This is a genomic window from Arthrobacter sp. BG5 (assembly GCF_056680155.1).
On sequence record NZ_CM155268.1, the window covers coordinates 2,038,478 to 2,153,238 of the forward strand.

Genomic DNA, 114,761 nt, shown 5'->3' on the forward strand with positions numbered 1-114,761 from the left:
GCCACCAGGCCGGGCATGGACCAGCGCAGGTAGTCCACGGCGAAGTCGCGCACCTCGCCGCGGGCGCCCATCAGGTCCAGCAGCGGCTCGGCGGCCAGGAATCCGGCCGCGGCCAGGACAACGCCCAGCAGCAGCGCGAGCCAGACACCGTCGCGGCCGGCCGCCAGCGCCCTGGGCAGCTGGCCGTTGCCGACCGCGCGCGCCACGGCGGGGGTTGTGGAGTAGGCCAGGAACACCATCAGGCCCACCGCGGTGTGCAGCACCGCCGAGGCCAGTCCGACGCCGGCGAGCTGGGCAACCCCCAGGTGCCCCACAATCGCGGAGTCCGCCAGCAGGAAGAGCGGCTCCGCGATCAGCGCGCCGAACGCGGGCACCGCGAGGCGGAGGATTTCCCGACGCCGGTGTGCCGGGGACGGGGGTGCTGCGGGGGTCGGGGCGGAGGCTGGCACGGCACCACCCTAGCGGCAGTTCCGACGCGCGGCTTCGCATTGGTTGACTTTTCAACCATTTCGTCGGCTCCCAGCAGCGCGCGACGGCGGGCGGTCACCTTCGGGTGGCCGCCCGCCGTCGTTCGGGGGCCGCCCGCCGTGGTCTCTGTGGCGGCGGCTGCCGCGAATGTGTCGGCCGCCCGCGACGCTTCGGCGGTCCCTCAGTACACTCACATCCATGACTGAGACTCCCGCCAATGCCGTCACCCTGCGCTTCCTGGCCGCCCCCATGGACGTCGGCCACAGCGGATCGGTGGACGCCGGGACCGTGCTGGAATGGGTGGACAAGGCGGCCTATGCCGCCGCTGTCGGCTGGGCGAAGTCCTATTGCGTGACCGCCTATGTGGGGAACATCCACTTCGCGGATCCGGTCAACAGCGGCGACATGGTGGAAGTCACCGCCACCATCGTTTACACCGGCCGGTCCTCAATGCACATCCGCACCGTGGTATCGTCCGGCGATCCGAAGGGCGGCCCGGCCACCATGCGCAGTCAGTGCCTGGTGATTTTCGTGGCCGTGGGCGAGGACGGAAAACCGATTCCGGTGCCGGAGTGGGTCCCGGCAACGCCGGAGGAAATCGAGCAACGCGAACACGCGCTGGCGCGGATCAAGGTCCGCGAAGACATCGTCCAGGCCATGAGCGGCCAGGAATACACCGGCGCCGGGACCGCCGAACGCGTCACGCTGCGGTTCATGGCCGCCCCCACGGACGTGAACTGGGGCGGCAAGGTGCACGGCGGAATCGTCATGAAGTGGATCGATGAGGCCGCCTACGTCTGCGCCTCACGCTACTGCGGCATGGACACGGTGGCCGTCTTCTCCGGCGGCGTGCGGTTCTACCGGCCGTTGCTGATCGGCCACCTGGTGGAGGTGGAGGCCAGGCTGGTCTATACGGGGACGAAAGGCATGCACATTGCCGTCCATGTCCGCTCCGGCGACCCCAGGGGCCACGAACTGAACCTCACCACGTATTGCCTGACCGTGATGGTGGCCCGTGACGAGAGCGGCACCTCGGTTCCGGTCCCGGAGTGGGTCCCGGTGTCCGAGGAGGACAAGCGGCTGCACGCCCATGCCCGTGAGCTGCTCGAAATCCGGGGCCGGGCACCCGGAAACCGGCTGCCCAACCACCTGCTCTAGGAGCCGCGGGCGCCCTAGAAGCCGCCGCCCCCCGCGTCGCCGGCCATGTTGGCGAAGCGCGAGTAGTGGCCCTGGAACGCGACGACAATGTCCTTGGTGGGGCCGTTACGGTGCTTCGCGATGAGGATGTCCGCCTCGCCGGCACGCGGGGACTCCTTGTCATAGACGTCCTCGCGGTGCAGCAGGATGACCATGTCGGCGTCCTGCTCGATGGAGCCGGACTCGCGGAGGTCCGAGACCATGGGGCGCTTGTCCTGGCGCTGCTCGGAGCCACGGTTCAGCTGCGAGAGCGCAATCACCGGGACCTGGAGTTCCTTGGCCAGCAGCTTCAGCGCGCGGGAGAATTCGGAGACTTCCTGCTGGCGGGATTCGACCTTCTTGCCCGAGCTCATGAGCTGCAGGTAGTCGAGGATGACCAGTTTCAGGTCGTGCTGTTGCTTCAGCCGCCGGCACTTGGCGCGGATTTCCATCAGGGACATATTGGGGCTGTCGTCGATGAACAGCGGGGCATCGTTCATCCGGCCCATGGTGGTGGCGATCTTGGACCACTGCTCGTCCTTGATGGTGCCCTTGCGAAGATCCTGCAGTCCGATGGTGGCCTCCGCGGACAGCAGGCGCATCGCGATCTCGTTGCGGCCCATTTCGAGCGAGAACATAACCGTGGCGAGGTTGTTCTTGATCGCTGCGGACCGGGCGAAGTCCAGCGCAAAGGTGGACTTGCCGACGGCGGGGCGGGCCGCGATCACGATCATCTGGCCGGGGTGCAGGCCGTGGGTCAGTTCGTCGAGTTCGTAGAAGCCGGTGGGGACGCCCACCATGCCCTCGCCGCGGTGCCCGGACGCCTCGATCTCGTCCACGGTGGATTCCATCACGTCCTTGAGGACGACGTAGTCCTCGGCGGTGCGGCGCTCGGCCACGGCATAAACCTCGGCCTGGGCCTGGTTGACCAGGTCCTCCACCTCACCGTCCTGCCCGTAGCCGAGCTGGACGATCTTGGTTCCGGCGTTGACCAGCCGGCGCAGGACGGCCCGTTCGGCCACGATTTCGGCGTAGTAGCCGGCGTTGGCGGCGGTGGGGACGGTCTGGATCAGCTCGTGCAGGTAGGCCGGGCCGCCGATCCGGTTGATTTCGCCGCGCTTGGTCAGCTCGTCCGAGACGGTGACGGCGTCGGCGGGCTCGCCCCGGCCGTAGAGATCAATGATGGCTTCATAGATGGTCTCGTGCGCCGGGCGGTAGAAGTCCTGGCCGCGGAGAATTTCCACGACGTCGGCAATGGCATCCTTGGACAGCATCATGCCGCCCAGCACTGACTGCTCGGCGGGAATGTCCTGTGGCGGTTTGCGGCTGCCTTCGGTTCCCCGGGTGCCCTCGATCGAGTCCAGATGCGTAACTGACAAAACTGCCGTCCTTCATAGTGTGCCGGCGCAACAGTCGGCCGCCGGCGGTTAGGCCCTGTGTTTGGTGGCCGGTTGTGCGGTGTGCCTTGCCTCGTCCCGTACCGTCCCGTGGGGCGGGCAGGTACCACCGGTTACTTCCTATCAGCCGGCTGCGACAGTTTGTCCGGCTGCCGGAATGCGCCGCACCCCAAGCAGCAGTTTCCGTCCACCCGCCGGGTTGTTTTCCCGGCTTGTGCTCCGCAGCACCGGGCCGGTTCCCCGGTGCCAGACCATCCTGGAACCCGCCGCGGAGTCCGGTGGGTCGATGGCGTGCTTTGGTCGCCGTCAACCTGGTCCCCCGCTACGTTATCCCCCGATTCGGCAGGCACCAACCCGACCTTCCGGCGGTCCTGTGGATAACTTGTGGACTAGTTCCCCCTGCTTGTGCACAGCCTGTGGGAACTCCTGTGGATAGCAAAATTCTTCTGTCGGGAATACCGCTCTGACGTGCGGAAATACGGCTTTTTCCCTGTGGACGGAAAACAATTTTCAGCAAGCTTCATCCACAGCTTGCATGCGGCGGCTGGGGATAGCGCCCAAGCTGCCGGGGCACAGCACCTGCCAAATATGCGAATTTTGTGATGCTCCTCACCGAACCGGCGGGGATTTGGCCGTCCCGGCCGTGGCTTGTATGCAGGGCCCAGAATATGGTGTGGATAACTGCCTATCTGGCATAAGCTTTGGCCATGGGCGATGTACTGATAGTCATACTGCCTGCCCTCATCCTCGCGGGAGTGCTGTGGGCAGTCTCTGCGGCCCTGAAACCCCGCAATTTTGGCATCTCCGACGCGGAGCGCTACCAGATGGATCTGGCCCTGCGCTCCCGGGCGCACTACGAGGCCCAGGTGAAGGCCGCGACGGCCGCCCGTGCCCGGGTGGACGCCGCGACCCGCCCGAGCCAGAACGAGCAGCAGCAGTCGCAGCAGGCGGAGCACGCCCGGCAGGCCGGGCGCCGCGGGGAGGGCGCGTTTAGCGGCCAGCCGGGCTATCCGGCCGCGGTGCTTCCCGGCGGCCAGTTGAGCCCGGGGTTCACGCTGCAGCTCCAGGCCCTGGCCCGTTCCGGCCATAAGATCCAGGCCGTCAGGCTGTTGCGCCAGGCCACCCGAACAGACCTTTTGACCGCCAAGAATTACGTAGATCGGCTGTAGTCCATGGAAGCCCTGCTAGTCCCCGTCCTGATCCTCGTGCTCGTTGGTGTCGTCGTCGTCCTGGCCGCGCGCGCCCTGGGGCGGCGCCGGCCGCGGAGCCCGCAGGAGGAGCCCGCGCAGCCCGCCCGCAGTTCCGCGGAGCTGGCGCGTGCCGCGGCTGCGAAGCTGGACCAGGAGCAGCACCGCCGCCTCTACGCCCTGATCGCGCAGGGCCAGGCGATGGCCGCCATCAAGCTGTACCTGGAAGCCACCGGGGAGGGCCTCCGCGCCTCCCGGGACGCGGTGGGTGCCCTGGCGGCCCACCCGCAGCCTTACCGGCCCAAACAGGCGCCCGAGCAGCCCGCCGACGACGACGATGACGACACCCCGCAGCGCTTTCCGTACCGCTACCGGGCGATCGCCAGCAAGGGCGACGTCACGCGCGAGGTCAGCAGCAATATGCTCAACGACGAAATTTACGGCCGGATCCGCACCCTGGCCAGAAGTGGCGACACCGAGGCGGCCGCGGCCGCGCTGACCCGGCACTCGGACATCTCCTTGAACCAGGCCCAGGAGTTCATCGCCCTGCTCGAGGACTGACGCCCGGAGTCCGGGACCGGCGGGCCTAGAAGTCGAACAGCTCCCCCAGCCAGCCTTCCTTCTTCTTGGGCCGCCGGCGGTCGTCGTAGCGGGGCTGTTCGTAGCGCGGCCGGTCGCGGCGCTCGTCGTGGCGGCGGTCATCGAAGCGCCGGTCGTCCGGACGGCGGTCATCACGCCGCGGGTCTAAATTGTAGAGCGGCGGCGGGATGTGTCCCGGCGCGGTCGGCGCGGCGGCGGCGCCGGACGCCGCGGGGGCCGCCGGGGCGGCACCGCCGAAGCCGTCCGCGGCGCGGTCGATGATCTTGTCGAGCTCACCGCGGTCCAGCCACACGCCGCGGCACTGCGGGCAGTAGTCGATCTCCACGCCGCTTCGTTCGGTCATTACCAGGTCTACGGAATCCACAGGACATTTCATGTCCCGAACAACGAACCAGGCGCCGAATAAGTTCAGTCCCCGCGAAGCCGGCCCGGATACCCGGCCGGCCCGGGCTAGTTGCCGCCGGAGATCCCCGCCAGCAGCTGCTCGAACGGCAGCGACTCCAGCGCGGCCTGCTGCGGGCGCGGCTGTGCGCCGTCGAGCAGCCGGGCGAACTCCCCCGCCGCCCGCTCAATCCGGGACGAGAGCGGCGAGCCGCCGCCGGTGGTTCCCCAGTCCTGCGGGCCGGCAAAGACGCCGGTTGCCGCGGTCCGGGTCCGGAGGTAGCTAAAAAGCGGCCGCATCGCATAGTCCAGCATCATCTGGTGCCGGTCGGTCCCGCCCGTGGCGCCGAGCAGGACGGCCTTGCCGTCCAGCGACTTGGGGTCCAGCACGTCGATGAATGACTTGAACAGCCCGCTGTAGGATGCGCTGAAGACCGGGCTGACGGCGATGATGCCGTCCGAGGCCTCGACCCCGGCGATCACCTCGGCCAGCCGCGGGGCGGCGTACCCGGTGACGAAGTTGTTGGCGATCTCAACGGCCAGATCGCGCAGCTCGACGACGTCGACGCTCACGGCGTAGCCGGCCGCGGCGAGCTGGCGTTCGGCGGAGGCCGCCAGCTGGTCCGCGAGCAGGCGGCTCGACGACGGGACGCCGAGTCCGGCGGAGAGAACGGTAATGCGGCGGCTTTCCACGGTGTGCTCCTGTAGCTGTTCCACGGTTGGGGTAACTGTATGCATTTGCATCTACCTGTAGAAGCTGCGGCAGGCCGTCTTTATTCCCCGCCGCGGCGGGTTCCGCGGCGGCCGGGCGACTCAGAGCAGGACAAATCCCTCGATGCAGCTCACCGAGTGCCCGCCGACCCAGATGTCCCCGTCCGATGCCTCGATGTGGACCCTCCCGGCCCGCCCCAGGGCCGTGCCCTGGGCCGCGAGGTAGGACCCGGGGGCCCGGCCGGTCCCGATCAGCCACTGGGCAGCCCCGGCGTTGAAGCTTCCGGTGACGGGGTCCTCCGCGGCGGCGTCCCCGGGGATGAACGTGCGCACCTCGAAGCCGACGGCGGAACCGGCCGGGTGGGGGCCGATCACGCCCACCTTGAGTCCGGCCATGGCCGCATAGTCGGGCCGGACGGCGAGCACCTGGGCCGCGGACTCCAGCAGCACTCCGATCCATTCCGGGCCGTTGACCAGCCAGGACGCGTCCAGGATCGCCTCCTGCGGCAGGCCCAGGCCGGCGGCGATGCGGGCCAGGTCCGGCGCAGCAACCGGTCCGGAGCGGGTGAGCGGCGGGGCGGCAAAGGCCAGGCGGCCGCCGTCGCGCTTCACCCGGACCAGGCCGGCGGCGCATTCCTGGACCACGATGCCGTCCTGCCGGGGACTTCCGCCGGCCTCGAGCCAGGCGTGGGCCGAGCCGAGGGTGGGGTGACCGGCGAAGGGGAACTCCTCGCTGCCGGTGAAGATCCTGACCCGGTAGTCGGCGCCGGGGTCGGTGGGCGGCAGCAGGAAGGTCGTTTCCGCGAGGTTGGTCCAGTTGGCGAACTGCTGCATAACGGCGGTGTCGAGCCCCTCGGCCTCGAGGACAACGGCCAGCGGATTCCCGTGGTAGGCCTCGGCGGAAAAGACGTCCACCTGGGTGAAGGGGCGAAGACGGGGTGCGGTCGTTGGGGTCACTGCCGCAGGCTATCACCGGCACCGGCCGGCGCCGGGTTCGCGGCGCGGCTCACGGCGTGGCCGGAAGCTGTCAGACTGCCCTATGGCTGAAAACAAAACACAGGCAACGGGCGCGTCCGTGGACGAGTTTCTCGGTTCCGTCGAGCACCCCGTACGGCGCGGGGACGGGTTTCGCCTCTTGGCGCTGATGTCCCGGATCACCGGCCGGCCCGCCGAAATGTGGGGGCCGACCATTGTGGGCTTTGGCCGATACCACTACCGGTACGCGAGCGGCCGCGAGGGCGACTCCCCCGCCGTCGGGTTTTCGCCCCGGAAGTCCAGCCTCTCCCTCTACGGCCTTACCTACGGGCCGGACGCCGCCGAACTGCTCGGCCGGCTCGGAAAACACAAGACGGGCGCCGGGTGCCTGTACATCAACAAGCTCGCGGACGTCGACGAGCCCGTGCTGTCGGAGCTGATCCGGCGGGGCTACGCCTACGTCGCCACTGTGCTGCACCAGGACTGAGCACAGCCGGAGAGGGCAACGCAGGGTATTGGAGTTAACGCAGAAGGCCCCCGCGTCCGGGCTCCCGAGGGAATCCGGAGGCAGGGGCCTCCGTGCAGTTCAGTCAGTCGAAAAGACTACTTCCCTGCAACTACGTCGAGCTCGATCACAGCGGAAACGTCGTCGTGCAGACGGACGTTGGCCTGGTAGGAACCGGTCGACTTGATGTGAGCCGGCAGTTCAACCTTGCGCTTGTCGATGCGGCCGAGGCCGGCGGCTTCAACAGCGTCGGCCACGTCGGCCTGCTTGACGGTGCCGAACAGGCGTCCGGTCTCGCCAGCCTTGACGACGAGCTTGACCGGCTTGGCCTGCAGTGCAGCGGCCTGCTTCTGAGCGTCTTCCAGGGAAGCGTGCTCGCGGGCGGCGCGGGCGGCCTTGATGGACTCAACCTGCTTCTCGCCACCCTTGGACCAGGTCAGGGCGAAGTTGCGGGGCAGCAGGTAGTTACGTGCGTAACCGTCCTTGACCTCGACAACGTCGCCAGCAGCACCGAGACCGGTTACTTCGTGGGTCAGAATGAGCTTTGCCATGTTAGTTAATCCCTTCCTTAGCCGCGGCCAGCGCCGGAGTAAGGCAGCAGAGCAACTTCGCGGGCGTTCTTGATTGCCTGTGCGATCTTGCGCTGTTCCTGCACCGTGACGCCGGTGACGCGACGGGCGCGGATCTTTCCGCGGTCGGAGATGAACTTGCGCAGCAATGCTACGTCCTTGTAGTCGATGACAGTGATGTCAGCGGCCTTCAAGGGGTTGGACTTTGGTTTGGGCTTACGGAGTTCAGCCTTAGCCATCGTGGAGCTCCTATTCGATGGAGCCCGTGGATATTGATCCACGGGATGGTGGTGATCCGCCGGCGGTCGCCGCGCGCCAGCCGGAGGGCTGCCCTGCGGGTCCCGATGTCGGACCTTAGATGTTGTTTAGAAGGGAGGTTCGGAATCCGGGCCGTTGCCCCAGCCGCCTGCATTGCTGACCCCGGGCGTTGCCCAGGGGTCGTCCTGCGCTGCGGGCTGGTTGCCGCCCCAGTTTCCGCCGGAGTTGCCGCCGCCCTGGTTTCCACCAGAGTTGCCACCGAAACCGCCGCTGTTGCCGCCGCCGAAGCCACCCTGGCCACCCTGTCCGCCGGAGCGCTGGGTGCGGTTGACCTTGGCGTTGGCGTAGCGCAGGCTGGGGCCGATCTCGTCGACCTCAAGCTCGATAACGGTGCGCTTCTCGCCTTCCTTGGTTTCGTAGGAACGGCTCTTCAGGCGGCCGGAAACGATCACGCGCATGCCCTTGGTGAGGGACTCGGCGACGTTCTCGGCTGCTTCGCGCCATACCGAAGCACGGAGGAACAGGGTTTCCCCGTCCTTCCACTCATTGGACTGGCGGTCGAAAGTGCGGGGCGTAGAAGCGATGGTGAAGTTCGCTACTGCCGAACCTGACGGTGTGAACCTCAGTTCGGGGTCATTGGTGAGATTACCGATGACCGTAATAGTGGTTTCGCCTGCCATCTACTGCCTCCTGGTTCGTTCCTGCGGGGTTAAAGATTGAAGGGTGGAGCTGAATTACTCAGCAACGACCTTCTGCTCTTCGGGGCGGGTGATCTTGGTGCGCATGATGGTCTCATTGAGACTCAGCTGGCGGTCAAGTTCCTTGGCGGTAGCCGGCTCAGCGGTGAAGTTCACCACGGCGTAGATACCTTCGGACTTCTTCTGGATTTCGTAAGCCAGGCGACGACGGCCCCAGATGTCAACCTTTTCGATGGTTCCACCATCGGTCGTGATGACGTTCAGGAACTTCTGAAGCGTTGGCTCAACGGTACGCTCTTCGACCTCGGGGTCGATGATTACCATCAATTCGTAAGGACGCATATGTGAACCCACCTCCTTTGGGCTAAGCGGTTACGGCATTTCCGTAACAGGAGGTTCATTTGCGGTGCCTGCGCGGTGCGTCGCCCCCGGAACGGAGGCAGGGCGCAGCACAGACTTCAATAGCTTAGTGCATCCGGGCCGGTTTCAGCGATTTCTTCCACCGCCACCCTAGGCCCCGGGCGCCGTCTGCGGAAGCGTTCCGGCCGGACTGTGGATAACCGTACGGCCGCCTGTGCCATGATCGGGGAATGAGCACCGGTTCCCCGTCCCATTTCCTGGCGACCCCCGTCCACCGCAGCCGGCTGCGGTTCGCGGTGATGCTGCTGGCGGGACTGCTTGCCGCCGGGGCCTCGGGGTTCACCGGACACTGGGTGGAAGCCCCGGCGATCGGCTGGAGCAGCGCCGCCCTGACGTATGTGCTTTGGGTGTGGATCGTGATCGGACCGCTGGACGCGGCCCAGACGCGGGCGCACGCCACGTCCGAGGACCCGTCCCGCAGCGTCACGGATCTGATGATCCTCGCCGCCAACATCGCCAGCCTGGCGGCCGTGGCCGCCGTCGTGCTGGACTCGCACAGCAACAACGGCGGCTCCCGCCTCGGCGGCGGGCTGCTGGCGCTGACGTCCGTCGCGCTGTCCTGGATGCTGGTGCAGACGCTCTTTACCGTGCGCTACGCCGGGCTGTACTACAGCACCGCGCCCAGGGCCGGGGCGGCGGTGGGCGGCATCGACTTCAACCAGCACGAGCCGCCGCAGTACACCGACTTCGCCTACCTCAGCACCAGCCTGGGGATGACCTACCAGGTGTCGGACACGGCACTGAAGAACCACGCGATCCGCGCCGAGGCGCTCAAGCACAGCCTGCTGTCCTACCTGTTCGGCACCGTGATCCTGGCCGCCACGATCAACCTCGTGATCGGCTTGGCCGGGTCCTAGGAACGTTCCGGGGGAGTGCCGGCCGGGTTACCGGGCGGCGGTGCGGAAGAACAGTTCGGTGACTACCGCCAGTCGGTGCGGGTCATCGACGCCGCAGAGCTCGCGGGCCGAGTGCATCGACAGCAACGGGACGCCGACGTCGACCGTTCTGATCCCGAGCCGGGTGGCGGTCAGCGGGCCGATCGTCGAGCCGCAGGGCATCACATTGTTGGAGACAAATTCCTGGTACGGAATCCCGGCGTCGGTGCAGAGCCTGGCCCACAGGGCCGCCCCGGCGGCGTCCGTGGCGTAGCGCTGGTTGGCGTTGATTTTCAGCAGCGGCCCGCCGTTCAGGGCCGGGCGGTTGGCCGGGTCGTGGCGCTCGGCGTAGTTGGGGTGCACGGCGTGGCCGGCGTCGGCGGATACACAGAACGACGCCGCAAACGCCTGCCGCCGCTGGCTCGCCGTGGCGCCGAGCCCGTCGGAAACGCGGACCAGGATGTCCTCGAGGACCGGGCCGCAGGCACCGGAGCGCGAGGCAGAGCCGATTTCCTCGTGGTCGAAGGCGGCCAGCACGGCGATCGGCCCCTCCGCCGGCACCTCGCCGGCGGCGTGCGCGATCAGCGCGGCGAGGCCGGCGTGGGTGGCGGAGAGGTTGTCCAGGCGTCCGGAGGCGAAGAATTCACCCTCGGCACCGAAGACGGCCGGCGCCTGCGTATCCGCGATCACAACGTCGTAGCCGCCGATCTGCGCCGGATCCACCGCGGCGCCGGGTACCCGCTCCGCGAGCAGGCCCAAGAGGTCCGCGCCGGCCGGGTCGCCGAGGCCATAGACCGGGTTCATGTGCTGCTGCTTGTCCAGGGCCAGGCCGTCGTTCACGGCGCGGTCCAGGTGGATGGCCAGCTGCGGGAAGCGCAGCAGCGGACCGGTGGCCGTCAGGTGCTCGGTACCGTCCAGCATCACGAGCCGGCCGGCGAGCTGCAGTTCGCGGTCCAGCCAGGAGTTGAGCAGTGGCCCGCCGTAAACCTCGACGCCGGCCTGCAGCCAACCGAACTTGCCGGTGGTGGGCTTGGGCTTGAGCTTGAACGACGGCGAATCGGTGTGTGCGCCGAGGATGTTGAAGCCGGTGGTGGGGCCGGCCCCGCGCGGCGTCACCCAGGCGATGAGGGCGCCGTCGCGGACCACGTAGAACTTGCCGGCGGAACCCTCGGCAGCGCTGCCGGTTGCGGCACCGGGCCAGGGCTGCAGCTCGTCGAGCCCGGTGAACCCCGCTTCGTCCAGCCGCCGGGCGGCCTCGTGGACGGCGTGGAAGCTCGACGGCGACGCGCTGACATACGCGCCGAGGTCCCGGATGTGGTCTGCGGCAGTGGCGGAGGAAGGCATGGCTCCGAGTCTAGCGCCGCGGTTGCACCCCGCCCCCCACCGGACATGCCCTCCGCTGGCGGCGGCGGTTGGGCATAGGGGCGCTATGTCCATTGCTGGTCGCGCGCGTGGGGCATGTCCGGTGGCACGGGCCCGTGCGGGGCAGCCCGGGCGTCGGGGGCGGAGCTGCTTCGGGCTTACTTGGCCGGGCCGACGCCGGCGTCGGCATCCTCGCGACGGAGCTCGGCGTCGTCGGGCTGCTGCCCGGCAGGCTGCTGCACGGCGGGCGCCTTGGCGCCGTGCTTGCGGTAGCGCCAGAGTCCGATCCCCACCACGACGGCGGCCAGGGCCAGGGAGAGCAGCAGCGATTCCCTGGTGGTGTCCAGCACCACCATGCCCACCAGCAGCGCGACGATGCTGATGATCGCCAGCCAGGTCAGGTACGGGAACAGCCACATTTTCAGCTGCAGGTCCCGCGCTGCGGTGCCCATCCGGCGGCGCAGGATCAGCTGCGAGACGGAAATGACCAGCCAGACGAACAGCGCGATGGCGCCCGAGGTATTGACCAGGAACAGGAACACGGTGTCCGGGGCGATGTAGTTCAGTCCCACGGTGATGAAGCCGACCACGGTCGATGCCAGCACGGCGGCGGCCGGGACGCCGCGCTTGGAGATCCGCATCCAGGAGCGGGGTGCGTCGCCGCGGCGGGAGAGCGAGAACAGCATGCGGCTGGCGGTGTACAGGCCCGAGTTGAGGCAGGACAGCACGGAGGTCAGCACCACGACGTCCATGATGGCGCCGGCGCCCGGGATGCCGAAGAGTTCGATGACGGCGACGTACGGGCTCTTGGCCACGGAGGCGGAGTTCCAGGGCAGCAGGGTCACGACGATTGCGATCGAGCCGATGTAGAAGACCAGGATGCGCCAGACCGTGGACTTGACGGCCTTCTTCACGGCGTCGACCGGGTTCTCGGATTCGCCGGCGGCAATGGTTGCGATTTCGGCGCCGAAGAAGGAGAAGACGACCACCAGGATGCCGGCCAGCACGGCTCCCGGGCCGTTGGGCATAAAGCCGCCCTTGCCGGTCAGGTTGTCCAGTCCGGGGGCCGGGACGCCGGGGACGAGGCCAAGGATGGCGGCAGCGCCGAAGAGCAGGAACAGCACGATCGCGGCGACCTTGATGGAGGCGAACCAGAACTCGAACTCGCCGTAGGACTTCACCGAGCCGAGGTTCGTCAGGGTCAGGAGCACCATCAGCACCAGCGCCCAGACCCACTGGTCAATGCCCGGAACCCAGCGGTGCATGATGGCGGCGCCGGCCGTGGCTTCGATGCCGAGAACAATGATCCAGAACCAGGCATAGAGCCAGCCGATGCTGAAGCCGGCCCAGCGGCCAAGTGCCTTGTCCGCGTAGGTGGAGAACGATCCGGTCTCCGGGTTGGCGGCTGCCATTTCGCCGAGCATGCGCATGACCAGGATGACCACGAGCCCCGCCGCCAGGTAGGCCACCAGAATGCCGGGGCCGGCCTGCTGGATGGCGGCGCCGGAGCCGACGAACAGCCCGGCACCGATGACGCCGGCGATGGCGATCATGGACAGATGCCGGGGTTTCAGGGATTTGGAGAGTTGCTGGTCAGCCTGCATTAAGCGCCGTCCTTCGTGGGGTGGTGTCGGCCCGGGCGACCCGTGCCCGGCGATGCCTGGCAAGGATGTGCGGCGGACCACAGTGTCGTTTCACCCTAGACCGGCCGGGGGAGGCCCCGGTCTGTGCAGTCCCACAAATTACGCTGACGCCGTTGGGGCGGAACTCCAGCGAGGAGGCCCGACAGGCAAAGGCTGTTGCCTCACGGTCAATTCCGCAATGTGCCTGAAACCACTGTTTCAGGCCGACGGCGGCGCCGAGTGCCCGCCGTCGGCCCCGTCGTCGTTCTCTGCGGCCCACCCAACTGGCTTGCAGTAGTTGCCGTTATGCCGGCCCATAACGACAACTACCGCGGCTAGATGTCCCGCTTCTTGAGCAGGACACCGGCCAGCACCACAGGGATGAGAACCCACGCGCCCAGCACGAGGGCTGCCTGCCAGGCCTGCAGGGTGTTGGGGAGGTGCTCCGCGGCGGTCATCGCCTGCACGGTGTTGCCCGGCAGGTACTTCCGCGCCTCCTCGAAGAAATCGCCGGGGATCAGCTGGAACACGATCGGAAGCACGAAGAACAGCCCCACCAGGCTCATGATGCCGCCGGCGGAGTTGCGCATCAGCGCCCCGAGGGCCATGCCGATCGCAGCGACCGCCGCCACATAGATGCTGTTGACCAGCAGGAGCTTGACCGACTGGGAGCTGGCCAGGTCCAGCGGCAGGTCGTAATTGCCCAGGATCGGCAGGGACACCAGCCCGGCGAGGTAGACGGACACGGCGGTGAGGACAAACGCTGTCACCACCACCACGAGCAGCTTGGCCACGAAGGCCGGCGTCCGCTTCGGCACCGCCGCGAAGGTGGAGCGCGCCATGCCGGTGGTGAACTCGGAGCTCATCAGCAGCACGCCCAGCGAGCCGAGGATCAGCTGCGCGAACGGGATGCCGGAGGTGGGCGCGCCGAGCGCGAGTTCACTGCCCTGTGCTGCGAAGGCTGCGGCGGCGCCCGGATCCGTCGCGGCAGCCCGCGAGAACTGGCCCGTTCCCCATGCGGAGAGCGCGCCGAAGCCCACCAGCACCACCGCGGTCGAGGCGAGCAGGATCAGGGTGGACAGCAAGGTGCGGAACTTGATGAATTCGGCATTGAGGACACGCGCAAAGCTCGGGCCCGGGCCCTTGCTGAGGCCGTCGCCGGGCCGGCCGGCTACGGTGCCGGTGTGCGCCCCGCGGCCTGAGGGGTTGGGTTCGAGAGTGGTCGAGCTCATGGCTCAGTTGCCTCCGGACTGGGCGGGGGCGGGGACGCCCGTGGTGATCAGCGAGTGGTATTCGACCTCATCCTTGGTCAGCTCCATGTAGGCCTCCTCGAGGCTGGCCTGGAGCGGGGTGAGTTCGTAGATCATGACGTGGTTGTCGAGGGCGGTGCGGGCGATGTCCCGCGGCTGAAGCCCCGTGACTTCCAGGAGTTCGCTGTCCTGGACGTCCACGGCACCGCCGGCTCCGGCCAGCAGGCGCATCAGTGTCTCCGGCTGGTCGGTGCGGACCCGGGTGCGGCCCTGGCCCTTGCCGGTGATGATCTCCTGGATCGGGGCGTCCGCGATGATCCGGCCGCGTCCGATCACAATCAGGTGGTCCGCGGTGACGGCCATTTCGCTCATCAGGTGGCTGGACAGGAATACGGTGCGGCCCTCGGAGGCCAGGTACTTGACCAAGTTGCGGACCCAGACCACGCCTTCCGGGTCGAGGCCGTTGACCGGTTCGTCCAGGATGACGGTCTGCGGGTCGCCGAGCAGCGCCGCCGCGATGCCGAGGCGCTGGCCCATGCCGAGCGAGAAGCCGCCCACCTTTTTCCTGGCCACCTCGGCCAGTCCGGTCATTTCAATGACCTCGTGCACCCGCTTCTTCGGGAGGCTGTGCGTCGCGGCCATGGCGAGCAGGTGGTTGTAGGCCGAGCGGCTGGTGTGCACGGCTTTCGCGTCCAGCAGGGCGCCGACGTCGCGCAGCGGCGCGTGGTGCCGGTCGAACGGCACGCCGTTGACGGTGACTGAGCCCGACGTCGGCCGGTCCAGTCCCATGATCATGCGCATGGTGGTGGACTTGCCGGCGCCGTTGGGGCCGAGGAAGCCGGTGACCCGGCCGGCTTCGACAGTGAAATTGACTCCCGCGACGGCGGTTTTTTCGCCGTACACCTTGGTCAGGCCTCGTGCTTCGATCATGGAAGCGTTCCTTTGCGTTGCGTGTGGTTGTGTATCCACCACGCTACCGATGCGGCCGCTCGAATTCGCCGCTCTCAGGGTTGATTCAGGGGTCAATCAGGGTCGTCCCGCGGCGGGCTCTCCGGTCAGTCCTGCGGTCTCGGGGAGTAGTAGACCAGCCCGCCGGGCTTGACCGAGAACTCCACGGCGCGGACTCCGGGCATGACTTCGCCGTCCACCGCCAGCACCATCGTGGTGCCCCCCGGCTCCACCCTGATCCGGCTGGTTTCACGCAGGTGGGTGATCCGCGATGTGGCCACGGTGCCGGTCAAGACGGCCCACAGCAAGCGCAGCCGGGCAAAGGATTCGTCCGCGGTGATCATCCGCAGGTCCAGCACGCCGTCGTCCAGCACCGGCCGGACCAGCGGCGCGTGGTCGCGGGGGTAGTAGCGGCCGCGGCCGACGTAGAGGATCCAGACCCTGTGCCGGACGCCGTCCACCACCAGGGTACCGGGGGTGCCCGCGGCGAAGGTGCGGAACATGGCGACGACCCCGGCCAGCGGCTTCCCCAGGGCCGGCTGAAGCTGCTCCCGGCGGCGCACCAGATTGGGGTAAAGGCCGATGCTGGCGGTGTTCAGCATGGTCAGTTCCAACTTTTCGGGGCTGTCCGGCAGCCCCCGCTCCACCGCGACGTGGCCAAGGTCGGCCCGCGCCGCCTCCCCTTTGGCGGCGGCCTCGACGGCGGCCTGCAGGGTGGGGGTGCCGGCGTCGCGGGCGAAGTGGTTGAGGGTTCCGCCCGGCAGGACCAGGAGCGGGATGGAATGCTCAACGGCGAACGCGGCGGCGGTGCCCACAGTCCCGTCGCCGCCCCAGACGCCGAGCGCGACGACGCCGGGGCGGGTCGCCACCGCCTCGATCGCGGCCGCCACCTCCTCGTCCGGACCGATCTCCTGTATATACGCCTTGGGGAATACTTTCCGGAGGGCGGCGGCCGTCTCTTCGGCATAGGAGCCGCCGAGCGTATTGACGGCAATGCCTAGTCCCTCACCGTCGGGCAGCGCGGCCGCCGGCACGGGGGTGCGCCGGACCGCGGGGAACGGGGGACGGACCGGCCACCACTTCCTGGTAACGAGGGCCGCCCCGGCGCCGATCGCGGAGCCGAAGAAGACGTCCGAGGGCCAGTGCGCCCCCGTGTGGACCCTGGAATAGGCGACTCCGGCGGCGACGGGAGCCAGGGCGGCGCCGAGCGCCGGACGGACCAGCCCTACACCCAGGGCGAAGGCGGCGGCCGAGGCGGAGTGCCCCGAGGGCATGGAGGAACTGCTGGGCTGCGGGTGCACAAAGCGGAAGACCGGGAGGTGCTCGGGCAGCGGCCGGGCCCGCGGCAGCAGGGTCTTGAAGACCACATTGGTCACGGCGGAGGCCACGCCCTGTGCCAGGACACCGTGCAGCGCCGCACGCCGCGTCCTGCCGGGAAAGAACGCCATTACGCCGGCAATACCGAACCAGAGCTTGCCCTTGTTGGCGGCTGCGGAGAGCCGCCGGAAAAAGTCGTCGTGGCCCCCGCCTGGCAGCCCGGACACGGATTGAACGAGTCTGCGGTCCAGCTTCTCCAGCCGGTGCGGCGTTTTTCCCAGCATGCTTCGCATTTCCCCACCCTACTGCTCAGCTGGCGCGCAGGGGCCTCGCGGCGCCGGCGAGCAGCAGGGCCCCCAGAATCGGCACCCCGATGGCCAGCAGCGCCAGCCGGATCCCGGTCAGGTCGCCAAGGTAGCCGAGCAGCGGCGGCCCGGCCAGGAAGGCGAGGTAGCCGAGGGTGGACACGACCGAGACGCGGGCCGCGGCGTGCTTGGGGTCATCGGCCGCGGCGGACATGCCCATCGGAAAGGCCAGGGCCGCCCCCACACCCCACAGGGCGGCGCCGGCCGTCGCGAGCCAGATGTTGCCGGCGAAGACGAAGAATCCCAGCCCGGCCGCGGCGGCTGCCATGCTGCCGCGCAGCACCGCCACCCGGCCGTACACGTCGATCGCCCGCCCGCCGAAGAAGCGAACGGCGGTCATTGCCAGCACAAAGACCGCGAACAGCAGGGCTCCGGTGGACTGTTCGGCACCGAGGCCGTCCACGGCGGCCTTGGCGATCCAGTCATTGCCCGCGCCTTCGGTCAGGGTGGCGCCCAGGACGACCACACCGATCAGCAGGGTGCGGCCGTCCCGCCAGGCGGAGGCGGCCCGGGGCGGCCTGGCTTCGCCGTCGGCCGGAACCGGCGCCGGGATGTGCGGCAGGAAGTAGCGTGGCGCCACCAAAGCGGCCACGACCACCACCGCGGCGATGACCAGCAGGTGCGCCGGGAGCCCGACGCCGAGTGTGGATAGCCCCGCACCGAGAAGCGCACCCACAAAGGCGCCGCCGCTGAACGCGGCGTGGAACTGCGGCATGATGGTCCGGCCCAGCCGGTGTTCGACGTCGGCGCCCTCAATGTTCTGGGACACGTCCCAGAGGCCGATGCCGATGCCGAAGAAGAAGAGCGCCACCGCGGTGCCGACGATCGAACCCACGTTGAGGGACAGCGCGATCCCGACACCGGCGGCCGCCGCCAGCAGGCCGGCTGCCCGGACCGTGTTGCCTGTCCCCAGCCGGCCCACCACCCAGCCGGCGGTCGGCAGCGCGATCAGCGAGCCGACTGCGACGCACAGCAACAGGCTTCCCATCTGCCCGGAGGTGATGTGCAGGGTCTCGGTCACGGCGGGGATGCGCGCGGCCCAGCTGGCGAACACGAGGCCGTTGATCCCGAAAATCAGGAAGGTCGCCGCAGCGGCGGCCTTCAGGGGCGGGGCGGTTGCGGTTCTGGTCATAAGGTCACTGCCTCCACGGAGTGTTGTGCGGGCCGGTCAGGGTCTTGCCAGGGCAGCGCGGGGTCACTTCACGCCCAAAAAACCTCCGGGTATGGGCGCCAAGTAACCCCGCGCTGCTGTTAATCAGCGGGCCCGCTCGACGCGTTTTTCGTCCCAGACCGGCTCGGCGGATTCGTAGACCTTGCCGTCGGAACCGAAGACCAGGAAACGGTCGAAGGTGCGGGCGAACCAGCGGTCATGCGTGACGGCCAGGACGGTGCCCTCAAAGTGGTCGATGGCCCGTTCCAGGGCCTCGGCCGAGTGCAGGTCCAGGTTGTCCGTGGGCTCGTCGAGCAGCAGCAGTGTGGCGCCGGAAAGCTGCAGCAGCAGGATCTGGAACCGGGCCTGCTGGCCGCCGGAGAGGGATTCGTACTTCTGCTCGGACTGTGACGCCAGGCCGTAGCCGTCCAGCGCCCCGGCCGCCGCCTCGCGGCCCAGCCCGGAGCGGTGTTCGTCGCCGCGGTGCAGGATGTCCAGCAGGGTCTTGCCGAGCAGGTCCGGCCGGACGTGGGTCTGGGCGAAGAACCCGGGCCGGATCCGGGCGCCGAGCTTCACGGTGCCGTCGTGCGGGACTTCGGCGATGTCCACATCGGAAACGGGCAGGTGCTCGCGTTCCGGGTCGGTGCCGCCAGTGGCGAGCAGGCGCAGGAAGTGGCTCTTGCCGGAGCCGTTGGAGCCGAGTACGCCCACCCGGTCGCCGAACCAGACCTCGGTGGAGAACGGCTTCATCAGCCCCGTCAGCTCCAGCTTCTCGGCCACGATGGCGCGTTTGGCCGTGCGTCCGCCCTTGAGCCGCATCTGCACGTTCTGCTCGATCGGCAGCGCCTCGGGCGGGCCGGCCTCGAGGAATTTCGCCAGCCGGGTCTGCGCGGCATGGTAGCGGTTGGCCATGTCGGAGCGGAACGCGGCCTTGTTCTTGTACATGTTGACGAGTTCCTTGAGCTTCACGTGCTCCTCGTCCCAGCGCTTGCGCAGCTCCTCGAAGCGGGCGTTCCGGTCCGCACGGGCTTCCACGTAGGAACCGAAGCCGCCGCCGTGGATCCAGGCGCCGGCGCCGTTGATGCCCGGCTCAAGGGTCACGATGCGGCCCGCGGCATTGTTGAGCAGTTCGCGGTCGTGGCTGATGAAGAACACGGTCTTCTTAGACTCGTTGAGCTTGGCTTCGAGCCAGCGCTTGCCCGGGACGTCGAGGTAGTTGTCCGGTTCGTCGAGCAGCAGCAGTTCGTCCGGGCCGGCGAACAAGGCCTCAAGTACCAGCCGCTTCTGCTCGCCGCCGGAGAGGCTCGACGCCGGCCGGTGCTGCGCGCGGTCGAAGGGCAGGCCAAGGGCGGCCATGCAGACCTCATCCCAGACGGTTTCGACGTCGTAGCCGCCAGCGTCGCCCCAGTCCACGATCGCCTGCGCATACTTCATCTGGGTGGGTTCGTCGTCGTGCTCCACCATCGCCAGCTCCGCCTCGTCCACGGCGCGCGCAGCGGCGGCCAGCGCGGGCGGCGCGGCGGAAACCAGCAGGTCGCGGACGGTAGAGTCGTCGCGCACCTGGCCGACGAACTGGCGCATGATGCCCATGTTCCCGGAGCGGCCGATGACGCCTTCGTCCGGAACGAGGTCGCCGGAAATGATCCGGAACAGCGTTGTCTTGCCTGTCCCGTTGGGTCCGATCAGGGCCGTCTTGGTGCCGTCCGGGACCTTGAACGTCACCCCGTTGAGCAGCTGGGTGCCGTCGGAGAGGAAGTAGTCGATGCCGGAAACGTCAATATGAGCCACCCGGCAATCTTCCCACGGCCCCTAGCCGGCGGCGGTGAGGAACTCCTTGAGCAGGGGCCCGGAGGTGGTGGCGCCGAGGCCGCCGTCCTCCACGAACACGGCAACGGCGAGGTCGCCGTGCACGGCCACGATCCAGGCGTGGGTCTTCGGCGGGTTCTCCTTGCCGAATTCGGCGGTGCCGGTCTTGGCGCCCACCGGTGCGCCGGGCACCGAGGCGAGGAAACCGGCGTGCCCGGAGGTCACGACGGCGCGCATCATGTCCGCCAGGGACGCCGCCTCCGCGGCGGTCACCGGTTTGCCGGCGGACTTCGCCGGCTCGGGCGCGGACTGCGTCGGCGACGCCGTCGGACCCGCCGACGGCGTCGGACTGCCCGTCGTCGCGGCGTTCGGGTTGAGCACGAGCTGCGGTGACACCGGCGCACCCTTGGCCACCGACCCGGCCATGACGGCGGCAGCCAAGGGGGACATCAGCACCTTGCCCTGGCCGATCATTGAGGCGGCGTGTTCCGTCCCCTCCGCCTCGCCCGGGACAGAGCCCAGGAAGGCCGCCGTCCCCAGGGACGGGGCCTCCACGGCGACGCCGAGGGAGGTGGCCGCCGACTCCAGCTGGGCCTGGCTGACCTTTTCCCGGGCGTTGATGAATGCGGTGTTGCAGGAATGCGCGAAGGCGTCGCGCAGGGTCACGGAGCCCAGTGAAGCGGCGGGGTAGCCTTCCGCGTTCTTGAAGGTCCGGCCGTCCACGGTGAGGGTGGCGGGGCAGTCAACCTTGGCATCGGGGGTCATTCCGTTGCGGAACATGGCCAGCGAGTCGACGATTTTGAAGATGGAACCAGGGGCGTACTGCCCGAGCATGGCCGTGTCATACCCGTTGCTTCCCGGCCCGGAGGCGGCGGCCAGGACCGCGCCGCTGGAGGGGCGGAGCGCGACGATGGCCGACGCCGGTCCCACGTCGCCCAGCACGTCCTCGGCCACCTGCTGAAGCCGCGGGTCCAGGGTGGTTTTCAGCGCGGTTCCGGGCTTCATCGGCTCCTGGAACAGGATGCGGCGGCCTTCGTTGGGCTGGGCCCTGCGTTGTTCCGCGGTCAGGCCCTCGGTCTGGGCGAAAACCTGGATGCCGCTGGTGCCGCGCAGCTGGGCGTCGTACTGCTGCTGGAGGCCGCCGGTGCCGGTGGTGTCTCCGGCCCGGAGGGCGCCGCCGGATTTTTCGATTTGTTCGGCGCTGGCCTCGGCGACGGTTCCGAGCAGGGCACGGGCGAAGCTGCGGGTGGGGGCCAGTGGAAGCGAGTCGGCGATGGCCCGGGCACCAGGGATCGCGGCAATCTGGTCGTCGGTGATGGTCCGCCCGGCCTGGCGCAAGGTAATGGCGGCGACGAAGGCTTCGGGTCCGGACGCCGTGACCTGCTTGGTGTAGGCGGCCGGGTCGACGCCCACCAGCCGGGCCAGCTTGTCCGCCGACGCGGACGGATCCGCCGACCCCAGTTGCTGCTTGTCGATGCCGACGTGGACCACCGGCCGGTCGGTGACGAGCTTGGCGCCGCCGGCGCCCAGGATCTCGGCCCGCTGCGGGGACTCGGTTGAGGTGCCGAGGACTTCAGTGTCGGCCAGGCCGGGCACCAGCAGGTCCGGGCTCCAGAGAGTCTGCCACTTCCCGTCCGCCTTCTTCAGCTGCGCGGACACGGTGTATTTCCACTCGCCGGCGCCGATTTTCCAGCTGTAGTCCAGCGGGACCGTGGCGGTGTCCTTTTCCAGGGTCAGCTCCCCGGCGGTCACCGCGGGTTTTGTTGGGTCGAGCGCTTTGAAGACGGCCTTGAGCCGTTCATTTGCCGCACCGGAATCCGTGCCTTCGAAGGCTACGGCGCCGACGTCGAGCGCGGCGACCGCCGAGGCCAGCTGCTTCGCAGCATCCTGCGCCCCGGACCGGCCGTCATCGCAGGCTACGAGCGAGGTGCCCAGGACCAGGCCGACAAGTGCCAAGGACAGTTTGTGAATTTTCCCCATTGCGCCATTATGCCCCGGGGCCCGGACAGCGGCGGTGTCACGTAGCCGCCCCCTGCCTAGCCGCGCCGGATGATCCGCCGCTGTGCGGCCATGGCGATCGCCGCCGTGCGGTTGTCCACGCCCAGCTTCGCGTAAATGTGCACCAGGTGCGTCTTGACCGTTGCCTCGGAAATGAACAGCTGCCTGGCGATGGCGCGGTTTCCCAGGCCGGTGGCCAGCAGTTCGAGCAGCTGGATCTCCCGGGCGGACAGGGCCGGCCCGGGGTTGCGGATCCGGCCCAGCAGCCGCGCGGCGACCTCCGGGGCCAGCGCCGTCTGGCCGGCGGCGGCAGCGATGACCGCCTGGCGGATCTGCTCCGGCGGCGCGTCCTTGAGCATGTAGCCGCTCGCGCCCGCCTCGACCGCGGCGAGGATGTCCGCGTCGGAATCGAACGTGGTGAGCACCAGCACGGGCGGCGCCGGCGTCCCGGCCTCGCCGGCCTTGATCCTGCCGGTTGCGGTGACCCCGTCCATGCCGGCGCCCATCTGCAGGTCCATGAGCACGACGTCGGCCGGTTCGCCGAGGGTGTGCAGCCGCTTCAGTGCGGCCAGGGCCGCGGCGCCGTCGCCTGCTTCCGCTGCGACGGTGATGCCGTCGAAATCGGCCAGCATGGCCCGCAGGCCGGCCCGGACAACCGGGTGGTCATCGACCAGGAGCACTCGGATTCCGTTCACAGTTCTTCCTTTCCAAGCGGCAGCCGGATGGCCACCACCGTCCCGTCACCCGGCGCGGACTCCACTTCGAGGGTCCCGGCCAGCGCGGCCACCCGCTCCCGCAGCGACTTCAGTCCGTAGCCGGAGCCGTCGGCCCGGACCCGCACCGCCGCCGGGTCAAACCCGGCTCCGTCGTCGAAGACGTCCATGGCCACCTCGGTGCCCAGGAAGGACAGCGTCACGACGGCGGTGCCGGCGTTCGCATGGGTCCATACGTTGGCGAGGCTGGCCTGCGCCGCGCGCAGCAGGGTGGTCCGGTACGGGGCGGGGAGCTCCGCCGGGGTTCCGTCGACTTCGAGGCGGCAGCGCAGCACAGTGCCGCGCGCGGCCGCCTCCCTTTCTGTGGTGTCGCAGAGCCGGCGCAGGCTGTTCACCAGCGGGCTTTGTTCAAGTTCGGGCGGCTGCAGGCCGCGAACAAAGTTGCGTGCCTCAGCCAGGTTTGCCGCCGCCGTGTCCTGGACTGTCCGGAGCCGTGTCCGGGCCAGTGCCGTGTCCCCCGCGTCCAGCGCCCGTTCGGCCGATCGCCCCATCAGCACGATGCTGGAGAATCCCTGGGCCAGGGTGTCGTGGATTTCCCGGGCCAGCCGGGTCCGTTCCGCCAGGGTTCCGGCCTCGTGCTGGCTGCGGGCCAGCTCGGCGCGGGTGCGGCGGAGCTCCTCGGCCGCCCGCCGCTGCTTTTCCGCCTCAAGGTAGAGCGCGCGGTAGGCCAGGCCGGTGACGACGGCGAACGCCGCCCCGAAGGCGGGGCCGAGCACCATCGGCAGCTGCGGCGCACTCCCGGCCGGGCCACCGTTGTGGAACCACAATCCCGTGATCACCAGCAGCGTGCTGGCCGCGATCGCCACCAGCGCCGGGGCCCGGGGCAGCAGGTGCAACTGCAGGAAAAACAGCGGGAAGGCCAGCCAGACGAAGTCCGCGCTGCCCCAGACCAGCAGCAGCCAGAGCAGACAGACCGCGCCCAGCCACCACACCGAAAAGCGGCGCGGATCGAAGCGTCCGGGCCGGGCGGAGTGACGCTTCTCGAGCACCGTGCCGGCCAGGTAGACGACGGCGAGGCACAGGGCCAGAGCCAGCTTCAGCCAGCCCGTGCCGTGGACCCCGGCGGCCAGCAGCCGCACCAGCGCCACGAGCAGCAGCACGGCGAATCCCACGTGCAGGCTGACCCGCAGGACCCGCAGGACCACGGCGGCACCGGTGGAGTCCTCCGCCGGTGCGCTGCTTCTGCCGTCCATGGTTTCAGCCTAGCGCCGGGGGCCGGCCGAAAACCGGGAAACGTCCCGGGAGGGCGGCCCCGGCGTTGAGGATCAACCGTTTGGTTGACCGGCGGGTCATCCAAACGGGCGCGGCGGACCATCCGGAGCCCCGATGGCACGGCCGGCCCGCGGCGCGAGAGTGGAGGGGAGCCCAACCACCAACGACAAAGGACACCCATGTTTCTCGCCATCCGCGACATCCGCTTCGCCAAGGGCCGGTTTGCCCTGATGGGCGGCGTCGTCGCCCTTATCACCCTGCTGCTGGTGATGCTCTCCGGACTCACCGCAGGCCTTGGCAACCAGTCGACCTCCGCCATCGCGGCGCTGCCCGTCGACCAACTGGTCTTCGGCGCCCCCGCCGGCGGCAGTCCCGAGGCCTCCTTCACCGAATCGGAGGTCACCGGTGCGCAGGTGGCCGCGTGGTCGGCCCGTGAGGGCGTCGGCACGGCGGAGGCGCTGGGCGTCAGCCAGGGCCGGCTGCAGGTCCTGGGCGGCGGGGGAGTGCCCGCCGGCACCGCCAACGTGGCCGTCTTCGGCGTCGGGTCTGGGAGCCGTCTGGCTCCGGCCCCGGTGGCTGATGGCACCGTGGTGGTCGGGGCCGGGACCGCCCAGGACCTCGACCTCGCCGTCGGCAGCCGGGTGGCGGTGGGCGGCACCGAACTGGCCGTCTCCGCCGTGGTTCCGGAGCAGTGGTACTCGCACACCGGCGTCGTGTGGACCACCCTGGGCGACTGGCGGACGCTGGCCCATCTTGCCGGAAGCGGCGCGGTCGCCACGGTGGCGGCGGTCAGCTTCGAGGACGGCGCCGCAGTCGACGTCGCGGCGGCCAACCGGGCGGCCGGAACCGTCAGCGCCAGCCGGGAGGGCTCCTTCCAGGCCCTCGGCTCCTACCGCAGCGAGAACGGTTCGCTCCTGCTGATGCAGGCCTTCCTCTACGGCATCTCCGCGCTGGTGATCGTGGCGTTCCTGACCGTCTGGACCGTGCAGCGCACGCGGGACATCGCCGTGCTGAAGGCGATGGGCGGTTCCTCGGGCTACGTAGTCAAGGACGCCATGGTGCAGGCCGCGGTCGTCCTCGTCGCCGGGGCGGCCGCCGGCGGCACGGCGGGTGTTGTCGGCGGCCTGCTTGCCGCCCGGGCCGCGCCGTTCCTCACCACCCCGCAGACCACCCTGTTGCCGGTGGCCGGGATTGTCGTCGTGGGCCTGGCCGGTGCTGCCCTGGCCGTGCGGGGTATCACGCGCGTCGACCCGCTGCTGGCGCTCGGCGGCAACTGACCTGGCCGCCCCGACCACTGAACACTGAACACTGAACCTTGAACACTGAACATTCTCTGAAAGGCATATACGTGGAATCCGCCCTGCAACTCAGTAACGTGACGCTCGAATATCCCGACGGTGACGGAACGCTCCGTGCACTGGACGACGTGAGCCTGGAGCTCGGCCACGGCGAATTCGTCTCCCTGGTGGGTCCGTCCGGGTCCGGAAAGTCCTCCCTGCTGGCCGTTGCCGCCACCCTTGTCCGGCCCACGGCCGGCTCGGTCCTAGTCGCAGGCAAGGAGGCCGGTTCCCTCCCCGAGGCCGGGCGGACCGCATTGCGCCGGGACAGCATTGGCATTATCTTCCAGCAACCGAACCTGCTGCCGTCCCTCACCGCGGTCGAGCAGCTCGTCATCGCCGCCCATCTGCGGTCCGAGCCGCTCCGCGAGGCACGAAGCAAGGCCGCAGCGCTGCTGGGACGCGTCGGCCTCGGGTCCGCGCTGGACAAGCGCCCGCACCAGCTCTCCGGCGGGCAGCGCCAGCGGGTCAACATTGCACGCGCGCTGATGGCCAGCCCCGCAGTCCTGCTGGTCGACGAGCCGACGGCGGCGCTGGACCACCAGCGGAGCGAGGAGATTGTCGGGCTGCTCCGCCAGGTCACGGACGAGTTCGGCGTGGCCACCCTGATGGTCACGCACGACACCGGGCTGCTGTCCTTCACCGATGCGGTGGCAACGATGCGCGACGGCCGTCTTTCGCCGGCGGAAACTCTCGTGCCGGCGCCTTAGGCACCCAGGCTGGGGAACTAGGCGCCCAGACTGGGGAACGGGAGCCCGAACATGTCTTTCAAGGCATACCTTGCGGCGTGGAAGCCTGGCATCCCGGTGACGCCCGGCCCGGGCGGCGTCGACGAGGAGCACAGGTACACGCCCGGAAGCGGGGTCCGCCACGGCACGGGACTGAGCACCGGCCGCCGGAGCAGGCCGCGCAGGTCCATCGCTCCGGCGCTGAAGTCCCCGCCGACGTAGTTCGAGTTGTACTCCCCGAGTTCCGCCGCCGTCGTCACCCGGTAGCCGACCACCAGGTCCCGGAACCCCGGTGCGAAGCGTTCCAGCTGGGCCATAATGGCCGCGCCCATGTCCACCGTGGACCCGGCCGGAACGTGGCAGTAGGTCCAGAGGATCTGCCGGCCCGCCGGTGCCCGGGAGGGATCGAACCGGGACGGCTGGGAGACCAGGACGTAGGGCCGCTCCGGGTGTCGGCCGGCGGCGACGAGGCGCTCCGCTTCGGCGGTCTCGGCACGCGTTCCGCTCACGTGCACGGTTCCGGCCTCGGCGAGTTCCGGAGCCGTCCACGGCACCGGGCCGGACAGGATGAAATCGACCTTGCAGGCGCCGTTGCCGAAGCGGAACGACTCGAGGGCGCGGGTGTAGCCGGCCGGGAGGCGGCCTCCGGCGATCCGCAGCAGTCCGGGCGGCGCCACGTCCAGCAGGGTGGCCCGGACGGGCGGAAGGTCGGTCAACGAGTCAATCCGCGCCCCGGTCTGCACCACGCCGCCGTGGGCTTCGATGTCCGCCACCATCGCTCGGGCGATCGCGGCGGAGCCGCCCACCGGGATGGGCCAGCCGCCGGCGTGCCCGAGGGCACCCAGCAGCAGGCCGGCCCCTGCGGCTGGCAGCGTCGGCAGGGGGGCGACGGCGTGCGCGGCCACCCCGGTCAGCAGGGCCGGAGCCAGTTCCTCCCGGAACCTCGCGCTCCACAACCGGGTGCCCTGCTCCAGGGTCCGCAACCCGAAGATGGCGGCTGTCAGCGGGTGCCGCGGGACCCGGAGTAGCTGGTTCAAGGTCAGGTCGGCCACGCCCTCCAGCCGGTCCACCAGGGGTGACATGAGCCGGCGGTAGGCGTCGCCGTCGCGCCCCAGGGCCGCGGCTGTCCGCTCCAGCGAGCGGTAGCCCAGCGCCGCCCGCCCGCCGTCCAGCGGGGCACCGTGGGAGAGTCCGGGGACCTCCAGCCGGATCCGCCGGGACAGCCCGAACTCCCGGAAAAAGGGTGACGCCAGGACCATCGGGTGCACCGCTGAGCACACGTCGTGGAGGTGTCCCGGCTCAATCAGCTCCGTGGTCCTTAGACCCCCGCCCAGGGACCCGGCCGCCTCGTAAACGTGCACCGCCAGTCCGGCCCGGGCCATGGTCACCGCGGCCGCCAGCCCGTTCGGACCTGACCCGACGACGGCTACATCAGGCACGGGAATCCAGCTCCGTGGGGACGCGCCGCCATGGCAGCACGGAAGCTGCCGGCCGCCGCAGGTTCAGCCGCAGCCGGTCCGCGGCGCCGTCGAACGGTCCGCCGTGCGGGTCGTCCACACCGCCCCGGCGTACGACGTCGTAGCTCGGGTCGCAGATGTCCCACACCACACGCGCCATCAGATAGCCGGTGGCGAGCATGTGGGCCACGACGGCGAGGACGTAGTAGGGCATGTCGATGTTGTGCTGGGTGGGACCTCCGCTGGTCACCTGGCCGAGGTACATCCAGATGGCCGCCCAGTGCAGGCCTTCGATGGCCTGCCAGAGAAGGAAGTCCCGCCACCTGGGCCGGGCCAAGGCCAGCAGCGGGATCAGCCAGATCACGAACTGCGGCGAATACACCTTGTTGGTGAGGATAAAGGCGGCCACGATCAGGAACACCAGCTGGGCGAGCCTCGGCCTCCGCGGGGCCGCGAGGGCCAGGGCGGCGACCAGCACGCAGGCGAGCAGGAAGAGGTTCAGGGCCAGGCCGTTGATCACCTCGGCTTCCAGCGGCTTCCAGCCCAGGCGGCCGGCAACGAGGTTGTACGCGAACCAGGGCGAGCTGTAGCCGGCCGGGCGTGACTCGGTGAACTGGTAGAAGTACTTCCAGCCGGCCGGGTCGCCGGTGGCTGCCGGGAGGTTCACGGCCAGCCAGGTCGCGGCGGCGGCGCCGGCGGTGACCAGGAAGGCGCGGATCTTGCCGGTGCGGAGGGCCAGCACCAGGACCGCGCCCAGGATCAGCAGCGGGTAGAGCTTGGTCGCGGTGCCGAGGCCGATGAACAGGCCGGCGAGGAGCAGCTTGTTCCTCGAGAAGAAGTACATCCCCAGGGCAAGCAACGCGACGGCCCACATGTCCCAGTTGATGAAGCCGGCGAGGACGATGCCCGGGGCGAGGGCCACCATGGCGGCGTCCCACGACCGGCGGCGCGCGGTCCGCGCGGTGGCCAGCACGGTGACGATCCAGACCGCGGCGACCAGGGTGGCGTTGACGTCAAAATAGGCCAGGACGCGGGCGTTGCTCACGCCGTGGCCGGGGACCAGCAGCGCCGTGGCGCCGGCGATAAGCCCCATCAGGACGGGGTACTCGAAGAAGCTGCCCGCGGTGAGGAACGGGAAGGCACCGTCGCCCAGGCCGCGGTTCCTGAACAGTTCCGGGAAGTCCGAGTAGCAGGTGGCATAGAACTGGCCGGGGGACTCCCAGCCCTTGCTGCGGCAGTAGCTCTTCAGCAGGATCCCGGTCAGGGCAGCCAGCACGGTGAGCAGGACGAGGACCCGTTCCACCGTGAAGAATCCGGGGGAGACGATGCCGGGGGCGGTTCGCCGGCCCAGCGGGCCCCCGACGAGTTCGGTGAAATTCCGCAGCAGCAGGTCGCTGCGGCTTGGCACTACCAGTCGGGTCCGCTTCCGGTTCTCCGGCGGCATTGTCTCCTGCATGCCTTGAGCTTACCGGGGCCGCAGCGCTCCGCGGTGGCGGGCCCCAGGGGACGGTGACCGGGGACGGTGACAGGGGGACCGGCGGCCGGCGCGGCGGTGAGGGGGCCGTTAAAACAAGCAGCCCACGCGTTGCCGCGTGGGCTCCTTGGGGATCGGTTCCGATGGTCCTCATCAGTTCCTCCTTCTACGGGCATGATCTCTGCCGTGGCCTGGACCGAGGCGCCGCGGCATCAGCGGAGGAGTCCCATCTGGTGCATGGCAAGGAAGATGTCTTCGCGCCGCTGCTCAAGCAGCTGGGCGTTGAAGCGCGTCTTGTCTTTGCGCACGGGCTGTGAGTTGAAGATCAGCACGTCCTGCAGTTTTCGGATCATGGTGGTTACCTCCCCTCTGGGGTGCTGGAAGGAACGGTGGTTTCGGAGGCAACGCCGGGTGGCGGGTGCGGTTAATGGGGCTCGGAGCAAGAGTCACAATGGACCTTTCGTTGTTGTGGAAATGAAAAGTAATTGGGCACGGAAATTAGGGCCCTGGAAATGGAGGAATAAAGCCCTAATTAGGCATGGGAATGCCCGGCACTAATCGGGCGATATTAAAAAAGGCGAAACAATGGCCCCGGACGCGATGCGCCGCAACCCCAACAAGAAGCTGGGTTCCGAACTATGGGAATACTGCGCAAACCGCGTGGTTCCGCTGGGTCAGACGTTCCGTCCGGATTGTCCTGCGGGACAACACGGCAACCTTCCGATTCCGGCGTTAGACCGGGAGCGGGGGAGCTATCAGGCGGAAAGTCCGGCGTTCGGGCGCGCGGCAGCGACAGAGGCCGGGTTTGCGGTGAGGGTGTACATCCATCCGCTAGTCAAAGTAATCATTTTTCCCAACCTCCTTTTCTGTTCTGCCGTGGCTCCGGCTGACTGGCCGGGCGACGCGCGCCGTGACCCCGGCAGGTCGCTCTGGGGTCAGAAATAAAAATACACCATGAATGCGGCAGTTCGCCACAGAATTCATAAACTTTTGCTGAAAAACTTTTCTGAGCGGCGTTTAATCGGAGTTTATAGGCCCCAGCGCACGACGGCGGGGGTCTTCTTGTCCCATCCGAGCGTGCATACTTTCGCGGTGCCGAGCACGAAGTGCCGGCCTTCGTGGGCGTCGAGACCAAGCCACCGGGCGGTGAGGATGCGGGAGAAATGGCCGTGCGCCACGATCAGGACGTTGTCCAGGCCCGATTCGAGGACCCGGGCCACGATTTTGTCGGCGCGGGCGGCAACGTCGTCGAGGGCTTCCCCGTTGGGGACGCCGTGGGTCCAGATCAGGTAGTCGGGGTTGTCCTTGCGGATCAGGTCCGAACTGATGCCTTCGTACTCGCCGTAATCCCATTCCACCGCCAGGGGTTCCTGCTGCGCGTCGGGGAAACCGGCCAGCTCCGCGGTCCGGCGTGCCCGGCGCAGCGGGGAGGTCAGCACGAGGTCGAAGTCGACGGCGTCAAGCACCTTCCGCGCCTCCACGGCCTGCTGTTCGCCTTCCACGGTGAGCGGCAGGTCTGTCAGGCCGGTGTACTGGCCGCTCTTGGACCATTCCGTTTCGCCGTGGCGCAGGATCCAGAGCTGGGGACGGGGACCGTTGGAAGGTGCAATCACTTAGGACTCCTCAGTTGGGGATACGTCGACGGCGGCGGCTTCCGGCTGCGCCGCCCACCATTCATGCAGCTTGGCCTCGGCCACGGCGGGCTCCAGCGGTCCGTGTTCCATCCGCTCTTCCAGCAGGAACTTGTAGGCCCGCCCCACCACCGGACCGGGTTTGAGCCCCAGCAAGGCCATGATCCGGCCGCCGTCGAGGTCGGGGCGGACGGCGTCGAGCGACTCCTGCTCGCGCAGCGCGGCGATGCGCGCCTCGAGGTCGTCGTAGGCAAAGGCGAGGCGCTCGGCCTTGCGCTGGTTGCGGGTGGTCACGTCCGAGCGGGTCAGCCGGTGCAGGCGCTCCAGCAACGGCCCGGCGTCGGTGACGTAGCGGCGGACCGCCGAGTCGCTCCAGCCCGCGTCCCCGTAGCCGTAGAAGCGCATGTGCAGCTCGACCAGCTTGGCCACGGCCTTGATGGTGTCGTTGTCGAAGCGGAGCGCCTTCATCCGCTTCGATGTGAGCTTGGAGCCCACCATGTCGTGGTGGCGGAAGCTCACCGCGCCGCCGGGCTCGAAGCGGCGCGTGGCGGGCTTGCCGACGTCGTGCATCAGGGCAGCGAACCGCAGCACAAAGTCCGGCCCGGGCACGGCGCCGTCCGCGTCGGTTTCCAGCGCGGCGGCCTGTTCCAGGACCTGCAGTGAGTGCTGGTAGACGTCCTTGTGGCGGTGGTGCTCGTCGGACTCAAGGCGCAGGGCGGACACCTCGGGCAGCACGAACTCGGCGAGGCCTGTCTCGACCAGCAGGTCCACGCCGGTCCGGGGCCGGGCGGCGCAGATCAGCTTGACCAGTTCGTCGCGCACGCGCTCGGCGGAGATGATCTTGATCCGCTCGGCCATTTTCGTCATGGCCTGGCGCACGTCCGGGTGCACCGACACGCCCAGCTGGGCCGCGAAGCGCGCTGCGCGCATCATCCGCAGCGGATCGTCGGAGAAGGAATCCTCCGGGGATCCCGGTGTGGCGAGTGTGGACGAGTGCAGGTCCCGGACGCCGCCGAACGGGTCCACCAGTTCCAACGCCGGCAGCCGCAGGGCCATGGCGTTAATCGTGAAGTCGCGGCGCAGCAGATCGTCGGTGAGCGAGGTTCCGAACGCCACGACGGGCTTGCGTGATTCCGGATCGTACGCCTCGGCCCGGTAGGTGGTGATCTCGATCTGGAACCCGGCCTTGCGCATGCCGATTGTTCCGAAGGCGCGCCCGATCTCCCAGTAGTTGTCGGCCCATTTTTTGATCAGTGCCACCGTCTGATCCGGCGTCGCGTCCGTGGTGAAGTCCAGGTCCGGCGATACGCGGCCGAGGAAGAGGTCACGCACCGGTCCGCCGACAAGCGAGAGTTCGTGACCGGCGTCGACAAAGCGCTGCCCAAGCTCGAGGACCACCGGGTCTACCTGGAAGTCGACGGTGTGGGAATCAGTCTGGTGATGTGCATGCGCCATAGTCTCTTAAGCTTGTCAGAAATCCCGGCCAGCACCACACCATGGCGGTCCACGGACCGCCGGTGCCCGCGGCGCGGAGGGGAAGGGCCGCTGATCCAGTTTTCCGCCCGGCCACTTTCCTGTCATGTTTAGGTCATCAAGTCCGGGCAAGAGTCGTTAGAGTGGACTTCATGGCCCATCCCGTACCGAGCGCTCCCGGCAGGAGGACAAACGCACCGTTGCCCTCGGCAATCGGTGCCAACGTCGCGCCCGCGCAGCACCCGGGACAGGCGTCGCTGCCGACCGTCGAGGAAGTCTCCGCCGGCGGTGTGGTGGTGGATACCTCCGACGCCGAACTGCGCGTCGCCATCATTGCCCGCCTCAACCGCGGCGGACGCTTGGAGTGGTGCCTGCCGAAAGGCCACCCGGAAGGCAAGGAAAGCAACGAGGAAGCCGCCGTCCGTGAAATCGCGGAGGAAACCGGGATCGAAGGCAAGATCCTCGCGCCGCTTGGCAGCATCGATTACTGGTTCACCGTCAGCGGACACCGCGTCCACAAGACCGTCCACCACTACCTTTTGCAGTCCACCGGCGGGGAACTGACCATCGAGAATGACCCGGACCAGGAAGCGGTGGACGTCGCCTGGGTGCCCATCCACGAACTCGCCCGCAAACTCTCCTTCCCGAATGAGCGCCGCATCGCGGACCTTGCCCGCGAAGTCCTGCCCGAACACCGCTGAGGCCGCCGCCGGCGGTGCCCGGCAGGCAGTCCGCACCGTCGGACTCCGCGCCGTCCCGCTGCCGGGATTACGCATAAAGCCGCGCCCGGGTGAGACGATGAAGATAATGTCTGCCGCCAAGCCCCGATCAGCAAAGCCCGCCACTTCCGGGAACGACCACCCCCAGGCCGTCCAGTCCGGAGAGGCGCGGTCCAGCGCCGTTATGGCCGCCGGAACCCTGGTGTCGCGCTTCCTGGGCTTCGGAAAAACCTGGATGCTGGGAGCCGCCCTGGGCCTCGGATCCACGGTGACCGACACCTTCATCAACGCCAACAACCTGCCGAATCTGATCTTCCTGCTGGTGGCCGGCGGCGTGTTCAATGCCGTCCTGGTGCCCCAGATCATCAAGGCCAGCAAGGCACCGGACCGCGGCGCGGACTACATCAGCCGGCTGCTGACCCTGGCGGTTGTTGTGCTGCTCTCGCTCACCCTGCTGGTGACCCTCCTGGCGCCCTGGGTGATCGAATTGACCACGCAGGGCTATTCGCCGGCGCAGAAATCGCTGGCCGTGGCCTTTGCATTCTGGTGCCTGCCACAGATCTTCTTCTACGGCCTGTACGCCCTGCTCACCCAGGTCCTGAACGCGAACGGCGCCTTCGGGCCAGCCATGTGGGCACCCATCCTGAACAATATTGTCGCGATTGCCGGCCTGGGCATGTTCATCGGGATCCTTGGCGCCAATGCCAGCAATCCGCACACGCTCGACAACTGGGGCTCCTTCCAGACCTTCCTGGTGGCGGGGTTCTCCACGATCGGCGTGGTGGCGCAGACAGCCATCCTGCTGGTTCCGGTCTTCCGGCTGCGGCTGGGCCTGCGGCCCCGTTTCGGCTGGCGCGGGGTGGGCCTGGGGCAGGCGGCGAAGCTGAGCGTGTGGACCCTGGCCACCGCTGCCGCGGGGCAGCTGGCATTCCTCTACGTCATGCGCATCGCCACGATCCCGGGGGCCGAGCGCCTCCGGCTCGAACGCGCCGGAGACCACGCCGCGGCGGCCACCCTGCCCGGCAACGCCGTGCTGGAAGTGGCCAGCCAGCTGTACCTGCTCCCGCACTCCATCATTGCCCTGTCCCTGGCCACGGTGCTGTTCAACCGCATGACCCGTGCCTCCCAGGACGGCAACCGCGCGGAACTGCGCCGGGCGCTGTCGCACGGCCTGCGGACCATGGCCGTCGCCACGGTGTTCGGGGCCCTGGCGCTCTTCGCGCTGGCGGGACCGCTGGGCATGTTCTTCTCGGGCGGGCAAAAGCAAGACGGCGTGATGCTCGCCCAGACCCTGACCATCCTGGCCCTAAGCACCCCGTTCATGAGCGCGAACTTCATGATGTCCAGGGTCTTCTACGCCAACGAGGATGCCCGCACCCCCTTCTTCATTCAACTGGTACTGGCTTTCGTCAACGTGGTGGCGGCCTTCTTCATCCAGTTCCTTCCCTTTGACCAGATCATCTTCGCGATCGCGATCCTTTACACCGGCGGCAACATCCTCTCCGTCATGGTCAGTGCGTTCTTCCTGCGGCGCCTGCTCGGCCACCTGGACGGGCCGCGCGTGGCCAGCTCCTACATCCGGATGGGTTACGCGGCGCTCGGTTCGGCCGTCGCCGGGGCCGGCGCACTGTGGCTGATGGGCAGCTACCAGGCCGACGGTTTCGCCTGGAGCAGCCGTCCCGCCGCCCTGGTGACGGTCGTCGTCGTCGGGCCCGTGATGCTCGCCATCTATCTGGTCCTGCTGAAGGTCCTCCGGGTCACCGAACTCCAGGACCTGCTGCAGCCGCTGCTGGGACGTCTGCGGCGCACCCCCGCCGCCCCGGGGCCGGAAGTCGCTCCCGGAGCCGGCGGCGCTGACGCTGCTGCACCGGAGGTCCCGGCAGCGGCCCGCCGGACGCCGGAGCGCGCCACCACCTCGGTGGACACCGGCCTGATTCCCCGCATCTCGGGCGAGTTCGACGCCGCATCGTTCCGCGCGGGCCCGGATCTGGGCCGGCAGGACGCCCAGGGATGGGCGGCCGACGGCGGGTACCTCCCCGAAGAGGAGCTGCCCGGCACCGCTCAGGGCAGCCAGGGCCGCGGCGAGATTCCGCTGCCTGGGCGCCGGACGTACCAGGGCCAGGCCGGCCACAATCCATACTTCCCGTTTGACCGGCGCAGGAAAAAATGAAGCGCATCCGGTTCGCGCTGCCTTAGGTCACGTGGCGCAGACACTGCATCGGCTAGGATCGAAGACTAACAAGGGGAGTTGCGGACCAGGGGTCAACCGGCTTTACCGGGGGCCTGGAGTGACTGACGAAGTCATCGAGGCCAGCAGTTCCCGGACAGCCTAGGAGGAGCCCGTGTCCCACCCGATCGATGTCGGATCAGTACTTGGCGGCCGCTACAAGGTCACAGCCACTGTACTGACCTCGCATGACCAGGATCTGGTGCTGGACGGGGTGGACCAGGTTCTGAACCGGCCGGTGAGCATCCTTGTGGCCGGTCCGGGCAACGCCGATCAGGTGGCGCAGAGCGCCCGCGAGGTGGCAACCGGCGAGCGGCCCGGGCATGTCCAGATCCTCGACCTGGGGGTCAGCGACGCCGCGACCTACCTCATCACCAACCACACTTCAGCCGCAGACCTGCTGGACCTTGTGGTGAGTTCCAACCCGCCCTATGTCGAACCGTTCTTCACCGACACGCTGGGCAGCGAGATCTTCGGACAACCGCGGTCGCACGAGCCTGAGACCTATGACGGACTCTATGACGACGAGGAAGTCGACGCGGGGTACATCAACTATGGCGAGCACCAGCGCCAGGCCGGGCAGTTGCCCCCGACGCCGTCGGCGCCGGCCCAGCGCGTCCCCGCCCCGCCGGCTGCCTCGCCGGCCGCGGGCGCCCGCGGTACCGGCGCGGCAGCTGCCGGGGTAGCAGCGGGAGCGGCCGGAGTCGCCGCCGCAAACGCCGCGAAGTCTCCGAAGACCGCGCCGCAGGAAGCTACGGCGCAGCCAACGGCCGCCCAGCCGATCCAGCCGGCACCGCCTGCCGCGCCGGCACCGCCTGCACCGACGACGGCACCGGCGGACGCGACACCAAAGGTTTCCCGCTGGGAAGACGACGACTACGACGATGCCGAGCCGGATCAGCGGACAACGGCGCTGGAAGCGGCAGCCCTCTCCGGCTCCGGATCCGACCGGGCTGCACGCAGCTTCCCGGTATCCGCCAAGCAGACTCCTTCCGAGGACCGCTACAACGACGACGAGGACGACGACGAGTCACCCCGTCGTGAGCCCCGGTCCATGCGCTGGCTTGTCGGCGCCTTGCTGGCGGCCGTCCTGGTCATCGGCCTCATCTTTGCCGTAACCAACCTCGGCGGGCTCTTCAAGGGCAGTGCCCCCGAAGCCGGAAAGTCCACGGCGCCCGCAGCGAGTACCCAGGCACAGTCGGCAACGCCCTCGGCCAGCGAAAGCGCACCGCCGGCCGCCGTGCCGCCGGCCATTGAATCGGTCAGCCGGATCGGCAGCTTCGACTTCGCCGCGACCTATGACGGGGACCTGGTCAAAACCTTCGACGGCAACGCCGCCAGCTACTGGTCCGACATGGAATTCGCCAACGACGCTTGGGGTGGTTTTGCCCCTGACGGCGTTCCGCTGGTGGTGAAACTAAAGGCTCCGGCCCAGATCTCCTCGGTGACGCTGAGCCAGCTCGGCGCCTCCGGCGGCAATATCAGCGTCTTCACCAACAACCGGCCCTCGCTTGATGGCGCCAAGCAGGTAGGCAGCAACAGCTTCACCTCGTCGGAGCTCACCATGCCGCTGCAGGAGCCGGTCACGGCGCAGTATGTGATTGTTTCCATCAAGAGCCTGCCGAAGCTGGCCGCCCCCAAGACCCGCTACGGCTACGGGCTCCGCCTGGCTGAGATCAAGATCCAGTAGGAGCTGCCCCGGCCGCACGTCCCTGCCCCACCGCTGGGCCGGGCGGAATATTCAGCTACCCACAATAGTTGTGCCATGTGGCCGCCCACCCTGGCGGGCGCATCGATAAAGGAAGAGGTTCACCGTTCAGTGACCAACGCAGAAAACACCGCGTCCGAAGTACGTGATGTCATCATCGTCGGCTCCGGACCGGCGGGCTACACGGCCGCGGTGTACACGGCACGCGCCAACCTGAAACCGCTGCTCCTGGCCGGGTCGGTTACCGCCGGCGGTGAACTGATGAACACCACCGACGTCGAAAACTACCCGGGTTTCCCTGACGGCATCATGGGTCCGGACCTGATGGAGAATTTCGAGAAGCAGGCCGCGCGCTTTGGTACCGAGATCCAGTTTGAGGACGTCACCGAGCTGGACCTCGACGGCGATATCAAGACCGTTACGATCGCCACGGGGGAGACCTTCCAGGCACGCGCCATTATCCTGTCTACCGGCTCTGCCTACCGCGAGCTCGGCCTGCCCAACGAAAAGCGCCTCTCCGGCCACGGTGTGAGCTGGTGTGCAACCTGCGACGGTTTCTTCTTCAAGGATCAGGACATCGCCGTGATTGGCGGCGGCGACTCAGCGATGGAAGAGGCACTGTTCCTCACCAAGTTCGCAAAGTCCGTCACCGTGGTGCACCGCCGCGACACCCTGCGTGCCTCCAAGATCATGGCCGACCGCGCCCTGGCCCACGAGAAGATCAGCTTCATCTGGAACAGCGGTGTGGAAGACGTGCTCGGCGGCGACAAGGTCACCGGACTCCGGTTGAAGAACCTGCTTGACGGCACCGAAACCGAACTCGCCGTCACCGGCGTGTTCGTGGCGATCGGAAACGACCCCCGGACCGACCTGGTCAAGGGCAAGCTGGACCTTTCACCCGAAGGCACCATCGCCGTCGACGGCCGCACCTCCAAGACCAGCGTCCGCGGCGTCTTCGCCGCCGGCGACGTGATCGACCCGACGTACCGCCAGGCCATCACCGCTTCGGGATCCGGCTGCGTCGCCGCCCTCGACGTCGAGCACTACCTCGCTGACCTCCACGCCTAAACAGCGCGCGGCAATCAACCCAAGAGAGAGACAAGGTTATGAGCAACGCTAAAGATGTAACAGACGCCAGCTTCAGCACCGACGTGCTGGGAGCCGACAAGCCCGTCATCGTCGATTTCTGGGCCGAATGGTGCGGTCCCTGCCGCAAGCTCAGCCCTATCCTCGACGAGATCTCTGTCGAATATGGCGAAAAGGTCAACGTCGTCAAGGTCAACGTTGATGACAATCCGGCCATCGCTGCCGAGTACGGCATCACCTCCATCCCCGCCGTTTACCTGTTCCAGGGCGGCGAAGTGAAGGGCACCGTCATTGGCGCCCGGCCGAAGCAGTTCTTCGAAAAGGAATTCGCGGACTTCCTGTCCTAAGCTATTCCCGCGCTGGCCGGTTGATCCGGTCGGTCGGTCGGTCAGCCTGCCCGGCGGTGGCCCCCACTTCGCGAGTGGGGGCCACCGCCTTTTTGGTGGCCCCCACTCCGCCGATACAGAGCTCCGTGTGCTTCCAGAGCGGGCCCGGTGGCGCGGGAAGAAACCGAAAGTGTTTGATCAAAGCACCACATTTTGCTGGAATTGGACAAAGTGAGGCCCAAGGAATTGCGTGCACCCGGGTAGGCAGAAGTCAGCGGGCTGCGGGCTCAAAGGGTTAGGAAACACCGGCCGTCGGGCGGAAGGTGACTGGCAGCGGCTGGATGCAGAACAGGACGTCAGGGCGGCTAAGGCCGCACCAGGAGGCTCGTCCTAGCTCGTGCGCCTGCAGGCCCGGAGTTGGGAGGAAGACTCGCGCCGAGAGCCTGGACCTTTGCGCGATCGCGACGGGGAACTCGGTTGAACGGTGTTACCCCTCCAGCGAGCTGGACTGCATCCAATGAGGCTGCCGGGGGAGCCAATCCGAAATTCTTGCGTCCGGTTCCGCCCGTTCGATATCGGCATCACACCTAGCTGCTACACGGGCCCAGGTGGGTTAGATGTTTCACGTGAAACAGAGAAAGTCTCTGGGCGGCTCGTCCCGGGAGCCGGGACCAACGCGCCCAGCCAAGAGGATCGCAGACTTTCCCAACCCCAAGTATGTTGAAAAACGCTCACGCCCGCTGCCTCCACACGGAGGATCTCTGGCAAATGTTTCACGTGAAACCTCAAGCCAATGCCGTCTCGAAATCGTCCGCCGCGATTGGTGCACTAGTTCGAATTCGCACGCTATCCGCCGAGCGCTCTGGGCTATGTCGGCGCGTCTGTCCCAAAGCTTGCGTGTTGTCGCAGGGCCCTCACGGCCACTCCGCAATCAGTGATTAGTAGCTGTTGTTCCCACAACCACTCTTCTGGAGGGTCCACCACACATCGTCCGAATTGGGCCATCGCCGCAATTGACTGGTACCACCTCGAGCCGGCGAGAGCTGGGTGATACGGGGCCTCGGAATTCTTCTTGGCCCCTTCACCACGCACGCGATTATTTTTGGCACAAAAACACCTGCGGATCCGGGGAGAAGGCGAACATCCAAGCGGTAGGTGACAAAACTCGCCCATGCACATGGTGATGTTTCACGTGAAACGGCCGCCCGACAGCGCTTGCGGCTAATCCGCAGCTAAAGTCAGGAACTCCGACAGGCAGCCGCAGTTTGTCACTGTCGCGTACCGATCGACAGCTATCAAATGCAACACTTGGTTCGCGGAGCGACGTCCGGTACACATTGCGATGTCCCCGACTCGCGAATCCTCACCTGGCAGGAGGGCTACAGTCCTGAGTCCTGCTCCGAGGGCTACCTGCTGCGCCGACCTGGTTGGGGTGAACACGCGGGTCGGGCGCCAACCCTGGCGCTCCAGGAGAGTCCGTGCCCAAAGGTCCCCGCTTGGCATTGCCACGGGCTACCCGCAAGATTAAGGCGAATGTTCACTTCCATAAGTCACCTTGTTTCACGTGAAACATGCACCCAGCGAAGGTGGGCAGGTACTCAATGAGCGTGGGGCGAACACACCAAAGCGGATTCGATGCCTGCCGGACCCTTTTGAATCGCAAGGCGTCGTGTCGACTTGAGCGCACCCGCATTTCTCCCGCAACCGGGAAGCTCCTCGTAAGGGGCCGGAACGTGGTCCCAGTGGAACTCCGTGCGGGATAGGAGAATGCAGCACGGCAATACCACACGACACGATGCAGGATCCCCGAGAGCCGTAACCATCAGGTCCAACGGTCCAGGGACTGGATTTGTCGCCGCTCCGCCTTTGGGGCAGGCAATGCAGCGCACAATAGGTCCCAGCTGGCTCGTAGGCAGGGCACGCAGTCGTTCTCATGACAGTCGTGCCGGAGTCCTTGTCCCGCGCCCGCCTGACTGTCACGAGCGTGAAACTGCCGGCCGAGCCCCAACAGAGCGGCCAGTCCACCCGCTTGGGAACGAATGTCTGCCTCCTCCCAGTGGCAGCAGGCCCAGTTTCTCCCGATGGGCGACCAGGACCCACGGCTATGGGCCAACGAGCCAGAAAGAGGCCGGCGCGCCTGATGCTCCGTCTGCATGGGTCAGATCTACCTCTCCCACCAGAGGCAAGACGTGTGGGACCGTGGCTCGAGCGGACCAGCGCAACTTTCCAGCCTATGGCCACGCTTTCAGCGACGCCCCCGCGGGGGACGGCCCTCGGGGGGTCTGGAGAAGGTACAGCACCTGAATCACCGTCCCAAGTCTGCACGTTGGAGTCCACGGCAACTTCATTGTGCCGTGGCGTTGTCGGCTTCCCAGCGCAGCGGCCCGTGTGCTCCCGCCGGGAACCTGACTTCTTCCCAGGCCGGGAACGCACAATCAGGCGATGAACTGCGCAACCAGGTTATGCAGCGGATAGCTGCTCGCCCGGAAGTGACTACCGTTGGCCGCCCACCGCCAGCACATTTTTTGTTCCCATCCCGCGAGGAAGGGAGGCCAGTTCGTCGACGACGTCAAGGGTCTCACGGGCGGTGAAGCCACGACTTGCCCAAGAGTTATTCACAACATTATCCACAGCCCTCTGCGAGGTTACACACATCTCTATCCACAGGCCAATTTCCACCGACCTGCGGGCCACGACCGCACACCCTAGGGGTCGTCCCCGAAACAGTAGTGACAACCCTCGCTCACCTTTCGCTCCCCGCGGCCACTTGCTCCCACAATGAGCAGGAAGTCGGCGGAAATTAACCACAGCGCGGGGATTTATGAAGCGCAGCCGGGTGCTCGCGTCTGCGCTTGCCGCACGCCGTACCGTTTCACGTGAAACAAACCGGGCGGGCCCCCGCAGTTCGCTGAACCTACCTCCAAGCAGCCGGCGATTCGCCCCCGCGCAGCCGGGTCGGGGCCCCCAGGGTCGGAGAGTAATCCACAAAGTTATCCACAGCGATATCCACTGGCTGACCCTGCCAAATCCGCCACGGTGGGAGAATCAGAGCAACGTCCCCGAAGCACCAGTTCGTGGTTCCAAGGGGGCAACATCTCTAATCGTTCCACGCGAACACCGATAGCCAGCTCACCGAAAGGGTGCGGGGTCGCATGGAATTCAAAGGGCTACGCAGCGTCTGCGGGCCAAGAGGCTAGCTCCTGCCTGCCCGCGGGCCCGGAGCCTGCGACCAGGGGTCGGGCGGCGTCCTCCGCCGAGAAGCCAGCGAGTGTCTGGCATCCAGCTAGAGCTGTGAAGAGGAGCTACCAGCGGCACAGTAGCCGATACCCGCTCGCCCAACTGCGCAGTGCACCAACGCGGAGGCCGCAGGAAGATATAGCCAACCGAGCGGCTAGGCGCATACCTGCCAGAAAGATATCCCCGGGGGAGCGGAGCCTTAGAGTCGCGGCATGCCCCTGTGGAAAGTCGGCATAGCCATCCGAGGAGCCGTAGAGGGGCCAAATACAGGATGACTCCACGACATCGATCTAGGGGCATGACCGAGGCACTGACGGGGGCGGCGCGGCCACTACGGCATCGAAGACTGTTGGCCTACTTTGCACAGTTTGTCTGGTGGCGGCGCGACCCCAGCGTCAAAGAGGTCCCCGGTCTGCCGCATCACCACGACCGTACAACAGGGCAGCAATCTGCCCGACGTCGGCACCTGCAGATGGTCTCGGTTCCAGCGGCACTTGCAAGACGCCCAGTGTCCGACAGCTCTCACTCCCGTCCACGTTTTCCGCCGGACCCCTTTCCTCCATGGATCATTACGACTCGTGGCGCCAGCATGCTCCGCAACGCACACGCCTCAAGCCCGAATCCGACGCTGCAACGTCCTCCGCTAGTGTCCGGCGTGAGCGGGAGAAGGAAATGGGCCGAAGACCGCGCGACCCGTCGGTGATCCTGACATCGGCCCGTGCGGCGTGAGGATGGGCAGAAGTTCACCTGCTCTTTTGACACGTATGGCGTCGTACTGGCCTGCCGAGGGCGATGCAGTGACCATACGGGTCTTCTCGAGTCTGTCATAGGGGAGGAATATCTGGCGGACACAGCACCGATTGACCGTACAGTTCAGTGTTTCACGTGAAACATACTGGGAAGGATGCCATCGACGGGGAGGAGCGCCCTTCACGACAGCCCATGCGCGGGCTTCAATCATCCATAGCACCTAGCGGCGGGTCATGCCGTTGGAAGCAGCTTCACCCACAATTGCCAACAACGTGCCAACGGGCGTCCTCCATAGAATCGGACTGGCGTCTCGGTGGTCACGGGGAGATGCCGTTCCCTACGGGCCTGCATCGCGGCGCGCAGCAGCCCCCGGGGATGCTGACCAGTCACGTCCAAGCCCGAAGACGCAAAAAGATGTACTTAGGTACACCCTGGGGGTCCTTCAATCTCCGCCGCATTTTGCCTCCGGTGTGCGTGCAGCTGTACAACCCGCCGAATCCGGTCAATGCAGGCCTCGGCGCGGGCAAGCACAGTGGTGTGGCCAAGTAGAACGAACGGGACGGTTGCGAGACAGTCAGCCGAAACGGGGGCAGGGACCCCTGCGCCGGGATCATTCGGCAGTTCTTCCATGTTTCACGTGAAACATGGAGTGAGATGGGGCTCTCAGGGACGGGGGAGGCGAGTACGGTGCTTAAAGGGCGCCCGTTCAGAGGGTCCCCGACGCGGCCTAGCGCATTCGGCCACTGCGCCTCGGCCCATCTCGCCAAACCTTGGAAACTTGTCCACGGAACGCGGGCGCAAGGCAGACTACGGGCCTACGGGTCTACGGGTCTACGGGTCCATGCCTTGGTAGAAGCCACATCGAGATTCGTCTAGCCCTCATACAGCCTAGACTGCCTCCTCGGCGTTCACAGGCCCCGCAAAGAGCACCGAGAGCCACGCTGGGGTCCGGCTGGTTCATAAGTCTAGACTGCCTCCGCAGCGCCCACAGGCTCCGCAAAGAGCGTCGAGAGGCCCCTCCAGGGCTGTGGTACCCCTCAATCAAGATGCGTGACCCACAGGCCGCAGATCACCGGCCGCGCAGTGCCGTTGGCCGCATGCTTCGTCAGAGAGCGGCATCGCCAGCGGCCGGTCCCCATATAGACCGAGCCGACAACGGCGGAACCGGCCCGGCTGAACCAACGCACCTTTTCGCGCATTTGCGGGCTTCAGAGCACAAAAAAACGGGCTCTGTTTCACGTGAAACAGAGCCCGTTTGACGAAGCAAGGAGTCTTTTAGCTGGGATTTCCCGGCGTGAGGACTTCCATAATGCGATTAAGGTCCTCCACGCTGGCGAATTCGATGCTGACGCGTCCCTTGCGGGCACCCAACGAAATCTTCACGTTAGTGTCCAGGCGGTCCGACAGGGACGAAGCCAGGTAATCCAGCCGTTCGTGGCGTGCACCCGGACGCGGAATGTTGTTCTTCGTCGGAGCTGCCGGGCTCTGGTAGAGCGTTACAGCTTCTTCGGTGGCGCGGACCGACATGCCCTCAGCCACGATCTTCTGCGCGAGGCGCTCCATCGCTGCTGCGTCGGGGAGGGCCAGAAGGGCGCGCGCGTGCCCGGCCGAAATAACGCCGGCGCCGACCCGACGCTGCACCAGCGGCGGCAGCTTGAGCAGCCGAAGAGTATTCGACACCTGGGGCCGCGATCGACCGATACGATCGGCAAGCTGCTCGTGCGTGGTCCCGAAGTCCTCCAACAGCTGCTGGTACGCCGCAGCTTCTTCGAGCGGGTTCAGCTGGCTGCGGTGGAGGTTCTCCAGCAGCGCATCGCGAAGCAGGTCATCATCGGTGGTATCGCGGACAATTGCGGGGATTGTCTCCAGGCCGGCAGCTTGCACTGCACGCCAGCGACGTTCGCCCATGACAAGCTCATACGGCTCGCCACCTTCTTCGGTTGAAGTTCGCACAACAATTGGCTGGAGGACGCCGATTTCACGAACCGAGTGCACAAGCTCTGCCATGTCGTCCTCATCGAAGACTGAACGCGGCTGCTTGCGGTTGGGGTGAATGTCCGACACCGCGATTTCCGCAAAACGGACGCCCGGAACCTCAACCAGGTCCACCCCGTTATCCGCGGCAGCGAGGTCGGCCGGGGCCGCGGTGTGTGCGTCGGCGTCGTCCGTGTCCTGTGTACCGGTTGTGGCTGTGGGTGTCTTGCGGGCGGGTGCCTTCTTGGCGGCAGCGCCGGCAGAGGCCGCCGGACCCGTCTCCTTGGCGGCTGAACTCTTGGCCGCAGTCCTGGCCGGAGCTGCCGGCTCGGCACCCGGGTCTGGAGCTGCGGTGCCCGAGAGCGCTTCCGGTGCGGAAGACGCCGTCGTCTTCTCTGCCGGGGCTTCCTGGGCTTCCGTCGTTTCGGTGAGGTCTTCCGTCAGCACCGCATCGGAGCTTCGCTTCTTGGCTTCCGGGAAGAACAGATCCACGGGCCGGGACGGCGCGGAACCGTTTCCGGAGGCGTTAGCCGAGGCGGAACTTGGAATCAGCGCGCCAAGTCCACGGCCGAGGCCGCGTCGCTTATCGCTCATGGATAAATCCCTCCGGTGGAAGAGCCCGGCAGACCGTGGCTCTGGCTAGTGCAATTGTTGAGAAGATTCTAACGTTCAGCAATTTCCGCTGCGGCTTCCAAATAGGAAAGAGCGCCGCTGGAGGAAGGGTCGTAGGTCATCACGGTCTGTTGGTAGCTCGGGGCCTCCGAAATGCGCACCGAGCGGGGAACCACAGCTCCGAGGACCTGCTCCGGAAAGTGTTCACGAACCTCTGCGGCCACCTGGGCGGCGAGGTTGGTTCGTCCGTCGTACATCGTCAGCAGGATCGTGGAGACCACCAGATCGGCATTGAGATGCTTCTGGATCATTTCAATGTTCTTGAGCAGCTGGCTCAACCCTTCCAGTGCATAGTATTCGCACTGGATCGGGATCAGGACCTCACTGGCCGCGCAGAAAGCGTTGACGGTCAGGAGTCCCAGGCTCGGCGGGCAGTCGATGAAGATGTAGTCAAGCCGTTCCTCGCCGTTCTTGGCGCGTTCCTTGGCGTAGACGTCGATGGCACGCCGGAGCCGCTGCTCGCGGGCAACCAAGCTGACCAGCTCGATCTCGGCGCCGGCCAGGTGGATCGTGGCCGGGGCGCAGATCAGCTTAGCGATATCCGGGCAGGGTGCCACAACGTCCTGCAGCGGCACGTCATTGATGAGGACGTCGTAGATGCTGTCGACGTCGGCGTGGTGTTCTATACCCAGTGCGGTTGAGGCGTTGCCCTGCGGATCGATGTCGATCACCAGCACGTTGAGGCCGGCGGCAGCGAGGGCCGCGGCAATGTTGACCGTGGTGGTGGTTTTACCCACCCCGCCCTTCTGGTTCGAGACGGTGAAGATGCGGGTCTTCTCCGGCTTCGGCAATTCACGGCCCAGCAGGCGTTCCCGGCGCTTGTTTTCGTGTGCCAGTTCGCGGGCAATCGGGCTGGAGTCGTCAATCGAGTCCAGGACGTTGGCCACCGATGAGCCTGAGGTTTCACGTGAAACGCTGGCAACCACCGGGGCTCCTGCAACCGATCCGGTTTGCTTGGCGGAAGAATTGTGAGCGAGGGCGGGCGCGGAAAAGGCCCGTGCGGACCCCAGGGACACAAACGGCGGAATCCGTTGTGTGGAGGCTTCGCTACTGCTCACTTGATACTCTCGCTCTCATTCGGCTCTTACTGCCGGTTACTAGCCTAACCTCTTACCCTGTAAGACCGAGGGCACCGGGCTGGTGCTACGCAATCTTTCGAGGCTTGTTCACAACGATTCGAACTACTGTTGTGGGTTCCTCGAGGAGGTCCTCACCGACGACAACGACGGAGGTCTCCACGCCGCCCAGCTTTCGGATCACCTTGGCGGCCTTCTCGATTTCCTCGCCGGCGCTGCGCCCCTTGATAGCGACAACCTCGCCTTTACCACCAAGCAGCGGAATGGTCAGTCCGGCCAGGTTGGAAAGGGCGGATACGGCGCGCGCGGTGACGACGTCGGCACTCACCTGTCCGACAGCCAGTTCCGCCCGGGTCCGCATCACGGTGACATTCTCCAGGCCCAGGTCATCAACCACTTCCTGGAGCCAGATCACCCGACGCTCAAGCGGTTCAATCAGGGTCAGTTCCAGGTCCGGCCGCGCGATGGCGAGGCAAAGTCCCGGGAGCCCGGCCCCGCTGCCGACGTCGGCGACGTGGCTTCCCGGGGCAATCTCACGTTCAATGACTGCGCAGTTGAGCACATGCCGGCTCCACAGACGCGGCACTTCGCGGGGGCCGATCAGGCCCCGTTCCGTGCCGGAGGTGGCCAGATGCTCAACGTAACGCTTCGCCAGCTCCAGCCGGTCACCAAAAATAGCCTCTGCGGCCTTCAATTCGGCCGCGTTAATCTCCACCATCAAGCTACCCTGCGGATCAGTCTGCGGAGACAACAATGTGGCGGTCGGCGCCTTCGCCTTCGGATTCGCTGACAAACCCGAGATCGGCCACGGCGTCGTGCACAATCTTGCGTTCATAGGCGCTCATGGGGGCCAGCGCCACCGCCGCGCCGGTCTCCTTGACCGAGGCGATCGCGTCTTCGGCGATCTGTTGCAGGTCACCGGCCCGGTCTGCCCGGTAGCCGTCGATGTCCAGCACCAGGCGGGAGCGGTTCTCCGTGGCGGAGAGCACTGCGAGGCGGGTCAGCTCCTGGAGGGCTTCGAGTACCTCGCCGTCGCGGCCCACAAGGTTCTCCAGGCCGGAGCCCTCCTCCTCGGCAACGATGGAGATGTAGGTGCGGCCGTTGCGCACCTCGATGTCGATGTCACCGTCGATGTCGGCGATGTCGAGCAGTTCCTCGAGGTAGTCCGCGGCGACGTCGCCCTCTTCCTCCAGCCGGCTCGCCGACGTACCCTTCGCGGAGCCCGCGCCGGCGTCCTCGGCCTCGCCGACGCCGTCCTCCTGGACACTGTCCTGGAAGTCGTCCTCGACGGGCGTCTCGGCGGAAATAGCGTGTTCGGTGCTCTCGGCAGACATTACTTCCTCTTCCTGTTCTTGCGCTGGGGCTGGACACGCTGGCTCTTCGCGGCGGCGACGGCGGCCGCAGCGGCAGCCGCTTCAGCCTCGGCGTCGGCCTTCTTGGCGCCCATCAGAGGCAGGGAAGGCATTCCCTTGGCAGCACGGCGCTCGGCGAGGGCCTTCGCGGCCGGGGATCCCGGCGTCGGCATCCGGCGGATGACAAAGAACTGCTGGCCCATGGTCCAAAGGTTCGTGGTGGTCCAGTAGATCAGGACACCGATGGGGAAGTTGATACCGCCGATACCAAAGACGAGCGGCAGGATGTACAGCATCATCTTCTGCTGCTTCATGAACGGGCTCGCCATGGCCTCTTCGGACATGTTCTTGGCCATGATCTGCTTCTGGGTGATGAACTGCGAGGCCGTCATCGCCAGGATCATCACGATCGAGAGTATCCAGACCGCCATCTGGTTGCCGCCGCCGCCGTGGAGCAGGGACGCCGACAGCGGGGCGCCGAAGATGCTGGACTCGTCGAACTGCACCACCTGGTCGTGGCTCAGGGCCCCGATGCCCTTACCGGTGGTCTTGGCGTTACTGATACCCGAGAGCACCTGGAAGAGGGCGAAGAAGAACGGCATCTGGATCAGCATCGGCAGGCAGGCCGAGAACGGGTTGGTGCCGTGCTTCTTGTACATGGCCATCTGTTCCTGCGCCATGGCCTGGCGGGAGAGCTGGTCGGTCTTGCCTTTGTACTTGTCCTGAAGCTTCTTCAGATCCGGCTGCAGCAGCTGCATGCCGCGCTGCGCCTTGATCTGCTTGACGAACACGGGAATCAGTGCGGCACGAATGACCAGCACCAGCCCGATGATGGACAGCGTCCACGTCCAGCCGTTGGCGGCCGGGAGGCCGATGGCGCTCAGTCCATCGTGGAAGCCCACCATGATGATGGAAACCAGCCACTTGAACGGAAACATGATTGTTTCAAAGAAGTCCATACGATATCCCTATTCGTCAGGCCGCCGAGCGGCCTTCTCCATCAGACTGAGCAGCCAGGTACTTGTCCGGGTTGTTCAGTACAACAATTCTGGGGGTGTGGCCTTCGGGCCACTCCCGGTGCCCGGCGGGGACATGGTCCACACCGCCGGAATTCCATGGGTGGCAGCGCGCGAGGCGCCGGGCTGCGAGCCAGCTGCCCTTAACGGCGCCGTGCACCGTGACGGCCTCCAGCGCGTATGCCGAGCAGCTGGGGAAAAAGCGGCAGACCTGTCCGTACAGCGGGGAAACCACTTTGCGGTACGCCATCAGTAACACGATCAGGACGTTGCGGGGCAGGTTCCAAATCGCCCGGCCCAGCCAGGTTGCGGCGACCTTGTGGCGGGAGTCAGGAACAGGGACGACGGCGGCAGTTGAGTTACGCACGCGGGGTCCCTTCCTTTGTTGTCTCGTAAGAAACTGTAGAAGCGGCCTGTGGAAGGCGGCTGCCCAACCGTTTCATGGTTGCCTCCAAAGCAGCACCATAGTCGCCCAACAGATCATCCCAGCCGGCAGCTGCCGCGGCGGGCAGTGCCCGGACCACGATAGCGAACCCGCTGGGATATTTCTGCAGCGACAAGGCGCCGGCTTCTCTTAGTCTCCTCTTAACGAGGTTCCTGACAACAGCGTTCCCAACACTCTTGGAAACGATGAAACCGATCCGGCTTGGTTCATCGGCAGCGAGAGCTGCCGTATATAACACTAAGTTCCGGCGTCCATTGCGGACGCCGGAACGTACAGTTGTTGAAAAATCGGTAGGGGTCCTCAGACGGTTCCGGGTGGCTAGCACCGTTCAACTCGCATAGGGATGGTGACCGACGAGTCAGTTATTTTAGGCCGACAGCTCGGTGCGGCCCTTGCCACGACGGGCTGCCAGGATGGCACGGCCGGCACGGGTACGCATACGAAGGCGGAAGCCGTGCTTCTTGGCTCGACGGCGGTTATTCGGCTGAAAAGTCCGCTTGCTCACGTTAGTTACTCCAGTGGATCAAAGGTGCGCCCACCCGATCAAAAAAGGGGAAGAACTGGCCGACGCTAAGTTTTGTATGTGCCGCCTCCCTCGACTCGCAAGACGCAGGCGTCGGGGAGAGATTCAATGAGGCGAAAAGCGGACACAAAGGACTTCACAACGTTAGGGGAAAAACGCCCCCAGAGTCAAACCGGGGGCTGTCCCGCCGCTTGTCCCCAGCTGTGGTTAACCGGGCCGCCTGCGTGTGGATGAAGTGCGTCACGTGCCCCGATTTCGAACCACACCCGTGTAATTATCCACAGGGCTGATCCCAGCTATCTTCTAGGCTTTTGATCCCCTAGAGTGTCCCAGTAGCCGATTATCCACGGACTGTGCACAACCCTGTGGATTATGGCGGGACCAGCAGTCTGGTTCGGTCTTGTGGCTGCAGGAAACGCAGGCAAGCAAGGTTTGAGGAATTGATTGATGACGGTAGACGAAGCCAACCACGCGAACACCGTCGGAAGTTCCTGGCGGCGGGTGGTCAGCCTTCTCGAGAACGACCACCGGGTGACACCCCGGCAGCGCGGCTTCGTGATCCTCGCCCAAGCCCAGGGCCTCATCGGCTCCACCCTGCTGGTCGCCGTACCCAATGAACTCACCCGTGAGGTGCTCCAGACGCAGGTCAAGGAAGCCCTCGACGACGCCTTGCGGGATGTCTTCTCGGACGAGATCCGCTGCGCGATCGACGTCGACACCGACCTGGTGCCGCTTCACGTCGAAACGGAACCCACCGCTGAACTTTCCCTGGTTGCCGATCCATTGGTGGAGCTGAAGCCGCAGCCGATGCTGCCGAGCACGTCCCATGAATTTGGCCGGCTGAACCCGAAGTATGTCTTCGACACCTTCGTGATCGGTTCCTCCAACCGCTTTGCACACGCGGCCGCCGTCGCCGTCGCCGAAGCGCCCGCCAAGGCCTACAACCCGTTGTTCATCTACGGCGACTCCGGGCTGGGCAAAACCCACCTGCTGCACGCGATCGGCCATTACGCCCGCCGGCTCTACAGCGGCATCCGGGTCCGCTACGTGAACTCCGAGGAATTCACCAACGACTTCATCAACTCGATCCGCGACGATGAAGGCACCAGCTTCAAGACCACGTACCGCAACGTGGACGTCTTGCTGATCGACGACATCCAATTCCTGGCAGGCAAGGACCGCACGCTGGAGGAGTTCTTTCACACCTTCAACGCCCTGCACAACAACAACAAGCAGGTCGTCATCACCTCCGACCAGCCGCCCAAGCTGCTCGCCGGCTTCGAGGACCGGATGAAGTCCCGCTTCGAGTGGGGCCTGCTCACCGACATCCAGCCGCCGGAACTGGAAACCCGCATCGCGATCCTCCGCAAGAAGGCGCTGAGTGAGGGTCTTTCCGCCCCGGACGATGCCTTGGAGTACATCGCTTCGAAAATCTCCAGCAACATCCGCGAACTCGAAGGCGCGCTCATCCGCGTCACGGCGTTCGCGAGCCTAAACCGGCAGCCGGTAGACGTGGCACTGGCCGAGATGGTGCTCAAGGACCTGATCACGGACGACGGCGCCCAGGAGATCACCTCGGCGCAGATCCTCACCCAGACTGCCGACTACTTCAAGCTCAGCATGGAAGAACTCTGCAGCAAGTCCCGCACCAGGACCCTGGTCACCGCCCGACAGATCGCGATGTACCTGTGCCGGGAGCTCACCGACATGTCGCTGCCCAAGATCGGCCAGGAGCTCGGCGGCCGCGACCACACCACGGTGATCCACGCGGACCGGAAGATCCGCGAGCTGATGGCCGAACGCCGCGTGATCTACAACCAGGTCACCGAGCTGACCAACCGGATCAAGCAGCAGCAGCGCAATTCCTGAGGCTCGCCGCCGCGCACTCTTACCTTATTAACAGGGGGCTGTGGACAACCCTGTGGATAGTTAAGGGGACAACCGCGGTTAATGGGCTTAAAACCCTTAAGGCGCCTGTGGATCGGCCAAACGGCCAGAAAAGTTGTCCCCATCCACACCCTGTTTAAAACCTGCTCCACCCACAGTCCATGAACAGGGCTTAACCCCGGAACCGCACGGCCAGACCGAGTTATCCACAGTTTCCACAGCAGTTATTAACACTACTAATCCCAAGAAAATGAAATTCCCTCAAACAACAGTTTCTTGCCGACCCACCCCCGGCCGCCCCGGACCCTGCTGAACCGAGGCAGCGGAACCCCGTCTGGAACCACATGGGTGTAACCCGGGGATGGGAGAACTCGGATCTTGGGGCTAAGCTGTCTGCAGTGCGTCCGTCCCGGACATGTTTTGTGATTCCGACCCCTGCGCCGGGGACCGGTGGCCAGGACACCTGGGATGAATGCACTTACCTTTTTGGCGGAACCGGCAGTGCGTCCGGCACCGCCATGGCCCTGTGAGTTTTAGCTTTTGTCAGCAGCAATGAAAGGCGGCACCCTTCCGTGAAGTTCAGAGTCGAACGGGACGTCCTGGCCGAAGCCGTGACCTGGACCGCCCGGTCGTTGTCTCCGCGGCCGCCTGTTCCCGTGCTTTCCGGCCTGCTCCTCAAGGCAGAAGCCGGCACCGTCAGCCTCTCGAGCTTTGACTACGAGACGTCGGCCCGCCTGGAAATTCCTGCAGACATCACCACCGAAGGCACCATCCTGGTTTCCGGCCGCCTGCTCGCCGACATTTGCCGCAGCCTGCCCTCCGCCCCGGTGGAGATCGAAACCGACGGCAACAAGGTGACCCTGACCTGCCGCCGAAGCAGCTTCCACCTGGCCACCATGCCCGAAGCGGAATACCCGCCGCTGCCGGCATTGCCCCCGATCAGCGGCACCGTTCCGGGCGACTCCTTCGCCCAGGCCGTGTCCCAGGTGATCATCGCTGCCAGCAAGGACGACACGCTGCCCATCCTGACGGGTGTCCGGATGGAGATCGAGGACGATCTCATCACCCTGCTGGCCACCGACCGCTACCGCCTCGCCATGCGCGAAGTACCGTGGAAGCCGGCAACCCCGGGCATCTCCACGAGCGCGCTGGTGAAAGCCAAAACGCTCAACGAGGTCGCCAAAACCCTCGGCGGCAGCGGTGACATCAACCTCGCCCTCGCCGACGACGACAGCCGACTGATCGGTTTTGAAAGCGGCGGCCGCACCACGACGTCGCTCCTGGTCGATGGGGACTACCCAAAGATCCGCTCGCTGTTCCCGGATTCCACGCCGATCCACGCCACCGTGCAGACCCAGGAACTGGTCGAAGCCGTCCGCCGCGTCTCGCTTGTAGCCGAACGCAACACCCCGGTGCGACTCGCCTTCACCCAGGGCCAGCTGCACCTCGACGCCGGAACCGGAGAGGACGCCCAGGCTTCGGAAGAGCTCGAAGCCCAGCTGACCGGCGAGGACATCACCGTCGCGTTCAACCCGCACTACCTGATCGAAGGCCTGAGCGTCATCGAGACCAAGTTCGTACGGTTCTCCTTCACCACGGCGCCGAAGCCGGCGATGATCACCGCCCAGCAGGACGCCGACGGCGATGACCAGGACGACTACCGCTACCTGGTCATGCCCGTCCGCCTGCCCAACTAGTCCCTACCGCCACCCTCGCCTCGCAAGCTCGGCCAGGGAACCCTGGCGGCGTGGGCCCAGGCAGTTGTTGTCGTTCTGGGCCCCAAAACGACAACCGACACCCAATGCAGAAAGAGTTCATTACGTGCACATCGGACTGATCGGCCTTGGCAAAATGGGTTTCAACATGCGCGAACGGCTGCGCAACGGCGGAATCCAGGTCACCGGATTCGACCGCAACCCGGAGATCACCGACGTCGCCAGCGTCGACGAGCTGATCGCCGCCCTGCCGGCGCCCCGCCTGATCTGGGTGATGGTCCCGGCCGGCGAGATCACCGACGCCGTCATCACTGACCTTGGCAACAAGCTCGACGCCGGCGACCTGGTGGTCGACGGCGGGAACTCCCGTTTCACTGAGGACCAAAAGCACGCGGCTGCGCTGGCCGAAAAAGGCATTCGCTTCCTCGACTGCGGTGTCTCCGGGGGTGTCTGGGGCCTCCAGAACGGCTACGGACTGATGGCCGGCGGCGACTCCGCTGACATCGAACGCGCCCTCCCGGTCTTCGACGCGCTCCGGCCGGAAGGCGACCGCGCGGACAGCTTCGTCCACGTCGGCGGCGTCGGCGCCGGACACTACGCCAAGATGGTGCACAACGGGATTGAATACGGCCTGATGCAGGCCTACGCGGAAGGCTATGAGCTCCTCGCCGCGAAGGACATTGTGACCGACCTGCCGGGCACGTTCCGGGCCTGGCAGAAGGGCACCGTAGTCCGCTCCTGGCTGCTGGACCTCATGGTCAAGGCCCTGGACGAGGATCCGGGGCTGGCGTCCATTGACGACTATGTCGAGGACTCCGGTGAGGGACGCTGGACCGTGGAGGAAGCGATCGCCAATGCGGTCCCGGCCCCGGCCATCACCGCGGCGCTGTTCGCACGCTTCTCCTCCCGTGAGGACAGCTCGCCGGCCATGAAGATGGTTTCGGCTTTGCGCAACCAATTCGGCGGACACGCCACTCGGCCGGCCAAGTAGCCCCTGGAATCCTGAAACCGGCGTGTACCTAGAACAACTTTCGCTGACGGATTTCCGCAGTTACGCCCAGGTGGACCTCAGCCTGGAACCCGGCGTCACGGTGCTGGTGGGCTCCAACGGCATCGGCAAGACCAACCTGATGGAAGCGATCGGTTACCTCGCCACGCTCAGCTCACACCGGGTCAGCAACGACGCACCGCTGCTGCGATTCGGCACCGAGCGGGCGATGATCCGGGCCAAACTGGTCCGCGCCGGCCAACCCACCGTGCTGGAACTCGAAATCAACGGCGGCCGCGCCAACCGTGCCCGCATCAACCGCAGCAACCCGGTCCGTGCCAGGGACATCCTGGGGATCTGCCAGACGGTGCTTTTTGCCCCCGAGGACCTCGCCCTGGTCAAGGGCGATCCATCCAACCGGCGGCGCTTCCTGGATGAGCTGCTGGTCAGCCTGATGCCGCGGCATGCTGCCACCCGCAGCGACTACGACCGGGTGCTCAAGCAACGCAATGCGCTGCTGAAATCCGGCCGGACCGGCAAATTCACCGCCGGCCATGAGGCGACCCTTGATGTTTGGGACCAGCACATGGCCCGGGCCGGCGCGGAACTGCTGCATGCGCGGCTGGAACTGGTGGAACTGCTGCAGCCACACCTCAAAAACGCCTACGCCCAGCTCACCGACGGCTCCAAGGAAGCCGGGGCGGTCTACCGTTCCACGCTGCAGGGGATGTTTGACGACGACGGCGAGGCGCCCGCCGCCGCGGGCGGCACCGCGGCCGCCGGGACTGAGGATCTCCGGCAGCTGAGCGTCGAGGACCTCACGGATCGTTATGTCCAGGCTTTCGCGGCCTCGCGCCGCAAGGAGCTGGAGCGCGGAATCTCCCTAGTGGGCCCGCACCGCGACGAACTGGAACTGGTCCTGGGCCAGGCCCCCGCGAAGGGGTACGCCTCGCACGGGGAAACCTGGTCCATGTGCCTGTCCCTGCGGCTCGCCTCGTACTACGTAATGCTCGACGATGCCCGTACCGGCGGGTCCGCCCCGATCCTGATCCTGGACGACGTTTTTGCCGAGCTCGACGTCCAGCGGCGGCGTAAACTGGCGGCAATAGTGTCCGGCGCGGAACAGGTCCTGGTGACCGCCGCCGTCGAAGATGACATCCCTGCGGAACTCGCCGGACGGCGGGTGAAGGTCATTCCGGGAGGAATCGATGAGCCGGTCGATCGATGAATAAGGACACCGACGGCGGCCTGCAGCCGGGCCGTGACCCGGATGATATTGACGCTGCCCAGGCTGCCCTGAACCGGATGCGCGATGCTGCGGCGGCGCGCGGCGAAATCCGCCGCAAGGCGCCGCCGCGTCCGGGCAGCGGCAGCCAAAAACCCGCCCGCGGTGCCGGCACCCGCGGCTTCAGCCAGTTCCACGGCACCGGACGGGACCCGCTGGGGCTGGGCAAAGTGGTGGGACGGCTGGTGGCCGAACGGGGCTGGAGTTCGCCGGTGGCGGTCGGATCCGTGATGGCGCAGTGGCCCGCCCTGGTGGGTCCGGAAATCTCCGCGCACTGCACCCCGGAGAGCTTCACCGACACCACCCTGCACGTCCGCTGCGATTCGACGGCCTGGGCCACCCAGCTGCGCCTGCTCAGTCTGAGCCTGCTGGAGAAATTCCGGGTGGAACTGGGCGACGGCGTCGTAACGAGTATCCAGGTCCTCGGTCCCGCTGCGCCAAGCTGGCGCAAGGGGTCGCGGACGGTCAACGGCCGGGGCCCGCGCGACACCTACGGATAGCCCGCCGGTCCGGTCCGGTCCCGCGGGGTATGAAGCACTTCTTCCAAAACTATTGAAAAATCCGCAAGCGCCGTGTAGGGCGCTCCAACGCCCCGGAGGCGTATAGGAACCCAGCCGGAGCACCCCGGGGGCCGTGCAGGCGGAATCAACGGCCTCCCAGCGGCATTTTGCCTGGCGTTTAGGCCTCCGGAATGCGGGATATCACCCTATAACACGGTAGAATCGTGGTAGATAACTGGGCGCCGGTGAAACGTCGACTGAGTCCGTTTCCGACGCATTTTTGTGTGCGGAAATAGGCTCGCGCAATCGATGCAGCCGGGGCCACCAGTGACGTGCCTGTTGGCGGTAACCGTTCCTCTGCGGAGGCGGCGACGGCCGGCCTTCAACGAACATAGAGGAGTCGAAAGCGCCTGTGGCTAACGACAATACAGATTTTCCGGCGGCGGACCCAGTGGCGGAAGGCGCTTCGGCGGATACCCCCGCGGAGACGGTGAAGCCCCGTGAATACGGTGCCAGCGACATCACGGTGCTCGAGGGCCTGGAAGCTGTCCGGAAACGCCCCGGCATGTACATCGGTTCCACCGGACCCCGCGGCCTGCACCACTTGGTCTACGAGGTCGTGGACAACTCCGTTGATGAAGCGCTGGCCGGGTACTGCACCCACATCGAAATCGTCCTGCAGGCCGACGGCGGCGTCAAAGTGGTCGATAACGGCCGCGGCATTCCCGTGGACATGCACCCCACCGAGCACAAGCCGACGGTGGAAGTTGTTATGACCATCCTGCACGCCGGCGGAAAGTTCGGCGGCGGCGGCTACGCCGTGTCCGGCGGCTTGCACGGCGTCGGTATTTCGGTGGTGAATGCGCTCTCCAGCCGCGTTGACACCGAAGTCCGCCGGCAGGGCCACGTCTGGCGGATGTCTTTCGCCGACGGCGGCAAGCCGCAGGGCAGCCTGGTCAAGGGTGAGGAAACTTCCGACACCGGAACCACCCAGACGTTCTACCCGGACGCCAGCATCTTCGAGACCACGGAATTCGATTTCGAAACCCTGCGTGCCCGGTTCCAGCAGATGGCGTTCCTGAACAAGGGCCTGCGCATCACCCTGACCGACGAGCGCCGCGCCGCCGAGGAACCGGCCGAGGACGGGGACCTGGACCTCGACGTCGTCGAAACCGAGGGCGAAGTCCCCGCGGAGTTCCACACCGTGGTGTACCAGTACGACGACGGCCTGCTGGACTATGTCAAGCACCTGAACTCCGGCAAGAAGGTCGACGTCGTGCACGAGGACGTCATTGCTTTCGAAACCGAGGACACCGAACGGCACATTGCCCTGGAAATGGCGATGCAGTGGACCAACGCATACTCCGAGAGTGTCCACACCTACGCCAACACCATCAACACCCATGAAGGCGGAACCCACGAAGAGGGTTTCCGCGCCGCGATGACCTCGCTCATCAACCGCTACGCGCGGGAGAAGAGCATCATCAAGGAAAAGGACGACAACCTCACCGGCGACGATATCCGTGAAGGTTTGACCGCGGTGATCTCGGTCAAGCTCGCCGAGCCGCAGTTCGAGGGCCAGACCAAGACCAAGCTTGGCAACTCCGAGGTGAAGGGCTTCGTGCAGCGCGTTGTCACTGACGGGCTGGGCGACTGGCTGGAACGCAACCCCGGCCCCGCCCGCGACGTGATCCGCAAGGCCATCTCCGCGGCCCAGGCCCGCATGGCAGCGCGTAAGGCCCGCGACAATGCCCGCCGCAAGAGCCCGCTGGAATCCTTCGGTATGCCCGGCAAGCTGTCCGACTGCTCCTCCAAGGACCCGCAGAAGTGCGAGGTCTACATCGTGGAGGGGGACTCGGCCGGCGGTTCGGCCAAGCGCGGTCGGAACCCCGAGACCCAGGCCATCCTGCCGCTGCGCGGCAAGATCCTGAACGTCGAGCGTGCCCGGCTGGACAAGGCCCTCGGCAACGCCGAAGTCCAGTCCATGATCACCGCCTTCGGCACCGGCATCGGCGAGGACTTCGACCTGGCCAAGCTTCGGTACCACAAGATCGTCCTGATGGCTGATGCCGACGTCGACGGCCAGCACATCACCACTCTGCTGATGACGCTGTTGTTCCGCTACATGCGCCCGTTGATTGAGAACGGCTACGTCTACTTGGCGCAGCCGCCGCTGTACCGGATTAAGTGGTCCAACGCCCCGCACGACTATGTGTACAGCGACAGGGAACGCGACGCGAAGCTGGTCTCCGGCCAGGCGGCCGGCCGCCGCATCCCCAAGGACAACGGGATCCAGCGCTACAAGGGACTCGGCGAGATGGACTACACGGAACTCTGGGACACCACCATGGATCCGGAGCACCGCACCCTCCTGCAGGTCACTATGGACGACGCCCTGGCGGCCGACCAAACCTTCTCCGTCCTGATGGGCGAGGACGTCGAGTCCCGCCGAAACTTCATTCAGCAGAACGCCAAGGACGTTCGGTTCCTCGATATCTAGCGGGCACACCGCTGAATATTCCTGAGCCGATATATACCTGAAACGGAAAATATAGACTATGAGTGACGAAACACCCGAGGTCCCCGCCGAGTCCGGTGCGGAATCCGTACTCGAAGGCACCGTTCTTGACACCGCTGTGCTGACCGACCGGGTCGAACAGGTTGACCTGCAGACCGAGATGCAGCGCTCCTACCTGGACTACGCCATGGCCGTGATCGTCGGCCGCGCCCTGCCGGACGTCCGCGACGGTCTCAAACCAGTCCACCGCCGCGTGCTGTACGCGATGTTCGACGGCGGCTACCGCCCGGACCGTTCGTTTAACAAATGCGCCCGCGTGGTGGGCGAGGTCATGGGCCAGTACCACCCGCACGGCGACACCGCGATCTACGATGCCCTGGTCCGCCTGATCCAGGACTGGACCATGCGCTACCCGCTGGCCCTCGGCCAGGGCAACTTCGGTTCCCCCGGCAACGACGGCGCGGCAGCACCCCGGTACACCGAGACCAAGATGGCCCCGCTGGCCATGGAAATGGTCCGGGACATCGACGAGGAAACCGTCGACTTCCAGGACAACTACGACGGCAAGAACCAGGAACCCACCATCCTGCCGGCGCGGTTCCCGAACCTCCTCGTGAACGGTTCCTCCGGCATCGCCGTCGGCATGGCAACCAACATTCCGCCGCACAACCTCCGGGAAGTTGCCGACGGGGTGCAGTGGTACCTGGCCAACCCGACCGCCAGCCGGGAGGAGCTGCTCGAAGAGCTGATCCAGCGGATCAAGGGCCCCGACTTTCCGACCGGCGCCACCATCCTGGGCCACAAAGGCATCGAAGACGCGTACCGCACCGGCCGCGGCTCGATCACCATGCGCGCCGTCGTCAACGTCGAGGAACTCCAGGGCCGCACCTGCCTGGTGGTCACCGAGCTGCCGTACCAGGCCAACCCGGACAACCTGGCGATCAAGATCGCCGAGCTGGTCAAGGACGGCAAAATTTCCGGCATCGCCGATCTCCGCGATGAAACCTCGGGCCGCACCGGCCAGCGCCTCGTGATCGTACTCAAGCGCGACGCCGTGGCCAAGGTGGTGCTGAACAACCTCTACAAGCACACCCAGCTGCAGGACAACTTCGCGGCGAACATGCTGGCGATCGTCGACGGCGTGCCGCGCACGCTCAGCCTCGATGCGTTCATCCGGCACTGGGTCACGCACCAGATGGACGTCATTGCCCGGCGCACCCGGTACCGCCTGCGCAAGGCGGAGGAGGAAGCCCACATCCTGCGCGCCCTCCTCAAGGCGCTGGACGCGCTCGACGAGGTCATCGCCCTGATCCGGGCGTCCACCACCACCGAAGCGGCCCGCGACGGGCTGATGGAGCTGCTGGACATCGATGAACTGCAGGCCCGGGCCATCCTGGACATGCAGTTGCGCCGGCTCGCCGCCCTGGAACGCCAGAAGATCCAGGACCGCCACTCCGAACTCGAGGCCCTGATCGCCGAGTACAACGCGATCCTCGCCTCGGAGGAGCGCCAGCGCGAGATCATCAGCACCGAGCTGGCCGAGATCGTGGCCAAGCACGGAGACGACCGCAAGACCAAGGTCCTGATGGGCTTCGACGGCGATATGTCGATGGAGGACCTGATCCCCGAAGAGGAAATGGTCGTCACCATCACCCGCGGCGGCTACGTCAAGCGCACCCGCAGCGACAACTACCGGTCCCAGCAGCGCGGCGGTAAGGGCATCAAGGGTGCCCAGCTGCGCGGGGACGACGTCGTCGAACACTTCTTTGTGACCACCACTCACCACTGGCTGCTGTTCTTCACCAACCTCGGCCGGGTCTACCGCGCCAAGGCCTACGAACTGGTGGAAGCCGCCCGCGACGCCAAGGGCCAGCACGTCGCGAACCTGCTGGCCTTCCAGCCGGACGAACACATCGCCCAGGTGCTGGATCTGCGCGACTACCAGCACGCCCCGTACCTGGTGCTCGCCACCAAGCGCGGCCTGGTCAAAAAGACGCGGCTCGAGGACTACGACACCAACCGCTCCGCCGGCGTCATCGCCATCAACCTGCGCGACGGCGACGAGCTTGTTTCCGCCCAGCTGGTCTCCGAAACCGACGACCTGATGCTGGTGTCCCGCAAGGGCCAGTCGATCCGCTTCACCGCAACGGACGAGGCCCTGCGTCCCATGGGCCGTGCCACGTCCGGTGTGACCGGGATGAAGTTCCGCGAGGACGACGAACTGCTGGCGGCCGACGTGGTGCAGGACGGCTCGTTTGTCTTCATCGTCACCGAAGGCGGCTTCGCGAAGCGGACGGCCGTGGAGGAATACCGCCTCCAAGGCCGTGGCGGCCTTGGCATCAAGGTCGGCAAGTACCAGGAAGAACGCGGCCACCTCGTCGGTGCCCTGATCGTCAACGAGGAAGACGAAGTCCTGGTGGTCATGGAAGGCGGCAAGGTGGTGCGCTCCTCCGTGACCGGGGTGCCCGCCAAGGGCCGCGACACCATGGGCGTGATTTTCGCCAAGCCGGACAAGAACGACCGCATCATCGCGGTGGCCCGGAACAGCGAACGCGGCCTGGAAACCGACGAAACTGCCCTCGAAGAAGGTGCTGAAAGTCCGGCCAGCGGGCAGGATGACGTAACGTTGGCTGGAGAAAACGGATCACCCGAGGGGTCCGCAGAGACAGAATCAGTACCGGCCCCGGAGTCAGATGAGTCATCAGGCAGTGCCGAGCTGGACGAAGACAACACCGGAGGTAACGCGTGAGTAATTCCGACTCATATCCCAAGTCGAGCAGCGGTCCCGGCGGGATGCGGCAGCCGGCTGCTGCCCCGCGGGTGAACGCACCGTCGCGGCCGCAGCAGCGCCCGGGGGTGGCCGGCTCCGGTCAGCGCCCCTCCGGGACGGGCCCGCGTCCGGCCGGTGCGGGCCAGCGCCCCGCCGTCCCCGGCCAGCGCCCGGAAGCTCCCGGCCAGCGCCCGGCGCAGGGTGCGCCCGGCCTGGTCAAGCCGGCACCGAAGGCAAAGGTCCGCCGTGCGCGCCTGCTGATCAGCAAGGTTGATCCCTGGTCCGTGCTCAAGATGGCGTTCCTGCTCTCGGTGGCGCTGGGCATTGTGACCGTCGTCGCCGCGATTGTGCTGTGGACCGTCCTGGACCTGACCGGCATTTTCGACCAGGTCGATGGCCTGCTGGGCACCCTGGCCGGCTCCGAAAGCGGCGGCTTCGAACTGAAGAAGGTCGCCTCCCTCGGCCAGGTCGCCTCCTTCGCGGTGATCATCGCGGTGATCAACGTGGTGCTGCTGACCGCACTCTCGATGCTTTCCGCGGTGCTGTACAACATTGCGGCCACCCTCGTGGGCGGCATCGGCGTCACCCTCACGGACGACTAAAACCCGTTGAATTCCCGGATATCCTCCGGGGAATTGCCTCGATTTGAGATCGGGCCGGGATGTGCTGTAAAGTCATATCTCGGCCCGATGAGGCATCGGGGCGTATAGCTCAGGCGGTTAGAGCGCTTCGCTGATAACGAAGAGGTCCCAGGTTCAAGTCCTGGTACGCCCACGGAACCTGTACTGGTTCTTGTAAAGGTCCACGTGAAACTGGACCGGAACGGGGTGCACGTGAAGAAGTTGCTGGTTGTTGCAGCTACGATCGCAAGCGTCCTGGTCTACAGGAAAGTGCAGGAATCCGAAGCCCGGAAGGCAGTCTGGAGCGAGTCGACCGACACGGTTGATTAGCCCGGAACCCCGGCAGGAAAGCTGGAAACGGCTCTCCGCCAGCGGGGTATGATTGACGGGTTGCTTCTTATGGGGGCATGGCGCAATTGGTAGCGCACCTGCTTTGCAAGCAGGGGGTTCGGGGTTCGAGTCCCCGTGCCTCCACCATAGGAAAAGGTCCCGGTCAGCGGAAACGCTGGCCGGGACCTTTTGCGTTGGATCCGCGGTCGGTAACGGACCGGGGCGGAACCGGGACGCCCGCGCCGGCACACTACTGTTGGAGCGTGAACTTCTTCCTCGCGGCCCTCGGCGTGCTGGGCGTTGCCTCCTCCGGCCCGTTGATCGCCGCCACCCTGGGCGCCACCTCGGTCAGCGCCCTCGCCATTGCGTTCTGGCGCAACGCGATTGGAGCGGCCGTCATGGCCGGTCCCGTGCTGGTGCGCCAGCCCCGCCAGTTTGGCCGCGTCACCGGCAGCGAATTCCGCTGGTCCCTGGCCGCGGCGGTCGCGCTGGCACTGCACTTTGCCTGCTTCATCACGTCCCTGCAGTTGACCTCGGTGGCCGCCGCGACGGCGCTGGTCTGCCTGCAGTCGGGCTGGATCGCCGTTTTCCAGCTCTTCCGCGGGGTCCGGCACCGCTGGCAGGTCCTGGCGGGGCTGGGACTGGCCTTCGGCGGCGTCGTGGCCATTACCGGCTTTGACATGGGCAGCTCCCCGCAGGCGCTGGTCGGGGATCTGCTGGCGGTTGCCGGGGGCGTGCTGGCGGGCATCTATACGCTGGCCGGCGGCAAGGCTCGCCAGACCATGGGGACCGGCGTGTACACCACGCTCTGCTACGGCATGTGCGCCGCCGTCGTGGCGGTCCTGGCGCTGGCCAGCCGGCAGCCGCTGGCGGGCTTCGACGCGACCGGCTGGCTGGGCATCCTGGCCATCACCGTCTGCGCGCAACTGGTGGGGCACACCGCGTTCAACCATCTGCTCGCCACGATGAGTCCGCTGCTGGTGTCGATGATCATCCTGCTGGAAATCCCGGGGGCAGCTCTGCTGGCGGCGGCCTTCCTGGGCGAGACCCTGCCGGCGGGAACCTATGCCGGGCTGGGGATGATCCTGGTGGGCCTCGTCGTCGTCGTGATGGGCCAGCGGCGCTCCCGTGCTGTGCGGCGCAGTGCCGCGCGTCTGGCGGAGCTGGGAACGGACTGACGACGGCGGCGGCCGCCGGGCCTACTGGCCGCCGCGGCGTGCCGGCTGGGCCGTGTTAACGGTGTGGATGGCCCGCAGCAGTTTCGCCGGGAAGTACACCGAGAAGAAGACCACCATGGGGGCCTTCAGAGCCATTTTCTTCACATTGTGCGCCTTGTAGGTGCGGTCGAAGCGCGTGACGTAGTACCGGTAGTCACGGGGCGAGTCCTCCAGCCGGCGTGCCGACATCCCCGACACCATTTGCGGCCAGTACTGGATCCGGAGTTCGTGGTCGGCCAGATGCAGGGACAGGTCGATGTCCTCATGCATCTCGTCCTTCTCATCCCGGCAAGTCTCCAGCCGGATCGCCTCCCACGCGGAACGCCGCAGGGCCATGTTGGAGCCAAAGAGGAAGTGGTACTGGTGCTTCGCGAGCTTCAGCATCAGCTGGCGCATTTTGTCGTCAGCCTTGAGGCCGAAGCGGCGCATCGGCATGTCGTAATACACCACCGGGCCGGTAGCGGCGTGTACGGACTGATCCGCGAAGGCCGCCTGCACCTGCTCCACCCAGTCCGGTTCCAGCACCGAGTCCGCATCGATGCGGCCCAGGACATCGCCGGTGGCGTGGTCCAGGCCGAAGTTCCGGGTCGGGATGAGGCCCTGGTCTCGGTCCTGGCTGAGCAGGATGATCGGACTTTCCGGGTATTCCAGCTGCATCTGCCGGACGATTTCGGCGGTGCGGTCCTTGGACATGTTGTCGACCACGATGATCTCGTGCGCCGGGACCGACTGGTAGACGGCGGCGATCAGGCACTGCCGAATGACGCTTTCCTCGTTGTACGCCGGAATCACGATGGAGACGGCCGGCGGCGGCACAGCATCGTGTGGGGTATCCACGGAGAGCTCTTCGGGTGACATCCCCCCAAATTTAGCACCTGCGCCGTTCCAGCGGCCTGTTGACGGGCACCCCGGGGACGGGCAATGGCAAAGCAAAAGAAGGAACCCCGCCGGTGGCGGGGTCCCTTCTTTTGTTGTGGCACTCTGCCGCCGGTTCGTTCACCGGCGGCTGTGAGCTATTTGGCCTTATCCTCGCCGTTCATGCTCGCGGCGATGTTCCGGACAGCGGTCTTGGCATCGGTGGCGACCTTGGAGTCGTCAGACTTGGCGGCGTCGGCCGCGTCTGCCGAGGCATCGGCTGCCTTGTCGGCTGCGTCCACCGTGGCGGCGGCAGCGGTGTCCGCGGCGTCGCTGACATTCTCCTTCACGGTTTCCTTGACGTCGCTGACCGTGGTGGCCGGTACCGGGGCCGGGGTCGAGGGCGTGACCGGGGCGGGTGTCTTCCACGGGTCCTCGATCGGCTTGGACGCCTTCCAGGCGGCGACGCCGGCGGCCACGGCCGCGGCGATGACACCGAAGATAAGGAATCCGCGGTGCTTGGGCTTCTGCGGCTTCGCTACCTCGCCGGTGACAGCGCGGCTCGCTTCGGCAGCTGCATCCTTGAGCTGCTTGCTGGCGGACTGCACCTGCTCCTGGAAGTTCCGGATAACGCCGGTGTCAACCAGGCGCTGCGCTACGGCGTCCACATGCGCCGGTGCACCTTCGAGGGTGCGGTGCACGGCGTCGGAGGCCAGGCCGATCTGGTCCGAAAGCTTCGGGAGATACTGGACGACGACCCTGTCCCGGGCGTTGGCGATCACTGGCGTCGCCTTGTCCAGCGCGTCATGCAACCGCGGGGTGGCACCATCGACGGCATCGTGGATCTTCGGCGCCAGCTGGGCCAGGCTGTCCTGGATCCGGGGGGTCACGGTGGCAACGCCGCCGGCCAGATTGTGGGCCGCCGACTTCAAGCCCTCCTGGATTTTGGGAGAAGCGGTGTCCAGGCTGTGCTGCACACGCGGAACGGCCCACTCAACTGCTGCTTCAACCCGCGGGGTGGCCCAGTCTCTGGCGTTCTCTACCGCGCTGGCCACAGACTGCTCCAGGTCACGGGCAATACGATCCGTTTTCTTCACAACTACCTCCCGATTAATGTGACGGTTCTGTTGTTAGCCTACGTGGCCGGGACCTCACCGGCTATTCTTGGGGCGGATTTCCGGCGGATTTCACCCAGCGCGGAACTGACTGCGCGGCCCTTTACCGCGGGCCCTGCCGTGGAAGAATGGGGCCATGACTGCCACAGCAACCGCAAAAGCAACCATCCACACGAGCCTCGGCGACATCGTCGTCAACCTCTTCGGCAACCACGCGCCCAAGACCGTCAAGAACTTCGTCGGCCTCGCCACGGGCGAGCAGGCTTGGACGCATCCGGAAAGCGGCGAGGACAAGACCGGCACCCCGCTCTACGACGGCACGATCTTCCACCGCATCATCAAGGACTTCATGATCCAGGCCGGCGACCCGCTGGGCCGCGGCACCGGTGGACCGGGCTACAAGTTCGACGACGAAATCCACCCGGAACTGACCTTCAACGAGCCCTACAAGCTGGCCATGGCCAACGCCGGCATCCAGATGGGCCGCGGTACCAACGGATCGCAGTTCTTCATCACCACCATCCCCACCGGCTGGCTGCAGGGCAAGCACAGCATCTTCGGCGAAGTCGCAGATGATGAGTCCAGGAAGGTTGTCGACGCTATCGAAGGCGTCCGCACCGGCATGGGTGACCGTCCGGTTGAGGACGTCGTCATCAACAGCATCGACGTAGAACAGCTCTAGACCCACTCCATGAGCTACGGAATTCCGGCGGCAGAGCCGTCCGCGCAGATCCCGGTGTGCCCCCGGCACCCGGACCGGCCCGCCTATGTGCGGTGCCAGCGGTGCGGGCGCCCTGCGTGCCCCGACTGCCAGCGGGCGGCCGCCGTCGGATTCCAATGCGTTGACTGTGTCAACGAAACCAAACGTACGACGCCGGCGGCACGTTCGGTCTACGGCGGTGCCGCCGCGCTGGGGAGGCCACTGGCCACCTTCGGGCTCATCGTGGCGTGTGTCCTTGTGTACGTGCTGCAGTGGATCGTTCCCAACGACGGCATCTACCAGGACTTTGCATTTGCCACGGCCTACGCCAACCCCGCGTTCGGTGCTTTCGAACCTTGGCGGATGCTGACCTCGGCCTTCCTCCACTCCCAGGGCTTCATCCTGCACATCGTGCTCAACATGTACATGCTGTGGATGTTCGGCCAGGCGCTGGAACCCCTCCTGGGACGCATCCGCTTCCTGGCGCTTTATCTTCTCTCCGCGATTGGCGGCTCCGTCGGCTATCTGCTGCTGACCCCGGCCTACGTCCCTGGCCAGTCCCTCACCGGCGTCGTCGGTGCCTCGGGTGCCATCTTTGGCCTCTTCGGCGCCATGCTGGTGGTCCAGCGCCACCGCGGCGGGGACACCCGGCAGCTCTGGGTCCTGATCGCCATCAACGGCGTCATCGGCTTCGTGGTCCCCCAGATCGCCTGGCAGGCCCACCTGGGCGGCCTTGTCACCGGAGCGCTGTGCGCCGCGGGGATCGCCTACGTGCCACGGGGCCGCCGGCAAGGGCTGCTTCAGGCCGCCGGGCTGGTCGCGGTCCTGTGTCTGCTCGTCGCGGCCACCGCCCTGCACGCCGCCGCCACCGCACCCCCGGCCTAGCTTCCGCCGCGTCGCCGCCTGCCACCGCCGCGGTTCTCCGCAACTGCCGCACCCGCTGCCAGTGCGCGGCACCGGACGACCAGTTCCCGACCTCGTTCCCGGCCGCTTTTCCACAGGGGTTATCCACACTGTTGGTAACTTACATGCCTGTAGTTCAGGCCCGAATGCCTGATCTGACCGCCACAGCTGGCAAATACCGGAAAATCCCCTTCCCGCCCTCCACACCTGTGGATAACTTTCCGGGGACCCCCTGTGGTTAAGTGGACAACTTCCGCTCCAGGAATGAGGGCCCTACTTCGGCCCCAGCGGCGCCGTCCACAGCTGGCTGCCTGCGGCCCTCGCGGGGCGGACGGGACCGAGCCTCGTCAACAGCGCGCCGGGGCGTGATACGCCCCTTCAGGCGCGCCGAGCGGACCTGCCAGGAGGGGCCGGGCCGGGCGCGGCTGCCGTGCGGCCACATTCTTATCTGATTTATAGCCCGTTATTCACAGGGTTGTTCACATTGTTAATAACTTGATGCTCTGAGTTTTGGGCCGGAAAGTCCGTGTTCCGGGGCCTGCGGAGCTTCCGACGCCGCTTCGAGCCCTTGTTTATCCCCACCTGTGGATAAGTTGTGGGTAGTTGACTGTTATTAAGTGGATAGAGCGACCGCGGCCGCCGGATTGGCGGATCCGGGGAGCAACGCTGTGGATTCGGGGGCCGTCACCTGGCTGGTTCCACGGGGGTCGGCCAGAGCGGAAGTTTTCCACAAGCAATCCACACTGTTAATAACTTACAGACCTGTAACTCACCGGGTTCCGGAGGTGGCACTGCTGATTGTCCGGGCTAGGGCGCACGCCGCAGGCCGCCCGCAGCGGATGGCGGCGCCCCTGATTCTCCACAGCCTGTGGATAGCTTTGTGGTTTGTTGTGCACAAGCTGTGGGCTCAGCCAACACCCCCGGGAAACCGTTTCTTGCCCTAACGAAGCCAGACGCCCGAAGTACCCCGACGGTGGCTGTCGACCAAGTGGGTGTCCACCATCCCGATGGCTTCCATCAAGGCGTACATAGTGGTGGGCCCGACGAACACGAAGCCGCGCTTGCGCAGCGCCTTGGACAAGGCAATTGACTCGGGTGAGCTCGTGGGGATCTCGGCCAGGGCGGAGGGTTCCGGGGTGGTATCCGGCTGGAAGCCCCAGACGAAGTCCACCAGCCCGCCGTCGTCCCTGAGATTGAAGGTGGCGCGGGCGTTGGTGATGGCGGCCCGGATCTTGAGCCTGTTGCGCACAATGCCGGCGTCCTGCAGCAGCCGCTCGACGTCGATGTCGGTGAAGGCGGCCACGGTCTCGGGGTGGAAGTCGGCGAAGGCGGTCCGGAAAGCCGGCCGCTTGCGCAGGATCGTCGCCCAGGACAGGCCGGCCTGGAAGGCCTCCAGGGAGATTCGTTCGTAGAGGCCCTGTTCATCCCGGACCGGGAGGCCCCACTCGGTGTCGTAATAGTCGCGCAGGAGCGGGTCCGCGGCCGCCCAGACCGGCCGGGCCAATCCGTCGTCGCCGATGATGCAGCCGCTAGAAGCGTCCGGTGTCATTGCTGGGTCCTTTGCTGGAGAGTTGCCTCCCGGCATTATCGCCCGCCGGGCCGGTGAGGCAGGGGCTTAACGCGGCAGGCCGGCACATCAAATGTGCCGGCCTGCCGCGAAGAAATTCGGGGGATCAGGAACGCCAACGCGTGGTCATCAGAAACCCCACGATGGCGATGCCGAACCCGGCGACGATGTTCCACGACGCCCAGTCACGCACCGGGAGGGTGCCTTCGCTGATGTAGAACGTGATGATCCACAGCAGGCCGATGATCATCAGGCCAAACATCACCGGCTTGAACCAGACGGGGTTGGGCTTGTAGGCCTGCGTCGCAGCAGTCTGCTCCGCAACACGGGCAGTCCTCTTTCGCGGCTTCGACTCGGGCACGGGTCCTCCTTGGCGGCTGGGATGAGGAGCGGTACCCCGGCTTGATATCCTGCAAGAAAGGAACAGCCGGCGGTCAACGCGCTCTTGGTCAAGTATGAAATCCTAATCGCAGCCAATTCTAGCTGTAGTTCAGGCCACACCCGAGCCCGTTGCGAACGCCCCAAAGGAGAGCCCACGGTGCTGCAGGAGAAGGCGGAACCCCTTGCCGCGCCTTCCCCCGGGGGCGCAGTCCCGCGGGGCGGCCTGTCCCGCACCCTCCAGATTTTGGGCGAGCTGCTGCTGACCGCCGGCGTGATCCTGCTGTTGTTTGTGGCCCGGCAGCTTTGGTGGACCAATCTCGACGCAGACGCCCGGCAACGCGACGTCGTGAGAGACTTCGCGCGAAGCCTGGCCGGCCCGGCCACCCCCCCGGCGTCCGCCGTGACCGCCGGCCCCGTGAAGCCCGGCCCCGGCCCGGCCGCCGTCACCGCCGAGCCGGAAGCCGGCGAGACGATCGGCGTCGTCTATGTCCCCCGCTTCGGCGCCGGCTACACCCGTCCGGTCGTCCAGGGAACCACACCCGCCGTGCTGGATTCCCTCGGGCTGGGGCACTACCCCGGCACCGCGATGCCCGGCGCGGCCGGTAATTTTGCCGTGGCCGGTCACCGGCAGACCCACGGCGCCGTGCTGGACAACATTGAAACCCTGGTCCCCGGGGACAGGATCTATGTGCAAACCCGCGAGGGCTACTACGTGTACCGCTACCGCAACAGCGAAATCGTCCTGCCCTCGGCGACCGAGGTCCTGCTGCCCGTCCCGGCACAGCCGGCGGCCACCCCCACGGAAAGCTACCTCACCATGACCAGCTGCAACCCGCGGTTCGGTTCACAGGAACGCATCGTTGCGTACTCCCTGCTGGAGCGCTGGCAGCCGGCTTCGGCCGGCCCCCCGGCCGAGATCGCAGCCCAGGCGGCGCGCACCCTCGGGGAGGGTTAGGGATATGTACGGATGGATTTTCCGCCGGCTGCCCGGCCCGTTGTGGCTAAGGATTGTCACGTCGCTGGTATTGCTGGTCGGCGTGCTGGTATTGATGGTTCAGTTCCTCTTTCCCTGGATGGCGCAATTTGGCCCGTTCACTGATTCGACGATTGGTATGGCAAGGCACTCATGAGCACAACCAAGATCCTGGTCGTAGACAACTACGACAGCTTTGTCTACACCCTGGTCGGCTACCTCCAGGAGCTCGGTGCGGAGACCACCGTGGTCCGCAACGACGATGTGACGCTGGCCGAGGCTATCGAGATGGCTGAAGCGCGCGACGGCGTCCTCATCTCGCCCGGCCCGGGAGCCCCGGCGGATGCGGGGGTCTGCATCGAGCTGATCAAGTGGTGCGGCAGCCACAACAAGCCGATGCTGGGCGTCTGCCTCGGACACCAGGCGTTGGCCGAAGCCTACGGCGGACGGGTCACGCACGCCCCGGAGCTGATGCACGGCAAAACCTCGCTCGTCGAACACCACGGGACCAGCGTCTTTCCCGGTCTTCCCTCGCCGTTCACCGCAACCCGATACCACTCCCTCGCCGCCGTCCGGGAAAGCATCCCGGACGTTCTGGAGATCACCGCAGAGACGGCGACCGGCGTCGTGATGGGCTTGCAGCACCGTACGGCACCGCTGTGCGGCGTCCAGTTCCACCCCGAGTCCGTGCTGACCGAGGGCGGCTACCTGATGCTGGGCAACTGGCTGGAGTCCCTGGGCATGGCGGGGGCGGCGGAGCGGGCCGCGGCGTTGAGCCCGCTCATCCAGCACTGACTCCGGCCGGCTGTTAGCCGGCGGTTAGCCCGCCGGGTCCAGCAGCTTGCCGACGCCTTCCGTCACGTCGGTCCCGGTGGGCGACGGCGTCGGTGAAGGCGTGGGGGTCTGCGTCGGCGGGGGCGGCGGGGCCTTGGCCACGGTGACGGTGATCGCTTTGCCCTGCTCAACGGCGGCGTCTGCGGCATCGCTTTGGGCCGTCACCTTGCCGGGCTGGACCTGTGAGTTTTCGACTTCCTTGAAGATGGCCAGTAGCCCCACCTTCTTCAGCGCTGCCTGCGCGTCCGCCCTCGGCAGGCCGACGAGCTGCGGCACAGCCACCTTTCCGGTGGAGACAATGATTTCCACCGTGCTGTCCACCGCCACGGCCTGTGCCGGCGCCGGGTTGGTCGTGATGACAATTCCCGCCGGCACGTTGGGGCTGTTGCTCAGGGTGGTCTTCGGCGCGCCGGTCAGGCCGGTCCGGCGCAGCTCGTCCCTGGCGTCCGCCTCGGTCCGGCCGGCCAGGTCCGAGGGGATGGTGATCACGCTGGGGCCCTCGGAGATGATCAGGGTGATCTCCGAATTGACCTCCAGGGGGCTCCCGGCGGGCGGCGCGGTGTCCACCGCGATGCCCTTGGGGATGCTCTCGTGCTGGATGCGTTTCAACTGAGGCTTCAGCCCGGCGTTGTAGAGCCTTTGCAGCGCCTCGGATTCGGTCATCGACGCCACGACGGGAACATCCACCTTGGCCACCGGGGCGGGCCGCTGGTTGACCATGTTGTAGAGCCACAGGCCGCCGCCCGCCAGCACCAGCAGGGTGAAGATGAGCAGCGTTGCCGTCCACATCCGCCGCCGGGATTTCTGTTGGGCGGTGGGTTCGCGTTCCGCCGGCAGGCTCAGCGGCAGGCTGTCGGTGTCCGGGCGCCCGGGAACGGTGCCGGACGCGGGCTGCACGGCGGGCGTCTCGTCCTCTGCGGCGGCCTGTTGCGGCGCGAGACGGCTGGGCGGGGCGTCATCGAGGAACTTCGCGCCGGTCAGGGCGAAGGCGGCCGTAGGCGGCAGCTGCTCCGATCCCGCGACCGTGTTGTTCGGGTCCGTCGGCGCCTCGCTGGGCGGCAGAGCCGCTACGGGGACGCCGCTGCGCGCAGCCCTGAGCGCGCGCCGGAAAGCCGCGGCGTCCTGGAACCTGTCGGCCCGGTTCTTTTGCAGGGCCTTGGCCAGCACGCTGTCCAGCGCCGCGGAAACGTCGGGGTTGAGGCTGCTGGCCGGCTCCGGGATCTCCCGGACGTGCTGGTAGGCGACGGACACCGGGCTGTCCCCGACGAACGGCGGGCGCCCGGTCAGCATTTCGTACAAAAGGCAGCCCGCCGAGTACAGGTCGCTCCGCGCGTCGACGGTTTCGCCGCGGGCCTGCTCCGGGGAGAGGTACTGCGCGGTTCCCACCACGGCCTGCGTCTGCGTCATGGTGGCCGAGGAGTCGGCCATGGCCCGGGCAATCCCGAAGTCCATCACCTTCACGCTGTTGGAACCCGGGCAGAACATCACGTTCGCGGGCTTGATGTCGCGGTGCACGATCCCGGCCTTGTGGCTGTAGTCGAGCGCGGCCAGCACCCCGAGCGAGAAGTCGATGGCCTGGTCGATCGTGACTTCCTTGGCCCGGATCAGGTCGCGGATGGTCTTGCCGGAGACGAATTCCATCACGATGTAGGGCACCCGCACGGTGTCGTCGTGGTCGCCGGGGACGGCATGGTCCCCGGTGTCGAAGACCGCAACGATCGAGGGGTGGTTCAGTGCCGCCACGGCCTGGGCCTCGCGCTTGAACCGGGCCTGGAACTGCGGATCCCGGGCCAGGTCCGGTCGGAGCAGCTTAATCGCCACGGTCCGCCCCAACCGGGTGTCAATACCGCGGAACACATCAGCCATGCCGCCGCGGCCGATCAGCTCACCCAGCTCGTAGCGCCCGCTGAGGACGCGCTGCGCCGGAACCGGGCTGCTGTCCTCGCGGTGCGAGGGAGTGCGGGGTGAAGTGGACAAGGATGCCTACTTGGTGGTGCTGACGCTCGGCGAGGGCGAAGCCGGGGTCTCCGGAGTGCTCGGGGCGGGCGCGGTGGCCAGGTGGTAGATCACCACGGAACCGCTGGTGACTTTCTCCCCCGATCCCGGCTCGGAACTCACGAAGGTGCCCTCCTGCTGGGTTCCGTCACCCTCAACCGGGGCACCCTTCTGCCAGCGCAGGCCGGCGGCCTGGATGGCCTGCTGGACCTGGGCTTCGCTGGCCCCCTGCTCCAGCGGCGGGACGGAAACCATTTCCGGGCCCTTGGAGTAGCTGACCGTGATGGTGTCACCGGGCTGCACGGGGCCGGAAGGATCGATGTCGAGGACGGTGTTAGGTGCGGCGGGGTCGTTGACGGGATTCCCCTTGACCTGGAGATTCATGCCAATCAGTTCAGCGCGGACATCGTCGTAGGGTCGCCCCTTGTAGGCATCCGGCACCAGATTGATGGCGGGAGGCGTCGACTGGGTGGGTGTGGCCGAACTGCTCGTGGGGCTGGGGCTCTTGGACGTCGGTGCAGCGCTCGTCGTGCTCGCTTTGGCGCTGGAACTGGTGGCCGCCGGGGACGAGGGGAACAGGATTCCGGCCTGCGAGAGGACTACCCCCACCAAGGCAAACAACACCAGCAGGATCAGGGCGATCAGCGGCCAGGTCCAGGGGCTGCGGCCGCGGCGTTTCGGCTCTTCCTCGGGTTCGTAGCCGTCGTAGTCCTCTTCTTCCGGGACCCAGGTCCGCTGCGCAGCCAGCGCATCCGCGCGGGACAGGGTATTGCGGGCGCCGTGGCCGCTGGCCGCGGCTGCCCCCGCAGCCATGCCGGCCGCGGCACCGGCACCCGCGGCGCCAATGACCGGCAACGCCGACGTCGACTTGTCGTCCGCAGCGCTGGCGCCGATCACCCCGGTTGCGGCGGTGGGAACGTCCACCGGGGCGGTAATGGGGCCGGTGGCGGCCTCAAAGAGCAGCATGCCCGGGACAGCCGCGTGGGCGGCCGCGATGTCGCCGTTGCGGATGGCGTCGGCAGCCTCGGCCAGCTTGATCGCGTCGGCCGGGCGGTTCTTCGGATCCTTGGCCAGCATGGACATCAGCAGGGCACGCACCGGCTTGGGCAGCGTTTCCGGCAGCGGCGGCGGGGCGTCATTGACCTGGGCCAGCGCAATAGCAATCTGGGATTCGCCGGAGAACGGGCGGTGCCCGGTGAGGCACTCGTAGCCGATGACGCCGAGCGAATAGATGTCAGACGCGCCGGTCGCGGTCTGGCCGGTGGCCTGCTCCGGAGCGAGGTACTGGGCGGTGCCCATCACCTGCCCGGTCTGCGTCAGCGGCACCTGGTCCGCCAGCCGTGCGATGCCGAAGTCGGTGACCTTGACCCGGCCGTCCGGCGTGATGAGCAGGTTGCCCGGCTTGATGTCGCGGTGCACCAGGCCCTGGGCGTGCGCGACGGACAGCGCCCGTGCGGTCTGCGAAATCATCGACAACGTGCGGTCCGGCGAGAGCACCTGCTCGTGCTCGATGATGCTGCTGAGCGGCTGGCCGGGAACGAGTTCCATAACGAGGTAGGCGGAGCCCTCCTCCTCGCCGTAGTCAAAGACGTTGGCGATGCCTACGTGGTTCAACAGGGCGGTATGCCGCGCCTCGGCCCGAAAACGCTGGAGGAAGCCCGGATCGCCGGTGTATTCCTCCTTGAGGACCTTGATGGCCACGATCCGGCCAAGGATCAGGTCCTTGGCCTTCCACACTTCCCCCATGCCGCCGATCGCAATGCGTGTGGTCAGCTGGAATCTGCCGCCGAGGGTGATTCCCGATGTAGGCCTCACTTATTCAACACCGCCTCAAAAATCTTCTTCGCGTTCGGACTGGTTAGAGTTGCGCCGGTGGTGATGTCCACACCTTGCATGACGATGGTGACGGCCACTTGCGGGTCGTTGGCCGGGGCGAACCCGGTAAACCAAGAATTGTTCAGGCCGTTGCCAAGCTCGGCCGTGCCGGTCTTGCCGGCCACCTCGACGCCGGGAACCGCGGCACCGCGGGCGATGCCGTCGCTGACCACGCTGGTCATCCATTCGGAGATCTGGCGGGCAGTCTCCGGGCTCGTGGAGGTCCGGAGCGTCTCAGGCTTCGGTTCGTTGATGATCCGCAGATCCGGGGACCGCACGGCCTTGACCAGGTTGGGCTTCATCTGGACGCCGCCGTTGGCAATCGCGGCGGTCATCAGATTGATCTGCAGTGGCGTGGCACGGACATCGCGCTGGCCGATGGCCGACTGTGCCAGGCCGGCATCGTCCAGCGGTTCGGTCGGGAATTTGCTCTTTGCATAATCGAGCTTGAGCTGGTCGCCGAAGTCCTGCCCGAAGCCGAACTTGGCGGCTTCCTCTTCGATTGCCTTCTGCCCCAGGTCCAGGGCGATGCTGGCAAACGGAGTGTTGCAGGACTGCTGCAGGGCGAAGGCGAACGAGGCGGTGTTCCGGGTGTAGCAATTGCCGCCGGCGTAGTTCGGCAGCTTGTACTGGATGCCCGGGAACGGCATCTCGGCCGGGTTCGGCAGCACGCTGTCCTTGTTGTACTTCCCGGAACCGAGGGCCGCCGCCGTGTCGATGATCTTGAAGACGGAACCCGGTGCCAGCAGCGCGCCGGTGGGGCCGCTCACGGACTGGTTCAGGTTGATGCCGGGGATCTTGTTCAGTGCGGTGATGTTGGCGGCTTCGGCGTCGGCATCCTGGGTGGCGATCAGGTTGGGGTCGTACGAGGGCTTGGAGACCATCGCCAGGACCGCGCCGGTTCTGGGGTTGGTCACCACGATCGATCCGCGCTGGCCTTCCGGAATCAGGTCGTAGGCGAGCTTTTGGATTTTCGGGTCGAGGGTGAGCTCAACCGAGGCGCCCTTGGGCTGGTTGCCGAGGAACAACTGGCCCACCCGGTCCAGGAACAGCTGGTCCGAGCTGCCGGCGAGCTGTTCGTTCATCGCCAGTTCCATGCCGGTCAGGCCGTAGTTTTTGGAGAAGTATCCGGTGATGCCGGCGTACAGTTCCGGCTGGGTGTAGGTGCGCTGGAACTGGCAGCTGTCGGTGCCGGCGACGGACTGCGCCACGGGCTTGCCCCCGACGATGATGGCGCCGCGGTCGTTGCAGTAGTTCTGCAGCAAGGTGCGCTTGTTCCAGGCGTTCGCCTTGAGTTCGTCGGCGCCGACCACTTGGACGTAGCTGAGCGCGCCGAAGATCAGCGCGAACATGGCGATCGCGGCGATCCAGGAGTTGCGAATGGCCTGGTTCACAGGTGATTCACCGCCTCGGTGGGAGCTTCTGGACTGGTCGTGCCGGTGCCGCGGGCGGGCGCCGTGGCCGGCTTCGGCGGCATGGCCGGGGTGTCTTTCGCTGCGTCAGGGTCCTGCCCCGGAGGCAGCGGCGTCGTGTCCACCGGTCCGCGGGCGGTGTGGGAGATCATCAGCAGCAGGCCCACGATGATCCAGTTCGCCAGCAGCGACGAGCCGCCGGCCGCGAGGAAGGGCGTCGTCAGTCCGGTCAGCGGAATCAGGCGGGTCACGCCGCCGATCACCACGAAGCACTGCAGCGCGATGGCAAAGGACAGCCCGGTGGCGAGCAGCTTGCCGAACGCGTCCCGCGTTCCGAGCGCGGCCCGGAAGCCGCGGGTGAACAGCAAAAGGTACATCAGCACAATCGCGAAAACGCCGATCAGCCCGAGTTCCTCGCCAAAGGAGGCGACGATCATGTCGCTGTTGGCGAAGGGGACGAGGTTGGGGCGCCCCTGGCCCAGGCCGGTACCCACGAGGCCGCCGTTGGCCATGCCGAAGAGCCCCTCGACAATTTGCCGGCTGCCGCCGAACTCGCGGTCGTAGACCTCGGGAGTGAAGGCGTTGAGCCAGCCATCGATCCGCAGTGCCACATGCGAGAAAACTTTGGACGCGACAAAGCCGCCGCCCACCATCAGCACCACGCCAATGATCACCCAGCTGATCCGGCTGGTGGCCACGTAGATCATCACCAGGAACAGGCCGAAAAACAGGATGGAGGTGCCGAGGTCGCGTTGGAAGATCAGCACGCCGATGCTGACCAGCCAGGCCGTGATCATGGGGCCCATGTCCTTGAACCGGGGGAACTGCACCGGGCCGATTTTGCGCCCGGCGAGCAGGATGAGGTCCCGGTTGGAGGAAAGGTAGCCGGCGAAGAAGATGGCGAGGGTGATCTTTGCGATCTCGCCGGGCTGGAAGGTCATGGAGCCGAGTTTGATCCAGACGCTGGCGCCCAGGACTTCGCCAGCGGAGATACCCGGAACCAGCGGGAGGATCAGCAACACGGCACTGACGGCGAGCGAAATATAGGTGAAGCGGCGCAGGATCCGGTGGTCTTTCAGGAACCAGATCACAGCGATGGCCACGGCCATCGCCACAAGGGTCCAGCGCAACTGGTTGTTGCCGGTGTCTTCGTTGACGCGGTCCAGCCGGTGGATCATGGCCAGGCCCAGGCCGTTGAGGGCAACCACCAGCGGAAGTATTACCGGATCGGCATATTTAGCGCGGATGCGGAGCACAAGGTGGAATGCCAGCGCCGCGGCCGTGAGCAGGCCGGACTGGAACCAGAAGTCCGTGTCGAAGGCCTTCTGCCGGTCGACGCCGACCAGGGCGTTCGCACCGATCCCCACCGTGAGGGCGAGGACCAAGAGCACCAGCTCGGCGTTGCGGCGCGGCCTGGGTGTGGGATCGATCGGCGTCACTTCGCCACCTCACAGTAGCTCGGAGACGGCGTCGGGGTAGGTGTGGGCGACTTGGAAGCTGCCGAGCCGGAGGGCGCAGCAGTGGCCCGTGCGGTCGCCGAGGCACTGGGGGTGGGCGAGGGAGTGAGGCACTCATCAGCCGGGGCCGTCGTGCCGGTGCGCTCCAGGTTTTTGACGATCCGTTGCGCGTCGTACAGGTCCCGCGCGGGAACGGTCTGGCGTACACGCTGCTGCGAGAACTCTGGCAGGTCAGACATCCGGATATCGGTCACCGTTTCGAGGGTGGAAAGCGGAATGGGGCCCAGGCGCTGGGAGACCCCGTTGAAAATCGCGACCCGCTGATCGTGCTCACCGATGTAATACCGGGTCTGGGTCCACGCGTAGCCGAGCCAGAGGCCGATGCCCAGCACGGCCACGATCGCCGCGGCGATGGAGATCGTCAGCCAGCGCCGGTGCCTGACCGGCGGCTTGTAGTCTTCCGTCTCGTCCTTGTCCTGCTCGGCCTTGTGCGTCAGGACCGTTGCGGCCCGGCGGGCCACGGTCCGCCCGGCGATGGACGGGATGGAACCGGATGCCGCGGCGGCCGCCGCGGCTCCGACGAGCTCGTGGGGGCGCGTGGAGAGTTCCTCGCGCAGGACTTCGGCGGACAGATGCTCGCCCAGGTGCGGGTCGGTCGACGGCGGGGGTTCCGCCGCGGCGCCGGCGCCCTCCGGGCCCTTGCCGGACGCGCCGTCCCGGGCGCCGTCGGAAGGTGCCGCGTCCGACGGCCCACCATCGGTTGTGGCACCGGCGTAGGTGCTGCCGGAGGGCGGTGCGGCCGGCGTGGCCCGGGGCGTCGCCGTCGCGGTGACGGGAGCCGGGGCCGGGACGAGCGTGACGGCGGCGGTGTTCACGTCGTCGGGCGTCTGTTCGGCGATGTCCAGCATCACGACCGTCACGTTGTCCGGCGAACCGGCCTCCAGGGTGAGGTCAACGAGCCGTTCGGTGCATTCGCGCAGGTCCTTGGTCTCCCGGACGGTGCGCTCCACGACGTGGCCGGCCACGTAGTTCAGCCCGTCCGAGCACAGCAGCCAGCGTTCGCCGGGCTCGACGTCGAGGATGTCCAGGTCCAGTTCGGGGCTGGCGTCGACGTCGCCGAGGACACGCATCAGCACGTTCTTGTGCGGATGGGTTTCGGCTTCTTCGGGGCGCAGCCGGCCCTCGTCGATGAGCCGCTGGACGAAGGTGTGGTCCACGCTGACCTGTTCGAACGTGCCGCGGCGCAGCCGGTAGGCACGGGAGTCACCGATGTGGGCAAAATGCAGCTTGCCCTCGGCCAGTAGCAGGGCCGTGACGGTGGTTCCCATCCCGGCCAGTTTCGGGTTCATGTGGACCAGCTCGGAGAGCAGCGAGTTGGCGGTCTGGATCTCGTCGGCCAGGACGGTGTCCGCGTCGCCGGCGTAATCATCGCGGTCCAGGTGGATCATGTCCAGCACGGTGGCGGCGGACGCCACGTCACCGCCGGCGTGGCCGCCCATGCCGTCCGCGACGACGGCGAGGTGGCGGCCCACGTAGGCGGAGTCGTCATTTTTCGCGCGCACGCGCCCGACGTCGGAGCGCGCGGCGTAGCGCATGATGAGCGGCCGCTTCGGGGCCGTTGCTGCCTTGTCTGCGGGGGATTCGGGGGCAGCCATGGCTACGGCCTCAATTCAATGACCGTCTTGCCGATTCTCACGGGGACACCCAGCTCCACCGGAAGTGCCCGGGTGAGCTGTTGATCTGCCAGATACGTGCCGTTGGTGGAACCGAGGTCCTCGATGAACCAGCGGCTGCCCTGCGGAAACAGCCGGGCGTGCCGGCCGGAGGCGTAGTCGTCTTCCAGGACCAGGGTGGCTTCCTGGGCCCGGCCGAGGAGGATGGGGCTCGCGGCCAGCGGAAGGGTGGTGCCCTTGAGTGGGCCCTCGGTGACGACGAGTTGGCGGGCCTGCTGCTTCACCGGGGCGGGAGCGGGCTCGGCCAGCGCAGGGTTCCGGCGCACCTGACGTGCCGTGGGGGCGCCGGCGGCGGCTTTGCGGCCGATCATCAGGTCCCGGCGCATGGCCGAGACGATGCTGAAGATGAGGACCCAGAGGAGGATCAGGAAACCGAAGCGCAGTGCGGTGATGGTCAGTTCACTCACGGGCGGCCGCCCGGGTTGGCGGGCATCAGGCGGAAGATGATTTTGGTCCGTCCCATCGTGATCGTGGCGCCGTCGGCGAGTTCCGAACTGCCCACCACTTTGTGGCCGTTCACGTAGCTGCCGTTTGTGGAGCCGAGGTCGATTGCCTGTGCCGCGCCGTCGCCGGTGCGGATTTCCAAGTGACGGCGTGAAACCCCGGTGTCGTCGATCAGGATGTCCGCTTCGGAGGAGCGGCCCAGCACCACCGAGGACGCGTTCAACGAATAACGCTGGCCGTCAATGTCCAGGACCGGCTGGAAGCGGCCGGGCTGGCGGGTGGGGGCGGCGGGCATGGAAGCCTGGCTGCCTGGCTGGGCGGGGGAGCCGCCGGCTTTTTCGGTCCGCGACGTGATCTCGAAGTCGCCGGCACGGCGCTCTTCGTCCCGGCGGAAACTGATCCGCACCGGGCCCTGGAGCGTGTAGCCCTGGCTGCGGACGTGGTTGATGACGACGTCGCACAGTTCTTCCGCGAGCGGTGTGCCCCATTCCTGCGCGCGCTGGAAATCGTCGCCGCTGAGCAGGACATCAAAAACGTTGGGGGCCAGGGTGCGTCCCGCGGCGATGGTGAGCGCCTTGTTGTCCACTTCCCGGCGGAGGTGGCTGGCGATCTCGACCGGCTCAACCTGCGCGCGGGAACCGGTGGAGAAGACTCCGCGGACGGCCTTTTCGATGCCGCGCTCGACTTTGTCCAGCAAGCCCATGGTCCTTCTCCTTTCCTGACAGCTGCCGGGCAGCGTTTGTTCCGGAACTCGGTTTCCAACATTCGCAGGAGCCCGCCGTAGTCGGGCACTCCTACATCAGATACTACTGGGCAAGGCTGGGAATGGCCTTAATGAGCCCCGCCGCCGGGGCCGGGGAATTTGCGGCGGAGGGGCTCTGACATGCGCGGATGTCCGGCCGGCGACGGCGGCGCGGCGGCATCTCGTCCCCGCGGACGGGCCACCTGCCGGGGGTGCGGACGCGGAGGTTTGGCGCCTCCGGAACGCCGATTGGTGTTTTCCCGCAGTTGTCCGTTATGCTTGATCTCGCTGCTTTCACGAGGTAGACGGTCCGGATTCCGGGCCCTCAACCGGGTGAAAGGATTTGCGCGCGAGTGGCGGAACGGCAGACGCGCTGGCTTCAGGTGCCAGTGTCCGAAAGGGCGTGGGGGTTCAAATCCCCCCTCGCGCACGCAAATGAAAGAGCCCCGGTCTTCGGACCGGGGTTCTTTTTCTTTTATCGGGTTTTTTGGTCCGCCGCGCGGGCGACTCCGTGCGGGCGCCTTGCCACCGGCGGCGGGGCGCTACTACTCGCGCAGCGCCCCGAAGCCCGCCACCAGCGCCTCGAGCCCCAGGCTGAAGGCGGCGTCGGCCTGATTTGTGTAGCCCTGCCCGCCCAGGCTCGCAACGGCGGCGGAGAAATTCGGCGTCGAGGCCGCGAGGCTGCCGGAATCGAAGATGTCCGCAGGGGCCGTGACGTCATAGGCGGAGCCGAAGATGAAGGACTCCAGGGCCACGATCGCGGAAATGATGCGCTCCTGCGGGAAGCCTGCCCGGCGGAATCCCGCACTGACGGCCTCGTACATGGCGAGGGTCTTCGGCGCATCCGCCACCGGCAGCACCGCAATGACCGGAATCAGCGGGGTATGACGCGAGAAGACATCGCGGTAACTCCAGGCCCAGTCCCGGACGGCCTGGTCCCAGGGCTCGGTCTCAAAGGCCGACACGTCCACGAACGAGGTCAGGTGGTCCTGGATCAGGACCAGCACCTCCCGTTTGGAGGACACGTGGTTATAGAGGGCGGACGGCGCCACGTTCAAGGAACGGGCCAGGGCCGCCATGGTGAAGCCGTCGTAGCCACTCTTGCGGACCAGTTGCAGCGCCGCGGCGGTGATGCCGTCCAGGTCGAGGACGGCCGAGGCGGGCCGGCCCACCCGGCGGCGCGGTTTGGCGTCGGGACGGTGCGGATCCGCGGTGGCGCTGGTAGCTGCCGGCATTCCGGGCCTTTCTTCTGGGCTGTCCCAAGGATTATTCCACCGGATGCCATTTTGCGCCGGGGTCTTCCCTCTTTCTATCCGTGCCGCTATAGTCATCCTAAATGAATGGCATTCATTTAGTGGTCCGCATCACTTACGCGGTCACGGAGAGGACATCATGCTGGAACTTGACCGCGACGTCGTCATCGTCGGAGCCGGCCCCGCCGGGCTGACCGCAGCAAGGGAGCTCCGGAAAGCGGGCCTGAGTGTCGCCGTGCTGGAAGCTCGCGACCGCGTGGGCGGCCGAACCTGGACGGACACCGTCGACGGGGCCATGCTGGAGATCGGCGGCCAGTGGGTCTCGCCGGACCAGACGGCACTGCTGGAGCTCCTGGAGGAGCTGGGCCTGAAGACCTACGACCGCTACCGTGAGGGGCGGTCGGTTTACATAGGCGCCGACGGCAAGCGCACCCTGTACACGGGTGACTCCTTCCCGGTCAGCGAAACCACCGCCGCCGAAATGGACAAGCTCACCGCGCTGCTGGATTCCCTCGCCGCGGAAATCGGCCCCACGGAGCCGTGGGCGCATCCCAAGGCCCGCGAGCTGGACACGATCTCCTTCCACCACTGGCTGCGCGCGAACTCCGCCGACGAGGAGGCCTGCAACAACATCGGCCTGTTCATCGCAGGCGGCATGCTGACCAAGCCCGCGCACGCGTTCTCCGCTTTGCAGGCCGTGCTGATGGCCGCCTCGGCCGGTTCCTTCACCCACCTCACCGATGAGGACTTCATCCTGGACAAGCGGGTCGTCGGCGGCATGCAGCAGGTCTCGCTGCTGCAGGCAGCGGAACTGGGCGACGACGTCGTGCTCTCCAGCCCGGTGCGCACCATCAACTGGGAAGCCGGGGCCGCCGAAAACACAGCGGAAGACACCGCCGGCAACCCCGCCGGAGTGACCGTCGTATCGGACCGCGCCACGGTGAACGCCCGCTTCGTGATCATGGCCGTGCCGCCGAACCTGTACTCCCGGGTCTCCTACAACCCGCCGCTGCCGCGCCGCCAGCACCAGATGCACCAGCACCAGTCCCTGGGCCTGGTCATCAAGGTGCACGCCGTTTACAGCACCCCGTTCTGGCGCGAGGAAGGGCTCTCCGGAACCTGCTTCGGCGCGGATGCGCTGGTCCAGGAGGTCTACGACAACACCAACCACGAGGACCCCCGCGGCACCCTGGTGGGCTTCGTCTCGGACGAAAAAGCGGACGCCATGTTCGAGCTCAGCGCTGAGGAGCGCCGCCGCGCCATTCTCGAATCGATTGCCGGGTTCCTGGGCGAGAAGGCCCTGGAACCGGAGGTCTACTACGAGTCCGACTGGGGCTCCGAGGAATGGACCCGCGGCGCCTACGCCGCCAGCTACGACCTGGGCGGCCTGCACCGCTACGGCAAGGACCAGCACGCCCCGGTGGGACCGATCTACTGGGCCTCCTCCGACCTCGCAGCCGAGGGTTACCAGCACGTGGACGGCGCGCTGCGGATGGGGCGGGCGACGGCGGCCCGGATCGTCGCCGCTGCCGACCGCACGCCGGCCGCCCGCTAGCGGCCGGAAACCCATGTTCCGTTACAGAGACCCTGTCCACACAGCAACAGCACAACAACCAGAGAGGTCGGCCAGATGCGTTACGTAGTGGGGTATTCAGCCAATGCCAGAGGCCGTGATGCCGTCAACCTGGCCGTCTCCCTGGCCCGCGGCCGCGGAGCGGCCCTGGACCTGGTGGTGGCCATTCCGGACGCCGGAGTGTTCAATGCGGCCCACGCGCCCGCCGCGGGCTATGACAGCTACCTGCACCAGCAGGCTGCCGAGTGGCTTGATGAAGCACTTGCCCTGATCCCGGCCGATGTGCCGGCGCAGGCCCACATCCGCAGCGGTGCATCCGACGCGCAGACCCTGATCGAGGCCTGCGAGGAGTTCCAGGCGGACATGCTGATCATCGGCGCGACGAGCAGCGGGCTGTTCAAGCGGTTCACCGTCGGGTCCGTGGCCAGCGCGCTGCTGCACGCCGCCACCGTCCCGGTGGCGCTGGCTCCGCACGGCTACCACCGACGGGATGCGCTGACCCGCGTCAGCTGCGGGCTCGGGGACCGCCCGGGCGCCGAAGAGCTGCTGGATTTCGCCGTCTCGATGGCAGCGAACCGGCTGGTGCCGTTGCGCGTTGTGTCGCTGCTGACCCTGGACGACGGCGACTCGGCGGACGCCGCCGAAGCCGCCCGCGACTACGCCAACAAGCACCTCGCGGCCGCCCTTCCGTCCGATTCGCAAGGCACACCGCTGGCCGGGAAGGCCGACGTCGTGGTGGCCCAGGGCCGCAGCGTCGAAGAGGCCGTGGACCGGCTCCACTGGGAAGACGGCGAAGTCCTGCTGATCGGTTCCAGCCGCCTCGCCCGGAACCGCTCCATCTTCCTGGGCAGTACCGCGAACCGCATCCTGCGGGCCCTGCCGGTGCCGATGATCGTGGTCCCCAGCGACTACGAGCTCAAGCACCCGTCCCCTTCCACGTCGAGTGACATTTCCCGAGAGGCACAAGCATGAGCACCGAACACGCGACCGCCAAGGCCGCACAACCGCAGCGGGACCACGGACTGAGTGAAAAGGGACTGAAGGCCGGATCGGTGGGGCTGATCGGCGCCGTCGTCATCGGCGTCTCCTGCATCGCCCCCGCCTACACCCTCACCGCCGCCCTGGGCCCGACGGTCTCCGAGGTGGGCGTCCACCTCCCGGCGATCTTCCTGGTGGGCTTCATTCCGATGCTGCTGGTGGCCTTCGGCTACCGCGAGCTGAACAACGCCATGCCCGACGCCGGCACCTCCTTCACCTGGGCCTCGCGGGCCTTCGGCCCCTGGCTGGGCTGGATGGGCGGCTGGGGACTGATCGCGGCGACCATCATTGTGCTGTCCAACCTGGCGGCCGTCGCGGTGGACTTCTTCTACCTCATGCTGGCGCAGATTTTCGGAAACCCGGAGCTGGCGGACCTGACCACCAACCTGCCGCTGAACATTGCCACGACGCTGGTCTTCATTGCGCTGGCGTGCTGGATCTCCTACCGCGGCATGGAAACCACCAAGACTGTGCAGTATGTCCTGGTGGCGTTCCAGCTGCTCGTGCTGGGCTGGTTCGCCGTCGCGGCGTTCAGCCACGTGGCGAACGGCACCGCGTTTGACGCCACCGCCATCGCACCGGACTGGTTCAATCCCTTCGCCGTTGAATCCTTCTCCGCCTTCGCTGCCGGCGTCTCGCTGTCCATCTTCATCTACTGGGGCTGGGACGTCACGCTGACCATGAACGAGGAGACCAGGAACCCGGAGAAAACGCCGGGCCGCGCGGCCACCGTCACCGTCCTGGTCATCGTGATCATCTACATGACCGTTGCGCTGGCCACCCTGGCCTTCGCCGGCATCGGCACCGAGGGCCTTGGCGCGGGCAACCCGGACAACCAGGGCAGCATCTTCGCCGTCCTCGCCGGACCGGTCATGGGGCCCTTCGCGATCCTGATGTCGCTGGCCATCCTGAGCAGCTCGGCGGCATCGCTGCAGTCCACCTTCGTCTCGCCGGCGCGTACGCTCCTGTCGATGGGCCACTACAAGGCGCTGCCGCACAAGTTCGGCAAGATCAGCCCCAGCTACAAGTCCCCGAGCTACGCCACCATCGCCTCGGCCGTGGCCGCGGCCGCCTTCTACGTGGTGACCCGGACCCTGTCCGAAAACGCGCTGTGGGACACCATCACGGCGCTGGGCATGATGATCTGCTTCTACTACGGCATCACCGCCCTGGCCTGCGTCTGGTTCTTCCGTGCCCAGGCGTTCAGCGGAGCGCATTCCTTCTTCTTCAAGTTCCTCGCGCCGCTGCTGGGCGGCGTCATCCTGCTGGTGATGTTCGTCAAGACCGCCTACGACTCGATGGACCCGGAGTACGGCTCCGGCTCTTCCATCGGCGGCCTGGGCCTGGTCTTTATATTGGGCATGGGCGTCATCCTGCTCGGGGTGGTGCTGATGCTGGTCATGGCTAAACTTCGTCCCGAGTTCTTCAAGGGCCAGGTGCTGTCCCGCGGCATCTGAGCCCGGCGGCCGGACTTTGGGAAGGTCCTCCGTCCGACAGCCTGAGCGCGTGCTTGAAAAGTAAGTACGCTTATCAATAGGCTGGCGGGAGGAGGATCTTCCTCCGCAGATCAAGGAAGAGGTGGGCGCATGTCGGATGCACAGGACATCAGCAAGGTGACGGACATCATTAACGATTCGCGGATCGGGATGTTCACCACGATCAATGAGAACGGCGCGCTCGTCAGCCGGCCGCTGGCGGTCCAGGACGTCCAGGAGGACGGCGACATGTGGTTCTTCACCTCGTCGGACACCTCCCAGGTGGCCCACGTCACGGCCAACCCAGCGGTCAACGTGTCCTTCGGCAAGGGCACCGAGTGGGTGTCGGTGGCCGGCACGGCGCGGGTGGTCACGGACCGCCAGCAGATCCGCGACCGGTGGAACCAGGCGGTCGAGGCGTGGTTCCCGGACGGCCCGGACACCCCCGGGGTGGTCCTGCTGCACGTGGACTCGGATTCGGCCGAATACTGGACCAGCCCGGGCGGAACGGCCGCCACTGTCCTGCAGTGGGTGAAGTCCAAGGTCACCAACAGCCGGATGAGCGTCGGCGAAAGCGGCACCGTCGAACTCTAGGCCGGCCGGGCGCCGCCCGGCGCCCCAATGGTCTCAGCCGATGATCTTGAGCGCAGTGTCCCAGTTAAAGGACTCGTAGGCCGGATTCAGCTGCAGGCCGACCACCAGCAGCTGCATCCCCTCCAGCTCGCGGGCGTGACGCAGCGCCCCGACCTGGAGGGGCCGGAGGCCTGCCGCCGCGGCAAAAGCGGCCACCTCGTTCCGGGCGGCCTCCGAGTCTGAGGCGATGAAGACATCCAGCGCCATTCCGGCCGCTGAGCCTTCCGCCAAGGTGCCCGCGAACGTCGTGTTGAACGCCTTCACCACCCGGGCGCCGGGCAGCAGCCGGGCCACCTCTTCGGCGGCCGAGGTCCCCGGCTCGACCACCAGCGAATCGCCGGTTTCCATGTTGACCGGATTGCTGATCTCGATCACCGTCTTGCCGCTGAGCGTGTCGCCGTAGTGCGTGGCGACCTCCTTGGCCGGTTCGAAGTAGAGGGCCAGGACCACAATGTCGCCCTCGGGCACATCGCCAAGGCCGCCGGACGTCGTCGTCGGACCCAGCTCCGCCGCGAGTTTGGCGGCGTTGTCCGGGCTCCGGTCGAGGACCTGGACGGACCGTCCCGCCGCGACGGCCCGGAGGCCGATCGCCCGGGCCATGTTGCCGCTGCCGATAATCGTGATGTCAGTCATCGTGCCCCTTCGGTGGAAACCTGCAGCGCGCCGGCGGCGCGTTCCGCCTCCGCCAGGGCGCGTTCCAGCCGGTCGACGGCGGTGCTGTAGCCTCCGGGTGCCTGGCTGTCCGGGCCGTTTCCGTGGCGCAGTCGCTCGGCGTCCTTCATGGCCTTCAGCATCGTGGCGGTTTCCGGCCGGGCCGGATCACTCATGGCCGGAAAATCGATGCAGAATGCAGGATCCAGTTCATAACGTTGCCACCGTGTGAGGGCAGCGCGGTGCCGGTCGGCCGCGGCGGTGTCGGCTGCTGCAGCGTCCCGCGCGGCGCGCCGGGTTTCCTGCCAGCGGAATACCCTCGGCGCCCAGCGGAAACTTGCGACCGCCGTGGCGGCGGCCACGGCGACAAGCAACAGCCCGGCCCACGGGGAGACCAGCGCCGGAAGCACCACTGCGGGGCCGACGACGGCGAGCCCTGCAAAACCGTCCCAGAACACGGCGTCCGGCAGTCCGCCGTCGGAGTTCCGGTGCTTCCAGGCCAGATAGACGGTCCCGGCAACGGCTGCCGCGACGAGGAGCGCCAGGGGCAGGATTTGCCAGGGCCCGACCAGTGCGGGATCTGCTAGCGACGGCATGGCACACCTCCTGCGGAACCGTCCCGGGCGGGCGGTGTTCCGCTGATTCCATTGGAATCCATCCGGGGCGGGCCGTCAATGGCCGCGCTTCCCCCGGTTCCCACCCGGCGCGGTCCCGGCGTAGCCTAGGGCCCATGCGACTGAAAATGTGCAGTATCCACGTCAAGGACCCGGCGGCAGCCCACGAGTTCTACACCGGAACCCTGGGCTTCGAGACCCTCATGGCGATGCCGGAGCACAATCTCTACATCGTGAAGGACCCGGGCGGCGGCTCGTCGGCAGGTCTGCTGCTGGAACCCAGCGACAACCCGATCGGTGCGGCCTATATGAATGCCTGCCACGACGCCGGGCTGCCGGCGATCGTGTTTGGCGTGCCGGACGTCCGCGCCGAGTACGAGCGGCTGTCCGCCAAGGGCGTGATCTTTCAGGCCGAACCCTCGGAAGGCCCCGGCGGCACAAGCGTGGTGCTCGACGACGGCTGCGGAAACTACGTCCAGCTGCACCAGGACTAAGCCGGGCTTGCGGGCCCAGCTTCTGCGCCGCTGTCCCCGCCGTTTCGACGGTTCCCTGCCGGCCAGACGGTCCGCAGCATCGAGTGGGCGCGGAACCGTCGAAACGGCCGCTGTTACTCGGCCTGGGCGCGGGCCTTCTTGGCGTCCTTCTTCGCAGCCTCGTCCTTAACGCGCTGGGCTTCGGCGCGGACGGCGGCGTGGGTGGCGCGCTCGGCGACCAGCCAGGCCGGGGGAGCCTGCAGCAGCGCGGTGATCTCCGCCGTCGTCAGCGCTTCCTCGACGCCGCCGCGGGCGAGGCCGCTGATGGAGACGTTGAGTTTCTGCGCGACCACGGGGCGCGGGTGCGGGCCGGTGCGGCGCAGTTCGGCCAGCCACTCCGGCGGGTTGGCCTGGAGCTCGGCGAAATCAGCGCGGGTGATAACTGAATCCTGGAACTCCTGGGGCGTTGCGGGCAGGTAGATGCCAAGCTTCTTGGCAACGGTGGCCGGCTTCATGGACTGGGAGTTTGCAGAGGTCATGCTTCAAGGGTATCCGGCGGCCAAGCCGCAAGGCACCAAATCAGCACCAAATCAGCACCATAGCAGCACCAATCGGCCACCGGGGCGGGGCCGCCCGGCGGCAGTGACGGTACTGTGAACGTGTGTCCGCAGAAGAAGAAACAGCCCAGCCCCACGACGAACCGGTACCCGCTGCGCGGGAGTTGAAGTTCGCGTACGTCGCCGGCGTGACCCCCGGCAAATGGATCCGCCGCTGGGAAGAGCGGATGCCCGACGTTCCGCTGCATTCCTTCATGTCCGACGACGGCGCCCAGCTCGCGGTGCTGCGCGACGGTTCCGCGGACCTGAGCTTCGTCCGGCTGCCGGTGGCGCGCGAGGGCCTCAGCGTCATCCCGCTCTACGAGGAACAGCCCGTGGTGGTGGCGCCCAAGGGGCACGAGATCTCCGTGTTCGAAGAGGTGGCGCTGGCGGACCTGGCCGCCGAAACCTTCCTTGACGTCGCGGCCCTGGGCGGGCCAGAGGCGGCGCTGCAGGTGGTTGCCGCCGGGGCCGGACTGGCGATCCTGCCGATGTCCGTGGCCCGGCACTTCAACGTCAAGGACACGGTGGCCCGGAAACTCACCGGCGCACCCACCACCGAGATCGCCCTGGCCTGGCCGAGCGACACCACGGACGAAGTCATCGAGAAGTTCATCGGCATTGTCCGCGGCCGCACCGCTGCCAGCTCCCGGCAGCCCTCGGCGCAGCTGGAGAAGCCCAAGCGCGAGCCGAAGCCGGACCGGCGCGGGCCCGCGGTCAAGAAACCGAAGGTGGCGCAACGGTACGCGCCCAACCCGGACAAGGGCCGGGGCAAGGGATCCCGAAAAAAGGGAAAGCGCTGACCGGCTGACCCGACCGGCTTGCACTTGTTGGCGTTTTGAGTGCTCGAACGCCAACAACTGACAACTACTTGGCGCAGGCGTCCCGGAGGGCCTTGACCGAATCGGCCGGCACCTGGTCACCCGAATCCGCAATCTGCTTCAGCGGAGTGGTGATCTCCGCGGGCACCCCGGCGCCCTGGGCACCCGATACCAAGGCGCCAAGCGCCTTCTTGTCCTGGACGCTGACCAGGCCGTCCTCGACCAGGGAACAGGCCTGCTTCTTGATCTCGCTGCCGGCCGCGGTGGCGACCTGGGAGGCGCCGTCGTTGACGGCCTTCTCGGCGGCCTGCTGCACCTGGCCGCAGGCGCTCAGGACAATCGCGAGGACGGCAAGGGACGCAGCGGCGAGGGGACGTTTCATAGTTTCAGCCTAGCAAGCCGGCGCTGCCTGACTTGGCGACGGCGGGTTTGTCCCGCGACGCGAAAAATTCCTGCCGACACCCGAATACGGGCGTCGACAGGAATTTTGCGCATCCGGGACCGAAGCTGCGTAGCGTGACCCTCCCAGCAGAGGAAGGGTCCGCACGCCGCTGGATCAGGGAGTCGGGACGGTTGCGGTCCGGCCGGAGTCCTGGGCGGCGCCGGCGGGGCGTTCGGCCGCGGGTGCGGCGGTCCCGGTGGCCGGCGGGGTGGTGTTGCGCTTGAAGCGTTTCCCCAGCAGGCTGCCCCCGCCGCCGCGGTTTTTGTTGAAGATGTCGAAGCCGACGGCGAGCAGCAGCACTAGGCCCTTGATGAGCTGCTGGTAGTCGGTGCCAAGGCCCAGGATGGACATGCCGTTGTTGAGGACGCCCATGATCAGGCCGCCGATCATCGCACCTGCCACGGTACCGATGCCGCCGGTCACCGCGGCGCCGCCGATAAACGCCGCGGCGATGGAGTCCAGTTCGAACCCGGTGCCGCCGGCGGGCTGCGCGGAGTTGAGGCGGGCGGTGAAGACGAGGCCGGCCAGGGCAGCGAGCACACCCATGTTCACGAAGAGCCGGAAGGTGACGGCTTTCGTCTTGATGCCGGACAGCTCGGCGGCGTGCAGGTTCCCGCCGATGGCGTAGGTATGGCGGCCGAAGACGCTGTTGTTCATCAGGGCGCTGTAGACGATCACGAGGACCGCGAGCACGATCAGCACAATCGGGGTGCCGCGGTAGCTGGCCAGCAGGAAGGTGATGACCAGCATAAGCAGGGTGATGAACGCGGTCTTGATCGCGAACCAGGTCATGGGCTCGTTCTCGAGTTCAAACTTGGCGCGGACCCGGCGTTCCTTGATGGACTGGATCAGCAGGGCCAGTGTGGCTCCGACGCCCAGGATCACGGTGAGCCACTCCAGCACCGAAGTCCCGCCGGAAATGTCCGGCAGGAACCCGCCGCCGAGGGCACGCAGTTCGGCGGGGAACGGGGTGATCTGCTGGTTCTTGAGCGTGATCAGGGTCAGGCCGCGGAAGATGAGCATGCCGGCGAGGGTGACGATGAATGCCGGGATCCCGACATAGGCGATCCAGTAGCCCTGCCACGCGCCGACCAGGGCGCCGACCAGGAGGCAGGCCGGGATGGCCGCCCACCAGGGCCAGCCCCAGTGCACGATCATGACGCCGGCGACGGCACCAATGAAACCGGCGACGGACCCGACGGACAGGTCGATGTGGCCGGCAATGATGACCATCACCATGCCGATCGCGAGGATCAGGATGTAGCTATTCTGGACGACCAGGTTGGTGACGTTCTGGGGCTCCAGCAGGATGCCGTCGGTGAGGACCTGGAACAGCAGGACGATCAGGATCAGGGCGACGAAGATGCCAACCTGGCGGAGGCGGCTGGTAAGGAAGCCGAGGGATTCTCGTAGGGCGGACATGTTCGCTATTCCTTCTCTTGGGTCATGTAGTGCATGAGGGTTTCCTGGGATGCCTCGGCGATGGGCACCTCGCCGGTGACGTGCCCCGCGGACAGGGTGTAGATCCTGTCGCAGATGCCCAGCAGCTCCGGCAGCTCCGAGGAGATGACGATGACCGCCTTACCCTCCGCGGCCAGCTTGGCGATGATCGTGTAGATCTCGAACTTGGCGCCCACGTCGATGCCGCGCGTGGGCTCATCGAGGATGAGCACGTCCGGGTCGGAGAACATCCACTTGCTCAGCACAACCTTTTGCTGGTTGCCGCCGGAGAGTTTCCCGGTGATGGCCGCCACCGACGGCGCCTTGATGTTCATGCTCTTCCGGTAGCCGTTGGCCACCAGGGTTTCCTTGTTCTTGTCCACCCAGCCGCCTTTGGCGAGCTTGCGCAGCGCCGCCATGGAGACGTTGCGCTTGATGTCCTCGATGAGGTTCAGGCCGTAGAGCTTGCGGTCCTCGGTGGCGTAGGCGAGGCCGTGCTTGATCGCGTCGGCAACGGTGGAGGTGTTGATCTCCTGGCCGTACTTGAACACCTTCCCGGACGTCGCCGTGCCGTACGTGCGCCCGAAGACGCTCATCGCCAGCTCCGTCCGGCCGGCCCCCATGAGCCCGGCGAGCCCCACCACCTCGCCCTTGCGGACGCTGAGGCTGGCGTTGTTGACCACCATGCGGCTTTGATCCTGCGGGTGCCGGACGGACCAGTCCTCGATCCGGAGGACTTCCTCGCCGATCACCGGCTCGCGCTCCGGGTAGAGGCTCTCCAGGTCCCGTCCCACCATCCCGCGGATGATGCGTTCCTGGGTGACGCCGCCCTCGTCGAGGCGCAGGGTTTCGATGGTCTTGCCGTCCCGGATGATCGTGACGGCGTCCGCGACCTTGCGGATCTCGTTGAGTTTGTGGCTGATGATGATGCTCGTGACGCCCTGGCCCCGCAGATGCAGGATGAGGTCCAGCAGGTGGCCGGAATCCTCGTCGTTGAGGGCCGCCGTCGGCTCATCGAGGATGAGGAGCTTGACCTTCTTGGAGAGCGCCTTGGCGATTTCGACCAGCTGCTGTTTGCCGACGCTGATGTGCTGGACCGGCGTTACCGGGTTCTCGCTCAGGCCGACCCGGGCCAGCAGCTTGGCGGCCTCCAGGTTGGTCTTGCGCCAGTCCACCCAGCCGTTCCGGGCCTGTTCGTTGCCGAGGTAGATGTTCTCGGCGATGGACAGGTACGGGCTGAGGGCCAGTTCCTGGTGGATGATGACGATGCCGCGCTTCTCGCTGTCCGAGATGTCGGAGAAGCTGCACGGTTCGTTTTCGAAGAGGATCTCACCGTCGAAGGAGCTGTGCGGGTAGACGCCGGAGAGCACCTTCATCAGGGTGGACTTGCCGGCGCCGTTTTCCCCGCAGATGGCGTGGACCTCGCCGCGGTTCACCTCCAAGGTGACGTCCTGCAGGGCCTTCACGCCCGGGAAGGTCTTGGTGATTCCTCGCATTTGAAGAATGGGTGTTTTCATCGTCAATTCCCACTGACTGGTCGAAACTGGGCCGCTGTGCGGTTAAAGGAGGCTGCTTCGCGCGGGGTGCGGCCGGCGGTCCGGCCGCACCCCGCGCGGGCAGGCTATTTGACGTCGGCGTCGGTGTAGTAGCCGGAGTCGATGAGTTCCTTCTTGTAGTTGTCCTTGGTGATGATCACGGACTTGAGCAGGTAGGCCGGGACCACCTTGACCTTGTTGTTGTAGGTCTTGGTGTCGTTGGTCTCCGGTTCCTGGCCCTTGAGCACGGCGTCAACCATCTTCACGGCCTGGGCGCCGAGCTGGCGGGTGTCCTTGAAGATCGTGGAGTACTGCTCGCCGGCGATGATGGACTTCACGGAGCCCTTCTCAGCGTCCTGCCCGGTGACGATCGGCAGGCTGCCCTTGGCGTAGCCGCCGGTGCTGGTCAGTGCCGAGATAATGCCGATGGACAGGCCGTCATAGGGGGAGAGCACGCCGTAGAGCTTCTTGCCGGAGCTGTAGGCCGCGGTGAGGATGTCTTCCATCCGCTTCTGCGCCACGGGAGCCTGCCAGCGGAGGATGGCGGCCTGTTCGAACTTGGTCTGGCCGCTCGGAACCTTCAGGGTGCCGGCGTCGAGGTACGGCTTGAGCGTGTCCATGGCGCCGCTCCAGAAGAAGTTGGCGTTGTTGTCGTCCGGGCTGCCGGCGAAGAGCTCCACGTTGAACGGACCCTTGCCGTCGACCTTCTTGCCGCTTGCGTCGACAAGACCCAGGCCGGTCAGCAGCGAGGTGGCCTGCTGGACGCCCACCGTGTAGTTGTCGAAGGTGGTGTAGTAGTCCACGTTGGGGGAACCGTTGATGAGCCGGTCGTAGGCGATGACCTTGACGTTCTGCTCCTTCGCCTTGGCGAGGACATCGGTCAGCGTGGTGCCGTCGATCGCGGCAATGATCAGGGCCTTGGCACCCTTGGTAAGCATGTTCTCGATCTGCGAGACCTGCGTGGGGATGTCATCGTTGGCGAACTGCAGATCCGCCTTGTAGCCCAGCTTGGTGACGGATTCGGAGACGTTCTTGCCGTCTGCGATCCACCGCTCGGAGGTCTGGGTGGGCATCGAGATGCCGACCAGGGCTCCTGCGGCATCCGAGGCCGCACCGGAGGACGGGGCCGCGGAGCCGCCGCGGCTGCCGCAGCCGGTGGCCCCTGCGGTGATGGCCAGGACGACGGCGAACGCGCCCAGGAGTTTCTTGATTCTCACGATAATCTCCTTCCGCGGACAGCACAGTCCGCGAACTGGTACGGGACCGTCGCAGCGCCAGCGCTTCCGACGGTCCAGTATGGATGAGGTCCGGTTAGCCATGTCCCGACGAGCCTAGATTACGCCCGCTTGTGTTAGCGCTAACAAGTCTGTTTGATGAACGTAGCACCGGCCTGGCTTGTGAGTCAAGTCACAGAATGGGCACGGCCCGGGGGCCTTAGGGCCCGGCCGTAGGATGTTGACAACACATTGCACAGGGAGTGGAAAATGCCTCAGCCGGGGAACGCTAGTGAACGACGTCCGCCGCGTCTTGAGGACGTGGCCACCCTGGCCGGCGTGTCCCACCAAACGGTGTCGCGGGTGGTGAACAACCACCCCAACGTCAGCAAGGCCACCCGGGACCGGGTCGAGGCAGCCATCGCCGAGCTCGGCTACCGGCGCAACACCGCCGCCCGCAGCCTGGTCACCCGCCGCTCCCAGACCATCGGGGTCCTCGGCGTCGAGCTCGCGCAGTACGGACCGGCCAACACCCTGGTCGGCGTCCAGCAGGCGGCCCGCGAGGCCGGGTACTTCGTCAGCATCGCCGCCCTCAAGGACTCGACGGCGGACTCCGTGGCCGATGCCGTCCGGCATTTCACCGACCAGGGCGCGGACGGGATCATCGTGATCGTCCCGCACGGCGGCACCGTGCAGACCCTCGAGAGCCTGAACCTGCAGGTGCCGGTCGTCGTCGTGGGGGCCGGCAGCCCCGGCCGCTTCAGCGGTGCCATGGTGGACCAGAAGCTCGGCGCCCGGATGGCCGTGGCGCACCTGATCAGCGAGGGACACCGCCGGATCGGGCACATTTCCGGGCCGCGGGACTGGATGGACGCCCACGCCCGCGCCCAGGGCTGGCGCGAGCAGCTGGCGGAGATGGGACTCGAGGCGGACCTCGAGCTGGAAGGCGACTGGAGTGCCGGCAGCGGTTACCGGCTTGGCCGCACGCTCGCCGCGGACCGGAACGCCACGGCCTTCCTGGTGGGCAATGACCAGATGGCGCTGGGCCTGCTCCGCGCCCTGACGGAGGCAGGCGTCCGGGTACCCCAGGACGTCTCGGTGGTCGGCTTCGACGACCAGCCCGAGGCCGCGTACTTCACCCCGCCGCTGACCACCGTCCGGCAGGATTTCCGCGAGCTGGGCCGCCGCTGCGTGGACCTGATCCTGGCCCAGATCGAACACGGTGCGCCCAGTGCCAACACCGTGGTGGCCCCCGAGCTGGTCATCCGCGCGAGCACCGGCAGCATCGCCTAGCCCGCCCCTCCCGGCTTCCGGAACCCCGCCGTCCGCTGGTACCCGTCTGTCGGCAGACTCCTTGACAGCCAAAGTGTTAGCGCTCACAATTAACCCAGCCCGTGGTTTGGCGGGCACGTTATTGGAGGATTTCATGGACGTCACAGCAGACGGCACCGAAAACTTTGTCATCGGGGTGGACTACGGCACCCTCTCCGGCCGGGCGGTGGTGGTGCGGGTGCGCGACGGCAAGGAACTGGGCAGCGCCGTCTTCGACTACCCGCACGCCGTCCTGACCGAAGCCCTCCCCGCCGACACGGCCGGCGCCGACGCCGCCCGGCTCCCCGGGGACTGGGCACTGCAGGTTCCCAACGACTACCGCGACGTCCTGCGGCACGCGGTCCCCGCTGCCGTTGCCGACGCCGGGATCGATCCCGCCGCCGTCGTCGGGATCGCCACCGACTTCACCGCCTGCACCATGGTGCCGGTCAAGGCCGACGGAACACCGCTGAACGAACTGCCGGAATTCGCCAACAGCCCGCACGCCTACGTCAAACTCTGGCGGCACCACGCTGCGCAGCCGCAGGCAGACCGGATCAACGCCCTGGGCCGGGAGCGCGGCGAGGAATGGCTGCCGCGCTACGGCGGGCTGATCTCCTCGGAATGGGAATTCGCCAAGGGCCTCCAGCTCCTGGAGGAAGCACCCGAGGTCTACGCCGCCATGGAACGCTGGGTGGAGGCGGCCGACTGGATTGTCTGGCAGCTGTGCGGAAACTACGTCCGGAACGCCTGCACGGCCGGCTACAAGGGCATCTACCAGGACGGCAAATACCCTTCCGAGGACTACCTCGCCGCCCTGAACCCGGACTTCCGGGACTTCGTTAGCAGCAAACTTGAGCACACGATCGGCCGGCTCGGCGACGCCGCCGGCTCCCTCACAGCGGAGGCCGCCGCCTGGACCGGCCTGCCCGAGGGAATCGCCGTCGCCGTCGGCAACGTGGATGCCCACGTCACCGCCCCGGCCGCCCGCGCCGTCGAACCCGGACAACTGGTCGCGATCATGGGCACCTCCACCTGCCACGTCATGAACGGGGCTGACCTGAGCGAGGTACCGGGCATGTGCGGCGCGGTCGACGGCGGAATCGTGGACGGGCTCTGGGGCTACGAGGCCGGCCAGAGCGGCGTGGGCGACATCTTCGGCTGGTTCACCAGCAACGGGGTCCCGCCCGAATACCACGACGCCGCGGCCCGCAGGGGTCTCGGCATCCACGAATACCTCACCGAACTCGCCTCGCGCCAGGCGATCGGCGCGCACGGCCTGATCGCCCTGGACTGGCACTCGGGCAACCGATCGGTGCTGGTGGACCACGAGCTGTCCGGCGTCATCGTCGGCCAGACGCTTGCCACCCGCCCCGAAGACACCTACCGGGCCCTGCTGGAGGCGACGGCGTTCGGCACCCGCACGATCGTGGACGCCTTCCGGGACGCCGGGGTACCGGTCCGCGAATTCATCGTGGCCGGCGGCCTGATCAAGAACCAGCTGCTGATGCAGATCTACGCCGACGTCACCGGCCTCCCGCTCTCCACGATCGGATCCACCCAGGGCCCGGCCCTGGGCGCGGCGATCCACGCGGCGGTCGCCGCGGGCCGCTACCCCGATGTCCGGTCCGCCGCCGAAGCCATGGGCGCCGAACCGGGGGCGGTCTACACGCCGATCCCGGAAAACGTGGCCGCCTACGAAGAACTCTTCCGCGAATACCGGACCCTGCACGACTACTTCGGCAGGGGAGCCAACGAGGTCATGCACCGGCTCAAGGCGATCCAGCGCCGGGCCGCCGCACCGCTGCTGTCCGCCGGAGTCCCGGCGTGAGCGCCGGAGCGGAGGGCCTGCCGGAAACCATCGCCCGGCTCCGCCGGGAGGTTTGCTCCCTGCACGCCGAATTGACCCGGTACGAACTAGTGGTCTGGACTGCCGGGAACGTCTCCGCCCGGGTCCCCGGCCATGACCTCATGGTGGTCAAGCCCTCCGGCGTCTCTTACGATGAGCTGACCCCTGAGCTCATGGTGGTCACGGACCTGTACGGCACCCCCGTGACCTCCGCCGGGGACGGCTCCCCGGCGGCGTGGCAGAACCCGGAACTCACGCCGTCGTCGGACACCGCCGCACATGCATACGTCTACCGGCATATGCCGGAGGTGGGCGGTGTGGTCCACACTCACTCCACCTACGCCACCGCGTGGGCGGCCCGGGGCGAAGCGATCCCCTGCGTGCTGACCATGATGGGGGACGAATTCGGCGGCAGCATCCCGGTGGGGCCGTTCGCCCTGATCGGCGACGACGCGATCGGCCGCGGGATCGTCGAGACCCTGTCCGGCTCGCCCTCGCCGGCGGTGCTGATGCAGAACCACGGACCCTTCACCATCGGCAAGGATGCCCGCGCGGCTGTCAAGGCCGCCGTGATGTGTGAAGAGGTGGCCCGCACCGTTCACATTTCGCGCCAGCTCGGTGAACCGCTGCCGATCGACCAGGCCCAGATCGAGGCCCTGCACGCCCGCTACCAGAACGTCTACGGCCGCTAGGGCCGGGACCAGCCCAAGAATTTCCAGGAGAAACCCATGACCCACGCCCACAACACCTCCCTTGAGTCCTATGAGGTCTGGTTCCTCACCGGTAGCCAGCACCTCTATGGCGAGGCCGTCCTCAAGCAGGTGGCGGAGCAGTCGCAGGAAATCGCCCGCCAGCTCAACGGCTCCTCCGACGTCCCGGTCCGGGTGGTCTGGAAACCGGTGCTGACCGACTCGGATGCGATCCGGCGGACCGCCCTCGAAGCGAACTCCGACGACGCGGTAATCGGTGTTACCGCCTGGATGCACACCTTCTCGCCGGCGAAGATGTGGATCCAGGGCCTGGACCTGCTGCGCAAGCCGCTGCTCCACCTGCACACCCAGGCCAACGTGGAGCTTCCCTGGGCGGACATCGACTTCGACTTCATGAACCTGAACCAGGCCGCGCACGGCGACCGCGAGTTCGGTTACATCCAGTCCCGGCTAGGCATTCCGCGCAAAACGGTGGTGGGCCACGTGTCCAACCCCGAGGTCACCCGCCAGGTGGGGGTGTGGCAGCGCGCCTCGGCTGGCTGGGCGGCGGTGCGGACGCTTAAACTGACCCGCTTCGGGGACAACATGCGCAACGTCGCCGTCACCGAGGGCGACAAGACCGAGGCCGAACTGCGCTTCGGCGTCTCAGTCAACACCTGGTCCGTCAACGAGCTCGCCGACGCCGTGCACGGCGCCGCGGAGTCCGACGTCGACGCACTGGTGGCCGAGTACGAGCGGCTCTACGAGGTGGCCGCCGAGCTGAAAACCGGGGGAGCGCGGCACGAATCGCTGCGCTACAGCGCCCGGATTGAACTGGGGCTGCGGCACTTCCTGGAAACCAACGGGTCCGCGGCGTTCACCACGTCCTTCGAGGACCTCGGCGCGCTGCGCCAGCTCCCCGGCATGGCCGTCCAGCGGCTGATGGCGGACGGCTACGGCTTCGGCGCCGAAGGAGACTGGAAGACCGCGCTCCTGGTCCGCGCCGCCAAGGTCATGGGCGCCGGACTGCCCGGCGGCGCCTCCCTGATGGAGGACTACACCTACCACCTCACGCCCGGCCAGGAGAAGATCCTGGGCGCCCACATGCTGGAGGTCTGCCCCTCGCTGACCGCCTCGAAGCCGCGCGTCGAAATCCACCCGCTCGGCATCGGCGGCAAGGACGACCCCGTCCGGATGGTCTTCGACACCGACGCCGGCCCCGGCGTCGTGGTGGCGCTCTCGGACATGCGCGACCGCTTCCGCCTGGTCGCAAACGCCGTCGACGTCGTGGACCTGGACGAGCCGCTGCCCAAGCTGCCTGTGGCGCGTGCCCTCTGGTCGCCCAAGCCGGACTTCGCCACCTCCGCCACGGCGTGGCTGACCGCCGGCGCGGCACACCACACCGTACTGACCACGGCCGTCGGCATGGACGTGTTCGAGGATTTTGCCGAGATCGCCCGCACCGAACTGCTCGCGATCGACGAGGGCACCACGATTAAGCAGTTCAAGAAGGAACTGAACTGGAACGCGGCGTACTACCGGCTGGCCGGCGGCCTGTGACCTGGACCGACCACCGGATCCAGGCCGGCGGCTACAGCGCCGTCTTCACCGCGCGGGCCGGCGCCCTGCGCCAGTTGCGGCACGGGGACCGCGACCTGGTGCTTCCGTTCCCGGCCGGCGGACCGATCCCGGACTTCCGCGGCATCATCGCAGCCCCCTGGCCGAACCGGATCGCCGACGGCCGCTACAGTTTCGACGGCGAAAGCCACCGGCTGCCGGTCAACGAGCCCGGGCGAAGCTGCGCCCTGCACGGCCTGGGCCTCGGCCAGGACTGGACAGCCGAAGCCCGCGGGGAGTCCTCGCTGGTGCTCTCCTGCACCCTCGGCCCGGCCCCGGGCTACCCCTTCACGGTCCGGCTCACCGCCAGCTACCGGGTAGACGGAGACGGCCTGCACGCCGAGGTGACGGCAACCAACGCCGGGGACCGGGCCGCGCCGTACGGCATCTGCCCGCATCCCTACCTGCTGGCCGGCCCCGCACCGCTGGATGAATGGACCCTGGAATTCCAGGCCGACACCTTCCTGGCGGCCGACCCGGAACGCCGCCTGCCCGCCGGGCGGCAGCCGGTGCGCGGGCACGCCTACGACTTCAATACCCCGCGCCCCATCGGCGCGACGATGATCGACAACGCCTTCACCGGGCTGGGCTTCGACGACGGCGACTGCGCCCGGCTTCTCGTCCGGGATCTCGGCGGCAGCGGCGTCGGCATGTCCTGGGACCGGAACCTGCCCTGGCTGCAGCTGTACACCGGCGACACCGAACCGCCCAGGCCCGGCAGCAGGGCCGGGCTCGCCGTCGAACCGATGAGCTGCCCGCCGGATGCCTTCAACAGCGGGGACGACCTGGTGCGGCTCGAGCCGGGGGAGTCGCACCGGGCCTCGTGGAGCATCTTCGCCGTCTAGCTGCAGACGCCGCCCGGCCGGATGACGCGCCCCGCCTCCCCGATTTCAAACTTTCCAAAGGACCACACCATGACCAGCAGCACCAGCCGCGCCGCTGCCGCCGCATCGCCGACGGCGGTCAGCAGCACGCGCCTCGCGGACGGGCGGGAACTGCTCTACTTCGACGACGGCACCACCCCGCGCCCGCACCGCGGGGAAGACACCCGCGAGCTGCCCGCGCGGGGCCCCTCGGGGGAGGTCCGCTTCGACGCGCTGACCGGCGAGTGGGTGGCCGTGGCGGCCCACCGCCAGCACCGGACGCACCTGCCGCCGGCGGACGAGTGCCCGCTCTGCCCGAGCACGCCGGGCCGGCCCTCGGAGATCCCGGCGCCGGACTACGACGTCGTCGTCTTCGAAAACCGCTTCCCCTCGCTGGGGCCGGGCCTCGCCGCCGCGCCGGCCGCGCCCGGCTGGGGCACCCGCGGGACAGCCGGCGGCCGCTGCGAAGTGGTGGCGTTCACGCCCGACCACACCGGTGCGTTCGCCGAGCTGGGCACCCGGCGGGTCCGCACCGTGATTGACGCCTGGGCGCACCGCACCGCGGCCCTCAGCGCGCTGCCCGGGGTCCAGCAGGTGTTCTGCTTCGAGAACCGCGGCCAGGACATCGGCGTGACGCTGCACCACCCGCACGGGCAGATCTACGCCTACCCCTACATCACACCGCGGGCCGCGGTGATGGCCAGGGCCGCCGAGGCCTTCTTCGCGGACACGGGACGAACCCTCACCGGACACATCCTGGCCGCGGAGCGGGCGGACGGGTCGCGCATGCTGGTTGAAGGCGAGCACTTCAGCGCCTACGTCCCGTTCGCGGCGCGCTGGCCGCTCGAAATCCACCTCGTCCCGCACCGCCAGGTGCCCGACCTCGCGGCGCTGAACGGCGCCGAACGCGACGAACTCGCCGTGCTGTACCCGGATCTCCTGGGCCGCCTCGACGGTTTGTACGGCACCCCGACGCCGTACATCAGCGCCTGGCACCAGGCCCCACTGGACCCGGCCCTGCGCCGCTCCGGCTACCTCCAGCTGCAGATCACCTCGCCGCGGCGGGCCGCGGACAAGCTCAAATTCCTGGCCGGCTCCGAGGCCGCGATGGGCGCCTTCATCAACGACACCACACCGGAACAGGTCGCCGCCGCGCTGCGCGCCACCGCGGCAGGCAGGACAGGAACGCCATGACACCGACGGACACGGCCGGCCCCGCCGGCGCAGCAGCGGTTGCCGACGCCTTCACCGCACACTTCGGGCATGCCCCGGACGGGCTGTGGCAGGCCCCCGGGCGCGTCAACCTGATCGGCGAGCACACCGACTACAACGAGGGCCTGGTCCTGCCGTTCGCCATCGACCGCACGACGACGGTCGCCGTCGCCGCCCGCAGCGACCGCCGGGTGCTGCTGGCATCCGCGTTCGGCGCGGCGGCGCCGGTCGAGTTCGACCTCGACACCTTCGATCCCGGCACGTTCAACCCGGGGCCCGCGGGGGACTGGTCCGCCTATCCCGCCGGCGTTGCCTGGGAGCTCGAACGCGCCGGGGTATCCGTGCCGGGGTTCGAACTGTTCGTTTCCTCCGACGTCCCGGTCGGCGCGGGACTGTCCTCCTCGGCGGCGCTGGAATGCGCCGTCGCATCCGCCCTCGCCGACCTGGCCGGGGCGGATCTGGCCGCCACCGAGCTGGCGGATATCGGCCGCCGCGCGGAGAATAACGTCGTCGGCGCCCCCACCGGGATCATGGACCAGTACGCCTCCATGCTGGGCGCCGAGGACTGCGCGGTGTACCTGGACTGCCGCGACGGCAGTTTCGCCCTCGTCCCGCTGGGGCTCCAGGAGGCAGGATTGGTGTGCCTGGTGATCGACACCAAGGTCTCCCACGCCCACGCCAGCGGCGGCTACGCGGCGCGCCGGGCCTCCTGCGCCCGGGGCGCGGACCTGATGGGCGTGGCCGCCCTGCGGGACCTCGGCGCCGCCGATCTTCCCCGGGCCGAAAGTATTCTCGACGGGGAAACCTTCCGGAGGGTCCGCCACATCATCCATGAAAATGAGCGGGTGGCGCGGACCGCCGGGCTGCTGGAAAGCCGGGGCGCCGCCGCGATCGGCGCGCTGTTGGATGCCAGCCACCGCTCCATGCGCGACGATTTCGAGATCTCCTGCCCGGAACTCGACCTCGCGGTGGAGACCGCCCGCGCCGCCGGAGCGATCGGGGCCCGGATGACCGGCGGCGGCTTTGGCGGCTCCGCGATTGCGCTGGTTCCCGGGCCCGACATCGGCCGCGTGGAAGAGGCCGTGCAGCAGGCCTTTGCCGGGCACGGATTCCGGGCGCCGGACATCTTTGCCGTACGGCCCGCCGCGGGGGCCCGGCGGCTCTGAGGCCGGCGCCGTCTCCGGCGCCGGGAACATCCACCCGGTCGCTGGCGTTGAAGGCATGTCAGGAACTAAATCTGCCGAACGTGAGGATCTTCCCCATGGCAACCGATTACGACGAAGTCCGTTCCGACGTCAAGGAATCCCAGGAACGCTCCCTTGAGGCGTTGCAGTCCGCGAATGCACCGGATGCCCGCAGCGTAGTCCGTGAGCTGGACGGGGCCGATGACCTTCAGGAGGGTGTGACCCCCGGAGGTGAGCTTGTCCTGGAGGAACTGGTGGTTGAAGTCGTTCCGCAGGCCCCGGACGAGTTCACCTGCTCTTCCTGTTTCCTGGTCCGCCACAAGGCGCAACTCGCCCGGGAAGAGGGCGGCCACTCCTACTGCATCGACTGCGCCTAGTAGTAGGGTCAATCCAGCTTTACCGCGGACTGTCGGTGTCCGCGAGCCGCTCCGTGGCCGGTCCCTGGAGGACCTCACCCGAGGCGGTGAAACGCGAGCCGTGCAGCGGGCAGTCCCAGGACAATTCGGCGTCGTTCCAGCGGAGGATGCCGCCCAGGTGGGTACAGACGGCCGAGACGCGGCACGTTTTACCGCCGACCGTGGACACCGCGACGGGTTTGTGGCCGTCCCGGACGACGCTGCCGCTGCCTTCGGCGGGGACAGCGGCGGAATCCGGCCGGGCGAGCTCGGCCTTGGCCCATCCCCCGGTCATCGTCTTGGCCACGTCGGCGTTCAGGGCGACGGCTGCGGCGGCGCCCCGCGGCGAGGTGATCCTCCGGTGGATGGTCTCGGCCCACGGGACCTGTCCGCCCAGGATCTCGGCGCTGATCGCCAGCGAGGCCGCGATTGCGTTGCTCATGCCCCATTTGTTGTAGCCGGTGGCGAAAAAGATCCTTCCGCCGCCGCGTGGCATTTTCCCGAAGAACGGCATCAGGTTGGTGGCCCGGTAGTCCTCACCGGACCAGGTGTGGGTCACCTCCGCGCCGGGAAAATGGTGCCGCGTCCAGTCCAGCAGCTCATTCAGCCGGGCCCGCGGGGACGGTTCCCTTCCCACCGGGTGCCCGTTGCCGCCGGAAATGAGCACCTCCCCGGAGTCGGTCGGGTAGGTCCGCAAAGAACGTCCGGGAGACTCGGCGGACAGGTACATGCCCGACGGGACGGGAGTCGACGCGGGTACCCGGAACGCGGCGGCGTAGGACTGGGAGGGTTTCAGCTTGGCGAAGTACAGGCCCCGGTCCAGGATCGGGATTCCGGTGGCAAGCACCACACGTTCGGCCTGGACACTACCGGCAACCGTCCGGACTGAGAGGCGCCGGCCTCCGGTGACATCGTGAACCCGCACGCCCTCGACGAGGACGCCGCCGTGGGAACGGAAATCCGCTGCCAGGCTTTCGAGCACATCCATTGGATTGAACTGTGCCTGGTCGGCCAGGCGGACGGCAGCGCGGGTGCCAAACGGCAGCCCTGCATCCGGGCTTTCCGCCAGGTCCAGTCCGGCGGCCCGGCCCACGGCAAGTTCGGCACGAATGCTTTCCTCGCCTTTTCCCGTCATGGCGAAGGTGTAGGCATCCCGGCGCTGGAAATGCACACCGTTGGTCTCGAGGTGCCGCAGCAGCCAGGCCTGCCCTTCCCGGTTGGCCTCGACGTAGGCGTTGACCACCTCCTGGGAATACTGCCGGCGCAGTGCAGAAAGCACCGTTCCCTGCAGCAGGCTCAGCTTCGCGGTGGTGTTCCCGGTGGTCCCCGCACCCACCGACCTGGCCTCCACCACGGCGACCTCCCTGCCGGACCGCGCCAGCAGTGCCGCCGTCGCGAGCCCCGTGATCCCGGCTCCCACCACGACCGTGTCGTACACGGCATCCGGAACAAAGTGGTCACTGCTGATTGTCCGCCTGTCATCCCGCCAAAGTGAAGTCATCTTCGAGCACTCCTGTCCCCTGAGGCGCCCCGGGGCCGCCGCCCGCGGCTCTCGGTCTCCGCTGATCCCGCCAGCCTAGGGAATACTGGCGGTTTCCATAAGCCCCTGACTCCAGCCGGTTCAGTGCCGGGCTTCCCCGACCGGACCCTGACTCGCGCGCGTAACGAGTCCATTGACCTTGAGGACTTCCAGAAGGCAGTCCTGGCCGAGGCGCTGCTGATCGCGGGCCTGAATAACCCGGGGGCGGCACTCCAGATACCCGGGATGGGACCCTTTTACGTCGCGGGCAGGCAAATAGTAAGCGAAGGTAAGGCGCGATATTGAGCCGGGCAGCTCCTCTGACGCCACGGCTGGGAGTTGATCCGGGAGACGGCTGGTGACGGCACGGGAAGTGCCGCGGAGGCGGGTCCACGCCGCAGGGCGGCGGGTCCACGCCGCAGGGGCGGCGGGCCCGCTGGCCGCCCTGCTGGCTTCCGGCGCCGCCCGGCAGGTTTTGCACCTGATGTCTCAGCGGCGGGGTTAGTCCCACAGCCACCCAGATCCGGACGGTGTCTCAGTGACCGCAACCAGGAACCTCCGGCAGGCAACTTGTCAGGACGCCGGGGGATAGCTCTCCAGCAGGTAGTCTGCGGCCGCCGGGCCGATGATGCGCCGCCGGTTGCTGCACCATTCGACGCCCCAGCGTTCCATGGATGCCCGGAAATCGATGTCCTGCACGGGAGTGATGTTGTGGAGCAGGCACCAGCTTGTGTAAAGGCCATACAGGCAATCCGGGCCCAGCAATTGCTCGGTTTCGTCAGGAACGGTGGCTTCGACGAGAAATCGTTCAAAGTGCGACTTGGTCATCACGGCTCTTTCGGAAGGTGCATCAGTGTGCCACCGTGCTGCTACAGCGGCTCGCTTTGCTGCCGTGCACCCGGCGGCAAAGGCCCCTCCGCAGAGGACTGATTCAAACTTAGGAAGTTCCGGCGCGACTGTCCAGAGGGCTTTCTGCTTCGCCGTAGGGTGCCCCTTTCGGACGTTGGGGCTGTCCGGCTAGAAGTGCGTGGGGCGCAGGGGAAAGAGATGCCACCGGCCTCTGGACACGGATAATCAGCAGGCTTACCGTCGTAATGTGACCCCATTTGGGAAGGGGCGCAGCGGTCCAAAGTTGCCTCACCCGGAGCCGTACAAATTCACACCAGCCAGCACATCCCAGGAGGCAGCACCAGATCCGGCGCGGGAAGCCTCACAGCGGGCTGAATGTCGCCGCATCGGCGGGAAAGGCCTCCGGGGGCAATGCCGGAAGCAGCAGGAGCTGGATATTCAAGAATCAGGACCTAAGGGGAGTAACTGAAATGGTAAGCACAGGCCGAACGGCCAGCGCCAGGACGGCGCTGCAGAAGGCAGCCATGGCGGTGGGGGCTGTCTTCCTGCTGGTGGGGGTTCTCGGATTCGTTCCCGGGATCACCACCAACTACGACTCGCTGGGTGTGGCCGGCCCGACCTCCGAGGCCCTGTTGCTCGGGGTCTTCCAGGTCTCAATACTCCACAACATAGTGCATCTGCTCTTCGGCATAGCCGGACTGCTCGGCAGCCGCACTCAGTCCAGGGCGTTCTTGCTCTATGGCGGGATTATCTACCTGGTCCTCTGGATCTACGGGCTTGTTATCGGTCACGATTCCCCGGCCAACTTTGTCCCTCTCAACAACGCGGACAACTGGCTCCACCTCGTGCTCGGGATCGGAATGATTGCCTTGGCGCTGCTCTTGTCCCGCGAGTCAAGCGTGGCGCGGACTTCGAGCGCCCGGCAGCCGTGAGTTGATAGGACCGCATGCGGACCTCGGCGGGGTCGCCGGAACGGCGGCCCCGCCTGCTGTTGACGTGCTCATTTCCACCTGTGATCGTCCGGCGGAACTGGCGGTGACACTGGCAGGGTTGGCGGCCCAATCCCATCCGTCCTTCCGCGTCATTATCCGCGACCAGTCCCGGGGTGAGGCCGCCTGGCTGCACCCTGCGGCGGCCGCAGTGGTCCGTGTCTTAAAGGCTCAGGGGCGGGAGGTGGTCCTCTTCCGCCACCTTCCCCGCCGCGGGCTCGCGGAGCACCGCCAGTTCCTTTTTGACCGGTCCGCCGCAGACAGGTGCCTCTTCCTGGACGACGACATCTGGCTGGAACCCGGTGCGGTGGAGCGCCTCCAGGAGGCGCTGGACCGCCTGGGGTGCGGGTTCGTGGGCATGGCGCCGCAGGGGCTTTCCTATCTGCCGGACAGGCGGCCCAGTGAAACCACCGCCTTCGAGGCCTGGGACGGGCCCGTGCAGCCGGAGACGGTCCGGCCGGGCACAACCGCTTTCAACAGGTGGCCGTTACACAATGCCGCCAACCTGACCCATCTTGCCCGGGAACTGGACCTCAAACCGTGGCAATGGCTCGCGTACCGGGTGGCGTGGCTGGGAGGGTGCGCGATGTACCGGCGCGCCCAACCTTGAAGACGCCGGTGCGTTCCGCTTCTGGACGCAGTTGGGGCCGGATCACTCGGGTGAGGACGTCCTTGCCCAATGGCGGGTGATGGAGAAATTTGGCGGCGCCGGCATTCTCCCCTCGGCTGCGGTGCACCTTGAATCCCCCACTACCGTTACCGACAGAAACGTTGAAGCCTACGACGTGGTGCTGGGAAGCGCGACGTTGCGGCACGACTGGCCTGTTTCAGGCACCGCCCGCTGTGGCCGCATGTCCGGCCTTGATTTTCGGCTCCAAAGTACCCGCGCCGTCACAGTGGCGGCATGGTGCTCAAGGCCGCTGAGACCTGGAACGGATGCCGGGCAGCCCACCGGAAGCTGCGGCTCACTCGCCGTGGACGGCGCTCTGTTTCTGTTCCGAGCGGTCGAGATAGGCCAGCAGGAGGTCCGCAGCGCGGTCCGGATCGCCGCCTTCCAGCGCGGCGCAGATCTGCTCGTTGTCGTCCAGGTAACTGCGGTAGAAGTGCGCGTCCACGGTGGCTTTGTGGAAAAACAGCCGCATCTCGGCGAGGACCTGCGACATGATCGTGTCCAGCCGGCGGCTTCCGGCCAGCGCCACAATCGCGCGGTGGAAGTGCTGGTTGGCGGTGCCGAGGGCCTCCTCGTCGTCGGCGGCAGCCGCGGCCTTGCCTTCCTCGACGGCGGCGCGGACCGCGGCCACCTGCTCCGGAGTGCCCCCGCCGCGCAGGGCCGCGACCTCGACGGCGCGGCGGACCGCGTACACATCGTGGATGTCGCCGGGGGCCAGGCTGGCCACGAAGACCCCGCGGTTGGGGTGCCGGACCACCAGGCGCTCGGCCGCCAGTTCGGCGAAGGCCTCGCGCACGGTGTTACGGGAGACACCGAGGTCTTCGGCAATCGTCGACTCGGTCAGCCGGGTGCCCGGCAGCAGCACTCCGTCGGCCAGCTGCTGGCGGAGTTCGGCCGCGACCCGGTCCGCCACCGAGGGGACGGCGATGCGCAGCCGCGCCGCGGCCGCCAGGGCGCGGGGGCCGGCGTCGGAAGTCGTCATAGTGCCGAATCTACACGATTGTCCCAAGAAAGAATCGTCGGATTGTTGAACAATCAGACGAGATGATGCATCCTAGTAGGGGGCCAAGCACTGAGACGAGGATCACAAATGGCACACACCGGGCTAAACACCATCGACCTGAACAGCGACGTCGGCGAGTCTTACGGACGCTGGAGCCTCGGTGACGACACCGCGATGTTCCGTTCCGTTTCGAGCGCCAATGTGGCCTGCGGATTCCACGCCGGAGACCCCAGCGTCATCCGCCGGACCTGCCGCGAGGCGGTCGCCGCCGGCGTCATGATCGGCGCCCACGTCGGCTACCGGGACCTGGCCGGCTTCGGCCGCCGCTTCCTCGACATCGACCCCAACGAACTGGCCGACGACGTCGTCTACCAGATCGGTGCGCTGCAGGCCCTGGCCGCCGCGGAAGGCGGCCGGGTCACCTACGTCAAACCGCACGGCGGCCTGTACAACGCGATCGTCGCGCACACCGCGCAGGCGAAGGCCGTCGTCGACGCCGTGAAGTCCGTGGACCGGGACCTGCCGATCCTGGGCCTGCCGGGCTCGGAAGTGCTCCGCCTGGCCGAGGCGGCCGGGCTGCGCGCGGTCACCGAAGCTTTCGCGGACCGCGCCTACAACCGGGACGGCACCCTGGTTTCCCGCACACTCCCCGGAGCCGTTCTGCACGACCACACGGAGGTCACCGAACATGTCCTCCGGATGGCCACCGACTCCGCCGTCCGCACCATCGACGGCTCCATCCTGAAAATCCGGGCCGAAAGCATCTGCGTCCACGGCGACTCCCCGGGAGCCGTTGCCATGGCAGCCGCCGTCCGCGAGGCGCTCAGCGCCGCCGGCATCAGCACCGCCCCGTTCGTCTAAGAACGCCCTCAACAGCCTCACCGGCGCTGCGTTTCCAACCCGGCGCTACTTCAGCACACCCACCCCAGCACAGGCAGCATCCGCAACTGGAGGAACATCATGACCGCACCGCACCAGGCCGCCCCGGCCGCCAGCAAGAGGGCCGGCAAAAGGGCCGGCAAAAGGAATCTGCCGCCCGGCGCCCTCAAGGCCTACATCGCAAGCCTCACCGGCACCTCGCTGGAGTACTACGACTTCGCGATCTACTCCGTGGCATCGGCGCTGATCTTCCCCAAGATCTTCTTCCCGGTAGGTGACGAGCTGGTGGGCCTGTTGCTGTCCTTCTCCACCTTCGCCGTCGGTTACCTTGCCCGCCCCATCGGCGGTGTGATCTTCGGCCGGCTCGGCGACAAGATCGGCCGAAAGCACGTCCTGGTGGTCACCCTGATGCTCATCGGCGTCGCCACCGTGCTCATCGGCGTCCTGCCGGACTACTCGGCGATCGGCGTCGCGGCCCCGGCGATCCTGGTGCTGCTGCGCCTGGCGCAGGGCATCGGCGTCGGCGGCGAATGGGGCGGAGCCGTCCTGCTCTCCAGCGAATTCGGCGACGCCCGCAAACGCGGCTTCTGGTCCTCGGCCGCCCAGATCGGCCCGCCGGCCGGCAACCTGATGGCCAACGGCGTCCTCGCCCTCCTCGCGGCAACCCTCAGCAATGAGGCGTTCCTGTCCTGGGGTTGGCGCGTGGCCTTCCTCGCCTCCGCCCTGCTGGTGGTCTTCGGCCTCCTGATCCGGCTCAAGCTCGAGGAAACCCCTGTCTTCAAGGCCATCCAGGCCCACGGCGAGGCCCCCAAGGCCCCCATCAAGGAGGTCTTCACCAAAGAACCCCGCGCGCTGCTGGCAGCCGCCCTGTCGCGCATCTGCCCCGACGTGCTCTACTCCCTCTTCACGGTCTTCGTCGCCCTCTACGCCACCAAGCAGCTCGGCATGACCACCGGAAACGTTCTCGGCGCCATCCTGATCGGCTCGGCCTTCCAGCTCGCCTTGATCCCGGCCGCCGGCGCGCTCACGGACCGCTTCAACCGCCGCCTCGTCTACGGCATCGCCGCCGTCGGCACGGCTGTCTACATCCCGCTGTTCTTCCTGATGATCCAGGGCAAATCCGTGCTGATGCTCACCATCGGCGTCGTGATCGGCCTCGCCTTCCACGCGTTCATGTACGGCCCGCAGGCCGCCTACATTACCGAGCAGTTCCCGGCCCGGCTGCGCTACGCCGGTAGCTCGCTGGCCTACACCCTGGCCGGCGTGATCGGCGGCGCCGTCGCCCCGCTGGTCTTCACGGCGCTCTACGCCGCGACCGGCAACTGGTACCTGATCGCCGGCTACCTCGCGGTGTCCGCCGTGGTGACGGTGGTGGGGTTGGCGATCGGCCGGAACCCGCAGACCAGCGAGGAAGAGCGGCTGCTGCAGGAAGCCCGCGCCTAAGCGGCGCGGACCCTGGCGACGGCGGCAATGATGGAGACAGCAATGGAAACGGTGGCAACGCGGCAGGCGGCCGTCCACAAAGTGAACGCGGTGCGGGCGGTGGGCACCCGCGCGGTGCTCGCAGAACTCACCGGCACCCAGGGCGTGCTGGCGCTGCAGGCACTGCTCCTCGAGCATCCGTTGCCCGGGCAGCTGGACGTGCTCGCCGCCGCCGAGACCGTCATGGTCACGGCCGACTCGCCCGTCGCCGCCCGCCGGATCGCCGCGCAGCTGCTGCAGCTCGACCTCACCGCCCCGGTGCAGCGCGACGGCGGCCTGGTGGTCATCGACACCGTGTACGACGGCGAGGACCTCGCCGAAGTGGCGGAGCTGACCGGCCTCGGGGTCGAGGGCGTGATCGCCGCCCATTGCCGCCAGCAGTGGACCGTGGCCTTCGCCGGCTTCGCCCCGGGCTTCGGCTACCTCGTTGGGGAGAACGAAGCTCTCAGCGTTCCCCGCCGCAGCTCCCCGCGCACCGCCGTGCCCGCAGGTGCCGTGGCGCTGGCCGGAACCTACTCGGCCGTCTACCCGCGTCGCTCACCCGGGGGCTGGCAGCTGATCGGCCGCACCTCCGCCCGGATGTGGGACCTGGACCGCGAGCAGCCCGCCCTGGCCGCCCCGGGCCACCGGATCCAGTTCCGCGCGGTCCGGGAGACGGTGACGCTTGCCCCGGAACCGCAGCCTGAAACCCCCGCGCCGGAGGTGGCTTCCGGGCTCCGGATCGTCTCGCCCGGGCTGCAGAGCCTGATCCAGGACCTTGGACGCCACGGCCACTCGGGGCTGGGTGTTTCCGCCGCCGGAGCGCTGGACCGTGCCTCGCTGCGCCGCGCCAACCGCCTCGTCGGGAACGCGCCGTCGGCCGCGGCGATCGAGACCGTCGCCGGCGGACTCACGGTCCAGGCCGTTGGGGACCAGGTCCTGGCCGTCGCCGGGGCGCCGTCGGAACTGGCTATCACCGGCCCGGATCGAGCTGACGCGGAGCCGGTCCGCCGTACCGTGCCGATGGCCACGCCCTTCGCCCTGCTTGACGGCGAGACGCTGAGCATCGGCGCACCGGAGAGCGGCTTCCGCAGCTACCTCGCGGTCCGCGGCGGAGTGGATGCCGCCCCCGTCCTCGGCAGCCGGTCCACCGACACGATGTCCGGGATCGGCCCCGCGCCGCTGGCCGCGGGGCAACTCGTGGCCTCCGGCGGCGACTCCGAGTCCGGCGTCGTCGGGCACCCCGAGCTGCAGCCCGACTTCCCCGGCACCGGGGTGACCGTGCTCGACGTCGTGCCCGGTCCGCGCGCTGACTGGTTCGACGCCGAAGCGCTGGATTCGCTCACCGCGCAGGAGTGGCAGGTCAAGCCGCAGTCCAACCGGGTGGGCATGCGGCTCGACGGAACGCCGCTGCAACGAACCCGGGACGGGGAGCTGGCCAGCGAGGGGACCGTCGCCGGCGCGCTGCAGGTCCCGCCCGAAGGCCTGCCGGTGCTCTTCCTGGCCGACCACCCGATCACCGGAGGTTACCCCGTGATCGCCGTCGTCGTCGACCCGCAACTGGACCTCGCCGCGCAGGTCCCGATCGGCGGCAGGATCCGCTTCCGCTGGGCGGACTCCGGCGGCAACGACCCCGCCTCCGACCACCCCGCCCCCACCGGACACACCCCCGACCACACCCCGCCGAACAAGAAGTGAGTAACTGATGCGCAAGGTCCTGATCGCCAACCGCGGCGAAATCGCCGTCCGGATCGCCCGGGCCTGCGACGACGCCCAACTGGCGTCCGTCGCCGTCTACGCGGACATCGACGCCGACGCCCTGCATGTCTCCGCGGCGGACGAGGCCTTCGCCCTGGGCGGCAATTCACCCGCCGATACCTACCTGAACATCCCCAAACTGCTCGCCGCTGCGGCCAAAGCCGGCGCCGACGCCGTCCATCCCGGCTACGGCTTCCTGTCCGAGAACGCCGACTTCGCCCAGGCGGTCCTCGACGCCGGACTGACCTGGATCGGGCCCGCGCCCGATGCCATCCGGCTGCTTGGCAACAAGATCACGGCCCGCGAAACGGCCGTCCGCGCCGGGGCGCCCCTCGTGGCCGGCAGTGACGGCCCGGTCGGTTCCGCGGCCGAAGCCCGCGCCTTCGCCGAGCAGCACGGACTGCCCATCGCGATCAAGGCCGCCTTCGGCGGCGGCGGCCGCGGCATGAAGGTGGTCCGCGCGCTCGACGAAATCGAGGAGGCCTTCGGCTCCGCCGTCCGCGAGGCCGTCGCCGCCTTCGGCCGCGGGGAGTGCTTCGTGGAGCGCTACCTCGACCGGCCGCGCCACGTCGAGGCCCAGGTCCTGGCGGATACCCACGGGAACGTCGTCGTCGTCGGAACCCGCGACTGCTCGCTGCAGCGCAGGCACCAGAAACTCGTCGAGGAAGCCCCCGCACCTTTCCTCACGAAGGAGCAGACCGGCCAGATCTATCAGGCGTCCAAGGCCGTCTGCCGGGAAGCACGCTACTCCGGCGCCGGCACGGTGGAATTCCTCGTCGCCGCGGACGGCACGGTCGCGTTCCTGGAGGTCAACACCCGCCTGCAGGTGGAGCACCCGATCACCGAGGAAACCACCGGGATCGACCTGATCCAGGAGCAGTTCCGCATTGCGGCGGGGGAGCCGTTGCGCTTCACCGAGGACCCGGCGCCGCGCGGGCACTCCTTCGAATTCCGGCTCAACGCCGAGGACGTAGGCCGCGGCTTCCTCCCCTCACCCGGCACCATTGCCCAGTTCTCCGGCCCCACCGGCCCGGGGATCCGGCTCGACTCCGGCGTCCGCTCCGGCTCGTTCGTCCCTCCGCAGTTCGACTCGCTGCTGGCGAAGCTGATCGTCACCGGCGCGGACCGGCAGCAGGCCCTGCGCCGGGCCCGCCGCGCCCTCGCGGAGCTCAGCATCACCGGGGTGGCCACCGTGCTGCCGTTCCACCGGGCCGTGCTGGAGTCCCCGGACTTCACCTCGGAGGCCGGACTGGGAATCCACACCCGCTGGATCGAGACCGACTTCGCTGACAGCATCCCGGCCGACCCCGGCTACAGCACCACGGCACCCAACGGCGAACGACGTACCATCACCGTCGAGGTCGACGGCAAGCGTCTCGCCGTCGGGCTGCCGGCGGATCTGCTGGACGGCTGGGCGCGGTCCGGCCGGACACTGCCTGGCGGAGTTTCTCTTGAGGGCTCGCCGGGGGCCGGGTCAGACGACGGCGCTGCCACACCCGCTGATCCGGGGGAGTTGCGGGCCGACATGTCCGGGACCGTGGTGAAGTGGCTCGTCGAGCCGGGGGCAGCGGTCACCGCCGGGGACCCCGTCGTCGTGCTCGAAGCGATGAAGATGGAAACCCAGGTCGCCGCGCACCGGGACGGAACGGTAACCGACGTCCGCGCCGAAGCCGGCGGCGTGGTCGCTGCCGGAGCGGTGCTGGCGCTGATCGGGTAGCCGCGGGACATGCCCAGCGCCCGGGCCGGCGCGCCCGCGGGACATGCCCAGCGCCAGGGCCGGCGCGTGGACATAATGCCATTATGTCCAACCCCGGAGCCCAGGGCTGGGCATGCTCGTCGTTCGAGTGGGCCGCATTCCGGGCTTTCTGGCGCCCCGCCGGGCAGTCCGGCCCTACCGCCCCGCCCGTCCCGGGAACATAATCGGCCTTATCAACCCCGGTGCAGACTTTGGAGGCGATTGACGTGTCCGTTTACACGCTTGGAATTTGGCTGGTCCACCCGGGCCGTGAGAACGATTTTGTGCAGGCCTGGCGGGACCTGGCCAGGAAGACCCAAGAGGATTACCCCAACGCCAAGGCGGTGCTGATGCACGACCATGACGTCCGGAACAGGTTCATCAGTACCGGGCCGTGGGAATCACTGGAACAGATCGAGCAGTGGCGGGCGTCAGCCACCTTCACCCAGGGGGTTGAGGCGATGCGCGAGATGCTCGAGCACTTCGAATCCCGCACCCTCGACGAGGCGGCCAGCATCGGCTGAGGCGACCGGGGGCGGCCGTCCACCCGCCGTCGACGCCCGGGCCGCCGTCGAGGAACCGATCCCCGACAGCCGCCGGCGGGTCGTGCGGTCCCTGCAGCAGCCTGATGTTTCCCACGCTAGACCCTGCCCGGTAACGGCGTCAGCCCCTCGCCGGATCGACCCCGGGGCCGCCCCTCCAGTTCACCCGGACGGGGCGGCCCCCGGGCCATGGATCAGGCGAACAGCTCCTCGCCGATGAACCCGCCCTCGCGGCACCCCGGCGGGACGGCGAAAACGGCCGAACCGACCGGCGTCGTCCACAGATTGAGCATGTCCGCCTCAGCGAGCCGGCGCTGGATGGGCGTGAACTGCTTCTCGACGTCGGCCTGGTAGGACACGAAGATCAGCCCCGAGTCCGAAACCCCTCCGGCGCCGGGAGCGGCGTCGTAGTTGTACGCCCGGCGGAA

The 114,761-nt window shown here is 67.2% G+C and carries 103 protein-coding genes and 3 tRNA genes (2 of these 106 running past the window's edge); 51 read left to right on the forward strand and 55 right to left on the reverse strand.

All coding sequences use genetic code 11. The features are described from left to right. Positions 1-449, reverse strand: partial view of an MATE family efflux transporter gene (locus AC1MBE_RS09420; protein WP_479777625.1) — the beginning only. Its footprint begins 907 nt before the window's first position; only the first 449 of its 1,356 coding nucleotides appear in the window; it begins with the start codon at positions 447-449; its stop codon lies off the left edge, out of view. Positions 450-666: 217 nt separating this feature from the next. On the opposite strand from AC1MBE_RS09420, the gene AC1MBE_RS09425 reads away from it, so the two are divergent. Further along, positions 667-1,626, forward strand: coding sequence for an acyl-CoA thioesterase (locus AC1MBE_RS09425; RefSeq protein ID WP_479777627.1), 960 nt, complete (start codon positions 667-669; stop codon positions 1,624-1,626). A 14-nt stretch (positions 1,627-1,640) separates the two neighbouring features. On the opposite strand, the gene dnaB is transcribed toward AC1MBE_RS09425, so the two are convergent. Further along, a complete protein-coding gene (gene dnaB, locus AC1MBE_RS09430) occupies positions 1,641-3,023 on the reverse strand; it encodes a replicative DNA helicase (RefSeq protein ID WP_479777629.1) in 1,383 nt (460 codons plus the stop codon). Between the two features lie 725 nt (positions 3,024-3,748). On the opposite strand from dnaB, the gene AC1MBE_RS09435 reads away from it, so the two are divergent. Together AC1MBE_RS09435 and AC1MBE_RS09440 are read left to right on the forward strand one after the other, a co-directional pair. After that, complete coding sequence (locus tag AC1MBE_RS09435) at positions 3,749-4,210, forward strand: hypothetical protein (protein ID WP_479777631.1); 462 nt, start codon at positions 3,749-3,751, stop codon at positions 4,208-4,210. 3 nt (positions 4,211-4,213) lie between these two features. Then, positions 4,214-4,789 (forward strand): hypothetical protein, encoded by a 576-nt coding sequence (locus AC1MBE_RS09440; RefSeq protein WP_479777633.1) that lies wholly within the window; start codon positions 4,214-4,216, stop codon positions 4,787-4,789. A gap of 25 nt (positions 4,790-4,814) precedes the next feature. On the opposite strand, the gene AC1MBE_RS09445 is transcribed toward AC1MBE_RS09440, so the two are convergent. The 3 genes from AC1MBE_RS09445 to AC1MBE_RS09455 all read right to left on the reverse strand — a co-directional run bounded on the left by AC1MBE_RS09445 (position 4,815) and on the right by AC1MBE_RS09455 (position 6,877). Next, positions 4,815-5,204, reverse strand: a complete 390-nt coding sequence (locus AC1MBE_RS09445) for a TFIIB-type zinc ribbon-containing protein (protein ID WP_479777635.1) — start codon at positions 5,202-5,204, stop codon at positions 4,815-4,817. A 74-nt stretch (positions 5,205-5,278) separates the two neighbouring features. Continuing rightward, complete coding sequence (locus AC1MBE_RS09450; RefSeq protein ID WP_479782555.1) at positions 5,279-5,902, reverse strand: FMN reductase; 624 nt, start codon at positions 5,900-5,902, stop codon at positions 5,279-5,281. Between the two features lie 120 nt (positions 5,903-6,022). Further along, positions 6,023-6,877, reverse strand: coding sequence for a PhzF family phenazine biosynthesis protein (locus AC1MBE_RS09455; protein ID WP_479777637.1), 855 nt, complete (start codon positions 6,875-6,877; stop codon positions 6,023-6,025). Between the two features lie 82 nt (positions 6,878-6,959). Here AC1MBE_RS09455 and AC1MBE_RS09460 point away from each other — a divergent pair, with 82 nt between their 5' ends. Further along, positions 6,960-7,382 carry a DUF1801 domain-containing protein gene (locus AC1MBE_RS09460; protein WP_479777639.1) on the forward strand — a complete coding sequence of 141 codons (423 nt, stop codon included), beginning with the start codon at positions 6,960-6,962 and terminating at the stop codon, positions 7,380-7,382. A 116-nt stretch (positions 7,383-7,498) separates the two neighbouring features. Here the strand turns inward: AC1MBE_RS09460 and rplI are convergent, their stop codons facing one another. From rplI to rpsF, 4 genes are all read right to left on the reverse strand, one after another. Beyond that, positions 7,499-7,951, reverse strand: coding sequence for a 50S ribosomal protein L9 (gene rplI, locus AC1MBE_RS09465; RefSeq protein ID WP_175323062.1), 453 nt, complete (start codon positions 7,949-7,951; stop codon positions 7,499-7,501). Positions 7,952-7,968: 17 nt separating this feature from the next. Beyond that, on the reverse strand, positions 7,969-8,208 hold the full coding sequence (gene rpsR, locus AC1MBE_RS09470) for a 30S ribosomal protein S18 (protein ID WP_003800144.1): 240 nt from the start codon (positions 8,206-8,208) through the stop codon (positions 7,969-7,971). Between the two features lie 126 nt (positions 8,209-8,334). Beyond that, a complete protein-coding gene (locus AC1MBE_RS09475) occupies positions 8,335-8,907 on the reverse strand; it encodes a single-stranded DNA-binding protein (protein ID WP_479777642.1) in 573 nt (190 codons plus the stop codon). 54 nt (positions 8,908-8,961) lie between these two features. Continuing rightward, positions 8,962-9,267: a 30S ribosomal protein S6 gene (gene rpsF, locus AC1MBE_RS09480; protein ID WP_056428835.1), complete on the reverse strand. Its 306-nt coding sequence runs from the start codon at positions 9,265-9,267 to the stop codon at positions 8,962-8,964. Between the two features lie 248 nt (positions 9,268-9,515). On the opposite strand from rpsF, the gene AC1MBE_RS09485 reads away from it, so the two are divergent. After that, the gene (locus AC1MBE_RS09485) at positions 9,516-10,202 is read left to right on the forward strand and encodes a DUF1345 domain-containing protein (RefSeq protein WP_479777644.1); all 687 of its coding nucleotides are present in this window, start codon (positions 9,516-9,518) and stop codon (positions 10,200-10,202) included. Positions 10,203-10,229: 27 nt separating this feature from the next. Here the strand turns inward: AC1MBE_RS09485 and AC1MBE_RS09490 are convergent, their stop codons facing one another. The 10 genes from AC1MBE_RS09490 to AC1MBE_RS09535 all read right to left on the reverse strand — a co-directional run bounded on the left by AC1MBE_RS09490 (position 10,230) and on the right by AC1MBE_RS09535 (position 24,004). Beyond that, a complete protein-coding gene (locus tag AC1MBE_RS09490; protein ID WP_479777646.1) occupies positions 10,230-11,564 on the reverse strand; it encodes a M18 family aminopeptidase in 1,335 nt (444 codons plus the stop codon). A gap of 176 nt (positions 11,565-11,740) precedes the next feature. Further along, entirely contained in the window at positions 11,741-13,186 is a 1,446-nt protein-coding gene (locus AC1MBE_RS09495) for an amino acid permease (RefSeq protein WP_479777648.1), read from the reverse strand. A gap of 353 nt (positions 13,187-13,539) precedes the next feature. Further along, a complete protein-coding gene (locus AC1MBE_RS09500; RefSeq protein ID WP_479777650.1) occupies positions 13,540-14,436 on the reverse strand; it encodes an ABC transporter permease in 897 nt (298 codons plus the stop codon). 3 nt (positions 14,437-14,439) lie between these two features. Next, positions 14,440-15,384: an ABC transporter ATP-binding protein gene (locus AC1MBE_RS09505; RefSeq protein ID WP_479777652.1), complete on the reverse strand. Its 945-nt coding sequence runs from the start codon at positions 15,382-15,384 to the stop codon at positions 14,440-14,442. Between the two features lie 125 nt (positions 15,385-15,509). Beyond that, a complete protein-coding gene (locus AC1MBE_RS09510; RefSeq protein WP_479777654.1) occupies positions 15,510-17,012 on the reverse strand; it encodes a bifunctional phosphatase PAP2/diacylglycerol kinase family protein in 1,503 nt (500 codons plus the stop codon). A 16-nt stretch (positions 17,013-17,028) separates the two neighbouring features. Next, positions 17,029-18,216, reverse strand: coding sequence for an MFS transporter (locus tag AC1MBE_RS09515; RefSeq protein WP_479777656.1), 1,188 nt, complete (start codon positions 18,214-18,216; stop codon positions 17,029-17,031). Between the two features lie 123 nt (positions 18,217-18,339). Beyond that, entirely contained in the window at positions 18,340-20,022 is a 1,683-nt protein-coding gene (locus AC1MBE_RS09520; RefSeq protein WP_479777658.1) for an ABC-F family ATP-binding cassette domain-containing protein, read from the reverse strand. Positions 20,023-20,043: 21 nt separating this feature from the next. Then, entirely contained in the window at positions 20,044-22,020 is a 1,977-nt protein-coding gene (locus AC1MBE_RS09525; RefSeq protein ID WP_479777660.1) for a penicillin-binding transpeptidase domain-containing protein, read from the reverse strand. A gap of 56 nt (positions 22,021-22,076) precedes the next feature. Next, the gene (locus AC1MBE_RS09530; protein WP_479777662.1) at positions 22,077-22,733 is read right to left on the reverse strand and encodes a response regulator; all 657 of its coding nucleotides are present in this window, start codon (positions 22,731-22,733) and stop codon (positions 22,077-22,079) included. Further along, positions 22,730-24,004, reverse strand: coding sequence for a sensor histidine kinase (locus tag AC1MBE_RS09535; RefSeq protein ID WP_479777664.1), 1,275 nt, complete (start codon positions 24,002-24,004; stop codon positions 22,730-22,732). The genes AC1MBE_RS09530 and AC1MBE_RS09535 overlap by 4 nt, the downstream gene beginning before the upstream one ends. A 198-nt stretch (positions 24,005-24,202) precedes the next feature. Between AC1MBE_RS09535 and AC1MBE_RS09540 the strand changes: the two genes are divergently transcribed. Both AC1MBE_RS09540 and AC1MBE_RS09545 read left to right on the forward strand, forming a co-directional pair. Next, positions 24,203-25,300 carry an FtsX-like permease family protein gene (locus AC1MBE_RS09540; protein ID WP_479777666.1) on the forward strand — a complete coding sequence of 366 codons (1,098 nt, stop codon included), beginning with the start codon at positions 24,203-24,205 and terminating at the stop codon, positions 25,298-25,300. 71 nt (positions 25,301-25,371) lie between these two features. Next, complete coding sequence (locus AC1MBE_RS09545) at positions 25,372-26,070, forward strand: ABC transporter ATP-binding protein (RefSeq protein WP_479777668.1); 699 nt, start codon at positions 25,372-25,374, stop codon at positions 26,068-26,070. Between the two features lie 17 nt (positions 26,071-26,087). On the opposite strand, the gene AC1MBE_RS09550 is transcribed toward AC1MBE_RS09545, so the two are convergent. The 5 genes from AC1MBE_RS09550 to AC1MBE_RS09570 form a co-directional block, all read right to left on the reverse strand. Further along, the gene (locus AC1MBE_RS09550; RefSeq protein WP_479777670.1) at positions 26,088-27,527 is read right to left on the reverse strand and encodes a phytoene desaturase family protein; all 1,440 of its coding nucleotides are present in this window, start codon (positions 27,525-27,527) and stop codon (positions 26,088-26,090) included. Next, on the reverse strand, positions 27,520-29,001 hold the full coding sequence (locus tag AC1MBE_RS09555; RefSeq protein WP_479777672.1) for a glycosyltransferase family 87 protein: 1,482 nt from the start codon (positions 28,999-29,001) through the stop codon (positions 27,520-27,522). The genes AC1MBE_RS09550 and AC1MBE_RS09555 overlap by 8 nt, the downstream gene beginning before the upstream one ends. Before the next feature lie 230 nt (positions 29,002-29,231). Further along, the gene (locus tag AC1MBE_RS09560) at positions 29,232-29,372 is read right to left on the reverse strand and encodes a hypothetical protein (RefSeq protein ID WP_346958760.1); all 141 of its coding nucleotides are present in this window, start codon (positions 29,370-29,372) and stop codon (positions 29,232-29,234) included. A gap of 675 nt (positions 29,373-30,047) precedes the next feature. After that, positions 30,048-30,632, reverse strand: a complete 585-nt coding sequence (locus AC1MBE_RS09565; RefSeq protein ID WP_346958759.1) for a histidine phosphatase family protein — start codon at positions 30,630-30,632, stop codon at positions 30,048-30,050. Continuing rightward, a complete protein-coding gene (locus tag AC1MBE_RS09570; protein ID WP_479777674.1) occupies positions 30,633-32,105 on the reverse strand; it encodes a CCA tRNA nucleotidyltransferase in 1,473 nt (490 codons plus the stop codon). It lies immediately after the preceding gene. A gap of 170 nt (positions 32,106-32,275) precedes the next feature. On the opposite strand from AC1MBE_RS09570, the gene AC1MBE_RS09575 reads away from it, so the two are divergent. From AC1MBE_RS09575 to trxA, 5 genes are all read left to right on the forward strand, one after another. Further along, complete coding sequence (locus AC1MBE_RS09575; RefSeq protein ID WP_346958757.1) at positions 32,276-32,824, forward strand: NUDIX hydrolase; 549 nt, start codon at positions 32,276-32,278, stop codon at positions 32,822-32,824. A 106-nt stretch (positions 32,825-32,930) separates the two neighbouring features. Further along, positions 32,931-35,012 carry a murein biosynthesis integral membrane protein MurJ gene (murJ, locus tag AC1MBE_RS09580; protein WP_479782557.1) on the forward strand — a complete coding sequence of 694 codons (2,082 nt, stop codon included), beginning with the start codon at positions 32,931-32,933 and terminating at the stop codon, positions 35,010-35,012. A gap of 172 nt (positions 35,013-35,184) precedes the next feature. After that, entirely contained in the window at positions 35,185-36,759 is a 1,575-nt protein-coding gene (locus AC1MBE_RS09585; protein ID WP_479777676.1) for an ABC transporter substrate-binding protein, read from the forward strand. Positions 36,760-36,888: 129 nt separating this feature from the next. After that, positions 36,889-37,845, forward strand: a complete 957-nt coding sequence (trxB, locus tag AC1MBE_RS09590; protein WP_479777678.1) for a thioredoxin-disulfide reductase — start codon at positions 36,889-36,891, stop codon at positions 37,843-37,845. 38 nt (positions 37,846-37,883) lie between these two features. After that, a complete protein-coding gene (trxA, locus tag AC1MBE_RS09595) occupies positions 37,884-38,210 on the forward strand; it encodes a thioredoxin (protein ID WP_346958754.1) in 327 nt (108 codons plus the stop codon). Positions 38,211-43,451: 5,241 nt separating this feature from the next. On the opposite strand, the gene AC1MBE_RS09600 is transcribed toward trxA, so the two are convergent. The 8 genes from AC1MBE_RS09600 to rpmH form a co-directional block, all read right to left on the reverse strand. Further along, positions 43,452-44,744 carry a ParB/RepB/Spo0J family partition protein gene (locus AC1MBE_RS09600; protein WP_479777680.1) on the reverse strand — a complete coding sequence of 431 codons (1,293 nt, stop codon included), beginning with the start codon at positions 44,742-44,744 and terminating at the stop codon, positions 43,452-43,454. 68 nt (positions 44,745-44,812) lie between these two features. Further along, positions 44,813-45,880 (reverse strand): ParA family protein, encoded by a 1,068-nt coding sequence (locus AC1MBE_RS09605; protein ID WP_479777682.1) that lies wholly within the window; start codon positions 45,878-45,880, stop codon positions 44,813-44,815. Between the two features lie 85 nt (positions 45,881-45,965). Then, positions 45,966-46,616, reverse strand: coding sequence for a 16S rRNA (guanine(527)-N(7))-methyltransferase RsmG (gene rsmG / locus AC1MBE_RS09610; protein ID WP_479777684.1), 651 nt, complete (start codon positions 46,614-46,616; stop codon positions 45,966-45,968). 16 nt (positions 46,617-46,632) lie between these two features. Next, positions 46,633-47,232, reverse strand: a complete 600-nt coding sequence (locus AC1MBE_RS09615) for a Jag family protein (protein WP_479777686.1) — start codon at positions 47,230-47,232, stop codon at positions 46,633-46,635. Then, positions 47,232-48,209, reverse strand: a complete 978-nt coding sequence (gene yidC / locus AC1MBE_RS09620; RefSeq protein ID WP_479777688.1) for a membrane protein insertase YidC — start codon at positions 48,207-48,209, stop codon at positions 47,232-47,234. The genes AC1MBE_RS09615 and yidC overlap by 1 nt, the downstream gene beginning before the upstream one ends. 16 nt (positions 48,210-48,225) lie before the next feature. Beyond that, positions 48,226-48,633 carry a membrane protein insertion efficiency factor YidD gene (yidD, locus tag AC1MBE_RS09625; RefSeq protein ID WP_479777690.1) on the reverse strand — a complete coding sequence of 136 codons (408 nt, stop codon included), beginning with the start codon at positions 48,631-48,633 and terminating at the stop codon, positions 48,226-48,228. Continuing rightward, entirely contained in the window at positions 48,626-49,036 is a 411-nt protein-coding gene (gene rnpA / locus AC1MBE_RS09630; RefSeq protein WP_479777692.1) for a ribonuclease P protein component, read from the reverse strand. The genes yidD and rnpA overlap by 8 nt, the downstream gene beginning before the upstream one ends. Positions 49,037-49,078: 42 nt before the next feature. After that, a complete protein-coding gene (rpmH, locus tag AC1MBE_RS09635) occupies positions 49,079-49,216 on the reverse strand; it encodes a 50S ribosomal protein L34 (protein ID WP_003800212.1) in 138 nt (45 codons plus the stop codon). A gap of 465 nt (positions 49,217-49,681) precedes the next feature. On the opposite strand from rpmH, the gene dnaA reads away from it, so the two are divergent. The 12 genes from dnaA (at position 49,682) to AC1MBE_RS09695 (ending at position 63,025) form a co-directional block, all read left to right on the forward strand. Further along, positions 49,682-51,103: a chromosomal replication initiator protein DnaA gene (gene dnaA, locus AC1MBE_RS09640; protein ID WP_479777694.1), complete on the forward strand. Its 1,422-nt coding sequence runs from the start codon at positions 49,682-49,684 to the stop codon at positions 51,101-51,103. 590 nt (positions 51,104-51,693) lie between these two features. Beyond that, complete coding sequence (gene dnaN / locus AC1MBE_RS09645) at positions 51,694-52,818, forward strand: DNA polymerase III subunit beta (protein ID WP_479777696.1); 1,125 nt, start codon at positions 51,694-51,696, stop codon at positions 52,816-52,818. Positions 52,819-52,942: 124 nt separating this feature from the next. Continuing rightward, positions 52,943-53,827 (forward strand): phosphogluconate dehydrogenase (NAD(+)-dependent, decarboxylating), encoded by an 885-nt coding sequence (gene gnd, locus AC1MBE_RS09650; protein WP_479777698.1) that lies wholly within the window; start codon positions 52,943-52,945, stop codon positions 53,825-53,827. Between the two features lie 22 nt (positions 53,828-53,849). Beyond that, entirely contained in the window at positions 53,850-55,052 is a 1,203-nt protein-coding gene (gene recF / locus AC1MBE_RS09655; RefSeq protein ID WP_479777700.1) for a DNA replication/repair protein RecF, read from the forward strand. Next, positions 55,049-55,609, forward strand: a complete 561-nt coding sequence (locus tag AC1MBE_RS09660) for a DciA family protein (RefSeq protein ID WP_479777702.1) — start codon at positions 55,049-55,051, stop codon at positions 55,607-55,609. Before recF ends, AC1MBE_RS09660 begins: the two co-directional genes overlap by 4 nt. A 412-nt stretch (positions 55,610-56,021) precedes the next feature. Continuing rightward, a complete protein-coding gene (gene gyrB / locus AC1MBE_RS09665; protein ID WP_479777704.1) occupies positions 56,022-58,109 on the forward strand; it encodes a DNA topoisomerase (ATP-hydrolyzing) subunit B in 2,088 nt (695 codons plus the stop codon). A gap of 58 nt (positions 58,110-58,167) precedes the next feature. Continuing rightward, positions 58,168-60,876, forward strand: a complete 2,709-nt coding sequence (gyrA, locus tag AC1MBE_RS09670) for a DNA gyrase subunit A (protein ID WP_479777706.1) — start codon at positions 58,168-58,170, stop codon at positions 60,874-60,876. Further along, the gene (locus tag AC1MBE_RS09675) at positions 60,873-61,499 is read left to right on the forward strand and encodes a DUF3566 domain-containing protein (protein ID WP_479777708.1); all 627 of its coding nucleotides are present in this window, start codon (positions 60,873-60,875) and stop codon (positions 61,497-61,499) included. The genes gyrA and AC1MBE_RS09675 overlap by 4 nt, the downstream gene beginning before the upstream one ends. Before the next feature lie 98 nt (positions 61,500-61,597). Continuing rightward, positions 61,598-61,671, forward strand: a tRNA-Ile gene (locus AC1MBE_RS09680). Positions 61,672-61,730: 59 nt separating this feature from the next. Continuing rightward, complete coding sequence (locus tag AC1MBE_RS09685; RefSeq protein WP_346958923.1) at positions 61,731-61,847, forward strand: DLW-39 family protein; 117 nt, start codon at positions 61,731-61,733, stop codon at positions 61,845-61,847. A gap of 71 nt (positions 61,848-61,918) precedes the next feature. Further along, positions 61,919-61,994: transfer RNA gene (locus tag AC1MBE_RS09690), tRNA-Ala, on the forward strand. Positions 61,995-62,110: 116 nt separating this feature from the next. Next, on the forward strand, positions 62,111-63,025 hold the full coding sequence (locus AC1MBE_RS09695) for a DMT family transporter (RefSeq protein ID WP_479777710.1): 915 nt from the start codon (positions 62,111-62,113) through the stop codon (positions 63,023-63,025). A gap of 21 nt (positions 63,026-63,046) precedes the next feature. Here the strand turns inward: AC1MBE_RS09695 and AC1MBE_RS09700 are convergent, their stop codons facing one another. Continuing rightward, positions 63,047-63,922 (reverse strand): glycosyltransferase family 2 protein, encoded by an 876-nt coding sequence (locus AC1MBE_RS09700; RefSeq protein ID WP_479777712.1) that lies wholly within the window; start codon positions 63,920-63,922, stop codon positions 63,047-63,049. 155 nt (positions 63,923-64,077) lie between these two features. Continuing rightward, on the reverse strand, positions 64,078-65,016 hold the full coding sequence (locus AC1MBE_RS09705) for a hypothetical protein (protein ID WP_479777714.1): 939 nt from the start codon (positions 65,014-65,016) through the stop codon (positions 64,078-64,080). A gap of 154 nt (positions 65,017-65,170) precedes the next feature. On the opposite strand from AC1MBE_RS09705, the gene AC1MBE_RS09710 reads away from it, so the two are divergent. Continuing rightward, positions 65,171-65,716 carry a peptidylprolyl isomerase gene (locus tag AC1MBE_RS09710; RefSeq protein WP_479777716.1) on the forward strand — a complete coding sequence of 182 codons (546 nt, stop codon included), beginning with the start codon at positions 65,171-65,173 and terminating at the stop codon, positions 65,714-65,716. A 9-nt stretch (positions 65,717-65,725) separates the two neighbouring features. Beyond that, complete coding sequence (locus tag AC1MBE_RS09715) at positions 65,726-66,619, forward strand: rhomboid family intramembrane serine protease (protein WP_479777718.1); 894 nt, start codon at positions 65,726-65,728, stop codon at positions 66,617-66,619. A gap of 958 nt (positions 66,620-67,577) precedes the next feature. Here the strand turns inward: AC1MBE_RS09715 and AC1MBE_RS09720 are convergent. Together AC1MBE_RS09720 and AC1MBE_RS09725 are read right to left on the reverse strand one after the other, a co-directional pair. Then, positions 67,578-68,186, reverse strand: coding sequence for a DNA-3-methyladenine glycosylase I (locus AC1MBE_RS09720; protein ID WP_479777720.1), 609 nt, complete (start codon positions 68,184-68,186; stop codon positions 67,578-67,580). A 124-nt stretch (positions 68,187-68,310) separates the two neighbouring features. After that, positions 68,311-68,565 (reverse strand): cell division protein CrgA, encoded by a 255-nt coding sequence (locus tag AC1MBE_RS09725; RefSeq protein WP_346958732.1) that lies wholly within the window; start codon positions 68,563-68,565, stop codon positions 68,311-68,313. Between the two features lie 180 nt (positions 68,566-68,745). Between AC1MBE_RS09725 and AC1MBE_RS09730 the strand changes: the two genes are divergently transcribed. From AC1MBE_RS09730 to AC1MBE_RS09740, 3 genes are read left to right on the forward strand one after another with little or no spacing between them, the layout of a single operon-like run. Next, positions 68,746-69,540: a class E sortase gene (locus AC1MBE_RS09730; protein WP_479782559.1), complete on the forward strand. Its 795-nt coding sequence runs from the start codon at positions 68,746-68,748 to the stop codon at positions 69,538-69,540. Positions 69,541-69,544: 4 nt separating this feature from the next. After that, the gene (locus AC1MBE_RS09735) at positions 69,545-69,715 is read left to right on the forward strand and encodes a hypothetical protein (protein ID WP_479777722.1); all 171 of its coding nucleotides are present in this window, start codon (positions 69,545-69,547) and stop codon (positions 69,713-69,715) included. Next, positions 69,712-70,353, forward strand: coding sequence for an anthranilate synthase component II (locus AC1MBE_RS09740; RefSeq protein WP_479777724.1), 642 nt, complete (start codon positions 69,712-69,714; stop codon positions 70,351-70,353). Before AC1MBE_RS09735 ends, AC1MBE_RS09740 begins: the two co-directional genes overlap by 4 nt. Positions 70,354-70,377: 24 nt before the next feature. Here the strand turns inward: AC1MBE_RS09740 and pknB are convergent, their stop codons facing one another. The 7 genes from pknB to AC1MBE_RS09775 are packed head-to-tail and all read right to left on the reverse strand — an operon-like array spanning position 70,378 to position 80,011. Continuing rightward, positions 70,378-72,369 (reverse strand): Stk1 family PASTA domain-containing Ser/Thr kinase, encoded by a 1,992-nt coding sequence (gene pknB, locus AC1MBE_RS09745; protein ID WP_479777726.1) that lies wholly within the window; start codon positions 72,367-72,369, stop codon positions 70,378-70,380. A 6-nt stretch (positions 72,370-72,375) separates the two neighbouring features. Further along, positions 72,376-74,202 (reverse strand): protein kinase domain-containing protein, encoded by a 1,827-nt coding sequence (locus AC1MBE_RS09750; protein ID WP_479777728.1) that lies wholly within the window; start codon positions 74,200-74,202, stop codon positions 72,376-72,378. Continuing rightward, positions 74,199-75,656 carry a peptidoglycan D,D-transpeptidase FtsI family protein gene (locus AC1MBE_RS09755; RefSeq protein WP_479777729.1) on the reverse strand — a complete coding sequence of 486 codons (1,458 nt, stop codon included), beginning with the start codon at positions 75,654-75,656 and terminating at the stop codon, positions 74,199-74,201. Before AC1MBE_RS09755 ends, AC1MBE_RS09750 begins: the two co-directional genes overlap by 4 nt. Then, the gene (locus AC1MBE_RS09760; RefSeq protein WP_479777731.1) at positions 75,653-77,113 is read right to left on the reverse strand and encodes an FtsW/RodA/SpoVE family cell cycle protein; all 1,461 of its coding nucleotides are present in this window, start codon (positions 77,111-77,113) and stop codon (positions 75,653-75,655) included. Before AC1MBE_RS09760 ends, AC1MBE_RS09755 begins: the two co-directional genes overlap by 4 nt. Beyond that, positions 77,110-78,786 (reverse strand): PP2C family protein-serine/threonine phosphatase, encoded by a 1,677-nt coding sequence (locus AC1MBE_RS09765; protein ID WP_479777733.1) that lies wholly within the window; start codon positions 78,784-78,786, stop codon positions 77,110-77,112. The genes AC1MBE_RS09760 and AC1MBE_RS09765 overlap by 4 nt, the downstream gene beginning before the upstream one ends. A gap of 2 nt (positions 78,787-78,788) precedes the next feature. Continuing rightward, positions 78,789-79,271: an FHA domain-containing protein FhaB/FipA gene (locus tag AC1MBE_RS09770; RefSeq protein ID WP_056736728.1), complete on the reverse strand. Its 483-nt coding sequence runs from the start codon at positions 79,269-79,271 to the stop codon at positions 78,789-78,791. Further along, on the reverse strand, positions 79,268-80,011 hold the full coding sequence (locus AC1MBE_RS09775) for an FhaA domain-containing protein (RefSeq protein WP_479777736.1): 744 nt from the start codon (positions 80,009-80,011) through the stop codon (positions 79,268-79,270). The genes AC1MBE_RS09770 and AC1MBE_RS09775 overlap by 4 nt, the downstream gene beginning before the upstream one ends. A gap of 386 nt (positions 80,012-80,397) precedes the next feature. On the opposite strand from AC1MBE_RS09775, the gene AC1MBE_RS09780 reads away from it, so the two are divergent. After that, positions 80,398-80,480: transfer RNA gene (locus AC1MBE_RS09780), tRNA-Leu, on the forward strand. 115 nt (positions 80,481-80,595) lie between these two features. On the opposite strand, the gene AC1MBE_RS09785 is transcribed toward AC1MBE_RS09780, so the two are convergent. Then, a complete protein-coding gene (locus AC1MBE_RS09785) occupies positions 80,596-81,285 on the reverse strand; it encodes a TetR/AcrR family transcriptional regulator (RefSeq protein ID WP_479777738.1) in 690 nt (229 codons plus the stop codon). 157 nt (positions 81,286-81,442) lie between these two features. On the opposite strand from AC1MBE_RS09785, the gene AC1MBE_RS09790 reads away from it, so the two are divergent. The 4 genes from AC1MBE_RS09790 to AC1MBE_RS09805 all read left to right on the forward strand — a co-directional run bounded on the left by AC1MBE_RS09790 (position 81,443) and on the right by AC1MBE_RS09805 (position 85,983). Further along, on the forward strand, positions 81,443-82,858 hold the full coding sequence (locus AC1MBE_RS09790; protein WP_479777740.1) for a flavin monoamine oxidase family protein: 1,416 nt from the start codon (positions 81,443-81,445) through the stop codon (positions 82,856-82,858). A 75-nt stretch (positions 82,859-82,933) separates the two neighbouring features. Beyond that, on the forward strand, positions 82,934-83,848 hold the full coding sequence (locus tag AC1MBE_RS09795) for a universal stress protein (RefSeq protein WP_479777742.1): 915 nt from the start codon (positions 82,934-82,936) through the stop codon (positions 83,846-83,848). Continuing rightward, positions 83,845-85,371, forward strand: coding sequence for an APC family permease (locus AC1MBE_RS09800; RefSeq protein WP_479777744.1), 1,527 nt, complete (start codon positions 83,845-83,847; stop codon positions 85,369-85,371). The genes AC1MBE_RS09795 and AC1MBE_RS09800 overlap by 4 nt, the downstream gene beginning before the upstream one ends. 129 nt (positions 85,372-85,500) lie before the next feature. After that, on the forward strand, positions 85,501-85,983 hold the full coding sequence (locus tag AC1MBE_RS09805; protein WP_479777746.1) for a pyridoxamine 5'-phosphate oxidase family protein: 483 nt from the start codon (positions 85,501-85,503) through the stop codon (positions 85,981-85,983). A gap of 33 nt (positions 85,984-86,016) precedes the next feature. On the opposite strand, the gene AC1MBE_RS09810 is transcribed toward AC1MBE_RS09805, so the two are convergent. Further along, complete coding sequence (locus tag AC1MBE_RS09810) at positions 86,017-86,655, reverse strand: NADPH-dependent F420 reductase (RefSeq protein WP_479777748.1); 639 nt, start codon at positions 86,653-86,655, stop codon at positions 86,017-86,019. Further along, positions 86,652-87,269 carry a hypothetical protein gene (locus tag AC1MBE_RS09815; protein ID WP_479777750.1) on the reverse strand — a complete coding sequence of 206 codons (618 nt, stop codon included), beginning with the start codon at positions 87,267-87,269 and terminating at the stop codon, positions 86,652-86,654. Before AC1MBE_RS09815 ends, AC1MBE_RS09810 begins: the two co-directional genes overlap by 4 nt. A 134-nt stretch (positions 87,270-87,403) precedes the next feature. Here AC1MBE_RS09815 and AC1MBE_RS09820 point away from each other — a divergent pair, with 134 nt between their 5' ends. Next, entirely contained in the window at positions 87,404-87,781 is a 378-nt protein-coding gene (locus tag AC1MBE_RS09820) for a VOC family protein (protein ID WP_479777752.1), read from the forward strand. Between the two features lie 113 nt (positions 87,782-87,894). Here the strand turns inward: AC1MBE_RS09820 and AC1MBE_RS09825 are convergent, their stop codons facing one another. Further along, positions 87,895-88,299 carry a DUF5997 family protein gene (locus AC1MBE_RS09825; protein ID WP_479777754.1) on the reverse strand — a complete coding sequence of 135 codons (405 nt, stop codon included), beginning with the start codon at positions 88,297-88,299 and terminating at the stop codon, positions 87,895-87,897. Positions 88,300-88,421: 122 nt separating this feature from the next. Between AC1MBE_RS09825 and AC1MBE_RS09830 the strand changes: the two genes are divergently transcribed. Further along, the gene (locus AC1MBE_RS09830) at positions 88,422-89,159 is read left to right on the forward strand and encodes a LysR family substrate-binding domain-containing protein (RefSeq protein WP_479777756.1); all 738 of its coding nucleotides are present in this window, start codon (positions 88,422-88,424) and stop codon (positions 89,157-89,159) included. 64 nt (positions 89,160-89,223) lie between these two features. On the opposite strand, the gene AC1MBE_RS09835 is transcribed toward AC1MBE_RS09830, so the two are convergent. From AC1MBE_RS09835 to chvE, 4 genes are all read right to left on the reverse strand, one after another. After that, positions 89,224-89,559, reverse strand: a complete 336-nt coding sequence (locus AC1MBE_RS09835) for a hypothetical protein (protein ID WP_346958709.1) — start codon at positions 89,557-89,559, stop codon at positions 89,224-89,226. 174 nt (positions 89,560-89,733) lie between these two features. Then, a complete protein-coding gene (mmsB, locus tag AC1MBE_RS09840) occupies positions 89,734-91,041 on the reverse strand; it encodes a multiple monosaccharide ABC transporter permease (RefSeq protein WP_479777758.1) in 1,308 nt (435 codons plus the stop codon). A 5-nt stretch (positions 91,042-91,046) separates the two neighbouring features. Then, a complete protein-coding gene (gene mmsA / locus AC1MBE_RS09845) occupies positions 91,047-92,576 on the reverse strand; it encodes a multiple monosaccharide ABC transporter ATP-binding protein (RefSeq protein ID WP_479777760.1) in 1,530 nt (509 codons plus the stop codon). Positions 92,577-92,680: 104 nt separating this feature from the next. Further along, positions 92,681-93,811 carry a multiple monosaccharide ABC transporter substrate-binding protein gene (chvE, locus tag AC1MBE_RS09850; RefSeq protein ID WP_479777762.1) on the reverse strand — a complete coding sequence of 377 codons (1,131 nt, stop codon included), beginning with the start codon at positions 93,809-93,811 and terminating at the stop codon, positions 92,681-92,683. Positions 93,812-94,078: 267 nt separating this feature from the next. Between chvE and AC1MBE_RS09855 the strand changes: the two genes are divergently transcribed. The 8 genes from AC1MBE_RS09855 to AC1MBE_RS09890 all read left to right on the forward strand — a co-directional run bounded on the left by AC1MBE_RS09855 (position 94,079) and on the right by AC1MBE_RS09890 (position 102,910). Beyond that, positions 94,079-95,101 carry a LacI family DNA-binding transcriptional regulator gene (locus AC1MBE_RS09855; protein ID WP_479777764.1) on the forward strand — a complete coding sequence of 341 codons (1,023 nt, stop codon included), beginning with the start codon at positions 94,079-94,081 and terminating at the stop codon, positions 95,099-95,101. A 133-nt stretch (positions 95,102-95,234) separates the two neighbouring features. After that, on the forward strand, positions 95,235-96,950 hold the full coding sequence (gene araB, locus AC1MBE_RS09860) for a ribulokinase (protein ID WP_479777766.1): 1,716 nt from the start codon (positions 95,235-95,237) through the stop codon (positions 96,948-96,950). Continuing rightward, complete coding sequence (locus AC1MBE_RS09865; RefSeq protein ID WP_479777768.1) at positions 96,947-97,660, forward strand: L-ribulose-5-phosphate 4-epimerase; 714 nt, start codon at positions 96,947-96,949, stop codon at positions 97,658-97,660. The genes araB and AC1MBE_RS09865 overlap by 4 nt, the downstream gene beginning before the upstream one ends. A gap of 36 nt (positions 97,661-97,696) precedes the next feature. Then, positions 97,697-99,217 carry an L-arabinose isomerase gene (gene araA / locus AC1MBE_RS09870; protein ID WP_479777770.1) on the forward strand — a complete coding sequence of 507 codons (1,521 nt, stop codon included), beginning with the start codon at positions 97,697-97,699 and terminating at the stop codon, positions 99,215-99,217. Next, a complete protein-coding gene (locus AC1MBE_RS09875; protein WP_479777772.1) occupies positions 99,214-100,119 on the forward strand; it encodes an aldose 1-epimerase family protein in 906 nt (301 codons plus the stop codon). The genes araA and AC1MBE_RS09875 overlap by 4 nt, the downstream gene beginning before the upstream one ends. Positions 100,120-100,188: 69 nt before the next feature. Next, entirely contained in the window at positions 100,189-101,331 is a 1,143-nt protein-coding gene (gene galT, locus AC1MBE_RS09880) for a galactose-1-phosphate uridylyltransferase (RefSeq protein ID WP_479777774.1), read from the forward strand. Beyond that, positions 101,328-102,515 (forward strand): galactokinase, encoded by a 1,188-nt coding sequence (gene galK, locus AC1MBE_RS09885; protein ID WP_479777776.1) that lies wholly within the window; start codon positions 101,328-101,330, stop codon positions 102,513-102,515. Before galT ends, galK begins: the two co-directional genes overlap by 4 nt. A gap of 95 nt (positions 102,516-102,610) precedes the next feature. Further along, positions 102,611-102,910, forward strand: a complete 300-nt coding sequence (locus tag AC1MBE_RS09890) for a DUF4193 family protein (RefSeq protein WP_479777778.1) — start codon at positions 102,611-102,613, stop codon at positions 102,908-102,910. Positions 102,911-102,929: 19 nt separating this feature from the next. Here AC1MBE_RS09890 and AC1MBE_RS09895 read toward each other — a convergent pair whose 3' ends face one another. Then, positions 102,930-104,429, reverse strand: coding sequence for an FAD-dependent oxidoreductase (locus AC1MBE_RS09895; RefSeq protein ID WP_479777780.1), 1,500 nt, complete (start codon positions 104,427-104,429; stop codon positions 102,930-102,932). A 591-nt stretch (positions 104,430-105,020) separates the two neighbouring features. Continuing rightward, positions 105,021-105,275, reverse strand: coding sequence for a hypothetical protein (locus AC1MBE_RS09900; RefSeq protein ID WP_479777782.1), 255 nt, complete (start codon positions 105,273-105,275; stop codon positions 105,021-105,023). A 491-nt stretch (positions 105,276-105,766) separates the two neighbouring features. Here AC1MBE_RS09900 and AC1MBE_RS09905 point away from each other — a divergent pair, with 491 nt between their 5' ends. After that, positions 105,767-106,228: a DUF4383 domain-containing protein gene (locus tag AC1MBE_RS09905; protein ID WP_479777784.1), complete on the forward strand. Its 462-nt coding sequence runs from the start codon at positions 105,767-105,769 to the stop codon at positions 106,226-106,228. A 64-nt stretch (positions 106,229-106,292) separates the two neighbouring features. Then, positions 106,293-106,895, forward strand: coding sequence for a glycosyltransferase family 2 protein (locus tag AC1MBE_RS09910; RefSeq protein WP_479777786.1), 603 nt, complete (start codon positions 106,293-106,295; stop codon positions 106,893-106,895). Between the two features lie 355 nt (positions 106,896-107,250). Here the strand turns inward: AC1MBE_RS09910 and AC1MBE_RS09915 are convergent, their stop codons facing one another. Continuing rightward, positions 107,251-107,937 (reverse strand): GntR family transcriptional regulator, encoded by a 687-nt coding sequence (locus AC1MBE_RS09915; RefSeq protein WP_479777788.1) that lies wholly within the window; start codon positions 107,935-107,937, stop codon positions 107,251-107,253. Positions 107,938-108,045: 108 nt separating this feature from the next. Here AC1MBE_RS09915 and AC1MBE_RS09920 point away from each other — a divergent pair, with 108 nt between their 5' ends. The 5 genes from AC1MBE_RS09920 to AC1MBE_RS09940 all read left to right on the forward strand — a co-directional run bounded on the left by AC1MBE_RS09920 (position 108,046) and on the right by AC1MBE_RS09940 (position 114,315). Then, positions 108,046-108,819, forward strand: a complete 774-nt coding sequence (locus AC1MBE_RS09920; protein ID WP_479777790.1) for a LamB/YcsF family protein — start codon at positions 108,046-108,048, stop codon at positions 108,817-108,819. A 99-nt stretch (positions 108,820-108,918) separates the two neighbouring features. Further along, complete coding sequence (locus AC1MBE_RS09925) at positions 108,919-110,280, forward strand: MFS transporter (RefSeq protein ID WP_479777792.1); 1,362 nt, start codon at positions 108,919-108,921, stop codon at positions 110,278-110,280. 30 nt (positions 110,281-110,310) lie between these two features. After that, entirely contained in the window at positions 110,311-111,996 is a 1,686-nt protein-coding gene (locus AC1MBE_RS09930; RefSeq protein WP_479782561.1) for a 5-oxoprolinase subunit B/C family protein, read from the forward strand. 7 nt (positions 111,997-112,003) lie between these two features. After that, positions 112,004-113,773, forward strand: coding sequence for an acetyl/propionyl/methylcrotonyl-CoA carboxylase subunit alpha (locus AC1MBE_RS09935; RefSeq protein ID WP_479777794.1), 1,770 nt, complete (start codon positions 112,004-112,006; stop codon positions 113,771-113,773). A 245-nt stretch (positions 113,774-114,018) separates the two neighbouring features. Next, the gene (locus AC1MBE_RS09940; protein ID WP_479777796.1) at positions 114,019-114,315 is read left to right on the forward strand and encodes an antibiotic biosynthesis monooxygenase family protein; all 297 of its coding nucleotides are present in this window, start codon (positions 114,019-114,021) and stop codon (positions 114,313-114,315) included. 212 nt (positions 114,316-114,527) lie between these two features. On the opposite strand, the gene AC1MBE_RS09945 is transcribed toward AC1MBE_RS09940, so the two are convergent. Beyond that, positions 114,528-114,761, reverse strand: partial view of a Dyp-type peroxidase gene (locus AC1MBE_RS09945; protein ID WP_479777798.1) — the 3' end only. It continues 1,050 nt past the right edge of the window; only the last 234 of its 1,284 coding nucleotides appear in the window; its start codon lies off the right edge, out of view; it ends in the stop codon at positions 114,528-114,530.

What these genes read in the sequence shown, in the direction of transcription:
- AC1MBE_RS09425 (WP_479777627.1), top strand. Translation starts at nt 667, where the DNA reads ATGACTGAGACTCCCGCCAATGCCGTCACCCTGCGCTTCCTGGCCGCC.
- AC1MBE_RS09435 (WP_479777631.1), top strand. Translation starts at nt 3,749, where the DNA reads ATGGGCGATGTACTGATAGTCATACTGCCTGCCCTCATCCTCGCGGGA.
- AC1MBE_RS09440 (WP_479777633.1), top strand. Translation starts at nt 4,214, where the DNA reads ATGGAAGCCCTGCTAGTCCCCGTCCTGATCCTCGTGCTCGTTGGTGTC.
- AC1MBE_RS09445 (WP_479777635.1), bottom strand. Translation starts at nt 5,204, where the DNA reads ATGAAATGTCCTGTGGATTCCGTAGACCTGGTAATGACCGAACGAAGC.
- AC1MBE_RS09460 (WP_479777639.1), top strand. Translation starts at nt 6,960, where the DNA reads ATGGCTGAAAACAAAACACAGGCAACGGGCGCGTCCGTGGACGAGTTT.
- rplI (WP_175323062.1), bottom strand. Translation starts at nt 7,951, where the DNA reads ATGGCAAAGCTCATTCTGACCCACGAAGTAACCGGTCTCGGTGCTGCT.
- rpsR (WP_003800144.1), bottom strand. Translation starts at nt 8,208, where the DNA reads ATGGCTAAGGCTGAACTCCGTAAGCCCAAACCAAAGTCCAACCCCTTG.
- AC1MBE_RS09475 (WP_479777642.1), bottom strand. Translation starts at nt 8,907, where the DNA reads ATGGCAGGCGAAACCACTATTACGGTCATCGGTAATCTCACCAATGAC.
- rpsF (WP_056428835.1), bottom strand. Translation starts at nt 9,267, where the DNA reads ATGCGTCCTTACGAATTGATGGTAATCATCGACCCCGAGGTCGAAGAG.
- AC1MBE_RS09485 (WP_479777644.1), top strand. Translation starts at nt 9,516, where the DNA reads ATGAGCACCGGTTCCCCGTCCCATTTCCTGGCGACCCCCGTCCACCGC.
- AC1MBE_RS09490 (WP_479777646.1), bottom strand. Translation starts at nt 11,564, where the DNA reads ATGCCTTCCTCCGCCACTGCCGCAGACCACATCCGGGACCTCGGCGCG.
- AC1MBE_RS09495 (WP_479777648.1), bottom strand. Translation starts at nt 13,186, where the DNA reads ATGCAGGCTGACCAGCAACTCTCCAAATCCCTGAAACCCCGGCATCTG.
- AC1MBE_RS09500 (WP_479777650.1), bottom strand. Translation starts at nt 14,436, where the DNA reads ATGAGCTCGACCACTCTCGAACCCAACCCCTCAGGCCGCGGGGCGCAC.
- AC1MBE_RS09505 (WP_479777652.1), bottom strand. Translation starts at nt 15,384, where the DNA reads ATGATCGAAGCACGAGGCCTGACCAAGGTGTACGGCGAAAAAACCGCC.
- AC1MBE_RS09510 (WP_479777654.1), bottom strand. Translation starts at nt 17,012, where the DNA reads ATGCGAAGCATGCTGGGAAAAACGCCGCACCGGCTGGAGAAGCTGGAC.
- AC1MBE_RS09515 (WP_479777656.1), bottom strand. Translation starts at nt 18,216, where the DNA reads ATGACCAGAACCGCAACCGCCCCGCCCCTGAAGGCCGCCGCTGCGGCG.
- AC1MBE_RS09525 (WP_479777660.1), bottom strand. Translation starts at nt 22,020, where the DNA reads ATGGGGAAAATTCACAAACTGTCCTTGGCACTTGTCGGCCTGGTCCTG.
- AC1MBE_RS09535 (WP_479777664.1), bottom strand. Translation starts at nt 24,004, where the DNA reads ATGGACGGCAGAAGCAGCGCACCGGCGGAGGACTCCACCGGTGCCGCC.
- AC1MBE_RS09540 (WP_479777666.1), top strand. Translation starts at nt 24,203, where the DNA reads ATGTTTCTCGCCATCCGCGACATCCGCTTCGCCAAGGGCCGGTTTGCC.
- AC1MBE_RS09555 (WP_479777672.1), bottom strand. Translation starts at nt 29,001, where the DNA reads ATGCAGGAGACAATGCCGCCGGAGAACCGGAAGCGGACCCGACTGGTA.
- AC1MBE_RS09560 (WP_346958760.1), bottom strand. Translation starts at nt 29,372, where the DNA reads ATGATCCGAAAACTGCAGGACGTGCTGATCTTCAACTCACAGCCCGTG.
- AC1MBE_RS09570 (WP_479777674.1), bottom strand. Translation starts at nt 32,105, where the DNA reads ATGGCGCATGCACATCACCAGACTGATTCCCACACCGTCGACTTCCAG.
- AC1MBE_RS09575 (WP_346958757.1), top strand. Translation starts at nt 32,276, where the DNA reads ATGGCCCATCCCGTACCGAGCGCTCCCGGCAGGAGGACAAACGCACCG.
- murJ (WP_479782557.1), top strand. Translation starts at nt 32,931, where the DNA reads ATGTCTGCCGCCAAGCCCCGATCAGCAAAGCCCGCCACTTCCGGGAAC.
- trxA (WP_346958754.1), top strand. Translation starts at nt 37,884, where the DNA reads ATGAGCAACGCTAAAGATGTAACAGACGCCAGCTTCAGCACCGACGTG.
- AC1MBE_RS09600 (WP_479777680.1), bottom strand. Translation starts at nt 44,744, where the DNA reads ATGAGCGATAAGCGACGCGGCCTCGGCCGTGGACTTGGCGCGCTGATT.
- rsmG (WP_479777684.1), bottom strand. Translation starts at nt 46,616, where the DNA reads ATGGTGGAGATTAACGCGGCCGAATTGAAGGCCGCAGAGGCTATTTTT.
- AC1MBE_RS09615 (WP_479777686.1), bottom strand. Translation starts at nt 47,232, where the DNA reads ATGTCTGCCGAGAGCACCGAACACGCTATTTCCGCCGAGACGCCCGTC.
- yidC (WP_479777688.1), bottom strand. Translation starts at nt 48,209, where the DNA reads ATGGACTTCTTTGAAACAATCATGTTTCCGTTCAAGTGGCTGGTTTCC.
- dnaA (WP_479777694.1), top strand. Translation starts at nt 49,682, where the DNA reads ATGACGGTAGACGAAGCCAACCACGCGAACACCGTCGGAAGTTCCTGG.
- AC1MBE_RS09660 (WP_479777702.1), top strand. Translation starts at nt 55,049, where the DNA reads ATGAATAAGGACACCGACGGCGGCCTGCAGCCGGGCCGTGACCCGGAT.
- gyrA (WP_479777706.1), top strand. Translation starts at nt 58,168, where the DNA reads ATGAGTGACGAAACACCCGAGGTCCCCGCCGAGTCCGGTGCGGAATCC.
- AC1MBE_RS09700 (WP_479777712.1), bottom strand. Translation starts at nt 63,922, where the DNA reads ATGTCACCCGAAGAGCTCTCCGTGGATACCCCACACGATGCTGTGCCG.
- AC1MBE_RS09710 (WP_479777716.1), top strand. Translation starts at nt 65,171, where the DNA reads ATGACTGCCACAGCAACCGCAAAAGCAACCATCCACACGAGCCTCGGC.
- AC1MBE_RS09715 (WP_479777718.1), top strand. Translation starts at nt 65,726, where the DNA reads ATGAGCTACGGAATTCCGGCGGCAGAGCCGTCCGCGCAGATCCCGGTG.
- AC1MBE_RS09720 (WP_479777720.1), bottom strand. Translation starts at nt 68,186, where the DNA reads ATGACACCGGACGCTTCTAGCGGCTGCATCATCGGCGACGACGGATTG.
- AC1MBE_RS09735 (WP_479777722.1), top strand. Translation starts at nt 69,545, where the DNA reads ATGTACGGATGGATTTTCCGCCGGCTGCCCGGCCCGTTGTGGCTAAGG.
- AC1MBE_RS09740 (WP_479777724.1), top strand. Translation starts at nt 69,712, where the DNA reads ATGAGCACAACCAAGATCCTGGTCGTAGACAACTACGACAGCTTTGTC.
- AC1MBE_RS09765 (WP_479777733.1), bottom strand. Translation starts at nt 78,786, where the DNA reads ATGGCTGCCCCCGAATCCCCCGCAGACAAGGCAGCAACGGCCCCGAAG.
- AC1MBE_RS09775 (WP_479777736.1), bottom strand. Translation starts at nt 80,011, where the DNA reads ATGGGCTTGCTGGACAAAGTCGAGCGCGGCATCGAAAAGGCCGTCCGC.
- AC1MBE_RS09785 (WP_479777738.1), bottom strand. Translation starts at nt 81,285, where the DNA reads ATGCCGGCAGCTACCAGCGCCACCGCGGATCCGCACCGTCCCGACGCC.
- AC1MBE_RS09790 (WP_479777740.1), top strand. Translation starts at nt 81,443, where the DNA reads ATGCTGGAACTTGACCGCGACGTCGTCATCGTCGGAGCCGGCCCCGCC.
- AC1MBE_RS09795 (WP_479777742.1), top strand. Translation starts at nt 82,934, where the DNA reads ATGCGTTACGTAGTGGGGTATTCAGCCAATGCCAGAGGCCGTGATGCC.
- AC1MBE_RS09800 (WP_479777744.1), top strand. Translation starts at nt 83,845, where the DNA reads ATGAGCACCGAACACGCGACCGCCAAGGCCGCACAACCGCAGCGGGAC.
- AC1MBE_RS09805 (WP_479777746.1), top strand. Translation starts at nt 85,501, where the DNA reads ATGTCGGATGCACAGGACATCAGCAAGGTGACGGACATCATTAACGAT.
- AC1MBE_RS09810 (WP_479777748.1), bottom strand. Translation starts at nt 86,655, where the DNA reads ATGACTGACATCACGATTATCGGCAGCGGCAACATGGCCCGGGCGATC.
- AC1MBE_RS09815 (WP_479777750.1), bottom strand. Translation starts at nt 87,269, where the DNA reads ATGCCGTCGCTAGCAGATCCCGCACTGGTCGGGCCCTGGCAAATCCTG.
- AC1MBE_RS09820 (WP_479777752.1), top strand. Translation starts at nt 87,404, where the DNA reads ATGCGACTGAAAATGTGCAGTATCCACGTCAAGGACCCGGCGGCAGCC.
- AC1MBE_RS09825 (WP_479777754.1), bottom strand. Translation starts at nt 88,299, where the DNA reads ATGACCTCTGCAAACTCCCAGTCCATGAAGCCGGCCACCGTTGCCAAG.
- AC1MBE_RS09835 (WP_346958709.1), bottom strand. Translation starts at nt 89,559, where the DNA reads ATGAAACGTCCCCTCGCCGCTGCGTCCCTTGCCGTCCTCGCGATTGTC.
- mmsB (WP_479777758.1), bottom strand. Translation starts at nt 91,041, where the DNA reads ATGTCCGCCCTACGAGAATCCCTCGGCTTCCTTACCAGCCGCCTCCGC.
- mmsA (WP_479777760.1), bottom strand. Translation starts at nt 92,576, where the DNA reads ATGAAAACACCCATTCTTCAAATGCGAGGAATCACCAAGACCTTCCCG.
- AC1MBE_RS09855 (WP_479777764.1), top strand. Translation starts at nt 94,079, where the DNA reads ATGCCTCAGCCGGGGAACGCTAGTGAACGACGTCCGCCGCGTCTTGAG.
- araB (WP_479777766.1), top strand. Translation starts at nt 95,235, where the DNA reads ATGGACGTCACAGCAGACGGCACCGAAAACTTTGTCATCGGGGTGGAC.
- araA (WP_479777770.1), top strand. Translation starts at nt 97,697, where the DNA reads ATGACCCACGCCCACAACACCTCCCTTGAGTCCTATGAGGTCTGGTTC.
- galT (WP_479777774.1), top strand. Translation starts at nt 100,189, where the DNA reads ATGACCAGCAGCACCAGCCGCGCCGCTGCCGCCGCATCGCCGACGGCG.
- galK (WP_479777776.1), top strand. Translation starts at nt 101,328, where the DNA reads ATGACACCGACGGACACGGCCGGCCCCGCCGGCGCAGCAGCGGTTGCC.
- AC1MBE_RS09890 (WP_479777778.1), top strand. Translation starts at nt 102,611, where the DNA reads ATGGCAACCGATTACGACGAAGTCCGTTCCGACGTCAAGGAATCCCAG.
- AC1MBE_RS09895 (WP_479777780.1), bottom strand. Translation starts at nt 104,429, where the DNA reads ATGACTTCACTTTGGCGGGATGACAGGCGGACAATCAGCAGTGACCAC.
- AC1MBE_RS09900 (WP_479777782.1), bottom strand. Translation starts at nt 105,275, where the DNA reads ATGACCAAGTCGCACTTTGAACGATTTCTCGTCGAAGCCACCGTTCCT.
- AC1MBE_RS09905 (WP_479777784.1), top strand. Translation starts at nt 105,767, where the DNA reads ATGGTAAGCACAGGCCGAACGGCCAGCGCCAGGACGGCGCTGCAGAAG.
- AC1MBE_RS09915 (WP_479777788.1), bottom strand. Translation starts at nt 107,937, where the DNA reads ATGACGACTTCCGACGCCGGCCCCCGCGCCCTGGCGGCCGCGGCGCGG.
- AC1MBE_RS09920 (WP_479777790.1), top strand. Translation starts at nt 108,046, where the DNA reads ATGGCACACACCGGGCTAAACACCATCGACCTGAACAGCGACGTCGGC.
- AC1MBE_RS09925 (WP_479777792.1), top strand. Translation starts at nt 108,919, where the DNA reads ATGACCGCACCGCACCAGGCCGCCCCGGCCGCCAGCAAGAGGGCCGGC.
- AC1MBE_RS09930 (WP_479782561.1), top strand. Translation starts at nt 110,311, where the DNA reads ATGGAGACAGCAATGGAAACGGTGGCAACGCGGCAGGCGGCCGTCCAC.
- AC1MBE_RS09935 (WP_479777794.1), top strand. Translation starts at nt 112,004, where the DNA reads ATGCGCAAGGTCCTGATCGCCAACCGCGGCGAAATCGCCGTCCGGATC.